The following is a 115,343-nucleotide window of genomic DNA, read 5'->3' on the forward strand; positions in this document are numbered from 1 at the left end:
GATGGACACCCTTGCCGTCCAGCTAGCGCTTCCCCCTGTCGGGTGCGCAGAGGACTTTCACCTCCAAGTGGGTGCGCCCTGCCGGGCGCACCAAACAAAAACAAGCCCACGAAAATGGGCTTGTTTTTGTAACTTCACCTTTCTTTAAAACCTGGAAGAAAGACCATAAAGTCCGATTGGCGTTCGAGAGCAGGCCTAGGCGACCTTGAAGAAGGCGACGTTCTTCTGCAGTTGCTCGGCCTGGGACGAGAGTTCCACGGCCGTAGCCGCCAGTTCTTCCGAAGCGGCCGCGTTCTGCTGGACCACGGAATCCAGCTGGTGAATGGCCTTGTTGACCTCAAAGGCACCGGTGGTCTGCTCCATGGAGGCCGTGGACACGTCCTGCACCAGCCGCGATGTCTTTTCTATGTCCGGAACGATCTCGGCAAGCATCTGACCGGCCATTTCCGCGATCGTCTCGCTCCGGGAGGCCAATTCGACGATCTCGCTGGCTGCGGCCCGGGAGCGCTCGGCGAGCTTGCGCACCTCGGATGCCACGACGGCAAAGCCTTTGCCCGCTTCGTCCGCACGCGCGGCCTCGATGGCGGCGGGGTGTTGACGGGATTGATAGGGTTGAGACTCGTGATGTGGGCCTGAAGGCCTGCTTCCTCGCTCATGATCTGGTAGACCATGCGCGTCATGTAGGCAGGATTGATCAAGGTCATTCTCGTGCCGTCCGTGGTCGTCAAATCCCGGTTTTTCACCTTCAGGTAGGGATTGGGCTGCACAAGCTCGCCGATCGGCACGTAGAGGCCCCCGAGCTGCGACACCCACCGCCGGTACGTACGGTCTTTATCGTGACGAACGACGCTGCGGGAATCCTCCGACTACAAAAAATGCCCAGCCTCGCAACCCTGTATTGTCATACATTCATTTCGTTGACAGCGTCGTCGTGTTGAGGCTTATGGAAGGTTGCAAAGCGGGTCCGACACGCACGTCGGCAACTTCTGGCGGTCCAGAACAAGACGTGCGCAGATTCTGCGGAAAGAGCATCGTTCCGTGGATTCCGTGTCTCGAAGACGTGTCGCAAACAGACACCCGGAGGAGTACGCCTCCTCAAGCAGGAGTCCCCATGAGCGAACGGAGCACGGCCCCCCGAGACGCCCATCACAGCGAATCGAAACGCAAGAACAAGCGGCTGCCTTTTCCGGTCGTCGCCATCGGGGCTTCGGCCGGCGGCATCGAAGCTCTGCGCACCCTTCTCGCTCATATCCCGACAACGCTCCGAGCGGCACTCGTGGTTATCACGCACCTGCCAGCCGAAACGAAGAGCCACATGCAGGAAGTGCTGGCCAGTTTCACCCCCCTGCCCGTGCGGGAAATTGGGGAAACCACGCCTCTTCAGCCCGGCACCATCTACACCGTGCCGTCCGGATGGGAATTGGGCATCGAGAACGGCGTGCTGAGGCTGCTGCCGTCCGGACACGATCTGCGCTACAGAATCATAGACCGTTTTCTCGACAGCATGGCGCGCGACCAGGGATGCAACGCGGCCTGCGTCATATTGTCGGGCTCGGGGTCCGACGGTGCAATCGGAGCTGTCCACGTCTCCAAGGCCGAGGGTCTGGTGCTCGTCCAGGACCCATTGACCGCCATCCAGCCGGGAATGCCCTCAAGCGTCCTTGAAACCGGAGTGGTGGACGCGGTCCTGCCGCTTGAGGAACTGGGCACAAGGATCGCCGGGCTCACCGGCATGCCCATGGCTCAGACAGAAAATCCGTGCCACATCAAAAAGATTCTCGACCTCATGCAGCGACAGACCGGCCAGGATCTTTCCGGATACAGGCACAGCACCATTGTCCGCCGCATCAACAAGAGACGACTTCTGACCGGCCGGACGAGCCTGGAAGAGTACCTGCAGGAACTGGAACACAATCCTGAAGAATCGCTTGAACTTTTCAAGTCCATGTTCATCGGGGTCACTTCCTTCTTCCGCGACCAGGGTGCATTCGAGGTGATTCGCGAGAAGGTCCTGCCGAAGATTTTCGAGGACAGATCCGCCGACGAGACCATACGTGTCTGGGTTGCGGGCTGTTCCACGGGCGAAGAAGCATATTCCATCGCCATGCTCCTCGACGAATACATGCAGGAGGAGGACATTCGCTGCGGGGTGAAAATTTTCGCCACCGACATCGACCAGCGCTCCATCGAAACGGCCCGAAAAGGCGCCTACCCCGCCAAGGCGCTGCGGCATGTCTCCAAGGAGCGCTTGGAGCGGCATTTCCTGGGCGGCAACCGCGACTGGACGGTCCAGCCCCGGCTGCGGGAACGGATCGTCTTCGTGCACCACAACCTGCTGCAGGACCCACCTTTTCTGCATCTCGACCTGGTCGTATGCCGCAACCTGCTGATCTACCTCACGCCCCCGCTGCAGTCCAAGGCCCTGTCCCTGATGGCGCACGCCCTCGACGCAGGGGGCTTTCTCTTCCTCGGTTCCGCCGAAAACGTGGACAACGCCAACCTGCACCTGGAAGTCATCGACAAGAAATGGAGGATATTCCGCAGCCGTGCCGGCGCCGAACGACCGGACGTGAACAGTTCGGTCATGCTGCGCCGCTCCCTGTCGCTGCCAGTCCTGCCCGAATTCTCCCTGCCGAGGATCAAAAGTCCGGCGGCAACGGCCAGCGAAGTCCTGCTCCGCCACTACTCCCCCGCCGCGGCCCTGATCAGCCCCGAGTATCATATCCTGCACCTGACCGGCGACACCACGCCCTACCTTTCACTGGCTTCGGGAGAACCCAGCCTGAACATCCTCAAGCTCACGCGCAAGGACCTGAGGCTGCATCTGCGCTCCATCCTGAACCAGGCTTTTTCTTCGCTGGAGCCAAGCACGGCCAGTGGAATACGCCTGCAGGGCGATCCTTCCCGTTGGCTGGACCTCTGTGCCGAGCCTGTCACGGACGATAAGGGACGCCTGCTCTCCGTGCTGGTCATTTTCAAGGAAATCGAGGCCCGGGAAATCAGGCCCGACATTGCCCTCCCCCAAAGCCTGAGCGAGAGCAGCCTTGTGCTGCGGTATGAAGACGAACTGCAGGCCACACAGGAGCAGTTGCAAAAAGTCGTCGAGGAGTATGAAAAGCTCAACGAGGAATTACGCGCCTCCAACGAAGAACTGATCAGCATGAACGAGGAGCTGCAGTCCTCCAACGAGGAGATGGACGCCTCGCGCGAAGAACTGCAATCCTTGAACGAAGAACTATCGGTCAAGGTGGAGGAACTCGCCCACGCACACGGCTTCGTGGAGAACCTGTTGCGCAGCACGAAGTTGTCCGCCGTCTTTTTGGACAGTGAACTGCGCGTCATGCGCGCGACGCTGGAGGCCACTGAAGTCTTCCACCTTGCCGTGGCGGACCAGGGACGCCTCATTTCCGAAGTGAAGTCCCGCGTGGCCGATGACCACCTGCTCCATGACGCCCAGGAGGTCCGGAGCACATGCACGGAACTGGACCGGGAACTGCGAGACGCAAGCGGACGATACTTCCTCAAACGCGTCTTCCCGTACTACGGCATCCGTGGTGATGTGGAAGGCGTGGTCATGACCTACACGGACATCAGCAAGCTGAAAGCCGCGGAACAGGTGCTGCGGCTGAACAATGAGGAACTCGAAGCCCTCGTGTCCAAGCGTACGCAGGAGCTGGATCTGGCCCGCATGGAATCGGAGCGGCGGGCCATGGAACTTGAAGCCATCATGGAACAGGCCCCGGCTGCGGTATGGATCACCCGTGACACAGAGGCCAGGACTATCATCGGCAATCAGGCCAGTTACCGGATTTTGCGCATGGAACCCGGAACCAATGTCAGCAGAACCTTCGAGGGCGTCCCCTACAAGACCATGTCCAGAGGAAGGAAATTAGAGCTACACGAACTGCCGATGCAGCGTGCCGCAAGAGGCGAAGTCGTAGTTGCCCAGGAGGTGGACCTGGTCTTCGCAGACGGTGAAATCCGCACCATTCTCGGCAACGCGACCCCGTTGCGTAATTTCACGGGGGCCGTGTCCGGAGCCGTAGGGGCATTCCTGGACATCACGGACCTGAAACGCGCCCAGAGCCAGGCCCGGCGCTGGCAGCACGTCTTCGAGAACGCCGAATTCGGGATAGCCATCTCCAAAGTTGATGACAACTCGCTTGTAACCGTGAACCCTTCCTTCGCCCGCCAACGCGGTTTTCTGCCCGACGAACTGGTCGGCCTGCCCATAGTCGACCTATTCACGCCCGAAGCCCGCGTTCTTCTGCCGGAACAGATCCGGACCGTCGAGGCAGACGGCCACGGCGTATTCGAGTCCGAACACCGGAGAAAGGACGGCAGCACTTTCCCGGTCCTGCTGGATTTGACCGTCCTCAAGGACGAATCCGGCCGCCCCGTGTCCCGCGTGGCCTATGCCCTGGACATCAGCGAGTCCAAACGGATGGAGGTGCAACTTCGGGAAAACGAGGTCATGCTTCGCACCGTGGCCGACTACACCTTCGACTGGGAATACTGGCGCTCCGCTGAAGGACGCCTGCTGTGGGTCTCTCCCTCCTGCCTGCGGATAACCGGTTACAACGCCGAAGAGTTTCTGGCGGATGCGGATCTTATCCTGAAGATTGTACACCCCGAAGACAGGGAGCTGTACCAGGCCCACTTGAAGAGAAAGAGGAATAAAAACAAGTCGTCCGAAAATCTCGATTTCCGGATTGTCCACCGCGACGACCGGGTGATCTGGATCAGTCACCACTGCGTGGACATTTTTGCGCCGGACGGCACACCCCTGGGCAGGCGCATCAGCAACCGCGACATCACGGACCGCAAACTGGCGGAATTGGAAGCCCAGAGCTGGGCCAGATTCCCGGCCGAAAACCCCTCTCTGGTCATGCGCATCGATCCGGACCTGCGCATCACCCACGCCAACAGATCGAGCGAGGCTTTTCTGCGCCAATTCGGACTTCAAACTGGTGACCGCGTCCCGGAATCATTGCACGCGCACATTGATATGCCGCTCCGGCGCGACGCGCATACCCAGTTCGAAATCAACGTGGGTGACCGGATCCTGTTCATGGACATCACGCCCATCAACGGGGAAGACTATTTCAATATCTATGGAATGGACATAACGGACCGCAAAAAGGCCCAGATGCGCTTACAGCGCACGAATGCAATGCAGGAGGCCGTGAATCAGGTCTTCCGCATCGCTTTGACCAACACCAACGAGGAAGACTTCGGCAAAGCCTGCCTCAAAATCATGGAGAAGCTCACGGACAGTTTCTTCGGCTTCATGGGAGAGCTGGAAAGTTCCGGGATGCTGGAAATATTCGCCATGACCGATCCGGGCTGGGAGAAGTGCAGCATCTATCTGACAACGAAGCGCAAGGAGGACCTGCCCACCATGAAATTCCCCATCCGGGGAATCTACCGCTCCGTCATGACCGAAGGCGCCTCGGTGCTGACCAACGATCCCTCGCAACACCCCGATTGGCGCGGCATACCAGGCGGGCACCCCCCGCTGGCCTCTTTTCTGGGCGTGCCGATCAAACACGGGAGCAAGATCATCGGCATGGTCGGTTTGGGCAACAAACCCGGAGGCTACGACCCGCTTGACCAGGAGGTCGCCGAGTCCCTGGCGGTAGCCGTTTCGGAAGCGCTGCAGAAAATCCGGATGCGCAGGGTATTGTCCGAAAGGGAGGAACAACTGCGCTTGTTCGTGGAGTACGCACCCGCATCCATCGCCATGTTCGATACCCGGATGCGCTACATCGCCGTCAGTCGCCGCTGGGCAGAGGACTACAATCTCGGCGACCGAAACCTCATCGGCATAAGCCATTACGAAATATTTCCTGACATTCCCGAACACTGGAAGGAAATCCATCGTCGCTGCCTGGCCGGCGCGGTAGAATCCGCCGCCGAGGACCTCTTTGAACGCGCCGACGGCTCCACACAGTGGATCTGCTGGGAGATCCGGCCCTGGCGCAGGGATTCCGGCGAGGTGGGCGGCATCGTCTGCTTCAGCGAGGACATCACGGTCCGCAAACAAGCCGAACTCGCGACACTGGCCGCCAAGGAGGCGGCCGAATCCGCCAACCGATCCAAATCCGAATTTCTGGCCAACATGAGCCACGAAATCCGCACGCCGCTCAACGGAGTGCTGGGCATGCTCCAGCTCCTGCGCCTTGGGGGCGGTCCCGAGGAACAGGACAAATACATCCAGATGGCCTTCGACTCCAGCCGCAGGCTCCTTTCCCTTCTGAACGACATCCTGGACTTCTCGCGCATGGAAGCTGGCTGGATCACGCTGGCCAGCGAGGCCTTCGAGCTCGAAGGTCTCCTCGATTCCGTGTCCCATATCTTCAGCATGGCATGTGCGGAAAAGAGGGTCGACCTCATCACCTCGGTCGAAGCCGGTTCATCCGGACGACTGGTCGGGGATGAAGCCCGAATCAGGCAGATCCTGTTCAACCTTGTCGGCAACGCCGTCAAATTCACCGCCGAAGGCTCGGTCCGTGTCGAGGCATGGATCCGGCCGTTCCGCGATGACCCGGACAAGGCCCATTTGTACATCAGCGTCAGCGATACCGGCATCGGCATCCCCGACGAGAAGATCGACTTGGTCTTCGAGCGCTTCACCCAGAACGAAACTTCCTATACTCGCCAGTTCCAGGGCGCCGGGCTCGGACTGGCCATCGTCAAGCGACTCATGCGCGTCATGGGCGGCGACATCTTCGTGGACAGCACCGTCGGCCAGGGCACGACTGTCATGCTCCATCTGCCGATGCCCATCGATGGACAGTTCCGTGCTGTGGAAGGCGGCAAAAGACATGAGACGACGGACGGCGACAGGGTCTTGTCCATCCTGGTCGTCGAGGATGAAGTCGTGAGCCAATTGGCCGTTGCAGCCATGCTGAAGCGCATGGGTCATGAGGTGACATGTGTCGGAGACGGTCGGGAAGCGGTCGAGGCCGTGCGCCGCCACAACTTCGACTGCGTTTTCATGGATATCCAGATGCCCGTTATGAGCGGCTTGGAAGCAACGGAAAACATCCGCAGGATCAAGGAGCCCAAGGGCCGTTCCGACGTGTGGATCATCGCGCTGACGGCCTACGCGCTTTCAGGAGACAAGGAAAAATTCCTGGCCGCCGGTATGAACGACTACATCAGCAAACCGACGCAGACCAACCAGCTTGCGGAAGCGATACGGCGCGTCATGACAAAAAAAGCATAGAGAAGCCCCGCAAGAAAGAGACTGCCATTGTTCGTTCCTCTGCGACGGAATATCCGACCGTTGTCGCAATCGAGGGAGGATAGGAAGCCAGCGTGGAAATGCGTTACGAGGCCATGTGGGAGGGCAAACCCGTCATCGGCGGCGACACCGGCGTCATCAGGCCGCAGGGCATCAGCTTCTCCATCGGCGAAAAGGCTCCGACGAAAATCCCCGGGCTTGATAACGGCCATCTCCAGCCTTACGGTTGGTGAATACTTCGATTTGAAAGGAGCTTGAATGCATGACGAAAAGCACAAAATCAAACAGCCGCCATGGCTGAAAAACGCCGAGGGACAGATGCGCCGGGTCGGGGTCGAGCTGGAGATCAGCGGGCTCGAACTTGATGCGCTGGCCGGATGCGTGGCTGAATTCCTTGGGCTGCGGATGGAAACTACAGGACGTTACGAGCGCCTTCTGACGGGTGATGCGGCCGGTGACTGGGTGGTCGAACTCGATTTCGACCTGCTCAAAAAACTCGGCCGCGAGCCCCACATGGCAGGCGCTCCGGTTGTGGATTTCGGCCGCACCGCCGAGGAAGTCCTGGCGTGGGCGGCCGAATTGCTCGTGCCGCTTGAAATCATCAGCCCGCCGTTGCCCCTGACCCGGCTGGGCGAGGTCGAAGCGCTCATCGTGCGGCTCCGTGAAGCGGGCGCCAAGGGCACATCCGACAGCATCATCAACGCCTTCGGCATGCAGTTCAATCCCGAACTACCCAGCTTTGAACCCGAGCTGATCACGGCAAGCCTCAAGGCCTTTCTGTGCCTTTACGACTGGCTGTTCGAGCGCGCCGACATCGACCTCTCGCGCCGGGTGACCAGCTACGTCAACCCGTTCCCCGCAGGATATGTCGAAAAGGTCATCGCGGCGGACTACCGGCCCGGCCTTGCGACCCTGATCGACGACTATCTCGCCTACAACCCGACCCGCAACCGCGCCCTCGACATGCTGCCGCTGTTCATGTTTCTCGACGAAAAGCGCGTCCGCGCCAAGGCCGACGACGTGCTGATCAAGGCGCGCCCGACATTCCATTATCGCCTGCCCGACTGCGACATCCACAAGCCCGAATGGGGGCTTTATGTCGCCTGGAACGACTGGGTGGAGGTCGAGCGTCTGGCCGCCGACGGCCAGCGCCTTGAAGCCTGCTGCGCCGCCTATCTCGAATATCTCGATGACCCGCTCCAGCGTCTCTTCGGCGACTGGGCCGCGACCGTGGAAAGAGAATGGCTGGACCGGTGATCGCCATCACGGGCCCAAGGCGCGGCGCCGTTGGTCCCCGAACCCTGGCGGCGCTGGCGATTCGTCTGTACGGCGGGCGCCCGCTTCAACTGCGTCCGGGGGACGAACAGCGCCGCCACGAGTACCAGGGCGTGGTGGTCACCGGCGGTCACGACATCGAACCGGTGCTCTACGCGGCCGAACCGGAGGTCGAGCCCAACTACGACACCGCGCGTGACGCGCTGGAAACCGCCGTGATCCGTGATGCGCTCGAGCGCGGCCTCCCCCTGCTCGGCATTTGTCGAGGAGCGCAACTGCTCAACGTCTGCCGGGGCGGCTCGCTGTTTCAAGACCTGCGCTCCCTGCGCCGAAAAACCTCCAACCGCCGGACCCTGTTGCCGCTCAAGACCCTGTGCGTCCCCCATGATCCGAACATCGCGCAAAGCGTGGTGGGCACTCTGCTCGGACGCGGATGCTCGCGCATCAACAGCCTGCACAATCAGGGCATCGACCGCGTGGGCACGGGCCTTCTGGTGACCGGTCGCGACCTCGACGGAATCGTGCAGGCCGTGGAAGATCCGTCCCGATGCTTTCTGGTCGGCGTGCAATGGCATCCCGAATTCCTGCTTTATCTGGGCAGCCAGCGCGGCCTGTTCCGCGAACTGGTCAAGAACGCGCGCACTCTCTGCCCAGACACGACAAACAATGGGGATCATCCCCGCGCGGGACGTGCGCCGTAACATAAGGCCGCGACGAAAAAGCCTCATTCGGCGGATTTCCAGAGAAGGGCGCATCTCACCGCCACTACCTTGGGACGATGATTTCGGACTATCTGAGTCCGAAAAATTCTTGACAAAAGGACCGCAACAACACTAACTATTAAATTTGAAGGGGAGTAGCTCCACGAGGCAAGGTCAACAATACTGGCGCTCACGCGCTTGGCCCTGCCGTCGGATTACACCGATGAGCAAGACCTTCAGCATGTCAAACATGCTGGAGGTCTTTTTTTGGACCTCCAGCCAAACCCCGGAGGTTCCATGAAGAACGTTTCCAGCAGCGCCGCTGCCCTGCCTTTCCCCCTGACCTATCTCTTTTTCCCCATCATCGCCCTGGCCTTCTGCCTTGCATGGCCCGATATCGCGGACGCCAAGCGCATGGGCGGAGGCGGCTCCTTCGGCAGCAAATCCTCGTACAGCAAAAGCTACGCAAAACCAGCGGATAAAAGCCCCGGCATGACGCAGCAGGCCGCGCCCGCCTCGCCTTCGCGTTTCGGCGGCCTCGGAGGCATGTTCGGCGGACTGCTGATGGGCGGACTGCTCGGCTCCATGCTTTTCGGCGGCGGTTTTGCCGGACCGGGCATGCTCGACATGCTGCTCCTGGCCGCGGGCGGCTTCCTGCTTTTCAAATTCATAAGATCAAGACGCACCGCCACGGCAAACTCCGCCCCATACGCCTTCCAGGGTGCCGGAACCGAGCACACGACGGCTTCCGGCGGCGGCTGGGGCCAGCGCCTGCAACCCCAGGTCCAGCATGCTCCCGTGCTGCCGAAGGATATTGACGAGCAGGAATTCCTGTCAGGCGCCAAGGCGCTCTACGTCCGCCTGCAGGGTTCCTGGGACCGCCGCGACATCGACGACATCCGTCAGTTCACAAGCCCCGAGGTGCACGCGGAAATCGCCCGCCAGGCCACGGACGATCCCACCCCGGGCCGCACGGAGATCCTGATGGTCGACGCGCGCATCCTGGAGTCCCGCACCGAAGGCCGCGAAACCGTGATAAGCGTCCTCTTCGACGCCCTGCTCCGCGAAGACGGCCCGGACGCGCCTTCGGAACAGGTCCGCGAAATGTGGCACATCCGCCGCGACGAAAGCTCGGCCTCCGCGCAGTGGACGCTGGAAGGGATACAGCAGCTGGAAGTGTAAGGCGAAAAAGAGCCGGGGCGGATGGCCGCCCCGGCTCTTTTTTTCTTGAGAAAATCAGGGTTGGATCTTGGGGATGATGCGAACGAGGGGACTGCCCTCTGCTCTCAAGCCTTGAAACGTCCCATCAAAGCCTGCAACTGTCCGGCCAGCGTGGAAAGATCCCCGACGTTGTTCTGCAACTCCAGGCAACCGGAACGTATGACGACGGCCACGGCATCCACCCCGGCGATGTCGGCCGCGATTCTTTCGGATACCAGGGACATTTCCGACGCCAGAGCGTTGGTATCCTGCACACCACCTGTGGCCTCGGCGATGTTGGAGGCCAGTTCGCGGGTCACGGCGGACTGCTGTTCGATGGCGGCCGCAATGGTGGACACAAAGGTACTGAGTTCGCGAATGGCCTGAACGATTTCGTCCATGTCCTGAACGGCGTTTCCCGCCACATTCTGAATACCACCAATCTTGATCCTGATGTCGTCGGTGGCATCGGCGGTCTGCTTGGCCAACTCCTTGATTTCGTTGGCCACCACGGCGAATCCACGCCCGGCTTCACCGGCCCGGGCGGCTTCGATGGTCGCGTTCAGGGCCAGAAGGTTGGTTTGGGAAGATATGCCGGAGATGGCTTCAGTGACCTTTCCTATGTCCTGGGCCGAAGCGCCCAGATCGTGCAACAGGGTGGCGAAGCTTTCTACCTGACGTGAAAACTGATCCGTGGTAGTGCGGGCGTGCTCGGTGTTTTCCGCGATCTCGGCTATGGTGGAGGTCATCTCTTCCGTGGCTGCCGCCACGCTGTCCAGGTTCGTGGAGGCCTGCTGCATGCTGCCCGCCACGGCAACGGTATCCTTGCTCAATTCATCGGCCGCCGTCGTTGCCGTGGAACTCTTTTCCGCCAACGTATGAACGCTTTGGCTCGATTTTTCGCTGAAGGCCGTGAGACTTTCGACTGAGGCCGAGACCGTCTGTATTCCGACGTTCAGACTCTGGATAAGGTTACGGTTGTTACCGATCATGGTCTGGTACGAACGCGCCAGATCGCCCAGTTCGTCGCCTCGCCGCCGCAATTCTTCAGGCACTTCGTGGGAAAAATCACCTTCGGCCAAATGATTGGTGAAGGCCACGCAGGTCTTGATCGGCCGGACCATGCCTCGTGAGAAAAGGAGGATGGCAGGTATCATGACGGCGGTGATAACCGTAAAAGACAGACCCATGCGCCACAGCAAGGCGTGGGACATGACATTGACGTCCTCCAAGGAGATATCCACGCCCAGAACACCGTCCATTTGCCCGTCAGCCGTGATTATGGGAGCGTATGCGCTCAGAAACGTACCCCATTGGTCCTCGTAGAATTCGTTCTCGACGGTTGGACCGGACAGTCCTCCCATCACAGCCTCTTTCATCAGTGGCGAAACGTCTTCGTAGACCTCTCCGATATGTGATTTATCCTCCTCGCTCTCCTCCGCATCACCGACAAAAATCACTTCACCCTTTTCCCCCTTGCGTACCGTATACACAAAGTGGAGACCAGAACTATTGTCGCGAACTTGGCGCAATGCATCAACTACTCTGGAGTATGAATCCGAACTTTCATCTTCTTGATTTTTCAACAATACATGATCTTCAACAGGAATACTCATGACACCAAGTGCAGCATAGTCGCGCACTCTGGCGCGAACGCTTTCCATCTGCTGATTGCTCGCCGTCTGATAAGAGAGAAAAACAAGCAAAAGAGAACCTAAAACCCACATGGAGAATACGATGATGACGAGCTTGTTTCTGATATTCATTTTCATGATCGCTTGTTGAGTTTTTGGAGGGATTAGAAAAAATCTTCATAAAATTTATTCATGCAATTTAAAATAAAAGCACGCTTTTATTAGCATTCATTATTCTTTTAATAAACTCATCTTTTTAATGCGCCCTAGATGATTCCATTTTTGTCGATCTCATACATATTTGTAATTGCCAAGGCAAATATTTTATAAGAAATGTATGACAAACTCGTCCAGTCACTATATAGACTTTACACTTGTATGACATTGTTTGTATGTCTAAAATGGAATTTATTTTTTAGTGATAATTTTTGCACTTGAAAAATGCCATTTACATCAATGAGGCAGCAAAGATGTTTGGTCGGATCTTATAGGACGACATTGCAAAAAAGTCGCAAAAGAACCCGAGTGTCATCCCCGCGAAGGCGGGAACCCATTCTTTTCAGATAGTTAAAAAGGCATAGATCCCCTTCTTCAAGGGGATGACGACTTTTTGCAGTGACATCTTATAGGGGACACGATGAGCGCAAAAAAAAAAAAATGAGGGCAGATATTGAGTCTTAAATCAACCCATTTTCCGGGTGATTTTCCACATCGATAAATAATGCAAACCTGCGGCGGCGACTTTGCTTGGGTGCAACCGAGCAGGCCCCTCTCCCAAGCGCAACACCCTCACCAGGGGTTTCGAACGGCCACCCACAATAACAAACATGCTTAAAGAGATATTTTCTCTTCAAAATTGACTTTTTGCCACTTCTGATTATTTTTAGCCATGTCGAAACGAATATTTCACTCCAGAGGGTGGTAAGATGATAATCGGTTTCTCACTCGAAAACTGGATGTCCTTCCGCGACCAGGTTACCTTTTCAATGGTCGCCAGCAGGGAACGTCAGCATGGAGACAGGGTTCCAAAACTCGGCAAGTATCAGACAAGGATCCTTCCGATTGCGGCAATCTACGGCGGTAACGCGTCGGGCAAGACAAATTTCTTCAAGGCCTTGAATTTCGCAAAGGGCCTGGTCGTCAAGGGCACCCAGCCCGACAGCCTGATTCCCGTCGAGCCGTTCCGCCTTGGCACCAAAGGAGCCGAGCATCCATCGCGATTCGGCTTCGAACTGCTGATCGATGAGATTATTTACGATTACAGCTTCGCGGTGACCCGCAGGGCGGTGTTGGAAGAGAAACTGGTGGCCATTACCAGCACCAGTGAAAAAGTGCTCTACCATCGGCTTCATGGTGCGCCCAACTTCGACGATTCCCTGGCCAAGGACCAATTTCTGCAATTCGCCTTCAAAGGGACCCGGGACAACCAACTCTTTCTGACCAACGCGGTCTCACAGAAGGTCGAGAACTTCAGGCCGATCTATGACTGGTTCAAGGATACGCTCGAACTGGTCGCCCCTGATTCCCGCTTCGAACCGTTTGAACAGTTCCTCGACGAAGGGCATCCGCTCTACTCGACCATGAACGAAATGCTGCCACAGCTCGACACAGGCATCGCGCATCTGGGCGGCGAAGATATCCCATTCGAGAACATTCCTCTGCCGGAGTCGCTGAAAATCAGGCTCCAGGAAGACGTCAAGGAAGGAAAGACCGTTCGTTTTCTGACCGAACCGATCAATGAACGATTCGTGGTGACCCGCAAGGGTGGAGAGCTGAGGGCCAAGAAACTTGTGACCTATCATGCCAAGGCGGACGGCACCGAGGCCAAGTTCGAGATCCGTCAGGAGTCGGACGGTTCGCAGCGCGTGATCGATCTCTTGCCCGCGATCCTGGAACTGTCGGCTCAGGTCTCCAGGAAGGTCTACGTTATCGACGAAATCGACCGCAGTCTGCACACGATACTCACGCGCAGGTTGCTGGAGACCTATCTGGGCAATTGCTCCACAAAATCGAGAACACAGCTGCTCTTTACCACCCATGACGTGCTGCTCATGGATCAACACCTCCTGCGCCGAGACGAGATGTGGGTGGCAGAGCGAGACGCCTGCGGATCTTCGAGCCTCTCATCGTTCAGCGAATACAAGGACGTCCGGTACGACAAGGATATCCGCAAGAGCTACCTTCAAGGACGACTTGGTGGAATTCCCCGGATTCTTCTGGGAGGGGCGTTGACCGATTCCTGCCACGTGCAGGAAAGCGAGGTGGAAGACTGATGCCCCCGAAGAGACGCGCATTCCAACGGCCTCTTGGCGAACGCCGCTACCGAAAGCTGTTCGTGATCGCGGCCGAGGGAGTGAAGACCGAGCCGCACTATTTCTCCATCTTCAACGGCCAGCAATCGGTGATCATGGTCAAATGTCTCAAAGGCCGCAATGACAGTGCACCACGGCATGTCCTGAAGCGGATGAAAGATTATCTCAGACAGCAAGACCTGAAGGAGTCCGACGAAGCCTGGCTCGTGGTGGACAGAGATAAATGGACGGAAGAACAACTGACCCAGCTTCATGCCTGGACGCAGAGACGCGCAAATTACGGATTGGCTCTCAGCAACCCTAAATTTGAGTACTGGCTACTGCTCCACTTCGAAGACGGATCCGGCATAAAATCAGTACAGAATTGCATCGACCGCCTCAAACGTCATCTCCCCGACTACGACAAGGACATCGACGTCCGCAAGATCACCCGCCAAGGAATCGAAGATGCGATCCGCCGCGCCAGGCTACGGGACAATCCACCCTGCGCCGACTGGCCACGCGCCATCGGCGGCACCACGGTATACAGGCTGATCAAAAACATCCTCCGCGCCTGAGCGGGCCATGACTTAGGCGCCAAAAAAATCGAGCAAGAATCAGGGGCACCCTTCAAAAACCACATCAAAAGGACAGAGAGCCCCCACTCCCCATTGAACCCGCTTCCCCTAGGCAACAGCCCCTCCCCGACGTCACGGCTCCACTCCGAACCACCCCATCAAGACAACACTCAAAAGTGTATCGTTATGACATGACCGCGACTCGGGTGAAGACTTTTTTTTCAGAGTTTGCTAATAGGAACTTGAATCATTGATTTCCCAGTGGTTACGTACCTTCAAGCGTGTCGAGCGCTTCGGACATCATTGTATTGATAAAGCCTATCATAGTATAAACCCGAACCCCCTAGAGGAGTGCGACAATGAGTGATGGCAGCAAGTGCCCCGTGACCGGGAGAACCAACCCCGCAGCGGGCGGAGGCGGCAGGACGAATCGTGACTGGTGGCCGAACCAGTTGAATCTCAATATCCTGCACCAGCAATCAAACCTTTCCAATCCCATGGGCGAAAAGTTCAAGTACGCCGAAGAGTTCAAGTCCCTTGACCTCGACGCCGTCAAAAAGGACCTCATCGCCCTGATGACCGATTCACAGGACTGGTGGCCCGCCGACTACGGCCACTATGGCCCGCTTTTCATCCGCATGGCCTGGCACAGCGCGGGCACCTACCGCACCGGCGACGGCCGGGGCGGGGCCGGGTCCGGGTCGCAGCGTCTGGCACCGCTGAACAGCTGGCCGGACAACGTCAACCTCGACAAGGCCCGCAGGCTGCTCTGGCCCATCAAGCAGAAATACGGGCGCAAGATCTCCTGGGCGGATCTCATGATCCTCGCCGGAACCTGCGCCATCGAATCCATGGGGCTCAAGCCCTTCGGCTTCGGCGGCGGACGCGAGGATGTCTGGGAGCCTGAGCAGGACATCTACTGGGGCGCGGAACAGGAATGGCTGGCCACGAGCGACAAGCCCGACAGCCGCTATTCCGGCGAGCGGGACCTGGAAAATCCGTTGGCCGCCGTGCAGATGGGCCTCATCTACGTCAACCCTGAAGGCCCGGACGGCAACCCGGACCCCATCGCCTCCGGACGTGACGTGCGGGAAACCTTCGCGCGCATGGCCATGAACGACGAGGAGACCGTGGCGCTCGTGGCCGGCGGGCACACCTTCGGCAAATGCCACGGCGCGGGCCCGGCCACGCATGTCGGCCCCGAGCCCGAGGCTGCACCCATCGAGGAGCAGGGCCTGGGCTGGAAGAGCAGTTTCGGCAGCGGCAAGGGCGGCGACACCATCGGCAGCGGCATCGAGGGCGCATGGAAGCCGAACCCGACCAAATGGGACATGGGCTACCTGAAGGTGCTCTTCAAATACGAGTGGGAGCTGGTCAAGAGCCCGGCCGGAGCCAATCAGTGGCTGGCCAAGGACGTGGAACCCGAGGACATGATCGTCGATGCCCACGACCCGTCCAAAAAGGTGCGACCGATGATGACCACGGCGGATCTGTCCCTGCGCTTCGACCCGATCTACGAACCCATCTCGCGGCGTTTCCTGGCCAACCCCGAGGAATTCGAAGATGCCTTTGCCCGGGGCTGGTTCAAGCTGACGCACAGGGACATGGGTCCGCGCTCACGCTATCTGGGTCCGGATGTCCCGGCCGAGGACCTGATCTGGCAGGACCCGGTGCCCGTGGTCGATCACAAGCTGATCGACGCGCAGGACACGTCCGCCCTCAAAGGCAAGATCCTGGCTTCGGGCCTGACCGTGCCCCAGCTGGTCACCACAGCCTGGGCCTCCGCGTCCACCTTCCGGGGCTCCGACAAACGCGGTGGGGCCAACGGCGCGCGCATCCGCCTCGCGCCGCAGAAGGACTGGGCGGTGAATCAGCCGGATCAGCTCCAGGTCGTCCTGCAGACCCTGGAAAAGATCCGGGATGACTTCAACAAGGCGCAGACCGGCGGCAAGAAGGTGTCCCTGGCCGACCTCATCGTGCTGGGCGGCTGCGTGGGCGTTGAGCAGGCCGCCAAGAACGCCGGGCACAACCTGACCGTACCCTTCAGCCCCGGGCGGACGGACGCCACGCAGGAACAGACCGACGCGGAATCCTTCGCGGTTCTGGAACCGGCGGCGGACGGCTTCCGCAACTTCCAGCGGGCCAGGTTCAGCGTCTCCACGGAAGAGCTGCTGCTCGACCGGGCGCAGCTGCTGACGCTGACCGCGCCGGAAATGACGGTGCTCGTCGGCGGCATGCGCGCCCTGAACGCCAACGTCGGCCAGTCCGCGCTCGGCGTCTTCACCAAACGTCCGGAAGCGCTGACCAACGACTTCTTCGTGAACCTGCTCGACATGGGCACGGAATGGAAACCCGCCAAGGGCGCGGAAGGGGTGTTCGAGGGGCGCGACCGCGCGACGGGTGAGCTGAAATGGACGGCCTCGCGCGTCGATCTCGTCTTCGGCTACAATTCCCAGCTTCGGGCCATCGCCGAAGTCTATGCCTGCAGTGATTCCCAGGAAAAATTCCTGCAGGATTTCGTCGCGGCCTGGACCAAGGTCATGAACCTCGACCGCTTCGATCTGGCCTGATTTCGAACGTCGCGGCATGGATTTCCGGCCGTGAACCAAAAAAGAACATCAACAAAAGGCCCGTTTCAGCGAAAAAGGCATCACGCCTTTTTCGCTGAAACGGGCCTTTGCATCGCCGCGCATGCGGGGCGCGACTCCCTAAAATCAGATGCGGATCAAGAAGACGGTGCAGCTCCCCGCTTCATTCCCGGAGCACGGCCCCGCCGGAGTCATACTCGGCCGGATCGAGGGGGGAATGGCGGGCGATGTATTCGCGCAGCGCATCCGCGTCCACGAATCCCGTATCCACAAAGCCTTGCAGCCCTTTGACCGCCGGGTACCCGTCACCGCCCCCGGCCAGATAGCTTTCCATGGCCACGGTGTACATCCGTCCGGCATCCAGGGGCTTTTCGCCCACGAACACATCGCTCACAGCCCCTCCCCGGAGCACGAACCGGACCCCGCCGAACTGCGCGAAAGCGCCGGAGCCGGGGGTGAAGCTCGCCGCCTGCCGCAAGTATTCGTCCAGTTCCGCCCCGGTCATGTCCACGGTGCAAATGGTGTTGCCGAAGGGTTTCACGGTCAGCACGTCCTTGTAGGTGATGGGCCCGGACGGCAACCCGGCGCGGAGCCCGCCGGAGTTCATCACCGCCGCGTCCGCCCCGGTCTTCTCCATGAGCGCGCGGCAGGCCAGGGTGCCAAGCGCGGTCTGGGAGGAGCGGGTCACGGCGCGGTCGGCGGTGAAATTGCCGTTGCCATGGCCGATCACGGTTTGCAGGGCCTCGCCTCCTTCTTCCTGGAAAGGCGTGAGCAGGGCCAGCATGGCCGGGTCGTCGGCCAGCGGCACGGTCGGCGGCACGGTCTGCCCGTCCACCTTCTCGGTCAGGTTCACGGGCAAAAGGGCCCCGCCGGTCAGGCGCACCTGCCTCCCGGTCCAGAGCAGATCGACCCGGCCCAGATATTTGCCGTACTCCCCGGCCTGGACAATGACGGTCCCGCTCTCAAGCACCGGATCGTCAAGCTGGGTGTGCGAATGGCCGTCCACGATGAGGTCGATGCCGGGCACGGCCCGAGCCAGTACCCGGGACCCCGTCTGCGGGACTCCGGGATGCTCGCTCTCATCAAAACCCAGATGGGTCAGGGCGATGACCACGTCGGCCTGATTGCGCAGTCGCGGAACCAGTTCGCGCGCCTCGTCGATGGCCGGGCGGAAGACGAGCCCTTTGACGTGCTCCGGGTTGCCGACAATGGCCGTGCTTTCGGTGGTCAGACCGAACACGGCCACGGTTAGTCCGCGCAGCCGGAACAGGTGCCAGGGCGCAAAAAGGCGCTGCCCCGAGGAGTCGTAAATGTTGGCCGCGAGCAGCGGAAAATCCATCCAGCGCTCCTGCTTGCGCAGGATGGCAAGGGGATTGTCGAACTCGTGGTTACCCACGGCCATGGCGTCGTAGCCCATGGCGTTCATGCCCCGGATGTCCGGCTCGGCGTCCAGCATGTCGGACTCGGGCACGCCGGTGTTGACGTCCCCGGCATCGAGCAGGAGCACATGTCCGCCCCTTGCCAGCACCTCGGCCCGCACGGCGTCGGCCAGGGTTTTGCGGACGGCCAGGCCGTACTCGCCGGCGGAATTCTTCCAGAACCGACCATGATGGTCGTTGGTGTGCAGGATGGTCAGGGCCTGGGGCCCTGTGTGCCCGACATGGGACAAAGAGGCGCATCCACACAGCAGCAGGATGGCCAGGACCGGGATGAAGCGGATCATCTTGTGAAATCGCATTGCCTTCCTCCTTTTTCAGACCAGCACGCCGACCATGGCGCCGGTCATCAACGTGGCCAGGACTCCGGCCAGGATGGACCGGGGGCCAAGCTCGACGATCTCGGCGGCCCGCTCCGGGGCGACACGGCTCAATCCGCCGATGAGAATACCCAGGCTGCCGACATTGGCGAACCCGCACATGGAATAGGTCATGATCAGGATGCTGCGCTCGGACAGGGTCCCGGCCGGGAGCGCCGCCAGATCCAGATAGGCCAGAAGCTCATTGAGCACGATCTTGGTGCCCATGAGGCCCCCGGCCGCGTGCGCTTCGCTCCAGGGAATGCCGGTCAGCCAGACCAGGGGGCTCATGAGGTGGCCGAGAATGCGCTGCAGGGTCAGGGCCTCGCCTCCGACGGCGGGCAGCAGCCCGAGAATCTGGTTGAACATACTGACCAGGGCCAGCAGCACCACCAGCAGAGCCGCAACGCTGATGAAGACCTTCACGCCCAGAGTCGTGCCCTGCACCACGGCGTCCATGGAGCCGCGACTCTCGGAAGGCGGCGAAACCTCGCCCAGGGTGGGCTGCCCGGATTCAGGAATCATGACGCCCGCGATGAGGATGGACGCGGGCACGCTGATCAGCGATGCGGTCAGAATGTGCCCGAGGGCGCCCGGCAGGACCGGGCCGATGATCCCGGCGTAGAGGACGAGCACGGTCCCGGCGATGGTGGCCATGCCGCAGGTCATCAGGGTGAAGAGTTCGCTGCGGGTCATGGAGGCGACATAGGGCCGCACGAACAGTGGAGACTCGACCATGCCCGCGAAGATGTTGGCCGCGCACCCGATGCCCAGCGCCCCGCCGATGCCCATGGTCCGCTGCAGGGCGAAGGACACGCCCCGGACCAGCGCGGGGATGACCTTCCAGTGATAGAGCAGCGCCGACAGCGCCGCCGTGACAACGATGACGGGCAGTCCGCGAAAGGCGAAGACATAGGCCGCGCCGGGATACGGCTCCGCGAAAGGCAGCGGCCCGCCGCCGAGGTATCCGAACACGAAGCCCGTCCCGGCCCGTGTCCCCTCCTCCAGCGCCTGCGCGGCCCGGTTCAGGGCCAGAAACACATCCCGGAACATGGGCAGCTTGAGCAGCATCACTGCCAGCGCGAACTGCAGCGCGAGCCCGATGACGACAAGCCGCAAGCGCACGCCCCGGCGGTTCTCGGACAAAATCCAGGCGATGAGCACAAAGGCCACCAGCCCAAAGGCGCTCTGCAAAACGGCGAAAGACATGAACGTCACTCCTGTGAAAGATGAAGACCCGGGCAAATGCGCATTGCCAACCCCTCGATTTCCTTACGCGAACACGAGCCGGACGGGAAGCATTTTTGGACTCCGTCACTCTGCGGAAACGAATACGGCGAACATGCTCCCTGCATCAATGGCCATTGCGACAGGACTTGAGGTGACTTTTTCCGCCGACAACGCTAGAAGGGCTCTGGCACCCGGCGCGCCGGACAATTTCGACACGCAACCCGAACCCCGCGGAGATCAATTCACTTGCCCATGACCGACTACTACGAGATCAACGCCCGGGCCTACTTCGAACGCACCAACCGCATCGATCCGGCTCCCATCCTCACTCCCCTGCTGCCCCACTTGCGTGCGGGCAGCACGATCCTCGACATCGGCTGCGGATCGGGGCGGGATCTCAAGTGGCTCAAGGGCAAGGGCTTCAAGCCGTCGGGCCTGGAGCGCTCCCCGACCCTGGCCATCATGGCCAGCGAACATTCGGACTGTCCGGTCTCCATCGCGGACCTGTTCGAATATCAGCCCCCCATCCATTACGACTGCATCCTGCTCATCGGCACGCTGGTCCACCTCGCCAAGCCCGAGTTCCCGCAGGCGCTGCGCAGCGTCATGCGCATGCTGAAAGCCGGGGGGATCATGCTTCTGAGCATGAAGGCCTGGGGCGGAAGCGAAAAGAGCGAGGATGGGCGGGTTTTCCAGCTCTGGTCGGATTCGGAGCTGCGGCGGGAGTTCGGACGGCAGGAACTGACAATTCTTGAACATACGCGCAGCCGTTCCCTGCTGGGCAACCGGGACGTCTGGCTCGGGTATATCCTGAAATCCGGCCAATGACGCCCCATCCCGGACATCTCGCGCCCCGGGCGACCTCTTCCGCCAGAGGCGATTGACCGCGTCTGGCGCGAGACCGAAACGGGTCTGCCGAAAAATACCCACCCATCATCATTGATTTCCAGCACTTTTGCCTTCATCCTCGCCCGCGAGCCGCAACCGGCCTAGGCGCATCCATTCGGCAGGCCCATGGTCCCGGCATGGCGGGACCATGCCCAGAAAAACCCGGGTACGGTCTTCCAAATCCTGATATCAGAGCAGCTTGCAAGCCGCGCCGGTTCAGCCTTCAAGCAGCCCGTTGGCGAAGACCGCCGCAGACGGACGGCCTGAAATGGTTTCGCGGTCGTTTTCCTTTATCCGGCAATAAATTCCCGAGGTTCTCATGCACGAAATTCTCCTCTACGGCCCCATCGCGCTCCCCGCTCTGACCATCCTCCTGCTGCTGGCCATCATGCTGCGCACTTCAAAAAACACCCTGCTCCTTGGCGCGCGCCTGGAAGCGGTCGAGAAATCCATGGAAAGGACCGAGCGGATTCTGCACGACGAGATCACCCGGAACCGGGATGAAACCGGACGCCTCCTGCTTGAGCAGCGCCGCGAGGTCATCGCCGCATTCAAGGAACTGGGCGGCGGCCTCATGCACAGGGTAACCGACGCCGGCTGCGCCCAAGCAAGACAGCTGGACACGCTCGCGCAGAATTTCGCCTCTTTCGCCGCCTCCAACCTGACTCAGCTGGACAGCCTCGGGCAGCAGGCTTCGGCCAACTCCAAGGCCCTGAGGGAGGAGATACTGGCCACCCTGAACGGCATTTCAGAGACTTCAACCAGGACCGTCGGCGACCTGGGGCAAACGCAGAAAAAGCAGCTCGACGCCATGGTCGCCGCCATCGCAAGCCTCTCGGAGACCAACGCCGCCAAGCTTGAAACGGTCCGCAGCACCGTGGAGACAAAGCTGCACATGCTCCAGACCGACAACGCCAGACAGCTCGAAACCATGCGCCAGACCGTCGACGAGAAGCTTCAGGGCACACTGGAAAAACGGCTGGGCGAATCCTTCAAGCAGGTCAGCGAGCGCCTCGAACAGGTCCACAAGGGCCTCGGGGAGATGCAGTCCCTGGCCACGGGCGTTGGCGATCTGAAAAAAGTCCTGACCAACGTGAAGACGCGCGGAACCTGGGGCGAAGTGCAGCTCGGCGCCCTTTTGGAGCAGGTCCTGAGCGCCGAGCAGTATGCAAAAAACGTCGCCACGAAAGGAGGCGCGGAGCGGGTGGAATTCGCGATCAGACTGCCGGGCCAGGACAGTGAGGCGCCCGTGCTGCTGCCCATCGACGCGAAATTTCCCATCGAGGACTACCAGCGCCTGCTCGAAGCCCAGGAGCGCGGCGACGTGGAGGCCCTGGAAACGGCAGGAAAACAACTTGAGATCCGGGTCAAGGCCTGCGCCAGGGACATCCGCGACAAATACGTAAGCCCGCCGCACACGACGGATTTCGGAATCCTGTTCCTGCCCATCGAGGGCCTTTTCGCCGAGGTCATCCGAAGGCCGGGCCTGAGCGAGAGCATTCAGCGCGATTTTCGGATCGTCATCGCCGGACCCACGACCCTGTGGTCCATCCTGAACAGCCTGCAGATGGGTTTTCGCACCCTGGCCATCCAGAAACGCTCGAGCGAAGTCTGGAATCTGCTCGGAGCCGTCAAGACCGAGTGGGGCAAGTACGGCGAGATTCTGGATGCGGTGCAGAAAAAGATCCACCAGGCATCCGAGACCATCGAGAAGGCCAAGGTCAGAACGCGGGTCATCGGCCGCAAGCTGCAAAGCGTCCAGGAGATGCCCATTGCCGACTCAGCGGTCCTTCTTTCATTGCCTGTCGAGATTGAAGAGGAAGACGAGGAAGTGTCCGCGACCACGAACTGAAGTGCGCCCCGGTTCCATGACCGGTACCAAAATTCAGCCGATGCCGCATGGTGCCCGAACGCTTCGGCAGGATAAGGCTCACGCGGTCTGCGCGCCGCATGAACAAAGGCGGTCTGCAAGGCCGAATGTGCTGACTTAGGGGTGATGTAGCGGGGCAACTTGAAAAAAAATGGGCGCAGTCCTGATTACGGCAAGAAAAACTGTTGACATTCAGGTAGCTTGCCCATAAACACCGTTTTCTCGACGCGCCCGTAGCTCAGTTGGATAGAGTGCCTGACTACGAATCAGTAGGTCGCATGTTCGAATCATGCCGGGCGCACCACTTGAGAAACAAAGGAGCAAACACTGTTTGCTCCTTTTTTCTTGCCCTCTTCACAGGCTCCCGAAGGACTCGTACATAAGCCGGAGTCCAGTCCGCCAAACCCTTCAAGACCAGTCCCGCCCTACCTCAATTCGTTTATATCCAGATGCTTCCCGCACGACGGGCAGCGCATCGGGGAACCGAAACGCGCATTGACCCGGTACACGTGCAGAATCCCATTTTTCGTGATCACGTACGCCACCAGAACCGGATGTCCACATTCACAAAATCGCTGTTGCATGGAAGGCCTCCCATTTATTGAGAATTAACTTTTGTTAATCAGCCCGGCAAAAAAATTTCTAGGCGTAAGCCCGGCTGCTCCACAAAACACGGCCAATGACTCTCAAGGTGTCGATCTCATCGCCTTGAAGGGTGACCGGCGAATAGCGCTGATTGGTGCTGAACAGAACCACCAGCCCGGGACGGACCTGAATACGCTTGACCTGGATGCTGTCCGCGAGGCCGACGACATAGAGGTTGTTGTCCGCGACCTGGTTCTGACTCTGGTCGATGAGAATGTTGTCGCCCGGTTCCAGTTCCGGCGACATGCTGTCGCCGATGACTTCCATGGCGACCATCTGTCCGGGGTTGCCCTTTTTGCTCAGCCAGGAACGGTCAAAGGGCAACTCGTCAACGATCTTGTCACTCAGTTCGAAAGAGCCGCCACCGGCGCAGGCCCTTGCGGCGACCTTGGGCACGAGCAGGGTGCTTGCCTGCTCATTCTGATAAACGGGCCCCGTCCCGGTCTTGAGCCAGCCCGGATTGACGCCGAAGGCGGCCGCGATGGTCAACCCCCAGGACTTGGGCACTCCCCTGCCCTTGGCCATGGTGATGGCGGCAGGATCGATGCCCAGCAGCGCGGCCAGCTCCTTTTGGGTGGAGATGCCGGTGGTCTTGGCCACCCTCTGGAAGAAGTCATCAAATTTCATGTCCGAACAATTAACAAAAGTTAATCAGATGTCAAACCATTTTTTACCAATTCTTACCAGTCCATACTCAACTACAAATACGCACAAAACCACAAGCTCTTACAACAAAATTACGACACTACTCTTACGCGTACCAACACGCCTTTCCAAATCCCACCACCATTACGCCTTGCCATATCCCGCCAACAACCATCCCCACACACAGCACCAAGCGGTCCTGTTCGTCCCGGTCAAGGCGCGCCGACTGCCTGATTGAGCCAGGCATCGTTTGCTGAATCGTTGCCAAACGTCCGGCCACGGCCTCACGCGCCGCCACGCAACGGTTCAGCATTACGAGGCCCGCGAAAGAGTTTCGGCGGGTCTTGACCGGGGCGGACCGGATCGCGACCGCCCTGCCGCCCATTCTCTTCATCCTCCAAAAAATTCCACGAACACCACGCCTTTCCAATTCCCACCAACAACCGCCTCACACGTCGCACCAAGCGGTCCGGTTCGTCCCGGTCAAGGCGCGCCGACTGTCTGATTGAGCCAGGCATCGTTTGCTGAATCGTTGCCAAACGTCCGGCCCCGGCCTCGCGCGCCACCACGCAGCGGCTCAGCATTACGAGGCCCGCGAAAGAGTTTCGGCGGGTCTTGACCGGGGCGGACCGGATCGCGACCGCCCTGCCGCCCATTCTCTTCCATCTCCACAAAAGCCCAGTCCAAAAAAAACGCGCCCCGGAAGGCGCGTTTCAAAAAACATTGAAGGAATAACTCCTAAAGCTTGAACTTCTTCACCAGTTGTTCCAGGGCTCCCGCCAACAGGGACAGGTTCTCCGAGCTCTGCTTGAGTTCGGTGCTGTTGCCCGAGATATGGCCGGAAGCGTCGCTGACCTGCACGATATCCTTGGCGATTTCACCAGTGACCATGGAGGCCTGGGACACGTTTTCGTTCACTTCCTGGATGCCAAGGGAAGCCTGGCCAACGTTTTCGGCAATCTCCCGGGTGGCGGCAGACTGCTGTTCCACGGCGGCGGCGATGGTGGAGACGAAGTCTCTCACCTCACCGATCACCGCCATGACCTGGGCGATCTCCTCCACGGTGGCGGAGGTCGAGGTCTGAATGCCTTCAATGCGCTGCCGGATCTCGTCCGTGGCCGTGGCGGTCTGGTTGGCCAGTTCCTTGATCTCGTTGGCGACGACGGCAAAACCCTTTCCGGCATCGCCTGCCCGGGCCGCCTCGATGGTGGCGTTCAGGGCCAGCAGGTTGGTCTGGGAGGAGATGGCGTTGATGGCCTCGGTAACCTTACCGATTTCCCTGGCCGCCACTCCCAGCTTGTCCACACGTTCCGAGGCCGAGGTGGCCTTGTCCACGGCCCGCATGGTCACCTCGCGGGTCTTGTCCGTGGTTCCGGCGATCTCATGGATGGTGGAACTCATCTCCTCGGCAGCGGCGGCCACGGTGCCCACGTTCACGGAGGCCTGCTCCATGGCGGCGGCCACGGTGTTCATGTTCGCGTTCATCTCTTCCGAGGCGGTGGCCACCGTGTTGGACTTCAAGGACAAGTCCTCGGCGTTTCTGAGCATTCCGTCGGACATGCGCTCCAGTTCCGCCGAGGAGCCCATAAGCACCTTGGCCCGCTGGGTGATCTCGGTCACGATGCCCCGCAGGCTGGACGCCATGTTGTTCAGATCTTTCTGCATCCGGCCCAGCTCATCGCCGCTGTCGATCTTGAGCTCTCCACTCATGTCGCCCGTGGCCATGCGCTTCAGGAATTCACCCGTGGATCGCAGCGGATTCAGGAGACTGGCCCTGACCAGCAACCAGCCGAGCACGCCCAGGATGATCAGGATGCCGACAGTCCATCCGCCCATGCTGAGGGCGGCCATTGTCACGGCCTCGTTCGCTTCCTTGAGGGAGGAAATGATGACGAACGCTCCGTGGACCTCGCCGGGCTTCCAGCCTTCCTTCACGCCGCCCGTCGGATCCTTTTCGCCCTTGGGATCGCCATGGCAGTACATGCAGTCCTCGGAGAGGCGGATGGGCTTGAAATAGAGCAGCCGGTCCTTCTCAACGATGACTTTCTCGGCCAGGTTCGTGCGCGAAAACTCGGTCAGGACTTCCCTCTCCAGGGCGCTTGGCGCATTTTTCGGATTGCGCGGACTTTCCTTGGGAACCCTGAATTCATAGCCGGCCTCGGCCGCCTTGGCCGCGGCCGTGTTCATGGCCGTGACGATGGGCACGGCCTGCAGGAGCTTCGCAGGATCGCTACGAAGTTCATCGAGGGGCCGAAGCACTCCAAGTTTGTGCTTGTGCGCCATGTCCTCGCGCACCGATTCGGCCATCATGACCACGGATCGGCTTTCCTTCAGTCGTGCGCTGATCGCCGCCTCCTGGATGTCGCTGATGTGCAGATAGGCCATAACGACGGCCAGCAGGATGGGACCACAGAAGATGATCAAAAGCACCTTCCAGGTCAGGCTGAGGCGATACCACATTATTATTACTCCGAAATTCATTTAAAGGTGAAGTCACGGCAGATCGAAAATACATAAGCGGCCAACAACGGTGAAAAATTATTCAGACAACGAGGTGAAAGCAAAAGCCTCCACGTCCACCAGTCCCCTGTCCGTCAGGCGCAGACGGGGAATGACCGGCAGGGAAAGGAAGGAGAGCTGCATGAAGGGGTTGATGTTCTCCGGGCAGCCGAGTTCCCGGGCGCTGGCGTTCAGGTGATCCAGCCCGGCCGCGACCGTTTCGGGATCCTCATCGCTCATGAGCCCGGCCAGGGGCAGGGGCACCAGATTGAGCACCCAGCCGTCGCGCACGCAGACAAATCCGCCGCCGCAGTCGGCCAGGGCGCGCATGGCCAGGATCATGTCGCTGTCCGAGACGCCCGCCACGATCAGATTGTGGGAATCGTGGGCCACGGTGCCGGCGATGGCGCCGCTCTTGAGCCCGAGGCCCCGCACCAGCCCGAGCCCGACCCCGCCGCTGCTGCGATGCCGCTCGAAGACGGCCAGCTTGACCACGTCGGCATCCGGGTCCGCCATGATCATGCCATCGCGGACCAGAGGCTCGACCAGGTCCATCCCGGTCACGATCTGTCCAGGAATCGTGCGGATGACGCGAACTTTCTTCCCGGCGGCCGGGGCGGGCATGTCGAGGCAGGAGGATTTCATCTCCCCCAGGTGCACGCTTTTTGTCACGACGCGTTCCGTGGAGGCGGGCCGCCAGGATTGGGGACTGATGGCCCGGCCGCCGAGGTAGGCCTGAAAAATGGAGAAGGATTCAAGGTCGTCGAGCAGCACGAAATCGGCCCGGTAGCCCGGCGCCACGGCCCCCCTGCGGCGCAGGCCGAAATAGCGCGCGGTGTTGATGGAGGCCATCTGGATGGCCCGCATGGGCGCAAGGCCCCGGCTCACGGCCAGCCGAATGGTGTGGTCCAGGTGTCCGTCCCGCAGCAGATCGTCGCAGTGGCGGTCGTCGGTGACCAGGGAGCAGTTCTGACTGTTGAAGTCGTTGATGAGCGGCAGGAGGTCGAACAGGTTCTTTTCGGAGCTGCCCTCGCGGATCATGACGTGCATGCCTGCGCGCAATTTTTCCAGGGCCTCCTCCAGATGGCAGGCCTCGTGATCGCTGCCGGGTCCGGCCAGGACGTAGGCGTTGAGGTCGAATCCGGACAGACCCGGAGCGTGCCCGTCAATGGGACGGTCTCCGGCCGCGAAGAGCTTGCCCATGACCTGAGGGTCCTGGTAGAGTACTCCGGGATAGTTCATCATCTCCGCCAGCCCCAGAATGCGGTCCGGATATTCCTTGAACATGGCCGCGATGTCCTGGGCGGTGATGAGCGCCCCGGCGGTCTCCAGATGCGTGGCCGGAACGCAGGAAGGCATCATGCAGCGGATATCGAGGGGCAGGTCGCGGGTGATCTCAAGAAGCCACCTGATCCCGTCCAGTCCCAGAACATTGGCCAGCTCGTGCGGATCGCAGACGACCACGGCCGTGCCGTGGGAAGCCGCCACCTGCGCGAACCGGACAGGATCGAGCAGGGTGGACTCGATGTGGATGTGCCCTTCGACCAGGCCCGGGCACAGATGGCGCCCGCAGGCATCGACGACATCAAGGGCGTCGTATTCGCCAAATCCGACCACCACTCCGTTCTTCACGCCAACGCTGCCGGGATGGATTTCCCCGGAGAGGACGTTGACCACCTGACAGTTTCGGATCAGCAGATCCACCGGGGTCTCGCCTCGGGCGGCATGTAAAAGGCTGTTCATGGGCATGTATTCACCTCGACTGGTTTTGAATCCGACTTTGGCTCACGGCTGGGTTTTCCAGCGACGATGCATCCAGAACCACTGCTCCGGGTAGCGAAGCACCATCTGTTCGACGGCCCCGGTATAAAAACGGCAGATCTGCTCGATCCGCTCCGCCCTGCTGCCTTCAAGAACGGCCGTGTCCAGGCTGGGCAGGGTCACGGCCCTAAACCGCCCCTGCGGCAGGCGGATAAGGAAAAAAGGCCAGACTTCGGCCTTGGCACGCAGGGCCAGAATGGCCGGGCCCTTGTTCACCGCCGCGGTCTTGCCCAGAAAGGGCAGAAACTGCGCCTCGGCGCGCTTGCAATTGTGATCGACCAGAAACGCGCAGAGCCCACCTCGACGCAGTTTGCCCAGGGCTTCGGTCGCGGCCTCGCGATGGGGAAGGACCCGTATCTTGCTCTGGGTGCGCATGTGCATCAAAAGATCGGCCAGGGCGGCATCCTTGGGCAGCCGGGCCACGACCTGGCAATCGGTCTTGGTGTTGAAGCGCTTGAGCACTCCGCCAAGCAGCTCCCAGCATCCAAGATGCGCGGTCACGCCCACGACGGGACGCTGCGTTGCGCCCATGCGCTCGAAGAGATCCGGATTCTCGTATTCGATGCGCTCCTCCAGGAAGCGGTGATCCATGTAGCGGGCGTGAAAAAGCTCCAGAAAAGAGCAGGCGCTGTGCCGGAAACTGGCTTTGGCGAGTTCCCTTGCCTCACTTTCCCCAAGGCCGAGGCGGTCGCGCATGCAGGCCGTGGTTTCCTTGCGCCTAGAAGGCAGGACGGCCCACATGAGTTTGCCGATACCGTTTCCCAAGGCATGCAGCCGCTCCAGCGATAATGACGTGCCCAGGGGCAAAAAAGCGTTGTAGGCTATGTGTCTCACAAGTTTTTTCCAAGAGAGTTCATGATCTGTTCAAGATGTTCGCACTGCCTTTGCATTTCCGCAGGATCGTCGCCAAGCTCGGGCAGGAAAACGGGATCGCCGTAGATGATGGTGCATCTGGAAAACGGCCAAGGCAGTTGAAATTTGTCCCAGGCGCGATGAAAGACCTTTGCCCGGCTCATGACAGCCCGCACCGGCACGATGGGCGAACCGGCGTGCCGGGCCAGGAACACGGCCCCCGGCTTGACCTTGTGGCGCGGTCCGCGCGGCCCGTCCACGGTGAAAATGATGCCCACGCCCTGCTCGTCCATGACCCGCTTGGCGGCGATCAGGGCGCGCATGCCGCCGCGCGAACTGGAACCGCGCACGGACATGAAGCCGAAACTCTCCAGCACCCGGGCCAGGATTTCCCCGTCCTTGCTCTGACTGACCACACAGGCCATGCGCTCACCGGCATGGGCGGGAATAAGGGGAAAAATCTCGTCGTGCCAGAGCATGATCACGGGACGCTTGGCGCGCAGCTCCGGATCAGTGAAGACATCGGTATTGAGCCGCTCCACACGCAAGGTCAAGTGCCACAGACGCACAAAAAAGGCCAAAACGGCACCAATCAACCTGGGGGAAACGGGAATCCGCACCATGCATCTCCTCATGTAATCGGAATGGAATCGAATTTTTCGATGGAAAGATAAAAAACGTATAGGTTTAAACGATTTGACCGGAACCCGGGGTCACGACAATCATCTGAAAAAAACAAAAAGGGAGTCTCACCATGCCCATAGTTCTCAATTGCGAAAACGAACCATGCCCCAACCCCGTATTGCGTTGCAAGCGGCTTCTGGACGAGCAAACGCCCAAAATGATGGAAGTCATAGTCGACAACGAGGCAGCCATGGACAACGTCAGCCGCTATCTGGCCAGCAAGGGCATGCGCATAGACGAGACGCGCAAGGACGGCACGCTGTGGACCATCAAGGCCTCTTCACAGGACCCGCAGGCATCAGCCTCGCAGGCCCCGCAAGCCTCGCAGGCCTCGCAGGACGGTCCGGAGAATGCGAAATCGTCCGACGCGGCCAAAATCCTGGTCTTTCTCACGTCAGACACCATGGGCGCGGGAGATGACACTCTGGGTTCCAGGCTGATGGGCAATTTCCTGAACACCCTGCCGGAGCTTGGCGATACGCTGTGGCGCATCATCATGGTCAACGGGGCCGTTAAACTCGCCACGGCGACAAATCCGGCCGTGGAGGCGCTCAAGAAACTGGAGGCCGCGGGAGTGTCCATTCTGGTCTGCGGCACCTGTCTGGAATTCTTCAAGCTCATGGATCAAAAAGCGGTCGGACAGGTCACCAACATGCTCGACGTGGTCACCAGCCAGCAGGTCGCGGACAAGATTATCAGCTTGTAGGCGGTAGCCAAAAGTCCAGTATTCCTTCCAGACAATAAAAAAGGCAGGGATCCCCTTCTTCAAGGGGATGACGACTTTTTGCAGTGACATCTTCAAGGGGATGACGTTTTTTTTGCAGCGACATCTTCGTTCATGAAGCGGGACTGTCTGGCGCTGACGGTGTCTTCATCCCACCTTCGGCCAGCGGCAGTCCCGCCTCTTTCCAGGCCAGAATCCCGCCGCGCAGATCGTAAACGCGCCTGAACCCCAGCTCATCCGCCATCCGCAGCACATGCGAACTGCGATTGCCGCTGCGACAGTACATGAAGATGGTCGCGTCGCGGTCCAGCTGTGCGAAACGTTCCCGGAAATCCGAGGCGTAGTAGTCAAGCAGTGCAGCGCCTTCGATAAAGCCCTGACCGAATTCTCCCGGTGTGCGCACGTCGAGGATGAGGAAATCGGGGTTGTTCCGGTTTCGGCTCATCAGATCGACGGCGGCAGCGGGTTCGAGCAGTCGCTCATCCTGGGTCAGGCATCCGGCCGAGAAGACGAGCAGAATCCAGAAAACGGCCGCAAACACGCACTGCATGCCCACGAACCGGGTTTCGCGGGTGTTCACAGAATTCGCTCCGGAGCCGAGAAAATGGAAAAGCGGTTCTGGCGGGCGAAGCCGATCAGGGTCAGGTTCATTTCCCGAGCCAGGAGCACGGCCTGGTGAGTCGGGGCGCCCAGGGAAACCAGGATGGAAATGCCGGCCCTTCTGCCCTTGTGCACGATCTCCGAGGAAATGCGCCCCGAGGTGATCATGACCGTACGCCCGAGGTCCACGCCCAGCGCCAGGGCCCGGCCCACGACCTTGTCGGCGGCGTTGTGCCGCCCGACGTCGTCCCGGATGAGCTCCGGATCCTGTCCGTCCACGCTCAGCGCCACGGTATGCACGCCGCCCGTGGCGTGGTGCAGGTCCGAATAGCGGCGGAACCAGTTCGCAAGCTCCTGGACGCGCCCGGCGGGGAGGGTGAAGCCGAAAGGCATGGGCCCGCTTCCGGCCAGTTCCAGGGCGCTGGCGAACATGACCCCCTTGCCGCAACCCGAGGTGAAGGTACGACGGGAGAGTTGCTCCGGGTCCACTGCACAGGCAAGGCTGACACGCACCGCCCAGACGGCCGGATCGACCTCGCAGTCCAGAAAATCCTCGGGCCGGGCCAGCAATCCGGAAGTGTGCAGAAAGCCGCGCGCCAGATCGCCAAGATGTTCGGGGGTGCACATCAGGGTGGCGATTTCCGTATCCCGGGTCATGATGGTCACGGGCACTTCCGTGGCCACGACATCGGTCTCGTGCGCGAAACCGGCGGCCGTGACCTTGACGATATCCATCTGCACCAGAGGCTCTAAAGGCTGGGGGTCTGCCATGGGGACTCCTGAGAAAAAATTGAAGAACTCCGCCGTCATCATCCGGAGGAGGCAACCCGGAACGGCGAAAGAAGATGGGCACGGGGAATGTCCTACTTGCAGCCCGTCTCCTGTCAAGGCGAAGAATCGCGTTTCCGCCGGGGCACATGCAGTCAATGCACCACGTCGACACCCTCTTGAAGAAGGCCTTCCATGTCTTTTCAACTACCCGAAAAGAATGGATTCCAACTTTCGCGAAAATGACTTTTCACAGCATCGCCTCACTGTTGGCAATAACCAATCGTAACAGATCCGAGCGCGACCTTCCGCTTCGTGACAAAGTTCACATTTGAGTCCTTGCCCTCCAGAAGCTAAGAATATAAAGAAAAAACTTTACCCGAGGGACACCCTGACCCGCTTTTAATTCCCCCACGACGAGGAGGAAAAGCGGCATGGGAATCAGATCTGGAACATTCAAGGAGGAAATGATGAACCGTCTTCGTACGCTGGCCCTGGTAGGACTGATGATCTTAGGCAGCGCCACGATCGCCCTGAGCGAAACTTTCGAAATTCCCGAGAGCGTGACCATGAGCCCCAAGCAGTTTGAAGGCTACACGCCCAAGAAAGGGGATGTGACCTTCAACCATGCTTCGCACATGGATATCGCCTGTCAGCAGTGCCACCATACCGTGCCTGACACCTATACCATTGAAAGCTGCATGACCGAAGGCTGTCATGACAACATCAAGGAACGGACGGAAATTTCCTCGGTCTACCGGACTTTCCACACCACCAAGGACTCGGAAAAGAGCTGCGTCGGCTGCCACCGCGAACTCAAACGCCAGGGCCCAAGCGACGCGCCCTTGGCCTGCAATAGCTGCCACGTGCAGTAATCCTTCCACGCCCCCGGCTGTCCGGGGGCGTTTCGTTCATGCCCTCATCTTATCGCCTCGATGGAACATTCGTGAATCGAAGGCAACTTCGAACTCACACCTCACGTCATTCCCGCGCAGGCGGGAATCCTGCCTTGACCAGACGAATCTTGAAAATCGGGGGATGGATCCCCGCCTGCGCGAGGATGACGCACCCACCACGACGCATAGTCTCCCTGATGCCGCCGGATGGATCCCCGCCTGCGCGGGGATGACACCGAGGTGAACGCAGACTTGTACCCTGCCGTCCCCTGCACAAGCCCGAGCGGTGCGGTTCGTTGCGGCAAGGGCCGCCGACTGTCTGACTGAGCCAGGCATCGTTGGCTTCCCCGTCGTCCCGGGCACCGCCTCTTCCACCCTCCATCAATCTCAACTCAACCACCACGTTCTCACCCCCGACTCTTCAACGGCTTCGCCCCTGCACAAGCCCGAGCGGTTCGGTTTGCGCCTTACAAGGTCCGTCGACTGTCTGACTGAGCCAGGCATCGTCGGTTTCCACGTCGTCCCGTCCATCCCTTGCTCAAGCCCGAGCGGTCCGTTTTGCGCCGGGAAGGGCCGCCGACTGTCTGACTGAGCCAGGCATCGTCGGTTTTCCCTGTCGTCCCACGTCCATCCCTTGCTCAAGCCCGAGCGGTCCGTTTTGCGCCGGGAAGGGCCGTCGACTGTCTGACTGAGCCAGGCATCGTTGGCTTCCCCGTCGTCCCCCGCCTGACCCTGATCGTTCGCCCTGCACGCGACGGGGAAGCCTTACGAGGCCCGCGAAGGAGTTTCGGCGGGCCTTGTAAGGCGCAAACCGGATCGCGACGCCCTGAGCAGCCCATGCCTTAAGCTGTCTTTTCATCTGCCTCCGCCCTGCCTTTTCCTCCACCCTCCACTCAAAATTGACCTCAACCCCCTATTCATGCTTCAGTACTACCGCATCAAAAAAATACGGAGTTCCGCATGACCACGCCGCCCCCCTCCCCCCTCATCAGCGCCCGGGACCTGACCAAGGTCTATTACCCCGGCGCGGCCGTGGAAGTGCGGGCCCTGGGCGGGGTCAGCCTGGACCTCTTTCCCGGCGAACTGGTCGTGCTCCTCGGCGCATCCGGCAGCGGCAAATCGACCCTGCTGAACATCCTGGGCGGCCTCGACACCCCCACCAGCGGCGCCCTCTCCTACCGCGGGCAGGACCTGACCGGCGCCGACGAAACAACCCTCACCGCCTACCGCCGCGAAAACGTCGGCTTCATCTTCCAGTTCTACAACCTCATCCCCAGTCTCACGGCCCGCGAGAACGTGGCCCTCATCACCGACATCGCCGACGACCCCATGGACCCGGCCGAAGCCCTGAACCGGGTCGGCCTGTCCGGACGCATGGACCATTTCCCGTCCCAGCTCTCGGGCGGCGAGCAGCAGCGCGTGGCCATCGCCCGCGCCATCGCCAAGAACCCCGACGTGCTCCTGTGCGACGAGCCCACGGGCGCCCTGGACGTGCGCACGGGCATCACCGTGCTCTCGGCCATCGAGCGCATCAACGCGGAGCTCGGCACCCTGGCCGTGGTCATCACCCACAACGTGGCCATCGCGGACATGGCCGACCGCGTCATCCTGCTCTCGGACGGGCGCATCACGGACATCCGCGCCAACGCGACCCGCCGCCGGGCGGAAGAGCTGGAGTGGTGAGATGCGCGCCCTGAACGTCAAACTCCTGCGCGACCTGTGGTCCATGAAGGGGCAGATGGCCGCCGTGGCCCTGGTCATGTCCTGCGGCCTGATGGTCATGATCATGGCCCGCGGGCTGGTCATGTCCCTGGAGACGGCCCGGGACGAGTACTACGCCTCCCACCGCCTGGCCCACGTCTTCTGCGACCTCAAGCGCGCCCCCAACGCCATCGGGACGCGCCTGCGGGAGATCGACGGCGTGGCGTCCCTTGAGACGCGCATCAAGGGCGCCCTGACCCTGGACCTGCCCGGCCTGGCCGAACCGGCGGACGGCCTGGTCCTGTCCCTGCCCGACGGCCGGGAGACGGAGGTCAACCGCCTGCACCTGCGCCAGGGGCGCCTGCCCGAGCCCTACAGCCCGGACGAGGTCGTGGTCAGCGAACCCTTCGCCAAGGCCCACGGCTTCGTCCCCGGCCACACCTTGGAGGCCACCATCTACGGGGCGCGGACTACGCTGCGCATCGTCGGCGTCGGCATGTCGCCGGAGTACGTGTACGAGACGCGGCCCGGCGAGACCGTGCCCGACAACCGCCGCTACGGCACCTTCTGGATGAGCGAAGGGTCCCTGGCCGACGCCTTCATCCTCAAGGGCGCCTTCAACAGCGTCATCCTGACCCTGGCCCCCGGAGCCGAAACCGGTCCCGTGAAGAAGGACCTGGACCGTATCCTGGCCCCTTACGGCGCGCTGGTGGCCTTCGACCGCTCGGAGCACGTCTCGACCAAGCTCATCGACGACCGCATCGCCATGCTCAAGGGGTTCGCCATCGCCTTCCCGGTCATTTTCCTGTCCATCGCCGCCTTCATGACCAGCGCGGCCCTGACGCGGCTGGTCCGCCTGCAGCGCGAGCAGATCGCCCAGCTCAAGGCTTTTGGCTACTCCTCGGCGGACGTGGGCCTGCACTATTTCCAGTTCGCCCTGGCCGCCGTCGTGGCCGCCACCCTGCTGGGCTCCGTGGTCGGCCTGTGGCTGGGGCAGAATCTGGTGGAGATCTACCGCCGCTTCTTCCAGTTCCCGAACCTCGTCTTCCGGCCCGACTGGTGGGCCCTGGGCCTGGCGTTGGCCGCCAGCGCCGGAGCGTCCTTCATCGGTGTGCTCGGGGCCGTGCGCCAGGCCGTGAAGCTGCCCCCGGCCGAAGCCATGCGGCCCGAGCCGCCGACGCGCTTCGAGCCGTCCGTGCTGGAGCGCATGGGCCTTTTGCGCCTGCTCTCGCCCATCCAGCGCATGGCCCTGCGCAACCTGGAGCGCAGGCCCTGGCAGGCCTTTTTCACGGCGCTGGGCCTGGCCATGGCCACGGCCATCCCCATCGTGCCCGGGGCCATGGGCGACGGCATCGACTACCTCATGGACTTCCAGTGGCGGCTGGCCCAGCGCCAGGACGCCACCGTATCCCTCATCGAACCCGCCTCCCCGGCGGCCCTGCACGCCCTGGCGGCCATGCCGGGGGTGCTGCACGTCGAGCCCTTCCGCGTGGTGCAGGGCCGCATCGTGAACGGCCTGCATGAGCGCCGCGTCGGTCTGACCGGGCGCCTGCCCGACGCGCGCCTGAACCTGCTCCTCGACGACAAAGGGCGGGCCGTGGAGCTGCCGCTGGCGGGCCTGCTCCTGTCCGAGAAGCTGGCCGAAGTGCTGGAACTTGCGCCCGGGGACCCGGTGCGCATCGAGGTCCAGGAAGGACGCCGCCCGGTGCTTGAAACCTTCGTGGCCGGGACCATCACGGATTTCGCCGGGGTCGGGGCCTACATGGACTTCCACGCCCTGGGCCGGCTCATGGGCGAGGAGCGGGTCGTCAGCGGCGCGCACCTGACCCTGGACAATACATATCGAAGCGAGTTTCTGGACGCGGCGGCGGACACCCCGGCCATCGCCTCGGCCGTCTTCACCTCCTCGGCCCGCGAGAGCTTCCAGCTGGCCATGGGCGACATGATGGGCGTGGTGCAGGCCGTCTATTTCGGCTTCGCCATCATCGTGTCCTGCGGGGTGGTCTACAACGGGGCGCGCATCGCCCTGTCCGAACGCACCCGCGACCTGGCCACCCTGCGCGTGCTGGGCTTTTCCGAAGCCGAAACGACCATGATCCTGCTCTCGGAGCTCATCTTCCTGACCCTTGCGGCCCTGCTGCCTGGACTGCTGATCGGCAGCGAGATGGCCCGGGTCCTGGTCCTCACGGCCAACACCGAGTCCGTACGCATGCCGCTGGTGCTGACCGGCAGGGCTTATGCCACGGCCGTGCTCATTGTCCTCTCGTCGTCCATGGCGTCCTTCCTGGTGGTCGGACGCCGCATCAGGAACCTGCAACTCCTCGCCGTACTGAAGGCTCCCGAATGAACACTACGCGCAGGCGCCGTCCGTGGCGCATCCTCCTCTTCGTCCTTCTGTGCCTCGCCCTGGCCGCGCTCCTGATCGCGGGCTTCTGGCCCTCGCCCCTGCCCGTGCAGACGGGGCGGGTGGCCAGCGCGCCCATGACCGTCAGCGTGACCGAGGAAGGCAAGACGCGCATCCGCAGCCGCTATGTGGTCTTCCCGCCCACTGCGGGGTTCCTGCGGCGCGTGGAGCTGCGCGCCGGGACGCGGATCATGGCGGGCCGGACCGTGCTGGCCGTGCTCACGCCCGAGGCCTCGACCTTCCTGACCCCGCGCGCACGGGCCGAAGCCGGGGCCAGGCTGGACGCGGCCGAGGCCGCCGAGCGCGTGCGCCGGGCCGAGCGCGAGCGCGTGGCCACGAGCCTGGAGCTGGCGCGCACGGACCTTGCGCGCCTGGACGCCCTGCTGAAAAGTGGCGCCGTGGCCCAGCAGGAATGGGACAGGGCGGAGAACCAGGTGCGCGTGCTGGAGCGGGAGCTGCAGGCGGCGACCTTCGCCCTGCAGGTGGCCGGGCACGAGACCCGCGTGGCCCGGGCGGCCCTGAGCCGGGGCGCCGCGCCAGGCCAGGACGAGGCCGTGCCCATCCTGGCCCCGGTGGACGGGTACGTCCTGGCCGTCATGGAGGAGAACGCCCGCGCCGTGGCCGCGTCCACGCCCATCATGGAGGTCGGCGACCCGCGCGACCTGGAGATCGAGATCGAGCTGCTCTCGACCGACGCCGTGGCCGTGAAGCCCGGGGCCGAGGCGGCCATCGCGCACTGGGGCGGCCAGGGGGAGCTGCGGGCCCGGGTGACGGTGGTGGAACCCGGAGGGTTCACCAAGGTCTCGGCCATCGGCGTGGAGGAGCAGCGGGTCAAGGTGCGGGCCGAACTCATGGACGACCTGCCTGAAGGGGTCATGCTCGGCGACCGCTACGGCGTGCAGGCGCGCATCGTCACCTGGCGCGGCGAGGACGTGCCGCAGGTGCCGACGAGCGCCCTGTTCCGACGCGGCGGAAAGTGGATGGCCTTTGTGCTGGACGCCGGCAAGGCATGGGTGCGGACGGTGGAGATCGGCCGAGAGAATGGCCTGCATGCCGAAGTGCGGGACGGGCTGAAGGAAGGCGAACGGGTCATCCTGCATCCGCCGGATACGCTCGCGGACGGGATGCGGGTCAGGGAGGAGGGGCAATGATACCGGGCTGCGGACGATGACCTGTCGCAACTGTCTGTAGCGTCAAGAAAGCATGGTTCCCCGCCTGCGCGGGGATGACACGTTATTTCGCGGGCATTCGGAGCAGGAATCGGCAGATGGCGGATACCTGCCGTCCCGAACCAGATCTTATTTCCGTCCCACCCAACGCCCGATCTTTCCTTCATCCCACCCAACGCCCGATCTTTCCTTCGTCCCGCCCAACGCCAGGTCCGAGCGGGTCGGGCGGTCTCCGGCGAGGGTCGTCGACTGTCCGACCGAGCCAGGCATCGTTTGCTTCCCGGCCGTGTCCGTTCGAAGCGCCGCCCAATGCCTAAGACTCAAGGCCGGGAAGCATTACGAGGCCGGCAAGGGAGTTTCGACGGCCCTCGCCGGAGACCGCCCGGCACGCGACCGCACTGATACAGCCCCATCACGCCCGGGAAAGGATCTCCACAGAAACATTGCTACAGGGACCACCAATCCCCCCGACGCCCCCGCACGTGCTCAGAACTACAGCCCGTGCACGAACACCCGGTCTTCCATCCCCATCTTCCGGGCCATGTCCGCCATCCCGCCCAACGCCAGGTCCGAGCGGGTCGGGCGGTCTCCGGCGAGGGCTGTCGACTGTCTGACCGAGCCAGGCATCGTTTGCTTCCCGGCCGTGTCACGTTCGAAGCGCCGCCCAATGCCCAAAACTCAAGGCCGGGAAGCATTACGAGGCCGGCGAGGAAGTTTCGACGGCCCTCGCCGGAGACCGCCCGGCACGCGACCGCACTGATACAGCCCCATCATGCCCGGAATCTGTCAGAAACACCGGCCCCCCCCACGTACCCCGAACTACAGCCCATGCACGAACACCCGGTCTTCCATCCCCATCTTCCGGGCCATGTCCGCGATCTGGGCCTGGTGGGTGAACATGATGATCTGGTTGCTCCCAGCCATGCCGGCGAACACGTCGAGGGTGGCCCTGGCGCGCTCTTCGTCGAAATTGATGAGGATGTCGTCGACGATGAAGGGCATGGCCTCCGCGCTTTGCAGGCGCAGCTGCAGGCTGGCCAGGCGCAGGGCCAGGTAGAGCTGGTCCCTGGTGCCGGAGCTCATGCCCTCGACCCGCACCAGAAATCCATTTGAACGCACGCCCATGAGCACGGGCCTGTCGCCGTCGTCGATATCCGCCCGCAGCGCGGCAAACGAGCCCAGGGTCAGGTCCTTGAACAGGCCGGAGGCGATGGCCAGCAGCGGGTCCTGGTGGGCGGCCCGGTAGCGTTCGATCTCGGCGCGCAGCACCCGGGAGGCGAGCTTGAGCCGGATGTAGCTGTCCGTCAGGCGCGCGATGCGGGCCAGAACCTCCTGCATCTCCTCGGCGATGCGCGCGGCGGCGTCATCACCGTTCATGCGCGCCAGCTCGCTCTTTTCCTGGCCCACGCGCTCCGCCAAAGGCCCGGTCCGCGGCCTGACCTCCTCATCGAGCTCCGCGCGCAGGGCCGCGATCCTGCCCGGCAGGGCATCGGCGTCCTGCCCGGCGGCCAGCGCCTCCAGATCCTGCAAGGTGCCGCCCTCGGCCATGCCGGCCAGGGTCGATTCGACCTCGTGCAGATCACGGCGCACCTCGGCATACTCGGCAAAACGGCGCTCGGCCGCGTCCATGCACTCGTCGTCCGCGCAGTGCGACTGCAGGCGCAGGGCGGCCATGCCTTCGTCCAGAAGCCGCAGCTCCTCGCGCAGGACGCGGACAGTCTCGTGCAGGGCTGCCTTTTCCTGGGAGTGCCGCATGGAGACGGCCTGGTCACGGACGGCCTGGGCCAGAAGGCCCTTGAGCCGCCCCACCGTCAGCGCCGCATCGAGTTCCTTTTCGTCCGGGGCGATCAGGGCGGCGAGCTCGCGCACGCTGTTCTCGAAGGCCCGCGCGTCGCGCTCGATGCCCTTGAGGCGCTTGCGCAGCACATCCTCTTCGTGGAGCTTGGCCAGGCACTCCTGCACCGTCTCCACATAATCGGAGGCCTCGTCCGGGGACGCGCCGCCAGGCAGGCCAAGGGAGCCCAGGGCCTCCTCCCAGGCCTGCCGCCATTCGTCCAGATTCAGGCGGGCGGTCTGCACGTTCGCTTCGGCCTTGTCCCGGGCCGCCTCCAGCTCACGGACCGACCTGGCCAGGGCTTCGCGCCTGGCGTTTCCTTCGCGCAGGCTGTCGACCACGGCCTGGGCCCGGCGCACCACCACCTCAAGCCCGGTCCCCGGCAGGGGCGGCTGCTCCTGCGCCGCCGCCAGCTCCCGCATCAGCACAGCCCGCAATTCCTGTTGCCGCGCCTGCCCGGCCCGCACCTCGGACTCGATTCTGCCCAGTTCCTCGACCTGCAGGCGCAGGGCCTCGAAATTGCCAAGCCAAGCCCGCATCTCGCGCGGGCCAAGGGGGATGATCGAGCTTGCGGCCCACTGCTTACGCCAACGCGCCAGAAGATCCTCGCGCGCCTGGCGCGACATTTCCGACCTGCGGCGCAGCTCGTCCAGATTCCGGCTCGCGGCCTCGATCCCGGCCAGAAGCTGGCCGTGCTTCTGCACCCGGTCCGCTTCGCGGTACATGCGGTCGGCGGTCTGGTCGGCCAGCTCCACGCTCTCTTCGTACGCCTCGGGCAGGGGCTGCTCCGGCGCATAGAGAAGGCTTTCACGCGTCACGTCCTCCCCGTCGAGCCAGCGCCGACGCAGCAGCGACCAGCCCTCTTCGCGGCGGGCGCGGCAGCCGGCCAGCTCGGTCTCCGACGGGACCACGGAAGCGTGCTCGATGGCGCGCAGATCCCGGTTCAGGTTGGCCAGCTCCTGACTCAAGCGCACCTCTTCGACGGAGTGCCGCCGCAGCTCCTCGTCCACCACTTGCAGCGCCTGTTCAAATTCATTCACGGTCTCGGGCAGCGGCAGGCGGACTCCCGCCACCTCGTCCAGGGTTCCGTCCCACAGCCCGAGGCGCTGCAGGGCGGCCTGGCAGGCGCCCCGGGCCCGCAGCAGGTCCGCGCGGCGGCGTTCCAGCTCGCCGTCCAGGTCACCGGCCTTGAGAACCAGATTCAGGGCCTGGATCAGGGCCCCGGCCTCGGCGGCCGGACCCGCGGCGGCCAGCTCGGCCTTCCTGCCCTCAAGCTCGCGCTGCAGCTCGCGCAGGCGCTGTTCGGCCTGGCGGACCTCCTGCAGCACGGCCTCGCGCCGCTGCCCGAGGGTCTGGACCGACTTGCGCCTGGCCAGCCCCGGGCGCAGGCTTTCGGCCTGCCCGACGTCGAGGTCCGGCCGGATGCGGCGCAGGAGCTGGGCCGCTTCGGTCTTGTAGGCCACGCGCATGCCTTCGAGGCCGGGGAAATCCTTCTGGCCCTTGCGGTACTCGCCCAGACGCTGATGCAGATCCTCGATGTCGTCGGCATGGTCGAGGACCGCCTGGTTCAGACCGGCGGCAACCTGCATGCCCTCAAGCTCGGCCAGCCGCTGCAGCGCGCCTTCCAGACGGACCTTGGCCAGTCGCCGCTCTTCATCCAGCTGCCGCCGTCTGGCGCCGAAATCATCGGGCAGGATTACAACCTCACCCATAACTTGAAGTTTTTCGAGCAGCAGATTCCGCCGGCCCAGAAACGGCAAGGCCCGTCCCAGGCGCTCCAGCCGGTGGATCTCGCGCTCCAGCTCAAGGCCCCGGCTGGTCAGGACGCGCAGCTCCTCCTCGGCCTGGGCCAGGGCCTGGCGGTGCCTGGTCCACTCCTGGCTGCCCAGGCTGGCCTGGCGCAGGCGCGACTGCAACTCCTTGTAATGCGCGACGGCCAGGTTGATCTCCCGGCTGGTGGCCTTTGGCCGGAACAGCCCGTCGGCCTCGCGCTCAAGACCGTCGATGACGGCCCGAAGGGACGCGAAGCCCGCTCCGGCCGAAAACAGGGCCTGCCCGATCTCGCCCTCCTGATCGAGGATGCTCTGCCCTCCCTGGACAAGGGTCTCGTGATTGATGCCGTACATGCTGGAAAAAAGGTCCTGCCCCAGCCCCTGCAAATACGGGGCGAGGGCCTCGGCGGGGAGGGGCTGGTCCTGCGCGTCGAAGAGGTCGTTCCTGTTCTTCTTGCGCCGGTAAAAACATAGCTCGTCGCCGTCGGCGCGCTGCAAGCAGCCGCCGACCAGCAGCTGGTCGTAGGCGTGCAGGAAATTGTCGCCGGTGCGGGGCGGGAACCCGTAAAAAAGGGCCTGCAGCGCGCGCATGGCGCTCGATTTGCCCGCCTCGTTGGGACCGTGGACAACGTGCAGCCCGGGCAGGGCCGAATCAAAATCCAGCACACGGTCGCTGAACGGGCCGTAGGCCTTGAATTCCAGACGCCTGATTTTCATGCGCCCTCCTGCAGCCGGGACAAGAGCAGATCCCTGACCTCGTCGCGCAGCATGGCCAGCCCCTCCCCGTCCGGGCCGAAGGGATCGGCGTCCCCCAGCAGCTCGGCGGGAAGCTTGGAGCGCAGGGCCTCGAACTCGGGCACCATTTCCGTCAGCGGGGATGCGTCGAGGCGCAGCTGCGCGATGGCCTGCACCAAGCCGCCGAGCGGGGAATCGGCATCCGGGGCGGCGTCGGAGGCCAGGGGTTTCGTGGCGATGCGCAGCTTTTCGAGCCACACATCGCCCAGGTCCGCGGCCATGATGCGGAAGTCATCGCGCAGGCGCTCCTCCAGACGATGCAGCTCTTCATGCAGGGCGCTGCGCCCCTCGAGCACGACCCGCAGCGCCACGGGGCGGCCTTCGGCGTCGCGCCGCTCACGCTCCATGGCCTCGCGCACGCGGTCGGCCACGGCTTCGATACGCTCGCACGGCGCGAGGTCCACCCGGCAGAGCGCGAAACGCAAGACGTCGAGGCACCGGAATTCCGCGTCCGTGATCCGCCCGTCCTCGACGGTGACGAGGCGGCAGCCCTTGGCCCCGGCTTCGCGGATGTGCCGGGCCTGGATGTTGCCGGAAAAGACCACCCACGGATGGGTCTGCACGACCTCGCCCTGGTGCACATGCCCCAGGGCCCAATAGTCGTAGCCCTTGGAGGCCAGGCCTTCCAGGGTGCACGGGGCGTAGGGCTCGTGCCCGGCGCGGCCGGTCAGGCTGGTGTGCAGCAGGCCGATGTTGCACAGGCCGGGCAGGGCCTGCGGATAGGCGCGGCTCAGATCCTCGGTCACGCTGCGCCCTGCGAAACTCTGGCCGTGGATGGCCACGCCCAGCTCATCAAGCGTCCTTGTCACCGGCTTCCTGTGGGAAAAGATGGTCACGTTGTCCGGCAGGCCGAGGGCGCGGGTCAGGGAACTGGCCGCGTCATGGTTGCCGGCAATCAGGAAAACCCGGATGCCCGCCTCGCGCAGGCGGCCCATGCGGTGGGTGAAGTACAGCCCGGTGTTGTAATCCTTCCAGTCGCCGTCAAAGAGGTCCCCGGCCAGCAGGACGAAGGCCGCGCCCTCGTCGATGGCGAGGCTGACCAGGTTGTCGAAGGCCCGCCGCGCGGCCCCGCGGATCTGCTCCACGGGGGCGTCGGGGTAGGATTCGAGGCCCCTCAGGGGGCTGTCGAGATGGATGTCGGCGGCATGAATGAAGCGGAACATGGGTCACCCTTGAAGAAGCTTGGAGGCAGGCCGCCTGTCAGAAGATGGGCATGTCCTGTCCGTTCACGGCCAGCTTGCCGCTGGCGAACATGGCCTGGGTCTTGATGATGCCGTCCTCGCGCACGATCAGGTTGCGCGCCAGCAGCGGCTCGATCTGTTCGGCATAGCGCTGCTGCACCAAGGTATCGAGATCGCCTTCGATCTGTTCGTTTTCGAGAGCGATACGCAGCAGGCCCTTGAGCAGTTCCTCGTGCACGGCCATCTGCGCGGCGGCTTCAAGATGCTGCAGGAGCATGAGCGGATTCAGCGCGGCCTCGGCCCCCGGAGCCAGCAACTTGAGGGAAAAGGCGCCCGTGAAATCACCCATGGGCGTGGCCACCCGCAAATGCGGCATGTTCAGCTCCGGCGTTCCGGTCAGCACCTTGGCAAAGAAAGCGGCATAAAGTTCTCCGACCCGGTCAAAGAACATCTCGGACTCCGTGTCGGGCATGGTATGGTAGAGTTGCCTGAGTGCGGCCTGAAATTCGCTCAGGGCCGCCGCGTCGATGTTCCTGCCCGTCAGCTCGCAGGAGGCCGGGCCATAGGCCGTGCCGCCCACGTCAACGCTCTGAAGGTCGACAATCTGCGAGTAATGGTACAGTGCGCCGTCGCAGCTGCTGTTGGAGGATACACGCAGATCACGCACCGTGATCGCGTCCCCTTCCGCCGGAGTGATGTTCATGGCCGAAACGCCCACCGTGGCCTGACCTGCATAGACGAAAGGCAGGACCTCGATCATGTCGAAATCCGACGACAGGGCCTCAAGTTCCATGTTCCCGTCCGCAGTCTTCAGCGCCAGACCCGGCATGGCCAGCTCGCCGCGCAGGGCACGGGTCGTTGGGAGATATTCGCCCTTCAGGGCAAGGCCCCCCCAGGTGACATGCTCGCCGTCCATGTCCCTGTCGATGGCGGGGATGAGCACATCGCCCGAGACCTCGCCGCCGAAACCGACACGCACCTCGGAAGTGGTTTGCGCCAGCTCGGGAAGCCGGGTGAAAAGGGTCTGTCCCACCCCTTCGGCAGTCAGGGGTTCGACAGTGCTCGTGATCCTCATGATCCCCGGCTTGCTGAAAAAGTTTCCGCCCTCGCCCGTCAGGGGTCCATGATGCAGGACATGACCGACGACAAAACGCAGGATTTCATCGTCGTTCGAATCGGTCAGGGTTCCGGGAACCCGAAGTTCAACCAGGGTCTGAGCCGTGGAAGTGAAGAAGCCGCGCTCGTAACGCTGATTTGAGAGCGAGAGAAATCCATACCGCTCGTATTCTTTAACTGCTGAAAAATACTGCTCCCGGGCCTGTCCCCCAAGCATGTATGCGGCTCCCGCATAGGCGCCAACGGCCAGAAATATCAAAAACGACAAGAACTTCTTCACACAACCTCCAGGCGTGCTCCGCCGGATAATGTCACCATTCAACGCCACAGCCAATCTGCTGGCATATCATGCTCAAGAAAACAACACATATCAAACACTTCACACCGCACTAAAATCATCCTGCCGTTGTGCGGACGCAAAAAAAAGACCCCCCTGGAAACGGCTTCCAGGGGGGTACAAGGAGGGGGAGGGACTTTTTTGTCTACTTCAGGACGCTCAAAGTGGCCTTGGCTATGGCCAGTTCCTCGTTAGTGGGGATAACGAGGATGGCGACCTTGCTTCCGTCAGCCTGCACTGCCGTCGCGACTTTCTTGCGACCGGCGTTGCGGGTGGAATCTATACTGATGCCGAGATGTTCGAGATTCGCGCAGACGCGGGCACGGACGATTTCGTCATTCTCGCCGATGCCGGCGGTGAAGACCAGGGCGTCCAGGGGACCGGTCACGGCGTAATAGGCGCCGATGTATTTCTTGATGCGGTAGACGAACATGTCCACGGCCAGGGCGGCTTTCTTGTCGCCCTTTTCGGCTGCGGAATGGATGTCGCGCATGTCGTTCATGCCGCAGATGCCCTTGAGGCCGCTCTGCTTGTTCAAAATGGAGTCAACCTCATCCATGGAGAGGCCCTTTTCCTTCATGAGAAAAGGCAGGATGGCGGGATCGATGTCGCCGCTGCGGGTGCCCATCATCACGCCCGCCAGAGGGGTGAGGCCCATGGAGGTGTCGATGCACTTGCCGCCGCGCACGGCCGCCATGCTGCAGCCGTTGCCCAGATGCAGGGTGACCAGGTTCACTTCGTCCTCGGCCTTGCCGAGCATGGCCGCCGCCTGCTGCGCGACATAGCGGTGCGAGGTGCCGTGGAATCCGTAACGGCGGATCTTGAGCTCTTCGTACAGTTCGTAGGGGATCGGGTACATGAACGCTTCGGCGGGCATGGTCTGATGGAATTCCGTGTCGAACACGGCCACCTGCGGCACACCGGCGAAAAGCTCGCGGGCAACCTCGATGCCGACCAGGTTGGCCGGGTTGTGCAGGGGCGAAAGATGGCAGTTCTCACGGATCTTCTCGACCACGTCGTCATCGATGAGCGTGCTCTTGAACAGGGTCTCGCCGCCCTGAACGACACGGTGCCCGATGGCGTTGATTTCGGCGGAGGAGGCGATGACGCCGGTGTCCGCGCCCGTGACCAGATCGACCACGGTGTGCATGGCCGCGCGATGGTCGGGGAAGGCCACTTCGCGCTCGACCTCGGCCTCGCGCTCGGTGCCCGGCCAGGACTTCTGGCTGACCTTGCCCATGGCGTCGCCGATGCGCTCGACCAGGCCGGTGGTCATGACCGCGCCGTTATCCATGTCCAGGAGCTGGTATTTGAGGGAGGAACTCCCTGAATTGACTACAAATATCTTCATAATATCCTCTCTATATTAAACCTTTTTCAGCCTGGGCCTGAATGGCCGTGATGGCTACGGTGTTGACGATATCGGCGACGGTGCAACCGCGGCTCAGGTCATTGACGGGTTTGTTGAGGCCCTGCAGGACCGGCCCGATGGCCACGGCGTTGGCGGCGCGCTGCACTGCCTTGTAGGTGTTGTTGCCGGTGTTCAGATCCGGGAAGATGAAAACCGTGGCCCGGCCGGCGACCTGGCTGCCCGGCAGCTTCTTGGCGCCGACTTCCGGATCGATGGCCGCGTCATACTGGAGCGGACCTTCAAGGAGCAGGCCCGGAGCCTTTTCGCGGGCGATGCGGGTGGCCTCGATGACCACGTCCACGTCTCCGCCCGCACCGGAATCACCGGTGGAATAGGACAGCATGGCGACGCGCGGCTCAACTCCGAAAATGCGGGCCGTCTCGGCGGAGTTCATGGCGATCTCGGCCAGCTGCGGCGCAGTGGGATTGGGGTTCACGGCGCAGTCGCCGAAAACCAGCACGCGGTCTTTGAGGCACATCAGGAACACGCTCGACACGATGGACGCGCCGGGCTTGGTCTTGATGATCTGAAATGCGGGACGGATGGTATGGGCCGTGGTGTTGATGGCGCCGGAAACCATACCGTCGGCCTGGCCCTTGAAGACCATCATGGTGCCGTAATAGGTCGGGTCCACCATGCAGTCGCAGGCCACTTCCTTGGAAACGCCCTTCTTCTTGCGCAGTTCCATGAAGGTGGAGACGTAATCGGCATATTCGGGGGACGCGGCCGGATCGATGATGTTCACGCCGGTCAGGCTGAGTCCGAGCTGGGAAGTCATGGATGCGATGGCCTTGGGGTCGCCGAGGATGGTCAGATCGACCACGCCGCGTCGCAGCAGGATGTCGGCGGCACGCAGGATGCGGTCATCGCCGCCTTCGGGCAGGACGATATGCTGCTTGTTGCGCTTGGCCTTTTCGATGAGGCCGTACTCGAACATCTGCGGAGTGACCTTGGTCGATTTCCGGGTATCGAGGCGCTGGCGAAGTTCGTCAGTGGCCACGTTCTCCTCGAACACGCCAAGGGCGGAGGCGATCTTCTTCTGATCGCCCGGCTCGATCTTGCCGTACATGTTGTACAGGCGGCGCGCGGTCTGGAAGGTGGCTTCCTTGCCGAGCAATACGGGTACGGGCACGCCGGTCCAGCCGTCGATGAGCCGGGCCACGCTCTTGCCGGGGGCGATGCCGCCGGTGAGCAGGATTCCGGAGATGTCGGGATAGGATGACGACTGCCGGGATGCCAGGCTGCTGACGATGATGTCCGAGCGGTCGCCAGGGGTGACCACCAGGCTGCCGCGCTCAATGTAATTGAGAAAATTTTCGATCTGCATGGCGGCCACGACGATGTCGTCGACCTGTGTGCCAAGATTTTCCTTGCCGTAAAGCACTTCCGCTCCGACCCACTTCATGACGTCGCCCACCGTGGGCTTGCCCAGAATGGCCACCTCGGGGATGATGTAGAGCAGCATGTCGGGCTTGTTCATGGACTTCTTGAGCGCGATGCGCAGGGCTTCGCGATCCGGGACGTCGGTGCGGTTTATGACCACGCCGAGAATGTCCACGGCCTTGTCGGCAAAGGATTCCACCGCAAGCTTGGTGGTGCTTATGATCTCGTGCTCGGTCTTCTGGCAGGCGTTGGAGATGACCAGAAGCGGGCTGCCCAGGTTGGCGGCGATGTCGGCGTTGATGTCGAACTCGAACGCGGGGCTGGTGCCTTCGAAATCAGTGCCTTCAAGCAGCACGAAATCGCACTTGCTCTCCAGCTCTTTGTATTTGTTGATGATCTTTTCAATCAAGAGAGAATGCTGACCCGCGTTGACCAGTTCCTTGGCCTGCTGCATGGTCAGGGCGTAGGTCTCGCTGTACTGCAGGCCCAGGTAGAACTGGGACAGTACGAGGTCGATGTCGTGGTCCTTGCGGTCAGGCACATCGTTGATGATGGGTCTGAAAAAACCGACACGCCGAATGTCGCGCAGGAGCATTTGCATGACGCCCAGAACGATGGCTGATTTTCCGCTTCGAGATTCCGTTGCCGTAATGTATAGATTTCTGGCCATAGTGCTTCCCTTGAAAGCCGGTTTCTTCTCGGGCGCGCACCGTGAGTGATTAGCGGCGACCCGTCAAATTGGTTGGTTACACAATCCGGTTGTTTGTGAAAAAAAGAGAACGATTAGTCAATGCCTTTTTTTCGACGGAATTTCAACCAACTGCATTATTAATCGAAAAGGCGCCGACACCGGGGTCAAAACCCCATGCGCCGACGCCGTGTCTCATTAAAGCGTTTCCGCGTAGATTTCCATGACGTGTTTGACTGCGATCTGATCCTTGTGCTGGGAAAGCATGTCGGAAATCTGCAGCATGCACGCCGGGCAACCGGTTGCGACTACCTGGGCTCCGGAAGCGACAATGTTGTCGCGCTTCTGGGCACCAATGTCCTTGGAGACCTTGTAGTGCTGAAGGTTGAAGCTGCCGCCGCAACCGCAGCAACGATCGGCATCGGACATCTCGACAAATTCCATGTTCGGATTGGACTTCAGAAGAGCTCGGGGCTGTTCAGAAACCTTCATGGATTTTTTAAGATGACACGGATCATGGTATGTGACCTTGGTCCCATGGCCTTCGACGGGCATGGACACCTTCAGCACGTCAACCATGAACTGGTTGACGTCCATGACCTTGGCGGACATGGCCGCGATGCGGTCCTGCATGCTCTGGGTCTTGTCCCCGGACATGAGCGGCCACAGTTCGTGCATGGTCGCCGTGCAGGTGGCGCAGGCAGTGAGTAGATAATCGAAGTTCTCTTTTTCGAAAATCTCCAGATTACGTTTCACAAGCTTGTCGAAAGACCCCTTGTCGCCCGAAGCCAGCGCCGGGATGCCGCAACACGCCTGGCCTGACGGCATGAAGATGCCCACTTCGTGATGGGTCAAGGCCTTGAGTACAGCCTGGCCGACCTGCGGGAATATCTTGTCGATGACGCAGCCGGGGAAAAAGGCCACCCGATATCCGCTCTTGCCGGGCCGGGTGTTGCGGGACGGTTCCAGCTTGCGCAGCGACTTCTTGGCCAGAGGCATGAAATGCCGGCCTTCGATGACCGCCAGATCAATGCGGGAACAGGACGAACCGATGACTTCGTTCGCGGACTTGGTGAACACGCCCTGGAACTTGGAAGCCACGTCCATGACGGAATTGAATACGCCAGGCTTGGTCAGAAGGCCCTGGAAGATGGCCTTCTTGACGGCGGGCAAACCCATGTATGTGTTCACGATGACGCGGGCTTTCAGGAAAATGTCCAGCACCTTCACGCCGCTGGGACAGTTGGCCGCGCACGAGCCGCACAGCAGGCACATGTTGAGCTTGTCCTGAACGCCTACGGGATCCTTGATCATTTCATGGGACAGGTTTTCCAGGAGCGCGATCTTGCCCCGGGCCACGTCGCCCTCATTCATGGTTTCGGCAAAAACCGGGCAAACAGCCTGGCACATGCCGCACTTCATGCACGCGACCATCTGGTCGTCGAGTTCATGCAGCATTTTGGCCAGTTGATGAACGTCTGCAGTCATGACTAGCCTCCGATTATTTTGCCGGGATTGAGCAGGTAATTGGGATCAACTGCTTTCTTGAGCCTGCGCGAGTAAATGATGGTCGCCTTGGAAGTTTCCTTCTCCAGCCACTTGGACTTGGCCGTACCGATGCCGTGCTCGCCGGACAGGGTACCGCCCAGGGACAGGGCCACATCGAAGATCTCGTCCACGGCCTGCTCCACGCGATGGAATTCTTCCTTGTCGCGTCTGTCGGTCAGGATGGTCGGATGCAAATTGCCGTCACCGGCATGGCCGAAGGTGCCGATCTGCAGCTTGTACTTGGCGCCGATGTTGTTGATGGCCGTGATCATGGCCGGAATCTGGCTGCGCGGCACGGTGGCGTCTTCGAGGACGGTGGTCGGACGGGCGCGGGCCAGGGCAGGCAACGCGTTGCGGCGGGCTTCCCAAAGCTTGTTCTTCTCGGCGGCGTCCTTGGCCATCTGTACGCGTTTGGCGCCGTGCTTCTTGCAGATATCCAGAACCTTTTCGGCGTCGTCCTCGACCAGGGCAATGTGGCCGCCGTCGACTTCGATCAGCAGAATGGCTGCGGCGTCCCGCGGCAGACCGGCCTTGGTGAAATCCTCGACGTAGTTGATGGTCGCGTTGTCGAGCAGTTCCAGGGTGCAGGGAACGATCTTGTTGGCGATGATGGCCGCGACCGTCTCGGAAGCCTTGGCGATGTCGTCGAATTCGGCGAGCATGGCCTTGGAGGCGACTGGCGGCGGAACGAGCTTCAGGATGATCTCGTCGAAGACGCCAAGGGTCCCTTCGGAACCGACCATGAGCTGGGCGATATTGAGGCCCGTGACGCATTTGACGGTCTTGCCGCCGGACTTGATGTATTCGCCTTCGGCGTTCCAGAAATTGACGCCCATGACGTAGTCTTTGGTCACGCCGTATTTCAGGCCGCGCAGGCCGCCCGCGTTCTCGGCGACGTTGCCGCCCAGGGTGGACACGGCCTGGGAGCCCGGATCGGGCGGATAGAACAGGCCGCGCTTGGCCACTTCGGCCGCGAACTTGGCGGTGACTGCGCCGGGCTGGACCACGGCGTAGAGATCCTGTTCGTTGATTTCCAAAATTTTGTTGAGACCGTTGGTCAGGATGACGACGCCATGTTCCTTGGTGGGAATGGTGCCGCCGCTCAGATTGGTACCGGCGCCGCGAACGGTCATGGGCAGCTTGTTTTCGTTGCACAAGGCCACGGTTCTGCCCAGCTGCTCGCTGTTTGTCGGACGCAGGACCAGCTCGGGGATGACCGCGTCGAGAACTGCGGCATCATATGAATAGGAGTGCCGGTCGGACTCGCTATCGAGGACATTATCTTTGCCCAGCAGGGTCTTGAACTCAGTGAGCAGACTCGTCGAAATCATTATTCTCTCCTTGCGTGAGATTCTTATGGATTCTCATGAAATGCGGTCCCGAAAGCCTTGCGCGAACCTTCGGGACCGCCTGGTAACTTAGAACAGATGCGGCAGGAAGACGAAGCTCATGAGACTGGCCACGATGCCTACGACAATGCCGTAGATCAGGAAGGGCCAGAATGTGCGCTTCAGGATCATGCCTTCGCGGCCGATGAGGCCGGTCACGGCGCAGACAGCCACGATGTTGTGGATGCAGACCATGTTGCCCATGGCGCCACCGACGACCTGAGCGGCGACGATGATCTGACGGGGCAGTTCAAGCTGCTGGGCCACGCCCCACTGGAATTCGGCGAACAGAAGGTCGGAGACCGTGTTCGATCCAGTGATGAACGCACCCAGGCCGCCGACATAGGAGGCCAGCATCGGCCATGCGTTGCCCGCGAAAGCGGCAACGGTCTTGGCCATGGCCAGGGGCATGGAGGGGTAGCTGTTGGGGTTCAGGGCGATATCGGCAACGCCGGAACCGCGGAAGATGGAAACCAGGGCCACTGCGGCGAAGAGCGCGATGGTCGGGGCCTTCATCTTGACGAAGGACTCGGTCCAGGCCTGCTTGACGGCAGAACCCTTCATGCCGTGGATCAGAATGGTCAACAGTGCGACCAGCATGAAAGGAATGGTGCCGGGCAAGTACAGGTACTGGATGGAGGCGGAAACGCCCTCATAGCCAAGGATGTTCTTGAAGGGAATGGACTGGGCGGCCAGGATGCCCTTGAGGCCCAGTTCGGGGATACGGGTAACGACCAGGATGGCGCCGATCAGGATGTAGGGCAGCCATGCCTTGAACTGGCTCATGTGAGCCTTGAACTCGGTGTTGGTGGCCGTGGCGATGGTACCGGTCCATTCAGCGTCCCAAGTGGACTGCGGGCCGAAATCCCAGCTTTCCTTGGGCACGCAGAATCCGGCCTTGGCGCCGGCCACGATGATGCCGAGGCCGACAAGACCACCGATCAGGGACGGGAATTCAGGACCGACCAGCCATGCGAAGGTCAGGTAGGGAACAATGAAAGCCACGGCGGCGAAAACACAGAACTGCCATGCGGCGAAGCCTTCGCTCCAGGACTTGTTCTTGCCGAAGAAGCGGGTCAGGAAGCCGAGCATGAAGATGGGCAGGATGAAGATCATCGGGCCATGCATGACGGTCGCCCACTGGCCGATGACCTTGGCGAAGGAACCGAAATCTACGAAGTTCAGCCCGGGTACGCCGGAAGCGACTGCTGCCTTGGCCAGCGGGTCCAGGAACTTGAGGCCGACGAGAATGGGTGTTCCGACCGCGCCGAAAGATACGGGGAAGGAGTTGAAGACCAGACAGATGACCGCTGCGGCCAGGGGCGGGAAGCCCAGGGACAGGAGCAGCGGTGCGGCCAGTGCGGCGGGCGTGCCGAATCCGGCCGCGCCTTCGATGAATGCCGCGAACATGAAGCCGATGATGATGGCCTGGATACGCTTGTCACGGCTGATGCCCTGCATTCCGTACTGAATGGTTTCCATTCCTCCTGAATATTTCAGGGTGTACAGGATGATGATCGCGCCGAAGACGATGATCAAGACGCCGATGGCGACCACGATACCCTGAAGCGACAGGGCCGCGACATAACCGACGGGCAGATTCCATGCGAGAATTGCGCCGAGGGCACACACAAGCCATGCAAGAGGCATGGCTTTGGTAGAAGGCCAGCGCATGCCGACCATCAGTACAAGAGCCACCAAAATAGGCAACAGAGCCACCATTGCCAAGACAGGAATTGACATATCTCCCTCCAATAAAACTGATGAATGGACCGCCGGTCCGAAAGGGACCCCACCCTCTCGGACCGGCAGCTTGCCTTTACCTATTTGCCGGCGCGGCCGTCATCGCAGGGCTCGCCAGGCTTGTTGGCCCCCGCATGCTCCGCCGTCGCCGTCAATGTACAACCCTCGCCCGCTGCAGGAGCGGCGACGGGAGCGGAAGCCGCCTTAACCGTCGTAGGCACCTGCTTGGCAAGATACTCGTACATTTCAAAACGCTGCAGATAATCCTGCTCGATCTGGGTCCGCAGTCTCTTGGAGTCTTCGGGCGCGATCTTTTCGAGCAGGGCGTATCTGTTTTCGCTGGCCAGGAATTCCTGGATGCTTCCGTCCGGAGCCTTGGAGTCCAGGATGAACGGATTCTTGCCTTCATCCGCGAGCAGGGGATTGTAGCGGTACAGCGGCCAGTAGCCGGACTGTACTGCCAGCTTCGATTCGAGCTGGGTCTTGCCCATGCCCTTGCGAAGTCCCTGGTTGATGCACGGAGCGTAGGCGATGATCAGGGACGGTCCGGGATAGGCTTCCGCCTCGCGCAGGGCCTTCAGAAGCTGCTGCTTGTCGTAGCCCATGGAAACCGTGGCTACATAGACATAGCCGTAGCTCATGACCATGCGTCCAAGATCCTTCTTCCCTGTCCGCTTTCCTGCGGCAGCGAATTTGGCGATGGAACCAAGCGGAGTCGCCTTGGAGGACTGTCCGCCAGTGTTGGAGTACACTTCCGTGTCCATCACCAGAACGTTGATGTCTTCGCCAGAGGCCAGAACGTGGTCCAGCCCGCCATAGCCGATATCGTAGGCCCATCCGTCACCGCCGAAGATCCAGAAGGAGTTCTTGGCGAACAGCTCTTCGCGCTCATAGATGGCGTCGAGCAGTTCGTCGCGGTTCATGAAGGCCAGGATGTCACGAATGTTGTCGCCGTATTCCTTGCATTTTTCGGCGTTGGCGCGATTTTCGAGCCAACCCTTGAAGGCCTCGGCCAGATCTTCAGGCAGTTCGCCTTCCAGGGCCTTGGCGACCAGGTCGGCCAGCTTGGCCTGACGCTGGGCATAAGCCATCTGGATGCCGTAGCCGAATTCGGCCGCATCCTCGAACAGGGAGTTGCCCCAGGCAGGACCATGACCGTCGGCGTTGACCGTGTACGGAGTGGTCGGAGCCGAAGCGCCCCAGATGGAGGAGCAGCCCGTGGCGTTGGCGATGATCATGCGCTCGCCGAAGAGCTGGGTCATGACTTTTACATACGGAGTCTCGCCGCAACCGGCGCAGGCGCCGGAGAATTCCATCAGCGGCTTCTGGAACTGACTGCCCTTGACGGTGTCGCGGCGGGTCAGGTTGTCCTTGAAAGGAACGGTGACCGAGAAGTCGTAGTTGGGCACTTCGCGTCCGGTCTGGGTCTCCAGGGGCTTCATGACCAGGGCGGTGTTCTTGGCCGGACAGATGTCGGCGCAGTTACCGCAACCCATGCAGTCCAGAGTGTTGACCTGCATGCGGAACTTCATGCCCTTGAATTCCTTGCCCATGGCGTCGAGGGTCTCAAAGGTCTCGGGAGCGTCGGCCATCTCTTCTTCGGTCAGCAGCACGGGGATGATGGCCGCGTGCGGGCAGACAAAGGAGCACTGGTTGCACTGGATGCAGTTGGCCGCGATCCATTCGGGCACGTTGATGGCCACGCCGCGCTTTTCGAACTGGGAAGTGGCCACGGGGAACAGTCCGTCGGGCTCGAAGGCGGAGACAGGCAGGCTGTCGCCCTTCTGGGCCAGGATGGGACGCATGACGTTCTTGACGAAATCAGGAACATCCTGCTCGGAGGCGCAGTCGCAAGCCGCGTCGGCCCAGGCGGCCGGGACCTTGATCTCGATCAGGTTGGCGGAAGCCTGATCAACGGCCGCGATGTTCATATTGACGATCTTGTCGCCCTTCTTGCCATAGGCCTTCTTGATGGCCTTCTTCAGGAGCGCGACGGCCTCTTCGAAGGGCATGACGTTGGCCAGCTTGAAGAAGGCGGTCTGCATGACCATGTTGATGCGGTTGCCAAGGCCGGCTTCGGCTGCGATCTTGACCGCGTCGATATTGTAGAACTTGAGGTTCTTCTTGGCGATGGTGCGGCGCATGGAAGCGGGCAGTTCCTTCTCCATGTCCTCGGCGGTCCAATTGGAATTCAGGACGAAGGTGCCGCCGTCCTTGATGCCGTCGAGCACGTCGTAGGTGTGCACGTAGCTGGCCTTGTGGCAGGCGATGTAATCGGCCGCGTTGACCAGATAAGTGGACTGGATGGGCTCCTTGCCGAAGCGCAGGTGGGAAACGGTGATGCCGCCGGACTTCTTGGAGTCGTAGGCAAAGTAACCCTGTGCGTACATGTCGGTGTTGTCGCCGATGATCTTGATGGCTTCCTTGTTGGCGCCGACGGTTCCGTCGGAGCCCAGGCCCCAGAACTTGCACTGCACGGTGCCGGCCGGGGTGGTGTCGGCGAAGGCCGGCACGTCGAGGGAGGTGTGGGTCACATCGTCTTCGATGCCGACGTTGAAGTGATGCTTGGGCTGAGCGACCATCATGTTGTCATACACGGCCTTGACCATGGCCGGGGTGAACTCCTTGGAGCCCAGGCCATAACGGCCGGCGACGATCTCGGGCATCTCCCCGCGTTCCATGTAGGCAGTGCAGATATCCTTGTACAGCGGATCGCCCTTGGCGCCGGGCTCCTTGGTGCGGTCGAGCACGGTGATGACGGAAGCCGTGGCGGGCAGAACCTGCAGGAAGTACTCAGGCAGGAACGGACGATACAGGCGGACCTTGACCAGGCCGACCTTCTCGCCCTTGGCCAGGAGGTGGCGCACCACTTCCTCGATGGTTTCACAGGAAGAACCCATGGCCACGATGACGCGCTCGGCCTGAGGATGACCGACGTAGTCGAAAGGCTTGTAGGAACGACCGGTGATGGACGTGACCTTCTTCATCTGCTCCACCACGATGGAAGAGAGCTGATCGTAGTAGACATTGGAAGCTTCGCGGCCCTGATAATAAATGTCGGGATTCTGGGCGGTGCCGCGAATGGACGGATTGGCCGGGCTCATGGCGCGTTCACGGAATTCGGCGATGGCCTCGTGATTGACGACCTTCTTGATGTCTTCGTAGTCGATGACTTCGATCTTCTGAATTTCGTGGGAAGAGCGGAAGCCGTCGAAGAAGTGCAGGAAGGGGATGCTCGATTCAATGGAGGACAGATGCGCGACTAGGGCCAGATCCATGCATTCCTGCACGGAACTGGAAGCCAGCATGGCGAAGCCGGTCTGGCGACAGGCCATGACGTCCTGATGATCGCCGAAGATGGACAGGGCATGCGCGGCAACGGCGCGTGCGCTGACATGGAAGACGCCGGGAAGCAATTCACCGGAAATCTTGTACATGTTCGGGATCATGAGCAAAAGGCCCTGGGAACAGGTAAAGGTGGAGGTCAGCGCGCCACCGGCCAGGGAACCGTGCACAGCACCGGCAGCGCCAGCTTCGGACTGCATCTGGCGAACCATGACCTTCTGATCAAATATATTGAGGCGCCCTTGCGCGGCCCACTCATCAGCGATCTCGCCCATGGTGGAGGAAGGGGTGATCGGATAAATTGCCGCCGTATCGCTCATCGCATAGGCGATATGAGTGACTGCGGTATTTCCATCCATGGTTTTCATATTTTTTGCCATGTATCTTCTCCTAAAAGCCAAGTTGTTGTTTTCAAGCGATATCGCAACTTTTCTCGTGCTTCCGTTCGCTTTAAACAAGTTTTGTGCCACATAACCAAAACCACCTAACCAACTGAAATAAAAAAAACTTATGAGACAGTGATCGTATTTGTCATAGCCCCCCTTCCGGTTTGTCTGAAAAAAAAGACAATAAATATTTTTCCCTGGAAATAGCACGTTAGTTCGGGAATGCAAACATACAACTTCAATCCGGTTAACGCGCTTAATTGGCTGGTTAATGGTCAAAAAAGGGATTTTGGGCAGGTGTCCGTTTTTTCGGACAAACCTTTCGACAAAATCCCCTAATCAGTTCCGACAAAGGAAAATTGACGCTCAATCCCAAAAATTCCCACACCTGCCGGGCCCCCTCGGACGAACCGTTACCAGGATCGGGGCCATGCCGCTGTCCGATTTTCCGGACTCGAATTGATCCCGCCAGTGTAATACAATTTGGTTGACTAAACAACCATTTTTCTTCAGTCTCGCTTCAGACTCGTCCTGCGGGACCATGAACAGGCACATCCCATGGACCTGCGGAAGTTTCAAATTTGGAAGAATCGTATCATCCTGACGCGACCGGTGTTTCAAATTTGCACAAAAATTCTCATGAAATATTGAGCCCAAGAAGCGAAAGCAAAAAATAACATCTGCGGCAACATCCTGAAAAAGCGGATTTATTTGGATGCCGTGAAAGAATGAAACACGATACGGCAAAGTCGTTGGCAGCAATTTTGCACAAAAAATGAAACAGGCAGCTTGCCAGGAAGGCAAAAACTGCTTTATATATGGTTATCTGGAGGTTTAACATGAAAGGAAAAAGCATAACGAAAAATGGCGTGATTCGAGGATTGTCGCAAAACGAAACGATGCAGCTGTCACAACTGCTGACCCCGATGCAAAAGCAGCGCATCAACGACGGCGACAGTGTCCTGGTCAAGACGGAATATATCGTTGATTCCTGGAAAGAATACTGGCTCGGAAAAGAGCAGGACGAAGAACAGGATTACTAGGCTTCGATATCGTGCTTTTTGAGCATGGCATAAAGGTGCGACCGTGAAAGCCCCGAGACTGCCAGCATCTTCTGAATATCCTTGCCGTGGCTGCCCACGAGCCTGAGCAGATATTCCCTTTCTTTGGACGTTTTGAAGTCCTTCAATGTGGGCAGGGCCTCCTCCACTTCCTCTAGCGCTTCCTCCGGCCCCGCTTCCCCATCCGCTCTTCCCTTGCCCAATTTGGTCTTGGCGACCCGAATACGCACCGCCTGAGGCAGGTGCTGGGCATAGACCGTTTTTTCGGCTCCCGAAAGCACAAAAGCCTGTTCAATGGTATTGAAAAGCTCGCGCACGTTGCCGGGCCAATCGTAACGTTTGAGCATCTCGACCAGTTCCGGATCCATCTCCTTGATCGGAATGTTGCGTTGCCGGCACAATTTGTCGATATGGTGACGGGCCAGGATGATCACGTCTTCCTCGCGATCACGCAGGGCGGGCAGATGCAGCTGGATGGTGTTGATGCTATAGAAAAGGTCCTGCCTGAACTCACCGGCCTTGACCATGGCCGCAAGGTCCCGGTTGGTGGCCGAGATGAGCCTGAAATCACTCTCCAATTCCTGATTCGACCCCACCGGCCTGAAGCGGCGCTCCTGCAGGACGCGCAGGAAGGTCTTCTGCGCCGAAAGCGGCAACTCCCCGATTTCATCCAGAAAAAGCGTGCCCTGATCGGCAAGCTTGACCAGCCCTATCCTGTCCCGCGCGGCGCCGGTGAAGGAGCCCTTGGTATGACCGAAGAGAATGCTCTCAAGCAGGGATTCGGTCAGGGAAGCGCAGTCCACGACCACAAAAGCGCGCGCCGAGCGCAGGCTGTTGCGGTGGATGGTGCGGGCCAGAAGCTCCTTGCCGGTTCCCGTCTCGCCGGTGACCAGCACGGTGGAGTCCGATCCGCTGGCCTGGGCGATGCGCTCGTAGCACTGGCGCATGACGCTGCTCTCCCCCACCACGTCTTTGAGATCCAGGGCCACGGACTGGCCCATGGCTTTCTTCTCCTCGCGGTAGGCAAGGGCGCGGTTCAGGGTCTCCTTGATCTGCTTGATGGGCGAAGGCTTGACCAGATAGTCCCAGACCCCGCCCTGGATGGCCAATTCGGCCCCGTCGGGATCACCCTGACCGGTCAAGACGATCACGTCAGGCGGAGTCTCGTGGTTGCGAATCTGTCCCAGGGCCTCAAGCCCGTTGCCGTCGGGAAGGCGCACGTCAAGGAAGACCAGATCGAACTCCATGCCGCTCAGCCGCGCCAGCCCGTCTTTGAGCGTATGGGCGGCGTGACACTCGTGGCCAAGGCGAAAAATGAGGCTCTCAAGCGTTTCGCAAACCTGCGGGTCATCGTCGATAATGAGTATCCTGGCCATCATGCATCCTTGTCGAGGACATCGCGGATGGCTCGTCCGACCATGTCCTTGTTGTACGGTTTACCGAGAAAAAACTTGATGTTGCCGGCCTGACCCAGGAATTCCTCGGCCTGCTTTCTCCCCGACACCATGATCACCGGCAGGTCGGGGCGCCGCTCCTGCAGAATCCCTGCAACATCGAAGCCGTTCATGCCGGGCATGTCGTAGTCGGTAATGACCAGATCAAAAGGCAACCCCTCGTCGCAGATGGCGAAAATGGCTTCGGCGGGATTCTGGAAGGGATGCACTTCATAGCCGAGCTGCTCAAGAACACGGGGGATGAGCATCAGCTGATCCTCGTCGTCCTCGATGAAGGCCAGGCGCTCGCTGCCCATGACCAAGGCTCCCGCGCACACGCCGGGCAGGAGGCACAGCTCGTTCATGGTCGGCAGGAGGATGTCGAAGCGAGTGAATCCGGGGGTGCTTGAGAGCCTGATTTCCCCGCCGTGATTGCGCACTATGCCGTGCACCACGGCCAGTCCGAGGCCCGTGCCCTCGCCCTTGCCCTTGGTGGTGAAAAAGGGGTCGTAGATCTTGTCCTGGATGTTCTCGTCGATGCCCGGGCCATCGTCTTCGATGCACAGCCTGCTGTAGATGCCCGGGGCTAGATTGCCGAGCTGCGCGTCGTCGCGGTCCAGCGTCATCCGGCTCAGGCGGATGGAAATATTGCCGCCGCCCTCGCCCAACGCCTGAAACGCGTTGGTGGCAAGATTCATGACGATCTGATGAACCTGGGTCGGATCGGCAAGGCAAAGGGGCAGGTCGTCGTCAATTTCGGACAGGACCATGATGTTGCGCGGCATGGAGACGCGAATGAGGGCCACGGCCTCGCTGACAACCTCGCGCAGGTCCGTGGGCAGAAATCCTTCCTGGGTCGGACGGCTGAAGGTCAGGATCTGCTTGATCAGACCGCTGCCGCGAACGGCGGCCTTGAGGGAGCGCTCAAGATCCTTCCAGTTCAGGCTGTCTTCGGGGATGTCCTCCATGGCAAGCTCGGTGGAATTCATAATGGATGTCAATATATTATTGAAATCATGGGCGATTCCACCAGCCAGCGTGCCAATTGCCTCCATCTTCTGGGATTGCAGCAGCTGCTTTTCCAGATTCATGGTCTGGGTGATGTCCTCGGCCGTACTGAGGATGCCCACGACCTCCCCGTGCGGCCCGTGCAGAGGCACCTTGTTGACCAGCAGCCACATGTTCTCGCCGGCCAGGTTACGGGTCTCAAGACGCAGCCGGAAACGCGGCTCGTCGGTCTCGACCACTTCCTCGTCGAGCCGGGTGATCTGCTCCACCTCATGGGCATAGCTCACAACATCGGCGTATTTCCTGCCAAAAATGGCCGAGAGCTCGGTCTGGCCAACATGGGCCAGAAAATTTCGATTCGCGCCGATGATCCTGAGTTCGCGATCCTTCCAGTGCACAAGCTGGGGGATGGTATCAAGGACCAGCTGCAACATGGCCTCGGAAGCGGCCAGGGCCAGCTCCGCTGCCTTGCGGTCCGTGATGTCCTCGACGAATCCCTCGAAATGGCAGAAATCGTCGTTGCATCCGCGCACGGCACGGGCGTTCAGATTGGCGGTGATGATATCACCCGCGCGGGTGCGGAAAAGAACCTCGAACTCCACGCTGCCCCGGTTCTGCTGATACAGGTCGACAACCCTCTCCCGGTCGCTCTGCTGAAAATACAGGGAGGATATGTTCGGATTGTCCGCGATCAGATCTTCCGGACTCGCGTACCCGAGCATCCTGGCCAGGGCGGGGTTCGCGACCATCCAGGAGCCGTCGGGCGTGGTCTGAAAAATGCCCAGGGCCGAGTTTTCGAAGATGGTGCGGTATTTTTCCTCGGCCGCTCGCAGGTCGTCCTCGGCCTTCTTGCGATCCGAAATGTCGTAGATGACGCCCACTATCCCCGCGTTCTCTCCCTGGGCGTCGGCGTAGGTGGCCTTGTGCAGCACCGCCGAGCGCAAGGAGCCGTCACCGTGCCGGACCTGGGCCTCGTAGGAATCCATGCGCATGTCGAGCAGGGGCGCGAAACGCGTCTCGACCAGCGCCAGCTCCTGGGACTCGAAACCCTTGTCATGCTCCCAACTCACCCCGAACCAGTGCTCGAACGCCCGATTGATGCCGGCGATGGCTCCGCCGCGGTCGGTGAAATAGATGGGGATGGGCAGGGTATCCATGAGGGTGCGCAAGAACGAGAGCTGGTTCTTGATCCGCACCTCGATCTGCTTGCGCTCCCAGATGTTGATCACCAGCAGGATCAACACCAGCGACAGGATGACAAGGCTGATGATAATGGTCCAGAACTGGTGCCTGTTGATGGAATAGAACGGCGAAGGCTCGTTGATGAGGATGCTGCCCTCGGGCAGGAGCCTGCGGTCGATTCCGAGGCGCATGAGCACGCGGTAGTCAAACTTGGGCGGATCGTCGGGACTGACGGATATCTCGATGTCGGCCGGGGATTCCCCGTCCAGAATGCGCAGCCCCATCTCGGCCACGGCCTGGCCATGACTGTAGCCGCTGATCATCTTCCCGCCCACCATGCCGTGCCCGAGCAGGAATTCCCATGCGCTGTACAGCGGCACGCCCGTCTCCTGCCAGACTATCTCAAGCAGATCCTGGGCCGAATACACGGCCTCGCCCACATCCTTGTAAAAGGGGATGAAGAAGAAGATGCTGTCCGGCGAGGCGAAGCGCACCTTTGATATCAGTTCGTCGAGAGAAAACTCGTCCAGAAACTCAACTTCGATTTCAGTGGGCAGGCCGGGGATCTGCGCCCGGACCTGGTTGGCGATGGCCACCCCGGTCATGCTCTGATCGCCGATGACCACCAGGCGTTTCTTGCCCGGATGAAATTTGAGAGCCAGCTCGATGTTCCACGGGACCTCGAATTCTTCCAGCACTCCGGTCATGCGTGAGCGCATGGGCACATTTCCGGCCTCCACATCATTGATCCCGCAAAAAACTATGGGCACTTCGGGAAACAGGTCCTCGCCGTGCTCTGAAATAAACTCATAGGCATTGTTGTCAGACGTGACTATGAGATCAAAATGTGTCGTCTTGAATTTGAATTTATAATAATTAAAAAGTATTTCATTTATCTTCTCTCCTGAATATCTTTTGGAGTCCATATATTCTATCTGAAGATAAATATTCTTTCCACTATTTCTGAATGTTTCGCGCACGCCATCAAATATGCTGTCAGACCATTCATATCCATTATGATATGAATTTATATAGAGCACATTGATTTTTTTTTCATCCTGCCCAAAAGCATGAGGAATGAACAAAAACATAAGCAGGCAAAAAAATATGTTCCGCACACGATCTCCAAAAATTTCAATTCAAAATTGCAACGGTTCAACAAAGACACAGAAATCTTTGATGAACCGTTGCAATAACTTCTATTTTACTGCGTTCAAATTCTTCAAAGCGATATACAGAGCCTGGGTGCCCATGTTTTCCAATCCCTGCGCCATGGCCGCGACATACAACTGCTCGACCAGGGCGAGGCCGGGCAAGGCGATGTGCATTTTCCTGGCTTCGGCCAGGGCGATGCCCATGTCCTTCACGAAATGCTTGATGAAAAAGCCCGGATCGTAGTCATCCTTGGCGATCCGGCGCCCCAGATTGTTGATGGACCAGGAACCGGCCGCCCCGCTGCCGATGACGTCGATGACGTCGTCCACGTCCAGGCCGGACTTCACGGCATACAGGAGGGATTCCACGACTCCGATCATGGTCCCGGCGATGAGAATCTGGTTGCTCATCTTGGTGTGCTGACCTGCACCTGAATCACCCATGAGCCGGATGTTCTTTCCCATCTTCTCAAAAAGGGGCAGGGTCCGGTCAAAGGCTTCCTGCTCGCCACCGACCATGATGGCCAGGCTGCCGCCGCGCGCACCGAGATCGCCTCCGGAGACCGGAGCATCCAGCGCGGACAGGCCACGGGCCCGGGCCGCCTCGTGAATCTCCTTGGCCAGCGCGGGCTCGGAAGTAGTCATGTCCACAAGCACGCATCCCGGCGCGGCCCGCTCCACCAGACCGCCGTCGCCAAGATAAACGGCCCGCACATCGGCCGGATAACCTACAATGGTGAACACGAATTCCGAGTCAACGGCGACTTCGCCCGGGGTTTCGCACCACTGCGCACCAGCGGCGATGGTGCTTTCCGCCGATGCCTTGGTGCGCGTATGGACCTTGACTTCATGTCCTGCCGCAAGCAGGTGCCCGCACATGGAACGCCCCATGACTCCGATTCCGACCCAGCCTATTTTACTCATGATTCCTCCAGAGTTGATTCAAGATAAATGCCAATTGCCAAAGCAGAACCGCCGTCCAGCTCAGGGCGGACGCGGTCCGGCAAAACAAAAAAAACAATAAAGAACTGTAATTTCAAAGTATTAGAGTATTATTTGCCAAACAGGAAAAACATACATATAATGAACGATTATTTCGGATTCAAATTAGACCATACGAGGTTGCCATGATCTGCCAGAAATGCGGAAGCGACAGTGTCGCCGAGGAAACCATCTCATATCAGATGGAATGCCGTAACCACTTGTTTTGCTTTGAGGATGTACCAGCACCCAAATGTTCGGAATGCGGACATTTCATCATAACCCAGGAAGCGATGGGCATCATGCTGACCAAGATCGAACAGCTGTCGCAAAAAGCCACCATATCCTATCACAGGTGCAGATGGCCCAAGTCCCAGCTTCTCGACGAACAGGCCCAGCAGGATGTCGAAATTCAGGTCGCCGCGGAACTCGTGGAAACAATCAACAAAAGTTCGCGCAAATAGCACTTCGCGATGCCATCGAAAAAAGCCGCACTTCGCGGCTTTTTTTTGGACTTGCCTCCGACTAAAGTCAAACCCCCCACGCCGCCGATTCTGGCGGTATTTTTTTGCCATCCATACATTAATCAGTGCATTTTCCTCGCCAGAAGTGAGGTATGTATCCGTAAAGGTACTCTGAACGATATCTGCTTCATCCGCATATTCCTTTATTCAACATACGTACTCATCCCGATAGACAAAATCGATTTATTACGGCCGTATTCTGCCCGCCCCAAATTCCGAAAATCCGAAATTAAGCACGAAAAACCCTTAGCACGAGTAAGTAAAAAATACTGCACAATGTCTATTAAAAGAGTGGGTAAAACTATTTATTAACTCTTACAAATGACAAGGGCAATGGTCGGATTTCATTAATTTGGTGGTTGAAGCGAGAAGGAAAAGCACGGAACTCCCCGGACAGTTCAAGCCTTGGGGGGACAAAACGGCAAAGCTCCTGTCCGATTCGTGCAACAAAGACAGAGAAATCTGGATCAAATGCCACCGGTTCTGCCCTGGCAAAAAACAAAGAGAAACGCCCATGACAAAAAAAAGGATTCTGCTGGTCGAGGATGACAGCCTGCTGCGGATGGGTCTCAAATCCATGATCGACATGCACGGCGAATACATGATCGACGATGATGTCGCCACCGGGAAAGAGGCGCTGCGGTCATTTCAAATGAAAAAGCAGGACGTTATTCTGCTTGATTTGCGGCTCCCGGACATTCCGGGTACGGAGGTTCTGCAAAGAATCAGGCAGATCGAGCCGAACGTGAAGATCATCGTGCTCACGGCCAGCGATGACAACGACTTCATCTTCGACGCCCTGGAGCATGGGGCCAACGCCTATGTCCTGAAGGGATCGAATCCGGACGAACTGTTCCTGGCCGTGCAATATGCCTTGGATGACGACTTGTTTATCAGCCCTCACCTGGCCAAGGCCATCGTCAGGGACTATCTCCTTGTGAACAGGCAGCGCAAGGCGCTGCCTCCCATGCAAAACCTCACCGCCCGTGAAAAGGAAATCGTGAGACTCATCATAGACGGCTGGAAAAGCAAGGAGATCGCCGAATCACTCTTCATCAGCATCAAGACGGTGGACAAACACCGCTCCAACATCCTCGGCAAGCTCGGCATCAACAGTTGCAACGAGTTGCGACACGGCAGCCTGTTCCTGCCGGAAGACGAAATTGATACGGGCAGACATTTGAATCGGACCGGATCCTCCAACAAGCTTTAAGAAGCCGAGTCCCAAAAAAACGATGGCACAGCGAAAAGTCGAGGGACTTACGAACACAAAGGAGTGCAGGATGATAGAAAGCAAATTGTGCTCTCCCCAAAAATCGGTTCTCGTGGTCGACGATGACGAAATTTGCCGCTGCGTCACCTCCGAAGTCCTGGAGAATCTCGGCCTCAAGGTCGACCTGGCCGAAAACGCCGATCAGGCGACAAGCCTTGCCAAGGCGAACAGCTACGACCTGATCCTGCTCGACTTTCACATGCCGGTCATGAATGGAATAGACCTCGCCCGGCATCTGCAGGACAACGGCGCAGCGACGGAAGACAGAATCTATCTGCTGACCGGCGAGGAACCGGAAGCCATTTTGAAAAAAATGCATGCAGGAAGCTCGTTGCGCATTTTCCACAAGCCTCTGGAGCTCGCCCAGGTCATGTCTTACTTCTCCCCCCGTGAAAACGAAGACCCGATCGGAGCGGCCACCTACCATCCCCTGAAGATCACAGGGTTCGACATGTCCCACGCCCTGGCGAATTTCCTGGGGAACGAATCCGCGTTTTTCAACGTATTGCGCGAGTTCCCCGCCTACGGAGCAAAATTCATCTTCGAATATTCAACGCACCTGAAGAACAGGAACATCAAGGAATGCATGCGCCTTGCCCACAGTCTCAAAGGGTCCTCGCTCATGATCGGCGCCACGGAGATAAACATACTGGCAAAGGCTCTCGAATCGGCATGTCATGGCGCATCGGACATGCAACGTGTCGGGGAGATCTTCGAAAAAATGGAAGCAAAAATCCTTGAAGCCTCGGAAAGCATCAAAAAACATCTTCAAAACCACAGCGCGTAGCCATTCATAAAAAAGAGGGCCGGCCAAACACACGGTTGGTCAGCCCCACTCCATCAACATCTCGCGGACCCTCGGGTCCGCCTGCTTTTTCATGCCCCGCCCAAGGCAAGATCCAAGCCACCTAAACCGGGCGCTCCATTCGGAAAAGGCGCACTCCCGCAGGATGATCCTCAAGCCTGAGGCCCATGGCGGCCAATTTTTCGCGCAGCGCATCAGCCTGGACAAAATCCTTTGTCTTGCGGGCTTCCTCGCGACGGCCGACCAAATCCGCGGCCTCAAGCGGCCAGGATTTTTCAGCCAGCGGCAGGCGCGAATGATCCAGAAAGCCAAGCACCCGGTCGCAGGCCAAAAGCTGCTCGGCCACCAGTGCGGCTTCATCCGCGCTCATCTTTCCGGCGCGGGCGTTGACGGACTTGGCGAAGGCGAAGAGCGTCGGCCAGAAGTGGGCCAGATCGAGATTGTCGTCGAGCGCCGTGGCAAAAGCGGTTTTCAGGTCGTAAATGGCCTGCTCAAGCTGCGGGGAAACGCCCGTTCCAGCACCGCCAAGGGAAGCCGATACGTAGGCGTCCTGCAGCCGGTTCTGGTTCTTGACCCACATGACAAGGCTTTCCGGCGAATAGGCCAGGGATTTGAGGTAGGAGGCGGACAAGAGCCACAGCCGCAGGGCAGGTCCGGTGCCCGCGACGGCGAGGACCTCGGTGAGCGACGGCACCGTATCGCCCTGTTCGCGCGGGGTCACGGGCTGGGACACCATCCAGGCCATGGGCCGCACTCCGGCCCCGGCGCTCCAGATGGCGCAAAAGTTGTCCATATGCGGAAAACGGTGCGACTCGGCGGCAAACATGACCGTGACCGTGCCCAGAGCGTCCAGGGCAGTGGCGGCCAACTGCAGAAACCAGCTCGGGCGGACCTTGCCCCATTCGGTCTCGATCACGTCCCCCAGTTTGAGGTCCTGCAAGGTGGCCCGCTTGAGGAGCGTGAAGTCGGCGGGATTATCCTTCACATAGTCGGCCAGATCCACGGTGTAGCCCAGATTCATGCCCGCCGTGTCCACGCACGAGATCTGCCCGTAGGTCTTGTCCCGGGTCACGTCGAAATAGACGGACCTGAGTTTCTCGTAGGCCTGACCCTTGGCCAGCAGCTTGCGCGCAAGGCCCAGGGCGCGTTCCTGACTGGCTCCGGCCAGGGGAAAGAGTACGGTATCGGAAACGCCCAGCGCCTTGGCCTGGGCGAGCATGAACTCCCGCGCCCTCTGCCCGAAGTCCTGCAAACCGGCCTTGGCTTCTCGGGCCGCCGCCAGGGCGCGATCGTCCATGTCCGCGAGACCCACGGCCAGACGCACGTTCTGCCCGCGCTCAATCAGGGCCTTGGCCAGCACGTCCAGCCAGACAATACGCCGCCAGACATCCAGCTCACCCAGGTCGTCAAGGCTCGGTCCCGGCGTGAACAGCGCGTGTCCGCCTGCCGGACTGCCCAGGCATTCGAGGCATCCGGTGGCCACGCTGCGCACACCCAGGCCATGCCGCGCCAGCGGTGAAAAAAGCGTGGTCGAGAGATAGCGCTCTCCCGTATCCGGACAGATGAAGACAATGAGCCCCTCTTTTCCGGCCTCGTCCAGTTCCCTGGCGATGCGCAGGGCTCCAGCCAGGGCCGCGCCCGCGCTCATTCCGGACAATATCCCCTCTTCCCGCGCCAGTTGCCGCGAGCAGGCGAAGGCCTCCTCGTCCTCGACGTGGATGATCCGGTCCAGGGCACGCTTGTCGTAAATTCCGGGAGGATAGGATTCCTGCATGTTCTTGAGGCCCTGAATCTTGTGCCCGGCGTAGGGTTCGACCGCGACAACCTCAACGCCTGGAGCGCTCTCTTTCATGCGCTTGGCGATACCCATGGCCGTCCCCGAGGTGCCAAGGCTTATGACCACATGGGTGGCCCGGCCTTCGGTCTGCTCGATGATTTCCCGGCCCGTGCCCATGTAATGAGCCGCTATGCTGGCCGGGTTGTTGAACTGGTCCATGAGCACATAGGTCTGCGGCTCTTCGCGCGCCAGCCGGTATGCTTCCTCGATGGCGCCGTCGGTGCCGAGACGGCCGGGAGTCAGACGCAGTTCCGCCCCGAAGGCGCGCATGATGCGCTTTCGTTCCTCGGAAGCGGAATCTGGCATGAGCAGGGTCAACCTGTAGCCCTTGACCGCGCAGACCATGGCCAGTCCGACTCCGGTGTTCCCGCTGGTGGCCTCGATGACGATCTTGTCCGGGGTCAGTTCCCCCGACGCCTCGGCCGCCTCGATCATGGCCAGAGCCACGCGGTCCTTGATGGACCCGCCGACGTTCTGGGCTTCGAGCTTGGTCGCCAGGCGAATGCGCGGATGAGGAAAGACGCGGTTCAGAAAAACTATGGGAGTGGCCCCGATAAGAGAGAGAATGGTCGGATGAATCATGGAAAAACCCTGCTGATGGATTGAACGCAAGGGCGCAAACCTAGGGTAAAACCCGTTTCCGGGCAAGGGGCGGAACATGCCCGGGCCGCTCTCACCGTCTCACCGGTCCCTGACTCGCGCGGCTGCGGCGGTACTCCCCTTTTTAAAAACAATCCCAATGATTTAACACTATTGTCAATCGGCCCTCGACAATATTGCATTTTTGCGGCCTTCGCATGGTGGCGGAGCGGACTGAAATCCTTAAAAAATCATATATTTCCGATATTTATAAAAATAACCACTCTGGCCTCTTCCTTGCTTAACAGGCTTGGCCACGTTCCGCTCCCGTTGCGCAACCTCCCCGGCCAAACGAGGTGTAACTGCAAAAAGCCGTCATCTCCTTGAAGGATTGAGACATTTTTTTGACTTTAACTCACTGAAAAAATTTGACTTTCCGCCTTCGCGAAAATGACATCGAGGCTCATTCGCGACAGATTGCAGTGGAGTCAAACAAGACAAGGCAGCTCGATAATGGAAAAGATAGACCTCTTATGGATACTCATCTCGGCCTCGCTGGTATTCCTGATGCAGCCCGGATTCATGTGCCTGGAATCAGGGCTTACCCGCTCGAAAAATTCCATCAACGTCGCGATCAAGAATTTTGCCGATTTTGTACTATCGGCGGCCGTGTTCTGGGTGCTGGGTTTCGGACTGATGTTCGGGCATCTCTCCTGGGACCTTTTCCACGTTCCGGACTTCAGCCCCGCCACCAAGGACTCTTCAGGGTTCTCGGCGGCCTTCTTCTTTTTCCAGATCATGTTCTGCGGCACCGCCACGACGATCTTTTCCGGAGCCGTGGCGGAACGCATGCGCTTCGTGTCGTATCTCATTGTCGCGCTCATCTTTTCCGTCCTCGTCTACCCTCTTTACGGACATCTTGCCTGGAACGGACTTGACGCCGGACAACTGACCGGATGGCTGGGCGAGCGCGGCTTCGTGGATTTCGCCGGATCCATGGTCGTTCACGGCGTGGGCGGATGGCTGGCCCTGGCGGCGCTGATCGTAATCGGACCACGCAAGGGGCGCTTCCCCAAGGACGCCCCCCCGCGAGAGATCAACGCAGGCAACCTGCCCCTGACCGTGCTTGGCGCTTTTTTGATCTGGCTGGGCTGGTTCGGCTTCAACGGCGGATCCACCCTTGCACTCGATACGACCGTGCCCGGTATCATCGTGAACACCGTACTGGCCGGTGTCGCCGGAGGAACGAGCAATCTGCTTCTTGGCTGGCTGACAAGCCGAACTCCGAAAATCACCTATCTCGTCAACGGCGTCCTCGGCGGGCTGGTGGCCGTGACCGCAAGCTGCCACGCCGTGGACAATTTCGCAGCCACATGCATAGGCCTCGTGGCCGGTGCGGTTTGTCTGGGCTGCGAAACCCTGCTCACGCGCCTGCACATCGACGACGCCGTGGGCGCAGTGCCGGTGCACCTGGGTTGTGGGATCTGGGGCATACTTGCCGTGGCCGTCTTCGGCGATCCGACCGCGCTGGGCACGGGGCTGAGCATGCCCGATCAGCTCTGGATCCAGTGCGTGGGCATTTTCATCGCTTTTGTCGTCGCTTTCGCGCTGCCGCTGGCCCTGCTCAGATTCATCGATCCCATATTCCCCTTGCGCGTGGCTCCCGAGGACGAAGAGACCGGTCTGAACGTCAGCGAACACGGCGCGCGCACGGATATCCACGATCTTTTCGAGATGCTCGACAGACAGGCCGCCACCCGGGATTTCAGCCTGCGCGCCCCCGAGGAACCCTTCACGGAAGTCGGGCATATCGCCCACCGTTACAATCACGTGCTGGACGCCCTGAACGACGCCGTCTCCAAGACCGAAGCCATCGTCAAAAGCGCCGCCGACGCGATCATCGTCTTCACCACGGACACGCTGCGCATCATTTCCGCCAACCCCGGAGCCAGCCTCATTTTCGGATATTCCGGCGTAAATCTGGAACAAATGTCCATCCCCGACCTCGTGCCTGTCCAGAACCGCTCCGGTTCGGCCGACGACTCAAGCGAATCCGCCCTGTCGCACGCCCTGCGCTCCCGAAACCAGGTCGAGATCACGGGACGCAGGGCCGACGGCTCCCCGGTTACGCTTGAGGCGGTGGTCACGCAGTCGAGCGGACGCCAGGGAGACTTTTTCATCGGCACGTTCCGCGACATCTCCGAACGCAAGCGCTACGAGAACGAGCTGCGCAAGGCCGAGGAAAACTTCCGGGGCATCTTTGAAAACGCCGTGGAGGGAATTTTCCGGACCACCACGCAGGGACGCTATCTGCAGGTCAACCCGGCACTGGCAAAAATATACGGGTTCGAAAGCCCGGCCGAGCTCATGCGCCACTACGACGACATCAGTCGCCAGCTCTATGTCGAAGCCGGACGCAGGGAAGAGTTCATCCGGACGCTGGAGGAAACCGAAGCGATTTTCGATTTCGAATCGGCCATCCGCCGCAAGGACGGCTCCATCATCTGGATTTCGGAGAATGCGCGAGCCGTGAAGGACGCGACGGGACATGTCATCTGCTATGAGGGTACGGTCATGGACATCACCCAGCGCCGCGCCATGCAGCAGGCTCTGGACCGGCAGATGGCCCTTTTCGGACAATTGTTCGAGGATTCCCCGCTGGCCATCGCCCTGGTGGATACGGTCGGCCGCATCGTCGAGGTCAACGGCGGCTTCGAGAACCTTTTCGGCTACCGGCGCAGCGAAATCATGGGCAAGGACAACAGGATCTTCATCGTGCCCGAGGAGCAGCTGTCCGAGGTCAACAGCGTCCGCCAGCGCATCCTGGAAGGTGAGACGGTGCAACGGGAATCGCTCCGGCGAACCCGCCGGGGCGAGGTCATCCCGGTCAACATCCTGGGGCATCCGGTGCGCATCGGCGGCGAGATCACCAACATATTCTGGATCTATCAGGACATCTCCGAGCGCAAGGAATTCGAACGGCAGATCACCCATCAGGCCTTCCACGACTCCCTGACCGGCCTGCCGAACCGCTCCCTCTTCCGGGAACGCCTCGGACGCGCCGTGGAGAGAACAAAGAGACGCCCCGACTATCATTTCGCCGCTATGCTCATCGATCTGAACAAGTTCAAATGGGTCAACGACTCCCTCGGACATCAGGCCGGCGACGCCCTGCTGGTGGAAATCGCGTCCCGCCTGAATTCCTGCGTGCGCCGCGTGGACACGGTGGCCAGGCTTGGCGGAGACGAATTCGCCGTGCTGCTTGAGGAATTCCTGACCAACAAGGAGGTCATCGCAGTGGCCAACCGCATCCAGAGCGAGGTGCGACGCCCCTTTCTCTGGAACGGAAAGGAGATCGTCTCCGGGGCCAGCGTGGGCATCGTGCTGCAGACACGCGACTACGGACGGGCCGAAGACATCCTGCGGGATGCGGACATAGCCATGTACAAGGCCAAGGAGCGCGGACGGGGACATCTGGTTTTTCACAACCGCATGCGTCAGGAGGTGCTGGAGGTCATCAACATGGAGAACGAGCTGCGGCGAGCCATCGAAGAAAATGACCTGGAGCTCCACTATCAGCCAATTATCGATGTCGAGGAAGGAAAACTCGAAGGGTTCGAGGCGCTCGTGCGCTGGCGCCATCTGGAACGCGGCATGATCATGCCCGACCGCTTCATCCCCCTGGCCGAGGAATCCGGGCTGATCGTGCCCCTGGGGCAGTGGGTGATCAACGCGGCCTGCAGGCAGCTGAAAGCCTGGGATGACGGGAGCGGATCCGCCGACTACGGCCTGACCATGAGCGTCAACCTCTCATGCAAGCAGTTCGCCCAGCACACCCTGGTCGAGATGATTTCAAGAGCGCTGCGCGAGAACGACATCGCCGCGCCACGTCTGAAACTCGAAATCACCGAAAGCGCCATCATCCTCGACCCCTCCGCCGCGGCGGAAAAAATGCGCCGCTTGAAGGAGCTTGGAGTGCTCCTGGCCGTGGACGATTTCGGCACCGGCTACTCTTCCCTGAGTTACCTGCGCCAGTTCCCCATGGACATCCTCAAGATCGACCGCTCCTTCATCAGCGGCACGGATACGCCCAAGGAAAACGCCGAGATCGTCCGCTCCATCGTGGACATGGCCCACAGCCTGGGCCTCAGAGTGACCGCCGAAGGCGTGGAGACGCAGGAACAGCTTGACCGCCTGCAGTCCATCAACTGCGATCGCGCCCAAGGCTACATGTTCTCGAAACCCATGATTCCAGGAGACGCCGGGGAGATGATTCGCGCGGCAATTTTAGAGGAAGGCTCGAACTAAAGTCGGGCAAGAAAGAGGGATTGAATCCTTTAATCGCTTCCACCAACTCTCAGCAAATGCGCTCCTGCGGGGCGTCATACCCATGGTCATGGCCGCTGGCTTACCGGCTCATCCTCCTACAGGGCAGGACTACTACCTACGTAGCTGCAACCCCTTGAAATTATATCTTGTGTCATCTTCGCTCTGTGCGCTACAGGCTTGAAAATTTTATCGCCAAGAGATCAGCGCATTGTGCCGCCCCATGACGTTTTGCTCCATATCGTTAAAAATTATTAACCAAGTAGGTTAATCATAATTGACGGAGGATGATTTTGGATATATTTTTCAAAAACAAAAAGCTTGCAAAGGAATTTAGCGAAGGGGCGCGCCTTGAAAGACTGCACGGAGTTCAACGAGCTCGAAAAATTCGTCTGCGAATGGGCGAGTTTCGAGCCGCGGCTTGTCTCATGGATTTCTGGCCGCCCAAAAGTGGACCCGGTCGATGCCACGAACTGGCGCATGGCAAGCGTAACGGTCAGCTTTCCGTAGATTTGGATCATCCCTATCGTCTGATTTTTTCTCCCGCCCATGATCCGATACCCACGCACGAGGATGGCGGTCTAGACTGGTCAAAGGTGGCCGCCATCGTGATTTTGGGAGTGGAGGATACCCATGAATAACGTACAAAATAACAAATTTATACCGGACTATCTCGTTACGCCTGGAGAAGTGCTGGCAGATTACCTTGATGATTTGGGCATGACCCAGGCCGAGCTTGCGGATCGAACAGGCTTGACCAAAAAAACCATCAACGAAATCATCAAGGCCAAGGCGCCCATAACTCCTGAAACGGCCTTGAAATTCGAACGCACACTGGGGCGCCCGGCCCACTTTTGGAGCAACCTGGAACGCCACTATCAAGACGACCTGACGCGACTTGCCGAGCAGCGGCGCATGGCGTCGTATCTGGAATGGCTCAAGCGGGTGCCGGTTTCCGCCATGGCAAAGCTGGGCTGGATTCCCAAGCTCAAGGATACATTCGAGCAGCTCGACGCGGTGCTGTGCTATTACGGCGTGGCATCTCCAACGCAATGGCAAACAGTCTGGAGCGAATATCAGGTTGCCTATCGGCAGACTGCCAGATTCGAAGGGTGCGCGGAGGCCGTATCCGCATGGCTCCGGCAAGGGGAAATCCAGGCTCAACGCATCGAGTGCGCCCCTTTTGATCGCAAGCGTTTTCTGGAGGTTCTTGACCTCATTCGCACCCTGACCACTGCCCCTCCCATTGTTTTCACGCCCCAACTGGTTTCCCTGTGCGCTTCTGCGGGAGTGGCCGTGGTTTTCGTCCCGGAACTGCCGAAGACAGGCACTTGGGGGGCTACCAGGTGGCTCGGAGATCGCGCGGTAATCCAACTCAGCCTACGCTATAAAAGCGATGACCATCTCTGGTTCACCTTTTTCCACGAAGCCGGACACATCCTCAAGCATGGCCGCAAGACGGTGATCATAGAAGGCAACGGGCTCGATGACGAGAAAGAAAGGGAAGCTAACGCCTTTGCCAGGGACAGACTCATCCCACCGGCCGAGATGCGACGGCTTGTCAAGGCTGACAGTCTGTCGGCATCGGATATCAAAACCTTTGCCACAGAAATCGGGATCGCTCCCGGCATTGTCCTTGGACGCCTGCAACACGACGGGATAATCCCCTATAAGACGGGTCTTAACAGCCTGAAGATGTTTTATCGGTGGAAAAGCGCGGATGATGAGTGATGGATCAGGCGGTGGGATTCAGGAAGAAATTGAAATCCAAGGCCAGACATTGAATTGCTTAGCCCTGACCATTCCGGAAAAAATGGAGTTTATCATTTAACTGACTCCAAAAAATCAAGATTCAAAGTTAGATCCCAGTTTCACAGTTTCAATGCTGCTTTCAGGGTTGGCGAGCAGGCTGGAGCCCGAGGCGGACCCGTTGATGTGTTTTCCGACGCCCTGCTGCACGTGGTGCGCAAAGCTCTGGCCACGGAAGCCGTGCTCGAAAAGAAAATGGCGACTCTGGCGAACTGGGTTGGAAAGACAGCGACATCCTCGATGCGTGCGTCCAAGGCACCGCCATCATTGATATGTCGTACCTGATCAAGGCATTCGAGAAGTAGGGCAATGCCCGGCCGAGCCGGGCTACTCGTCCTCCTGCTCCACTCCCAGCCGCTCCCACTGCTCCCGGGCTTCGGCCTGCGCCGATGCGATCCGTTCTGCCTCCCAGGGTTCGATGACCAGCGCTTCGGCCACCAGCTGCCAGATGTATTTCACCTCGTAGGTGCAATCGGGGTAGAATTTGGGGATGCGGCGCATGATCTGGTCGCGGCAGTTGGAGCAGCCCACGACCACCACGTCCGCGCCCGAATCCTTGATCTGCTGATATTTGTAGCGCGCGTGCCAGGCCGACTCCTGCTCGAAGGGCATGGGCCACATGCCGCCGCCCGCTCCGCAACAGAAATTCTTCTCGCGGGTCGGGGTCAGTTCCACGAAATCATCGACGCAGGCCGCCACGATCTCGCGCGGTTCGTCGAAATAGCCCTTGCCGTAATGCGCCGCCAGTTCGCGGCCGTGCTTGCACGAATCGTGAAAGGTGAAACGCCGGCCCTTGTGCACGCTCTTGTCCAGGCGAACGCGGCCCTCGCGGATCAGTTTCAGAAGATAATCGTAGAGATAGACGAAATCCACGGCACTGTCCGGATTTTCCGCCGCCAGCGCGCTCATGCCCTTGCGGCAGCCATACGAACCGCCACCGCAGTCGGGCATGATCATGGTTTTTATGGCGCAGGACTGCATGTATTCGATCTTGCGGCGGGCAAGCTCGCGATTGCCGTCATAGTTGCCGGTGAAGAGCGCCCAGTCCACGGCCTCCCAGCCGGTGGACGGCACGGTCCAGTTTTCGCGGGCGGCGTAGAAAATCTTCCACCACCAGAACTGGTCCTCGAAATCGCCGTAGACTTCCTTGGAATTGGGAAAAAAGAGGATGTCCGCGCCCTTCTTGTCCACAGGCACATGAAATCCCGGACATTCCTGAGCCAGGTCCCGGCCCAGGTCGTACATGCCGCCGAGGTAGTCTTCGCGGCTGATGGCCAGATTGTTGCCCGTGGCCAGATTGTTGGCCATGCCCTTGTGCAGCGATCCGGGAACCGCCTCGCGCGGCCGCAGGCTTTTCATGTGGGCCATGACTGACGGAATGTCGATGCCCGCCGGACAGACTCCCGCGCAGCGGCCGCAACCCGTGCACAGCCAGGGAAAATTGGAAGCCACGACTTCATCCGCCATCCCATTGGCCAGAAGACGCATGACCTTGCGCGTATCCCACCCCGCCATGCCCGGCGTCCCCGTGATCGGACAGCCATTGGCGCAGGAGCCGCAGACCATGCAGGCTGAAAAATCGAACCGCTCCAAAAAGGAGCGCAAATCCGGACTCATGAAACAAGATGGAGTGCTCATGGCTACCCTTGCCCAAAAAAAATTATCACACACACAATTTTGTGATTAAAATTATCTTTCAGATATTTTCACAAGTCAACATGATATGTTCGTTTTCGAAAATGGCAACGGGTCACTCAAACTTCGAAATCCGCCAATTTTGGACGTTCATCAGATCAGAATAAAACTTGTTATCATAACTGAAAGATAAAAAATGAGAATACGTATAAATGAGTATTCTTCTCTTCGCGCTCTTGAATTTTTAAGTATTTCAAGCTAGACGCGCAAACAAGAACGTCCACCCTCCAAATCCAAGGACCGTCTATGCGCATCGGACTCGCCACTGCCCCCGTTCCCATGTCGATGGAGCATTCGCTCCGGAACATCCTCGATTTCATGGACCAGGCCGCTTCTTTTGACGTGGACCTGCTCTGTTTTCCCGAAGCATATCTGCCCGGAATGCGCGGCCAGCATTTTTCCATTCCCCTGTGTGAACAAGCAGAGCTGCGCGAAGCCTTGGAGATGGTGTGCAAGGCCGCGGCCGACCATGAAATGGGAGTCATACTGCCCATGGAATGGCCTTCGGAGCAAGGGCGCTACAACCTTGTACAGGTTATTTCACCCGAAGGCAGGATCATGGGACGCCAGTGCAAGACCCAACTCGATCCAGGCGAAGAAGGAATTTATATCCCCGGCCGGGGGCGGCAGATTTTCGAAATGAACGGAGTCAAGTTTGGAGTGGTCATATGCCATGAGGGATGGCGCTACCCGGAAACCGTCCGCTGGTCGGCCTGCCGGGGAGCCCAGATCGTCTTCCATCCCCAATGCACCGGCAGCAACACGACCGGACGCACGTCCCAGGCCTGGGGAGACCCGGACGGCCCCTATTACGAGATGGCCATGGTCTGCCGCAGCGTTGAAAACGGCATCTTTTTCGCCAGCGTGAACTATGCCCTCGATTACCAGGACTCGGCCACCAGCCTGGTCGCACCCGACGGCTCCTGCCTGGCACATCAGCCCTACGGGCAGCCGGGGCTTCTGGTCCAGCAACTGGAGTTGGAACTGGCCACGGGCCTGCCCGCCAAGCGCTACGCGCCGGACCGCTACTAGAACACGTCCTTCACGAATCGAGCCCGAACTTCTTCATCTTGCTGCGCAGGGTGACCCTGGTCACCCCCAGCACGCGCGCGGCCTCGCTCTTGTTGTTGCCCACCTGCTCCAGGGTGCGTGCGATGGCCTCGCGCTCCGCATCCTCCAATGATTGCCCGCCGGACGGACCCGTGTCCGACTTCGCGGACCCGCGCAGAGTCGCGGGCAGGTCATTCTCCGTGACGAATTCGCCCGGCGAAAGGATGACCGCGCGCTCCACCACATTCTCCAGCTCACGCACGTTGCCGGGCCAGTCGTAATGAAGCATCAGGTCCATGACTCGGGGTGAAAAACCGCGATAGCTCTTGCGGTTGCGTTCAGCGAAGCGGTGCAGGAAATGCCGGGCCAACAGGGGAATGTCCTCGGGCCTCTCCCTGAGCGCGGGAACACGCAGGGCGATGACGTTCAGGCGGTAATACAAATCCTCTCGAAAGCCACCGTCCCGGACTTCCGCCTCAAGGTCACGGTTGGTCGCAGCGAGAACCCGCACGTCCACGCGAATGGATCTGTCGCTGCCGAGGCGCTGCACCTCCCCCTGCTGCAAGGCGCGCAGGAGTTTGGCCTGCAGCGCGGGAGCCATCTCTCCGATCTCGTCCAGAAAGAGGGTGCCGCCGTCGGCCTGCACGAACCGTCCGTCCCGCTGACGCTGCGCCCCGGTGTACGCCCCCTTTTCATGCCCGAAGAGCTCGCTTTCGAGCAGATTTTCCGCCAGGGCCGCGCAGTTGACCGTGACCATCGGTCTGGCCTTGCGCGGACTCCCCTCGTGCAGCGCCTTGGCCACCAGCTCCTTGCCCGTGCCGGATTCGCCCAGGATCAGCACGGATGCTTCGGATGGAGCCACGGCCCGGATCATGGCCGTAAGCTCGCGCATGGGGGGCGAGCCGCCGATCATCTCCGAAACCGGATCCGCCGCACCGCCGGCCCCCACCACGCGCTGAGCCCCGCCCTGCTCCAACGCCCGTTCAAGGCCGGTGCGCAGCTCGTTAAAATCAAGAGGCTTGTGCAGATAGTCCAGAGCTCCGGCTTTCAGGGCCTGGACCGCGACGTCCACGGAAGAATAGGCGGTCATGATCAGCACGGGCAGATAGGGGTTGTAGCTCTTTATCCGGCGCAAGGCCTCGATCCCGTCCACCTCGGCCATGCGCACGTCGGTCAGGACCACGTCGTAGGCGCGCTCGCGCACCCTGGTCACGGCCATGGCCCCGTCATCCGCCGTATCGACCTCGTATCCCCAGCTGCCGAGCATGGCCACGAGCATGGTCATGTGGGCCCGGTCATCATCAACCACCAGAATTCGCGCCTTCATCGATTTTCTCCCTTTACAGGCAGATCAAGGGTCACTTGCGTGCCCTGCCCCGGCTCGGACGCAATCCGCACCTGTCCGCCGTGGGCCTCCACCATGGTTCTGACCGTGGCCAGCCCAAGGCCGGTCCCTTGATTCTTGGTGGTGAAATACGGGTCGAATATCCTGTCCAGATCCTGCGCCGGGATTCCGTGGCCGGTGTCGCTCACCCGCAATTCAAGCCGGTCCTTCACGCGCTGCGCGGAAACGGTCAGGACGCCTCCTTGCGGCATGGCCTGGATGGCGTTCAGGAACAGATTCAGCAGGACTTGCAGCATGCGGTCCGGGTCGAGAGACTGTTTCTCAAGTTCCGCGATCCGGGTTTGCACGGCGATGCCCTTGCCCTGGCAATCACCTTCCACGAGCTTCAGGGCATGCCGGACAAGGTCGGACACATCGGTGGGCGCAAGGCGCGGCTGCGCAGGGTGGGTCAGCTCAAGCAGCTCGGTCACGACACGGTTCAGGCGGTCGACCTCGCCGATCATGACCTCGGCCAGTTCCCGATCCTGGGTCCCGGCTTCGAACTTGGCACCGAAATAGGTGGCAAAGCCCTTGATGGAGCTCAAGGGATTGCGGATCTCGTGGGCCACTCCGGCGGCAAGGGTGCCAAGCGCGGCCAACCGCTCCTGCCGGGCCACCTCTCTTTCAAGTCCTGCCACCTTGCGTCGCCAGAAAAGCGTGACCGCCCCGGCAAAAGCCAGGGCCAGGCCAAGACCACCGGCCATGGCCAGGGTCAGGACATCCTTGCGCACGGCACGCAGATAGAGCGAGGCGTCAAGGCCCACTACGATGAGCGTGTGCTCATCGGCAGAATTCGGGAAGGCTTCGTGCATCATGCCGCCATGCATGGCGCGCCGGGGCGGACGGGAATAGCGATAGACCACGAAGAGCGGATCATCGCCGGGTTGGATGATGGCCCACGCGGGCTCCGTGGATGCGGGCAGGGCGGATAACGCCTCCGCCGTGACGCCGCTGCCGGGCTCGGCCTCGCTCAGGGCCTCGAAGCGCCCTGCCGCGTCGATCAGCCCCAAAAAGCGCAGGTCCCCCTGCCGGATCATCTCGTCCATGAGGAAACGCAGGCGGAACTGCCTTCCCTCCTGCCCGCGCATGCCCATACGCCGGGCGGCCTCCACGGACCGGATCAGGGTCTCGCCCTGGGTGGTCAGGATGCGGGCGATGGTGCGCTGCTCCCGCGCGCGTCCCTCCACGGCGAGCCAGATCAGCATCGCGGCCGCCAGCACCGCCGGCACAAAGAGGACCAGGCCGCGCCGCCGCCAGAAAATGGATGTCGAAAGAGGTGCCTGATTGGTCATTGCCCGTGCCGTCCTTGAAGCGAGGCGTGCCCGGCACGCCTCGCGGTCTGATTGTCATTCTTGAACATGGAAACTACCAACGAAGCCCACGTCTAGCAAATACCCTGCCTGCCCGGTCATGACAGGCACCCCTCGCTGTTTCCCTTGACGTTGACGGACTCCAGGAATCCTCGCCCACGCGCGCATTGCCACGCAGGAAAGGATTTCGTAGGCAGGCCGAAAAGGAGCGCATCATGAGCCTTAACGAACTGCAGGAAGATGTCGATGCCTGGGTAAAGACAATTGGGGTCCGCTATTTTTCCGAATTGACCAATCTTGGCATTCTCATGGAAGAAGTCGGCGAGGTGGCCCGCATCATGACCCGCCGTTACGGAGACCAGAGCTTCAAGGACAACGAGAAAAACGATTTGGGCGACGAGCTGGCCGATGTCCTTTTTGTGCTGACCTGCATCGCCAACCAGACCGGGGTCGATCTGACGGACGCCATGCGCCGCAACCTCGAAAAGAAAACCCTGCGCGACAAAAATCGCCACAAAAACAATCCAAAACTGCATTCGGAGTGAACCTGGTCAGATTCTGACCGCAAGCTTCAGGCAGGTGGTCAGATTCTATCCGCTCTCACGAGGCCCGAAATAGCACAATCAACAGTCGCAGTTTTAAAAATCAAATAAAACAGCAAGTTGAAGAACAAAACCCACTCTGGCACGCCCCTTGATATCCTCTTTGGTACATTCGCTAATCAAAACCATTTGGAGGATCTCATGAAAAGAACGACAAGCATCGCAATCCTGGCCATTTTCGGCATCATCGTGCTCAGCACCCTGACTTTCGCCGGCCCCATGCGCGGCAACGGCGGCATGGGTGGCATGGGCGGCGCCGGGGACTGCACGGGCCGGAACATGAACCCCGCCATCCAGCAATTGCCCCAGGAAAAGCAGGACCAGCTCAAGAGCATCCTGGACGAACACCGCAAGGACATGGCCCCCATGCACAACGCCATGTGGGAGAAGCACACCCTGCTCAAGGCCCTGTCCGGCAACCCCAACACCAAGCCTGAAACCATCACCGCACTGGTCGGCGAATTGAGCGACCTGCGCGCCCAGATGCAGACCAAGCGCGAAGCCCTGCAGGCCCGGGTGAGCAAGGAAATCGGCATCGACCTGCCCATGGGTTTTGGCATGCATGACCGCCGGGGCAAGGGCGGACATGGCCGCGGCCACGGTGAATTCGGCCAGCGCGGCATGGGCCGGGGCATGAATCCCGGCATGAATCCTGGCATGGGTCCGGACATGGTGCCAGCCCCGAACGACGCTCCCGCCACTCCGGGCGCATAAGGCACATCAAGGAAATCCCTTCGCACTCAGGGCGACATCGCCTGCCGGGCGGCCTTCGGGCCGCCTTTTTTGTTCTTGCCCACTCGGGCGAGGGGGCCTATAGGCCCGAACCATGAGCCTTTTTTCCAGCAAATCCCTGCCCCAGCCCAAATTTCTGCCCATGACCCGCCATGAGATGGACCAGCTCGGCTGGGACGAACTCGATGTGCTCCTGGTCAGCGGCGACGCCTACGTGGATCACCCGTCCTTCGCCATGGCCCTTCTGGGCCGGACGCTGGTGGCGCACGGACTGCGCACCGGCATCATCACCCAGCCGCGCTGGAGCGATCCCGAGGACATGCTTGTCATGGGCCGCCCGCGTCTTTTCGCCGGGGTCTCGGCCGGAGCCATCGACTCCATGCTGGCCCACTACACCGCCTTTCGCAAAAAACGCTCCGAAGACGCCTACACGCCCGGCGGCAGGGCCGGAGCCAGACCTAACCGGGCATGCATCGTCTACACCAACCTGCTGCGGCGCGCCTTTCCGGGATTGACCGTGGTTCTGGGCGGCATCGAGGCTTCGCTGCGGCGCATCACGCATTACGATTTCTGGACCGATGCCCTGCGCAAACCCATCCTCCTTGATGCCAAGGCTGACGCCGTGGTTTACGGCATGGGCGAACGGGCCATCCTGGACATCGCGACCCGATTGCAGGCAGACCGAGATTTGAGGGGCATCCCCGGCACCGTCATCGCCGACGGCGATCTCCCCGCAGATATCGAACTTCCCAGCCACGAAGACATGCTCGCCGACCCCAAGGAGTTGATGCGGGCCACCCTCCTGCTCGAAAAACAGGTCCACGACGGCACGCAGTGGGCCGTGCAGCGCGTCGCCAACCGCTCCATCCTGATCGCGCCGCCGGCCACGCCGCTGACCACGGCTGAAATGGACAGGGTCTACGCCCTGCCCTACGCCCGCAAGGCCCACCCCGCCTACAACCAGCCCATCCCGGCCGAAGAGATGATCCGCGACTCCGTGACCAGCCATCGCGGCTGCGGCGGGGGGTGCTCGTTTTGCACCCTGGCCCTGCACCAGGGTCGACGCATCGCCTCGCGCAGCCGGAACTCCATTCTGGACGAGGTCCGCCGCATGGCGGCAAGCCCTGACTTCAAGGGCCATGTCTCCGACGTCGGCGGCCCCAGCGCCAACATGTGGGGCGCGTATTGCGACAAGGAAGGACAGCCCTGCAAACGGGCAAGCTGCATGACGCCCACCGTTTGTCCGCATTTCAGCATGGACCAGAAGGCCCACCTCGATCTGCTGCGCACCCTGCGCCGCACTCCTGGCGTGCGCGGCGTGCGCGTGGCCAGCGGAATTCGCTTCGACCTGGCCCTTAAAGACATGGTCGCCCTCGGCGGCTATCTGCGTGAATTCGTGGGCGGCCAGCTCAAAATCGCGCCCGAGCATGTCTGCGACCACGTCCTGCGGCTGATGCGCAAACCCGGCAACCGCGTTTTCGAGGAATTTCTGACCATCTTCGCCCGCGAATCGAAACAGGCGGGCAAGGAACAATACGTCATCCCCTACCTGATGAGCGCCTTCCCGGGCACCACCGACGACGACATGCGCGCCCTGGCAGGGTGGCTCGGCGCCCGCGGCTGGAAGCCAAGACAGGTGCAATGCTTCATCCCCATCCCCGGAGCCGTGGCCACGGCCATGTATCATGCGGGCATCACGCCGGAAGGCAAACCCGTCCATGTGCCCCGCACCGACGAAGAACGGCTGCGCCAGCATCGCATCCTGCTCCCGCCTGAAGACAGGGCTCCCGGACGTCCCATGGACGCAAGGCGCGAACCTCGCCCGAAAAGCTGCGCGAACCGTTGTGCGGCGCCTTCGCGAAGTGCCGGCCCCGCAAAGAAAAAATCGGGCCGCAAAAAGAAATAAAGAAGTTCCCTTCCTTCGGACAGTTACCCGGCTTACGCCCTTCTTTCCCTGACACGCAGGGCGTGGAGGACATTTTTTGTCCTTTGATTTTTATGCACATTTTTCAAGAAGAGAATTGTCTTTTTCTGGATTTGACTGTAATATCAAATAGAAGAAAATTCTCGCAGGAAGCCCGGACCTGGCCGACAATCGGGCGAGGACCAAACGTGGCCGAAAGACCGGCGAAAGATAATTTTTTTTTAAGAACATGAAGAGAATAACTTCCCATAGTTCTTGATTTTTATTATGAAGTTCTGAATTTTCATGATGGACCGCGTCTTTTGCCCCAAGTCATAAGTCTTGGACATTGCCCGGTCTGACTTGAACAAATGCCCCGGCGTCCATGAACCATCCCTTGAGGATCATGAGTTTTCCCGAATCGCAATCTGGAGCGAACAATGAACAAAAGCGAACTTATTCAGTCCCTTGCCGAAAAAATCAAGATTTCCAACGATGAAGCTTCCACCATCGTGGACAGCTTTTTCGACTCCATGCGCGACGCCCTGCTGCGCGGAGACCGGATTGAAATCAGGGGGTTCGGCAGTTTCAAAATCAAGCAGTATGAAGGATACGTCGGCCGCAATCCCAAGACCGGGGAGTCGGTGCAGGTCAAGCCCAAGAAAATGCCTTTCTTCAAGGCCGGCAAGGGTCTGCTCGACTATCTCAACGGTTAGCCCGTTGACATGAGGGGCCGTTTTGACGCAATTGCTCGCGGCACACCTTAATAAAAGACTGCAACCTGATCGTCCCGAATAGGTTGAACGTCTTTTCATGGAGCTTCGGCATTGCATTCCGTGATCCAACGCGTCGCTGCTATTCATGATCTTTCCGGGTTCGGAGGGGGGTCACTCTCGGCTGTGATCCCCATTCTTTCAGCCCTTGGAATTCAGGTCTGCAGCCTGCCCACAGCCATCCTCTCCACCCACACGGGCGGCTTCGCCAACTTCCATTTCCGCGACCTGACCTCGGACATGCGCTACATCATCGACCATTGGCGCCAATTGTCGCTGTCCTTTGCCGGCATATACTCCGGATTTCTGGGGTCGCCGGAACAGATCGACATCGTCAGTGATTTCATAAAGACATTCCGCACCGATTCCACCCTGGTCGTGGTCGATCCGGTGCTTGGCGATGACGGAAAGCTTTACGACACCATGGACAGATGCATGGTCGACGGCATGCGCAGCCTTGTCGCCTCCGCCGACGTGATCACACCGAACATCACGGAGGCGGCCCTGCTGCTGGACAAGGCAGGCCCTCCGGTCATCTCGGGAACCAAGGAAATAAAGATTTGGGCCCGCGCCCTGGCTGATCTCGGCCCACGCTGCGTCATCATCACCAGTGTTCCCGAAGAGCACGGCCGGGGCACGTCGGTCGTGGCCTTCGACAAGGACGCCAGCCGCTTCTGGAAGGTTGCATGCCCATACATTCCTGCATGTTACCCCGGCACTGGAGATATTTTCGCCAGCGTGATAACAGGTTCTCTGTTGCAGGGCGATTCTCTGCCCTTGTCCCTGGACCGGGCCGTGCAGTTCGTCTCCATGGCCATCCGGGCCACCTTCGGCCACAATTTTCCGGAACGCGAGGGAGTCTTTCTGGAACGGGTGCTCCCGAGCCTTAACGCCCCCGTGTCCATGAGCAGCTTTGAACTGATATGACCGATCGATACCGCGGAATATTCGTCAGCGACCTCGACGGGACATTGCTGCGGAACGGCCGGATCTCCGATGGCGATCTGCGGGCCTTCAGAGGGCTGCGCGATCAGGGGATAATGCGCGTCATCGCCACGGGGCGTTCGCTGTATTCGGCCAGGGCCTGTCTTGCGGATGATTTTCCGGCCGATTACCTGATCCTCTCGACCGGAAACCAGATCGTGAACTGGCCGACGCAGGAGGTCATGCGCTCGTCCTTCATGACGGGGCGTGAAGTGCAGGATATCTGCCGTTTCCTGTCCGGGCTCGGACTGAGCTTCATGGTGCACGATGAATTTCCGCACAGCCATCGTTTCGAGTACCACCGGGGGCACGGAAACGTCGCGGATTTCGATCGACGGCTGGCCATGTACGCAGACCACGGACGGGAAAACACAGGCTCGCGCGAAATGCGCGCCGCATCCCAGATCGTGGCTATCGTTGACGGAAACGACGCGGCAATGCATGACCGCGTCAGCCGGGAACTGGGGAATCACAGCGTGATCAGGGCCACTTCCCCGCTGGATGGACAGTCCGTGTGGATCGAAATCTTCGCGGCGGATGTCTCCAAGGCCTCCGGCATAATGCATCTGGTCGATCATCACGATCTGCACGGAGCCCCAAGCGCGGCCATCGGCAACGATCACAATGACAGGGACATGCTCGAACTGGTACAGATGTCCTTCAAAGTCGCTGACGCATTTCTGGATAATGAAGGCAAATACATTACAACCCCGGAAAACAGTGACGCAGTGGCATTTGCCATCGCGCACTACATGGAAAGATTCCATGCCGGCATGACGGAAGCATGAAAAAAATATTGGCCGTCCCCGCACTGCTCGGGGCAACATCGCTTGATATCGTCAAGAACGTGGGACAGTGGGGAGTCTTCTCCCTGACTGCTGTTCTGGGCATGATCCACATGCGCCGCCTTCTGCCCAAGATTCTCCACGACATACATTTCATTGGCTTCAAGTCCCTGAACATCATCATTCTCGTGGCCTTCTTCACGGGCATGGTCCTTGGACTGCAAGGCTACTACACCCTGATCAAGTTCAGCGCCGAAGGCATGCTCGGCGTGGCCGTGGCCCTGTCCCTGGTGCGCGAACTCGGGCCGGTGCTGACGGCGATCATGCTCATCGGCCGGGCCGGTTCGAGCATCAGCGCCGAGATCGGGATCATGCGCATCTCCGAGCAGATTGACGCCCTTTCGACCATGGACGTGGACCCTGTCCGCTATCTGGTCACGCCCAAGATCATCGCCTCGCTGATCTGTTTTCCGCTCCTGACCGCGATTTTCGATTGCGTGGGCATCCTGGGCGGTTATTTTTCCTCCGTGCTCCTAAGCTCCCGTTCGGGGATCTTCTTCAGCAAGATCCAGTCGAGCCTGCTCCTGTCCGACGTAACCGGAGGGTTCGTCAAATCCTTTGTCTTTGCCTTCATCGTCATCACCATATCCTGCTACTGTGGATATTACACGCACCAGAACCAATCCAGCGCCGGTGCGGAAGGCGTCAGCAACTCAACGACATCCGCCGTTGTCCAGTCATGCGTTTACGTATTGGTCTCCGACTACGTCATAACGTCTTTTTTGATGTGAGCACATGAGCAGCACAACACCTCTCATTCAACTGCGCAATATTTCGAAGGCGTTCGGCGGCAGGGAAATCCTGCGGGGAGCGACCCTCGACATCCAGCGAAACGAGATCACCGCCATCATCGGAAAGAGCGGCGGCGGCAAGAGCGTCCTGGTCAAGCACATCATCGGGCTGATCACCGCCGACAGCGGGGAGATCATCTTCGACGGACTTCCCTATTCAACCATGAAGCGAAAGGATTTCTCGGCGATCAAGAACCGCTGCAGCTACATGTTTCAGAACAACGCGCTCTTCGATTCCATGACCGTGTTCGAGAACATCGCCCTGCCCCTGCGGGAAAAATTCAAGCTCGGCAAAAAGGACCTGGAAGACAAGGTCCGCGCACGCATCGAACAGCTCGAACTGACCGAAGTCGCGCAGATGTATCCGAAACAGATTTCCGGCGGCATGCAGAAACGCGTGGCCCTGGCGCGGGCGCTGGTCACGGAACCCGAGATCATCTTTTTCGACGAACCGACCACGGGTCTCGACCCCATCCGCAAGAAGACGGTCTTCTCCATGATCCACCGCTACCATGAAAAGCTCAATTTCACGGCGGTGATCATCACCCACGACATCCCCGACATTTTCTACATCGCGCACACCGTGAACATTCTCGACGAGGGCCGGATCATCTTTTCCGGATCGCCCGTGGCCCTGGAACAGTCCTCGGACCCGGGGCTTTACACCTACACTCACGGCCACGAGATGCTCATCGACGAATTGACGGGCCTGCACAACAGGCTCTCGCTCATGCGCAAGATCGAGGCCTTCGGGGCCGAAGCCCAAGGCTCCGAGCAGCTTGTTCTGGCCACGGTCAGGCTTCTGGGCATGAGGACCATGATGGACTACAAGGGAGACCTTCTGGCCCACGCCTTCATCAGAAAGCTGGCCAAGTTCGTGAGTTCCTTTCTGCCCGAGGGTGCCTGTGCGGGCATGTTTTCCAAGGAAATTCTGGTCATTGCGGCCAAGACCACAGACGAGTCGACACTTGAGCTGTTTCTAAGCCAGCTTGAGGCATTCTTCACCAACCTGACCATTGAAACATATTGTCACAAGCACAGACTTCAGGTCGAGATCGGCGGCGCGCTGGTAACCAAAGGACTGAGCGCCTATTCGGCCATTCAGGAAGCACTTGCAACATCCAAGAAGTACGTATGAAGACCAACAACTCCTCCCTGCATCTTTCCATCGGCCTTTTTGTCATCGTGGGCCTCGCCTGCACGGCCTATCTGGCCATGACCCTCGCGAACACGACTTTTTTCGCCGGTGACTCCTATGAGATCACGGCCAAATTCACGGCCGTGAACGGGCTAAGAGCCGGCAGCAACGTGGAGATTTCCGGCGTGGCGGTGGGCAAGGTGTCGAGCATCTCCCTGGACCAGACCCTTTACCAGGCCGTAATTACCATGAACATCGACAATTCCGTGGGGATTCCCGTTGACTCCACGGCGGCGATCAAGACAAGCGGACTCATCGGCGACAAGTACGTGAGCATCATCCCCGGTGCCGATGACGTCCTCTTGAAAGACAAGGAAATCCTTATGGATACACAGGCAGCCCTCGATATTGAGGAAATGATTTCAAAATATGTATTTGGAAGTGTCGACAAATGAGAATTCTATTTCTTTTCATTATCCTGCTCCTTCCCGCGCCCGCCGTGTCGCAGGACAACCCGACAAGCTACATCCGCGCCAACGTCGACAAGGTAGTGAGCATCCTGACGTCTCCGGAATACGAGGCGGAAACGAACAAAACCGAACAATTGCGTCAGATCGAAGCTGTGGTCGACAATTTTTTTGACGCCGAAGAACTCTCCAAGCGTTCCCTGGGTCAATACTGGAGAATCTTCACTCCCGAGCAGAAGCAGGAATTTCAGCCCCTGTTCCTGAAACTCATCAAGCAGGTCTACCTCAAGAAATCCATCACCTACAATGACGAGGTGGTGAATTACAACCAGGAGATCATCAAGTCGGATACCCTGGCCGAGGTCCATACCACAATAACGTCCCCCAACCTGAACATTCCGATCATCTACTACATGATCAGAAAAGACGTTTCGTGGAAGGTCTACGACGTCTCGGTGGAAAACGTGAGCCTCATCAAGAACTACCGCTCCCAGTTCCGGAGCATCCTGCAAAACAATTCGCCCGACAAACTCATTGCCACCTTGAGGGAAAAAACCAATGAATAAGCGTCTTCTCCTGCTCTGCCTGACCTTGTGCGTGATCCTGCTTCAGGGATGCGCCGGCAAGAAATCCAGCTCTGCCCTGAATCAAGACGTGGCGGCGGGTCAGGAATACGAGGAAACTTACGGCGAAGGCGAAGGAAATGGGCCCTACCCCGACCATCTGGAAGGCTTCAACCGCGGAGTCTTTTCGTTCAACGACGGTTTCATCACCTACGTGTTCACCCCCATCGACACAGTCTACACCGGATTTTTCCCGCCGGACATACGCACCGGATTCGGCAACTTCTACCGCAATCTCGGATACCCCGTACGTCTCATCAACGCCCTCCTGCAGTTCAAGTTCGACAAGATGGCCAAGGAGACCGCGTCCTTCGCCCTGAACACTTTTTTCGGCGTGGGCGGTCTTTTCAACATCACCCACAACATGCCGAGCCTGCAATCCTCCCCCGAGGACTTCAGCCAGACCCTGGCCTTTTACGGCCTGGACTCAGGCACGTATCTGGTGCTGCCCATCCTCGGGCCGACCACCCTGCGTGATGCCGTGGGCTCCGTCGCGGACTCCTTTGCGCACCCTCTCTCCTTCGTGACCCCGGACAGCGCAAAGTACGCACTGATCGGACATGACAGGGCCAACTCGGCCTCGGCCAAACTCCCAGCCTACAAGAGCATCAAGGAGGAATCCTTCGATCACTACACGAGCATGAAGGACGTCTATTTCCAGTACAGACTCGGCCTGGAGAAGGAATGAAGACGGCTTTCATGTGACAATGAGGTCACACGTCACGCGTGACCTTGACTTTCCCGGGTCCGGAATATCTTGATTGAAATGATCAATTGACCATAAATCCCGACACGAACCTGGAGGAAACATGTCCGACAAGAAGAAGCTCGTTAGCGTAGAAGAAACCCGCCTGGCCTACATGACCGGGATGCTGCTCAAGGAAATCGCGGACGGCCTGTCCAAACGCAAGTTCGAATTCAAGACCGCTGACGGCCCCATTACGGTGACCGTGCCCAAGGATGTGGATATCGAGTACAGTGTGGTGCAAAAGGACAAGGAAGGCGAAACCAAGACCAAGCTTGAAATCGAGATTTCCTGGAAATCCTGAACGAAACAAGCGTCCGGATAAATGACCTGATTCAAGACCCATGCCCCCCGCCGAAGATTTCGGTGGGGGGCTTTACTTTTGCGGCCTGCGCGATCAGGGGCCTTGCGCCCGTTCGACCAAGTCCGCGTTGATCTCCTCCCTTGACGAGGTCAACGCGGCATGGGCGAGCGGTGCTTCCCGAGCGTCACATGAGCGATGGCAGGAATGTCACTATCTGGGGGATGAAAAACAGGATGGCGATGCCGATGACCGTGGCCACCAGGAAGGGATAGATGCCGCGAAAGATGGATTCCAGGCTGATGTTCTGCTTCATGGCCGTGGTCACGCCGTAGACAACGTAGACGTTGATGCCCACGGGCGGCGTGATGACCCCCATCTCCGTGACCAGCACGATGATGACACCGAACCAGATGGGATCGTAGCCAAGGTTCATGACCACCGGATAGAAGACCGGGACGGTCAGCATGATCATGGCCAGGGAGTCCATGAAGCATCCGCCGAGAAAATAGATGAACACGATGATGGCCATGACCGCCAGCGCGGGAATTTCAAGGCCGCCGATGTAGCTCGCCGTGGTGAAGGGGATGCGGGTCACGGCCAGGAATTTGCCGAAAACCACGGCTCCGGCCACCAAAAAAAGGATCATGCACGAGGTGCGCAATGTCTCTTCCAGGGACTTGAAAATCAGCCGCAGGTTCAGCTGACGCCGCACCAGTCCCAGCACCAGTACGCTGAATGCTCCTACGGACGCGGCTTCGGTGGGGGTGAACCAGCCCTTGAAAAGCCCGGCCAGGACAACGGCGAAGATGATGAGCGTATCGATGAGGCCGGTCAGCGACTTGAAACGCCTGCCCCAGGAAAAATGCTCGGCCTCGGGCCCATAGTCCGGATGCCGTCGGCACGTGACCCAGATCGCGCCCAGAAACAGCCCTGTCAGCAGAAAGGCAGGCAGGATTCCGGCGACGAAAAGCCGCCCGATGGACTGCTCCGTGAGCACGCCGTAGATGATCAGCACCACGCTCGGCGGCATGATCATTCCAAGCCCGCCGCCCGCGGCCACCGCTCCCGCCGCCAGACGATCGCGATATCCGAAACGCTTCATTTCCGGGATGGCCACCGTGGCCATGGTCGCGGCCGTGGCCGGACTGGATCCGCAGACAGCGCCAAAGGCGGTGCAGGCCGAAACCGTGGCCATGGCCAGTCCGCCTCGGATGTGCCCGAAAAAATGGTAGGTAGTCGAGAAAAGACGCCTGCTGATGCCGGCGTTGAAGGCCAGTTGCCCCATGAGAATGAAAAGGGGAATGGTCGTCAGGTCGTAGGAGACAAAGACCTCGTACATGCTGCGGCTGAGCATGTTCAACCCGCCCTGAACGGAAGTCAGCACGGAAAATCCCACAAATCCGACCACGCCCATGACAAAGGCCACGGGCATGCGCGTGGCGAAAAGCAGGAGCATGATCGCTATGCCCAAAAATCCGATTCCGGCCGGGCTCATGATTTTCTCCATTGCAGCACAAATTGAAGAAGGTCGACGAACATGGTCAGAGTGGCCACGGCGAAGCATGCGCCAAGCGCGTACAGGAAGAGGTATTCGGGCAAACCCAGATTCATGGAAACCTCACCGGAAAGATGTTTGTCCCGGGCATACGCCCACATCATGACCGTAACCGTGGCGAAAAAGACGACGGACAGGGTTTCGCGGAATAGCTTGAGCCGACGGCGCACCTTGGTGGACATGAGCTGCACGAAGACCTCCACCCCGATGTGCGAACGGTGTGAATGCGCGTAAGGCAGAGAGAGCCCCAACGCCAGAACGGCCAGAAAGGTGACGATCTCCTCGGAGCCGAAAATGGGGCTGCGATTCAACCTGCCTGTAATGTCGGCCACGGTCAGTAGCGCCATGCCCAAGAGACACAGGCATCCGCCGATGCGCATCACGCTTCCGATGCGTGCCAGAATTTTTTCAACGATCTCCACAAGCTTTCTCCAGACTACATGACACAGGGGCAGGAACCTTGCGGCTCGTGCCCCTGCAACACTCAGGTATTTTGAAGACTATTTCAAATTGGCGCGCATGAAATCAAGCACGGCCTTGCCGTCCGCTCCGACCTTGGCGCACTCGGCCTCGTATTCACCGAAGATGGGCTCCATGGCCTTGGTCCAGCGCTCGGCCTCGGCCGGATCCAGGGTGACCACGGCGTTGCCCTGCTGGGCCAGGAAAAACTCCAGGCCTTCCTTGTCGCTGTCATCCCAGGCTTTTCCGTGCCGTGGAATCCAGTCCCGGCTGACCTCGGTCATCGCTTTCTGCACCTCGGGGGAGAGTGAAGCCCAGACATCCTTGTTGATGACCACGAAAAAAGTGGTCGTGTAGGCCACGGCGGTGGTGTCCGTCAAATAGTCGACTACCTCGCCCATCTTCCAGCCCTTGTTGGTCTCGACGGGATAGATTCCACCGTTGACGACGCCCTTCTGGATGGACTGGTAGGAATCGGGCATGGACATGGCCACCGGGTTGCCGCCCAGGGCGGAGATGACGCTTGCGCTGTTGCCGGTGGCGCGGATCTTCATGCCCTTCAGTTCTTCCATGGAGGTCACGGGCTTGCCTGCGGTGTGCAGTTTGCCAGGTCCATGCGCATGGAAATAAAGGACATGCACGTCATCGAATTCCTTGGGCTTGAACTGCTCGTACACGGCGTTGGCCAGTGTCGTGGCCTGCACGCCGGTCGTGTAGCCCATGGGCAGATCGACTCCGGACAGCACCGGGAAACGTCCCTTGGTGTACCCGAGCGCGGAGAGACCGATGTCCGAGATGCGCTGCACCACGCCGTCATAGCAATCCTTGGGCTTGGTCAGGGTTCCCGCCGGATAGTAGTCGATGACGACCTGACCGTTTGAGCGGGTCTCGACCTCGCGGCACCACTCCTCTGCCAGAATCGACTGGATGTGGGTCGGCGGAAAGAAATTGCTGTAGGACAGCTTGACCGGTCCCGCAGCCATGGCCTGCGCCGAAAATCCCAGAACGACGAAAGCCAGGGTCGCGACTCGTAAGAACAGCCTCATGACAATAATCCTCCGTGTGAAAAGTAAGACCGCGCACCATGCGCGAGCCTGATTATTCCTGGGTATCCAGGGCGTTGGCCAGAGCGAGTTTCATGGCTGCCCGGCGAAAATCCTTGCGGTCGATGGTCCCCGTCCCGAGCAAGGAATGGATCAGAAAACCCTCGAACAGGGCCGTGTTCAGGGCGCCGATCTTGCGCGCCGGATAACCGCTGCGCACATACGGCGCGACGATGTCGTCGAAAATCTCGTTGGAGAGACGATACAGGGACTGGTTGAGCTGGGCGCGCAGGTCCTCGTTGCGGGAGGCATGGATGGTGAATTCGAGAAAGACCGAACTCCAGTTGCGGTCGTCGATCATGGTCTCCAGAAAATCGAGGATGCGGTCCATGACCTCTTTAAGACTGTGAGCATCCTGCAACGCGGCGTCGCGCATGGCGCGGTAGGACTGCATCTTGATGGCGATGATGGCCAGCATGATCTCGTCCTTGCTTTGCCAGTGCCGATAGAAATTGCCCTTGGCATAGCCTGCGTCCGAGGTGATCTCGGCCACAGTGGTAGCGACAAAGCCCTTGGCGGCGAAAAGTTTTTCCGCCGAATCGAGTAGTTCGCGCTGGGTCTGGAGTGATTTTTCCTGCTGCTTTCTGGCCACGAGAATTCCTTGTTGGACAACGGTCATAAAGTGACCAGAAGTCATTTTGTGACCAAGTATTCCTCAAGCCTGATTCTGTCAAGCGTGCGCCACGGAGGATTTCTTGACAGCCCACGGGGCCACGACTAGCGTCTTTTCCACTTCGGATACCTTAGGGTGTAAAAGGGAATCCCGTGCAAATCGGGAGCGGACCCGCCGCCGTAAGTTTCAAAAGCCATCCTCCACGCTGTCCACTGGGGTCATTCCTGGGAAGGACGAGGATTGGTGAAACGAGCCGGAAGACCTGTCCGAGGTCCAACCACAGTTCGTGCTGCCTGCAACGGGGGTTTTTTGCGGGCCGCGCCCTTGGACGTCAGTCCTTCTCTCTTCTCACTGCCCCCGCCAAACCTGGAGGTCTCATGTTCAAAGCCTCGCATGTTTGCGGACTTCTTCTGTTCTTTTTTCTGCTCGCCCTGCACGGCCCGGTTCTGGCCGGACACAAGGATAGGCCGCCCAAAAAGGGAATCCTGCTGGTAGCCTTCGGCACCACCGTGCCCGAAGCGCGCGGCGCTCTGGATCACATCGGGGAGAAAGCAAGGCTGCGTTTTCCCGGCATTGAAATCCGCTGGGCCTATTCCTCGCGCATCGTGCGCGAAAAACTTGCCGCCCAGGGACAGGACTTCGATTCTCCGGCCATGGCCCTGGCGCGGATGATGGACGACGGCTTCACGCATGTGGCCGTGCAGTCCCTGCACACCATCCCGGGCGAGGAATTCCACGGCCTGCAACGCACGGTGCAGGCCTTTTCCGGCCTGCCCAAGGGCATGGAGAGCGTGGTCCTGGGCCTGCCTCTGCTGGCCGAACCCGCCGACGTCGAAGCCTGCGCCTCGGCCATCATGGCCAGTCTCCCGGCAGAACGCAAAACAGGTGAAGCCGTCGTACTGCTGGGCCACGGCACCCACCACCCCGCGAACATCTATTACTCCGGACTGCAGTATTCCCTGAACCGGCACGACCCGCTGGTCCTGGTCGGCACCGTCGAAGGCACGCCGTCCCTGGACGACGTGCGGCAGGTTCTGAAAGACCGCAAGATCTCAAGGGTGTATCTTGCGCCCTTCATGGCCGTGGCCGGGGACCATGCGCTGAACGACATGGCCGGAGACGAGGAGGATTCCTGGAAATCCGTGCTCGGCGCCGACGGCCTGACCTGCATTCCGGTCCTGCGCGGAACGGCACAGGTCCCGGCTTTCGTCGACATCTGGCTGAATCATCTGCAGGCGGCTCTGGAGCGCCTGCCCTGACCCCATGAACGACAGGCGACACACAAGGGCATGGCTGGCCATGGCGGCAGCCGTGCCCCTTTCCATCTATGCGGCCCTTTTTTTCGGGTCCTACCCCCTGCCCGCCGAGGCCATCCATAACGCCCTCGCGACCATGCTCCATGGCCAAATCGAGAGTCAGGACCTGGTCATCGTACGCGACATCCGGCTGGGTCGCATCCTGCTTTCGTTCCTGACCGGCGCGGCCCTGGCCGTATCCGGCGGCGTTTTTCAAGGCCTGCTGCGCAACCCGCTGGCCGACCCGTTCACCCTGGGGATATCCAGCGGCGCGGCCTGCGGCGCGGCCCTGGCTCTCGGCATGGGCTGGACCGTGGCTGGACTTTCGACCCTCCCGCTGGCCGCGCTCGGCGGAGCGTTCGCGGCCATGAGCCTGGTCCTGGCCATGAGCAGGCTAGCCGGAGACTTCTCCCGCGAGAGCCTTGTCCTGGGCGGAATCGTCGTCTCCACCTTCCTCGGCGCGGCCATCGCCCTCATCAAGTCCTTGAACGAGGAATCGGTGGCGGCCATCGTGTTCTGGATCATGGGCAGCTTTCAGGGGCGGGGATTCGAGCACGTGGGGCTCATGCTGCCGTACATGATCGCAGGCTCCGCCCTGGTCCTTTTTCTGGCCCGGGAACTCGACATCCTGGGCCTCGGGTCCGAGCAGGCGGCGCAGGTCGGCGTACCCGTGGGCCGGGCGCGCATCGGCCTGCTCATCGGCGCCGGAATGCTGACCGCCGCGGCAGTCAGCGTCTCCGGCATCATCGGCTTCGTCGGCCTGGTGGTGCCCCATCTGGTGCGCATGCTCATCGGACCGGACTCCAGACCCCTGCTTCTTTTTTCGGCCCTGGGCGGGGGTATCCTGCTGCTCTGGTCCGACGTCCTGGCCCGCACCATCCTTTCCCACGGAGCGGAATTACCCGTGGGCGTGGTCACCGCCCTGTTTGGCGGCCCCTTCTTCTGCCTGATCATGGCCAGGGGACGCAGGCCGTGAGCGCACCGATGATCGAAATCCGGAACCTGAGCGCAGGCTACAAGGGTCAACCCGTGCTTCGCGGCATCTCCCTTAACGTCGGGGAAGGCGAGTTCACGGGCATTCTCGGTCCCAACGGCAGCGGCAAGACGACCCTCATCCGCGCCCTGTCCGGAGTCCTGCCGTACGCCAACGGCAGCATCCGCATCGCGGGTCATGACATAAGAGATCTGTCGGCCAAGGCCCGGGCCCGGCATTGCGCCACCGTGGCCCAGAAAAACCCGGGACTTTCCGGGGTGCGCGCCCTGTCGCTGGTGCTCATGGGACGCTACCCGCATATTTCATTTTTGGGCGGCTACTCCAGGCATGATTACCTGCGCGTGCAGGCGGCCATGGAGGAGACCAGCAGCCTCGATCTCGCCGAACGCGCCACCGAAGCGCTCTCCGGCGGAGAGCTGCAACGGGTCATCACGGCCAAGGCCCTGGCCCAGGACACCAGGCTCCTGCTGCTGGACGAGGCCGCGTCCAACCTCGACGTGGCCCGGACCATGGACCTCTACGAGCTGCTGCGAGTCAAAAATGCCGCAGGGCTGACAATCCTGACCGTGGCCCACGACCTGAACCTGGCCGCCCTCTATTGCCAGCGCCTCGTCTTTCTGAAAAACGGTTCCGTCGCGGCCGATGGACCGACCCGCGAAATTTTCACGGCCCAAACCTTGAGTGACATATATGAAACACCCCTCGCCGTTGCGGAGCATCCTCTCACCGGGACTCCCCAAGCTTATCTGGTGCCTCGTGCTTAACCTTTTCCTTTTTCAGGCGGCAGCGGGCGCAACCTCTCTGGACGGGATCTCAGTCACCGACGATGAGGGCCGCCGGATACGCCTCGATGCCCCCGCGACCCGGATCATCGCCCTCTACGGCGCGTTCACCGAGATCCTGGCCGACATGGGCCGCGAGGATCTGCTCATCGCCCGCACCGCAGGCGACGACCAGCCCCCGTCCATCGCCGGCAAGCCGTCCATCGGCACTCATTTGCGGCCCAACGCGGAGCTGATCCTCGGCCTTGAGCCGGACCTGGTCCTACAGCTCGGCGGCCGGGGCGAGGCCATGGAACCGGTGCGCTTTCTGGAAAAACGGGGCCTCAAGGTCGCGGTTTTTGATCTTGAGAATTTCGACCAGCTTTTTTCCGTCATGGAGCGCCTCGGCACTCTGACCGCCAGCACGGATCAGGCCGTGGAACGCATCCGTTTCATGCGCTCGGAACTTGCGCGCATCGAAGCCCAAAACCTGCCCCCCCGGCCGAAAGTCTTCTTCGAGGCCCGCTACCCCACGCTCCTGGCGGCAGGACAGGGTTCCATGGTGTCGGAGATAATCTTCAAGGCCGGTGGAAAAAATTGCGTCGCCGCCCCGGACAAGCTCGTGCGCCTGGGCGAAGAGGAGCTCCTGCGCCTCGCCCCCGACATCTATCTCATGCAGGCAGGCCCCATGAACCCGAGCCCAGTGCCCATGGCCGATCGCAGCCTCTTTCGCACCCTGGCCTGCGTGAACTCCGGCCAAGTCCACGTCGTGGACCAGAAGGTATTTTCACGGCCCGGCCCGCGCAGTCTTGAGGCCGTTCGACAACTTTCAACCATCATTTCAAACTGGAAAAAGGAGGTCCGACCATGAGCGGCCATCTCTACGGCATCGGCGTTGGACCAGGAGACCCGGAACTCTTGACCATCAAGGCAGCGGGAATCCTTGGCCGTGTGGACGTCATCCTCGCGGCGTCCTCGACCAAGAACGACGACTCCCTGGCCCTGGACATCGCGCGGCCCCATTTGAAGCCGAACGCGCGCGTCATCCGCCTGGGCTTTCCCATGAGCCGCGACGAGGGCACCCTGCAATCCGCGTGGGAGGAAAACGCCCGCCTGGTCCTCCATGAACTTGCCAAGGGCCACGACGCGGCCTTTCTGACCCTGGGCGACCCACTGCTCTATTCGACCTTCGCCTACCTGCTGCGCACCCTGCGCGGCCTGGCCCCGGAGCAGGCGGTGACGGTGATCCCCGGCATCACCTCCTTTCAGGCCGTGGCGGCGGCCACCGAGACCGTGCTGGCCGAGAGCGCCCAGAACCTGCTCATCCTGCCCGGCATCCGCGACGCCGCCGATCTGCGCAGAAGCCTGGAGGGTGCGGACAATGCCGTCATCCTCAAGGCCTACACCAATTTTTCGGCCATCCGCGAGGAACTGCGCACTTTTCCGACCCCGACCCATTGCGTTTTTGCGTCAAGAATGGGCATGAAGGAACAGTTCATTACGCGCAGCCTGGACGAGGCACCGGACAATCCGACCTATCTCTCGCTCATGCTGCTGACAAAAAACGAATCACTTTGAACCAAGGATAAGTTTATGCCCAAAGCCATCGTCATTGCCGGAACTTCCAGCGGGTGCGGAAAAACTTCCGTCACTCTCGGCCTGATGAAAGCTTTCGCCCGCAAGGGCCTGGTGGTGCAGGGCTTCAAGTCCGGCCCGGATTTCATCGATCCCGGCCTGCACCGCATGGCCTCGGGGCTGCCCAGCCACAACCTGGACGGCTGGATGCTCTCGGCCGATGAGATCCATCGCATTTTCCGGCGCAACCACGAAGGTTGCGACATCTCCATCATCGAAGGAGCCATGGGACTCTTCGACGGCATCGGCGCCGTCAGCGAGGAAGGCTCGGCCGCGCAACTGGCCAAGATCCTGGGCGTGCCCGTGATGCTGGTGGTCAACGCCCGGGGCATGGCCCGTTCGGCGGCAGCCCTGGTCAAGGGCTATGCCCAGTTCGACCCGGACCTGCGCCTGGACTCCGTGCTCTTCAACATGACCGGCAGTCCCACCCACGGACAGATTCTGGCCCAGGCCATGGACAACCAGGGCGTGCGGGTGCTTGGCAGCCTGCAACGCCAGGCCGATCTGCCCCTGCCCTCGCGGCACCTCGGACTGGTCACCGCCGAAGACCTGGACCGCCGCGAGGAGCGCCTGAACGCCCTGGCCGACTGGGTCGAAAAATCCATTGATCTGGATGCGTTGCTGGAGGCCCTGCCCGAGTACACGCTGCCGTCCCTCAGCGACGGCGGGGTCAGGATGCCGGAAATCCGCATCGGATACGCCCGCGACCGCGCCTTCTGCTTCTACTATGAGGAAAACCTGCGCATGCTGCGTCAGGCCGGGGCCGAGCTGGTGCCCTTCTCGCCGCTGCACGACACGAACCTGCCCCCGGCCCTCAAAGGGTTGTATCTGGGCGGAGGATATCCGGAACTGCACGCGGCAGAGCTTGCCGCCAACACGACCATGCTCGGCAAGATCCGCGACTTCTGCGCCGGCGGCAAGCCGGTCTACGCGGAGTGCGGCGGCTTCATGTACCTGATGCGCTCCCTGCGCACGCGCTCGGGCCAGGAACATGCCATGGCCGGGGTCTTTGATTTCTCCTGCGCCATGGAAAACCGCCATCAGGCCCTGGGATACCGCGAAATCAGGCTCACCGCCCCCACTGCGCTGGGCGCTCCCGGAGCACAGGCCAGGGGGCATGAGTTCCACTATTCGCAAATGAGCGGCAGCGACCCGGCCGCCGCCCAGGTCTACGAGGTTCATGACCGCTGCGGAAAGACCAATGCCGGCGGCGGATACAAAAAGGGCAACTGCCTGGGATCCTACGTGCATCTGCATTTTGGCTCCAATCCGGACATGGCCGCCCATTTCGCCGGAGCCTGCGGGGCATGACCCTGCGCCATGGCTTCACCACGGGCACGGCGGCTTCGGCGGCCGCCAAGGCGGCGACCATGCACCTGCTCACGGGCCGCGCCCAGGACCATGTCGACGTGCAGTTGCCCGTTGGCGAACGCATGAGCATCGCCATCCTTGAGAGCCGGATCGACGGGGACGCCGTCATGGCCGCCGTGGTCAAGGACGGAGGAGACGACCCGGACGTGACGCACCGAGCCGTGATCCGCGCGCGGGTGCAACGCTGCGCAGAATCAGGCGTGACCTTGCGCGGCGGGTCCGGCGTGGGCGTCGTGACCCGGCCCGGCCTGCCTGTCGCCGTGGGCATGCCAGCCATCAACCCCGTGCCCCGCGAGCAGATCACCCTGGCCGTGACCGAGGCCCTGGCCGACGCCCTTGCCCCGGGCGCAAGCGAAAGCATCGGCCTTGAGGTGGAAATCCGCGTCGACCGAGGGGAAGAATTGGCCCGCAAGACCTTCAACCCGCGCCTCGGCATTGTCGGGGGCATCTCCATCCTCGGCACCCGTGGCACGGTCAAACCCTTCAGCAACGCGGCCTATCAGGCCACCATCCGCCAGTGCCTGGATGTCATGCAGGCCTGCGGCGTGACCACCCCCTGCCTGACCACGGGCGGACGCAGCGAACGTTTCCTGCGTCAGGCCCGTCCGCGGACGCCGGAAACGGCCTGTGTCCAGGTGGCCGACTTTTTTTCCTACAGCATGCGCGAAGTCGGTCGGCGCGGATTTGGCTCCGTGCTCTGGGGCGTCTTTTTCGGAAAGCTGGTCAAGCAGGCCCAGGGACACCGCTACACCCACGCCCGCAGCGCGGAGCTTGACCTTGGCATTCTGGCGGGATGGTGCGCGGATTGCGGCTTCGACCAACATGTCTGCCGGGAGGTCGCAGGCGCCAACACGGCCATGCAGGCCCTGGAACTGCTGTCCCCCATGCCCCGAAGCAAGGCGCTCTTCACCCTGCTCACGGACAGGGCCGCCGAAGCCGCCCGCGCCTTCTGCGGCCACGATCTGCAAGTGGGCTACATGCTCTTCGATTTCACCGGACAAATCCTGCACCAGACCCCGGAGGCCGCATGATCCACGTCATCGGTCTGGGTCTGTCCAGCGAGCAGCGCTGCCCCCGAATCATGGAGCTGATCCAAGGTGCGGACCTTGTGGCCTCGGGAAAACGTCTTCTGGATGAATTGGAGATCGCCGAGGATCGCCGCCTGGCCCTGACCGGCATGGACGCATTCGCGGCGACCATCCGCGCACGGGCTGAAAGCGCAAATGTCTGCGTGCTGGCTGACGGCGACCCCCTGCTCTACGGCCTTGGCGCGAGCCTGCTGCGCTACTTCGCCCCCGGCGAGCTGACATTTCATCCCAATGTCTCGGCCATGCAGACAGCATGCGCCCGTTTCGGCCTGCCCTGGCACGACTGCCGGACCCTTTCCCTGCACGGCCGCGACGACCTGACCCCGCTCTTTGCGGCCCTCACGCACGACAATCTGGTGGCCCTGTATACGGATCAAAAGCACAGTCCGGACGCCATCGCCGGGCTTCTGCTGGAACGCGGCGTCACGGGCTGGCGCATGAACGTGGCCGAGGCCCTGGGCGGCCCCGAAGAAAGGCTGAGCACCCTCGCCCTGACCGAAGCCGCGCACAGCGCCTGGCACGCCCTGAACATTGTTGTCCTGGAACGCACGGCGATTCCCGCCCTGCCCCTCAGGCTGGGTCTCGATGACGACGCGCTGGCCCACACCGACGGTCTCATGACCAAGCAGCCAGTGCGCGCCTTCGCCCTGTCCCTGCTGCGCCTGCCCCCGAACGCCGTCATGTGGGACCTGGGAGCAGGCAGCGGAGCCGTCAGCCTTGAGGCCGCGCGGCTCCTTGGCAGAGGGCGCGTGATTGCGGTGGAGCGTCAGGCGGAACGCGTGCGGCACATCAGGGAAAATGTGGAACGCACGGGGGCATGGCTGGTGCAAGTGGTGCACGGCAGTTTGGAGGAGTTTTTGGGGAATGGGAATTTTGGGGATTATGGGAAGAATAGGACCTATGGGTCGTATGGGACCTATGAAAAGGCAGCCCAGGCGCAGATTGGCCATGCCGCTTGTTCTGAACATACGTCCTATAGGTCCCATATGTCCCATAAGACCCATAATCCCCATTCTTCCGCTCCCACCCACATCTTTCTCGGTGGCGGGGCATCGGCCCCTGTTCTTGCCCAGTGCGCCGCCCTTATTTCTTCCGGCGGACGCATGGTGATCGCCGCCGTGCTGCTCTCCACACTGGAGTCCGTCCGCACCGTCTTTCATGAACTGGGCTGGCCCTTGAAGGTGCATCAGCTCATGCACCACGCCGGGTCCCCTCTGGCCGGTGACCTGCGGCTCACCCCGTCCAACCCCGTATTCCTTCTGGAAACCCAAAAACCTTCAAGCGACACATGAACACTTCCCCTCAGGTTTATTTTATCGGCGCAGGTCCCGGAGATCCGGACCTGATCACGGTGCGCGGCCGAGACCTTGTCGCACAGGCTGATCTGGTGCTCTATGCCGGCTCCCTGGTGCCCGCCAAAGTGGTGGGCTGCGCCCGGTCCGGAGCCGTGGTCGCCGATTCGGCGGGCATGAGCCTTGAACAGACCCACGCCCTGATGCTCGAGACGGCGCGCAAGGGCGGGATCGTGGCGCGGGTGCATACCGGGGATCCATCCCTGTTCGGCTCCGTACGCGAACAGATCGCGCTGCTGGACCGTGACGGCGTGACCTGGGCCATCATCCCCGGCGTGACCGCCGCCTTTGCGGCCGCGGCCAGGGCCGGAGTGTCGTTCACCGTGCCCGAGTCCACCCAGAGCCTCATCATCACCCGTCTGCACGGCCGCACTCCGGTGCCGGAATCAGAAAGGCTGAGCGAACTCGCGCGGCACGGCTCATCCGTGGCCGTGTACCTCTCCGCGGACAAGGCCGGAGAACTGGCCAGCCAGTTGCGCCAGGCCGGATCGCCGGAAAACACGGTCATCGTCATCGGCCACAAGGTTGGGCATCCCGGGGAAAAAATCATCCGCACCACCCTTTCGGAACTCGAAGAGAGCGTGCAGGCGGACAACATCACCCGGCAGGCCGTATTTCTGGTCCTGCCCAAAGAGACCGCGCCGCAAATCCAGTCCAGGCTCTATGACGCCTCGTTCGGACACGGCTTCCGCGAGGCCTTACGCCCCCAGACCTGGTCGCGCATGGCCGTTTACGCCATGACCAGCCAGGGCCTGGGCCTTGCCAGGCGCATCGCGGCCATGGCCCCGGCCGATCTCTTCGCCACCAGCCGTCTGGCCGAAGACCGGGCCGCCCATGACCGGGTGCAGGGCTTTGAGCGCATCGCCGATCAGGTGCGCGTCAATTTCCCCCTCTACCACGCCCACGTTTTCGTGGCCGCCACGGGCATCGTGGTGCGGAGCATCGCGCCCCTGCTTCAATCCAAGACAACAGACCCGGCCGTGGTCGTCTGCGATCAGAACGGCGAACACGTGGTCAGCCTCCTGTCCGGCCATCTCGGCGGAGCCAACGACCTGGCCCGGCGCATCGCCGCCCATGTCGGGGGCCGTTCCGTCATCACCACGGCCACGGACACGGCCGGCAAGCCCGCCATCGACACCCTGGCCCAAAATCGTGACTGCGCCATCGCGGATCCTTCCCGCCTGGCGGGGCTGAACAGCGTATTGGCCGAGGGCGGACGCGTCACGGTGCATGACCCGGAAAATCGTCTGGGCCTGTCCGGAAACGACGACCTGAAAGATTCTTTCGAACTGGTGAAGGAGACTCAGGCGCAGGTGCTGGTCAGTTGGAAGAACGCCAAGGCCGAGGGCCTGATCCTGCATCCACGTTGCCTCTGCGCCGGTATCGGCTGCCGCAGGGGCGTGTCACGGGATGAAATTCTGACGGCCATCAGTCAGGTCATGACTGCGCACGAACTGGCGTCAGGCAGTCTGATCGCGCTGGCCAGCGTTGAACTTAAAGCGGACGAAGAAGGGCTGCTGGAAGCGGCGCGGCAACTCGGGCTGCCTCTTGAATTCTTTGAAGCGTCGATGCTTGATGAAACAGAAGTCCCCAACCCCTCGGAGCGGGTGCGGGAAAAAATAGGAGTTGGGAGCGTATGCGAAGCAGCAGCCATCCAGGCAGCCCTGAAATCAGCCCCGGCGGCGCGTCTCATAGTGCCCAAGACGATAAGCGGAAACGTGACGGTGGCCATATGTCTGGCCGGTTGACCGTGATCGGCCTTGGGCCCGGCAGCTCGGCGCTGCTCGCCCCCATGGCCCTGTCCTGTCTGGTCCAGGCCGGAGCCGTTGTCGGCTACGACCGCTATATGGAGCTGGTCGATCCTGATCTGCTCAAGGGCAAGACCCTTTTTTCAAGCCCCATGAAAAAGGAAATGGAACGCACGGCCAAGGCCGTTGAATTCGCCCTGGCCGGACTCGACACGGTAGTCGTCTCTTCCGGGGACAGCGGCATCTACGGCATGGCCGGACTGGTCCTGGAATATCTGGAACGCGAGGAACTCCTGGACACCGTGGAGCTTGAAGTCGTGCCGGGCATCCCAGCCCTGTGCGCGGCGGCAGCCCTGCTCGGCGCTCCCCTCATGCACGACTTCGCCTCCATCTCCCTGTCCGACCTTTTGACCCCGCTGCCGACGATCATGAAGCGCATCCGCTGCGCGGTGGAAGGCGATTTCGTCATCGCTCTCTACAACCCCAAGTCCCGCAAGCGCGATTCCTATCTCGGACAGGCCCTGGCCATCGCGACCGAGCATCGCGGCGCGAGCACTCCCGTGGGCTTCGTGCGCAACGCCTACCGTCCGGATCAGGACGTCCGCGTCGCGACCCTTGGCACCTGCGATCCCGAGTGGGCCGACATGCTGACCACCGTCATCATCGGCAACAGCGCGAGCCGACTGGCCGGAAAAAAGATCCTCACCCCGCGCGGCTATTTCGAAAAATACGGATAGCTGACTGTTGAAAAATTCAAAATGCGCAGGCCGTTCAAAAATGGTGAGATGCAAGGAAGCGAAAAAATTCAGGGCGCGCGGTGTATTGCGCAGATGCGCGGTCTGGATTTTTTCGCTGACGCAGCAGGTCGCCGTTTTGGGGCGGCCTGATAGTTCGTCATTCGCTCTGCGTTTTCAAGCTTTCGGACACAGCCGAGACGCGCAGCAGATCCCCCTTGAGCATCCACATCACGGTCGAGGGCAGACGCTCCGCCGCATCGGCCTTCTCTTGCAGGGCCGTCCACGGTAACGGACGCCGGGTCCAGACCAGCACCTTGCGCATGAGCTCAAGGTCGATCCGGTCTTCGATGCCCGCATAGACCACGGGAAAATCCTTTCCCCGGTACACTGCACGGCCGAGATCCGTGATTTCCAGCACATCCCCTTCCGCCAGACGCCGCGTCGGGTATCCGGCAAAAATCCGTCCATGGCGCATGAGCAGCGGATGGCCGTCCCCGTCCGGCCTGGACGCGGACGCTGCCGCCAGCCGCTCCCACAATTCCAGATAGCGCCCGATGATCCGGGACCAGTCAAAACCCAGGGCATGCTCCCGGGCCGCCCGGCCCATGCCCTCACGCACGCCCTTGCGCAGCATGGCGTGCAGATGCCCGGCAAGTTCGCCCACATCCACGGCCACGTCCTGGGCCAGCCACAGGTGATAGGTGCTGTCGTAGAGAAGCGGTGCCAGGAGCGAAATGTCGTCCACCTCGCCGCTGTCCAGAGTGGACACCAGAAATCCCGTGAGTCCGTGACGGACCAGATCCCGGTAGCCGTCATAGTCCGAAGCGATGACGGGCTTTGCGGCGGCGGCCGCTTCCAGGATCGTCAGGCCAAAAGTCTCCTGCGGATTGTCGGCCAGGGACACGACCACGTCGGCGCGATGCAAGAGGGCCGTCCTGGTCGCATCGTCGGGACAGCGCACGACAACAAGCTCAAGTCCGATATTGGCCGCCAGATTGGTCAGGGTGTGCGGCAGGGATGCGCCCTCGTCCGGGCTTCCGGCCAGGACCAGACAGACGTCGTCAAGCTTGGTCCCGCCTTGGCGCACACGCTGGAAAGCACGCAGCAGGGGCAAGAGATCCATCTTTGAATACGGACTGATCCGTCCCGGTACCAGAAAAACGGTCTTCGACTCCGGCACGGCGGGCACGCCACCCGGTCCGGGGGCGTCAAATTCAGAGCACCACACGCCAAGGGGCACCACCGCCACCTGCGGCACCGGAGCGCCATACGCTTCGCCAAGCGCCGCCAGTTCCTCCCGCACGACATCGGCCCCGGCGCTTGAGGTGGCCACAATGCAGTCCCTCGGCGTGTTTCCGCTCCAGACATGCTGGGCGAAGGACTGGCCGTAGCGCGCGTAGGACAGAGAGTGGGTCACGCCGGTGATGGGGAAGATGTCATGGGCCAGCCTGTTCCTGATCGCAGCCAGAAAACCCTGCGAGGTCAGACAGTCGGAAAGATGAAATGCATGATAGGAAGTCCGGGCCAGATGCTCGGGCAATGCGGTGCGCGGCAGGATGCGAATCTTGCCGAGCGCCTGCGGACAGACGGACTGCACGTAGGTTTGCAGCGCCTCGCCGCTTTGCCGGTCCGCCAGAAAAAAATGATAGGCCGCGAAAGGATCGGCTTCCAGCAGGGCCCGCAGGAAACCAGCATTGGCAACCTTGCGTCCGATGATGGGACCGCCTTCGACAAACGGGTCAAGAGTGCCCCAGACAGGGCCTAAGTGTTGCGCCATGCCCAGCCAGAGCAATATCCGGGCCTATGAGCGTCCTTTGAAAAGGCGGCGCGAGCAGGCGGGAAAATGACTCGGAACGCACGGCGGAGCCTTGGCTGTCGCCCTTCGTCATGCTTGGCAGCAAACTTGCTAAGTTCCAGGAAATCGTCAATTTTTCGTTGCCCTGGAGGATTTCATGGACACCCCGACCCGCCCTTGCCTGGGCCTGGCCTTAAGCCCCGAGCTGGCCTCCCAGCTGAAAGGGCACCTGCCCCGGACAAGCATTCTTGAGAACCGCCTGCCCGGTTCGGCGCTGGAATTCATGAGCGAGAGAACCCAGGGGGGGCTTGTCTTCGTGGCCGTTTCCACCTGGAAAGAACTGGCGGCGCAGGACAGGGAGCGGCTGACCGCGCACAAGTCCTGGCAGTTCCTGCTCATTGCCGACAGACATGACCCGGAAGCTCTGGAATTCATGTCTTCCGGCATATTTCTCACGCTCATGACCTGTCCCCTCAATGGGGAAAAAATTGCCCGCGCCCTGGAACAGGCGGAAGAAGTATCCAGCATGTATCAGGATATTTTCCTCATGGCGCGCGAGATCAGTCTCGAACGGGAACTCCTGGCCCGGAAGAACGAACAGCTGGCATTTCTCAACCAGCTGCTGACCAAGGCCAGTCAGACCCTTGATCCGTCGGTCATCCTCTCCAACAGCGCCGAGGATCTGGCGCTGCTCCTTGATGTCCGGGCCGTGCTTGGCATCTTCTGGAGCGAGAACGAAGGCCAGACCGAGGCGGAACTCTTTCTGCCCGAAAACCTCTCGACCACGAGCCAGGCGGAATGGATCAATCATCTGCTGAGCCTGGCCACCCGCCTCGGAAATCACGAGGTACGCGGCTATCAGGTCTCGGTCCTGCAACACAGGGACGGCGATGAGGAAAGTCAGCCGGAGCTCGACCAGCTCATCACCCTGCCCCTGTCCCTGGGACCGGAGCCCTTTGGAGCCCTGGTCATCTGTTCGCGCGAGGCGTCGGCCCTCGGGCAGGATCGCCTGCGCGTCCTCGGCTCGGCCGCCAATCATCTGGCCCTGGCCATGCGCAACAGCCTCGAATTCCGCAAGACCAAGGCCCGGGCGGACCATGACGGATTGACGCGCATCTCCAATCGTCATCATTTTGACACTCGCCTGCGCGAGGAAATGAAACGCCACCAGCGCCATCAGGACGAACTCAGCCTGATGATGATCGACCTCGATTATTTCAAGTCCGTCAACGACACCTACGGACATCAGGCCGGAGACATGGTGCTGCGGGAAGTGGGCAAGATACTGCACAAGACCCTGCGTGAATCCGACTTTCCCGCCCGCTACGGCGGCGAGGAGTTTGTCGTGATTCTGCCGCAGACCCGGGAAGAGCAGGCCTGGATTCTGGCGGAACGTCTGCGCGCCCAGATCGGCCAGACCGTGTTCCGCTTCCAGAAGAAGCGCTTCCGGGTCACGGTGTCCATCGGCATCGCAGGGCTCAAGCCCGGCGCCCTGACCCCGCCGGAAAGCCTGGTCCACAACGCCGACCTGGCCTTGTATCTGGCCAAAACCAGCGGACGCAACATGGTCTGCTGCTCGGCCATCGAAGAATGTCAGGCTGATCAGTTGGCCTGATACGGCCGGAGCCGACGTCGGCGCTTAAAACAAAAAAACCGCATGGGGGCTGCCTCATGCGGTTTTTCATTTTGCGAGAGCCCTCGCTATTTCAGAACTGAGGGCAGCCAGGTGGAGATGACCGGAATATAGGTGACCATGAGCAGGCAGACGAAGAGCAACAGCAGAAAAGGCATGACCGACCGGGCGATATAGGTCAGGGGCTTTTTGGTGATGCCCATGGCCACGAACAGGTTCAGGCCGAAGGGAAAGGTCAGGAATCCGATCTCCACGTTGACGATCATCATGATTCCCCAGGCCACTGGATCGATGTCGAAGTGGGCCAGCATGGGCAGAAAGATGGGGGTCAGGACCAGGATCGAGGTCACGATGTCCATGACGCACCCCACCGCAAGCAGCAGGATGTTGACCAGAAACAGAAAAACGTACTTGTTGCTGATGTGTGCGCCGATGAACTCGGCGGCCTGCACCGGAAGCTGCTCCCGGGTCAGCAGCCAGATGAAGGGCATGGCGCAGGCGATGATGAAGAGCAGGGCCGATGAGAGCACGGCGCTCTTGACCAGGATGACCCGCAACTTTTCCCAGGTCAGGGACCTGTAGATGAAGGTCTCGACCAGCAGGGCGTAGACCACGGACACACCCGCCGCCTCGGTGGGCGTGAAGATGCCGGAATAGATGCCCCCGAGCACGATAAGCGGCATGGCCAGTCCCCAGGACGCCCGCCCGAGGATGCGCAGGGTTTCGCCCAGGGAATGCGATGATGTCGCGCCCCAGTTGAAACGCCTGGCCATGTACACGGCAAAGGCCCCAAAGATGATCACCCGTATCACGCCCGGAACGACGCCGGCCATGAACATGTCGCTGACCGAGGTGTTGCCCACCAGGGAATAGAGGACCATGGGGATGGACGGAGGAATGAGAATGCCGAGGGTTCCGGCGCTGGTGATGAGGCCGATGCTGAATTTTTCGCTGTAGCCCGAACGGATCAGGGCCGGAATCATGATGCTGCCCACGGCGATAACGGTGGCCGGGCTTGACCCGGAGATGGCCGCGAAAAACATGCAGGTCAGAATTCCGGCCAGGGCCAGCCCGCCGCGAAAGCGCCCGACGCAGGCGTCCATGGACTGGACCAGATAATGGGCGATGCGCCCCTCGGCCATGATATTGCCGGCCAGAATGAAAAAAGGAATGGACAGCAGCAGAAAATTGTCCAGCCCGCGAAAAAGCTGCTGCACCAGCGCGGTCAGGGGTACGTTCAGAAAAAGGCTGACGGCCCCGGCCGTAGTCGCAAGGACGACAATGGCGATGGGCGTCGAAAGCAGCAACAGGCCCAAAAAAGTGCAGACGATGAACCAGACCATCAGTCACGCTCCTCTGCGGTCTGCCCGAACATGATGCGCGCCTGTCCAAGGGCCCTGCCCAGAAAACGCAGGGCGATGCTTACCCCGAAGACGGGTATGGGCAGATAGGCCACCCACATGGGCATGCCCAGCGACGCCGTGGTCATCCCGTAGCGGGCCAGCAGCGTCGTCTGCTCCCACCCGTACCAGGCGATGACCAGCATCACCGCCGCGCTCAGCAGGCCGGCCAGGGTCCGCAGGGCCGCGGCGATGCGCGGCGGGGCATACTGGGTCACGGCCTCCATGGAGAAATGCGCTCCGTATTTGACGGCCATGCCTGCTCCGGCAAAGGTCACGAAGACGAGCAGATACCGGCTGCCCTCGTCAAACCAGTCAAAGGTCATGCCCAGAAAATACCGGGTCATGACCTGGATGGTGGTGCCCACGGCCAGCAGCAGAAGCAGCCCGCCCACGGTCAATTCCTCGATATGCCCGAGGATGCGCAGAAAATTCTTCATCATTCTCTCAAAAACGGCAGGACCAAAAGGCCCTGCCGTTCTGTTTCAAGGCTTGCCTTGGCTCGCGGCGCCGTATCCAGGTCGAGGTCGCCGCGAACAGGATCTAGTTGCTGTACTGGTTCACCTTTTCCACGATCATGTCGTAATAGCGCTTGCCTGCGTACTTTCCGAACTTCGGGTCATCGGGGATATTGCCGACCTGGTTCGCGAACTTCTCGTGCACGGGCAGCACGGCGTCATGAAAGGCCTTGCGCTCTTCGGGAGTCAGGTCCGCGATGGTCGCGCCAAACTTTTCCTGCGCCAGTTTTTCGAGTTCGTTGCGCATGTTCGTGTTTTCGGTGCGGTTGATGTCCTCGGCGATCTTGGCGGCATCCAGAAAGATCCGCTGCTGCTCCGGAGTCAGGCTCTCCCAGACCGGACGGCTGACCATCTTGTAGAGACAGGTCAGGGAGTGGGAGGAACGGGTCAGATACTTGGCCACTTCCGTGAACTTCATCATGACCGAGGTCGGAATGGGGTTTTCCTGCATGTCCACGGCACCCTGCTGCAAGGCGGTGTACAGTTCCGGAAAAGGAATGCCCACGGGGTTGGCGCCGAGCGCCCGAAAACTTTCCAGGAACACGGGCGAATCCATGACCCGCACGCGCACACCCTTCATCTGTTCGGGCGAGGTGATGGTCTTGTCGCGCACACCGAAATCGCGCATCTCGTTTTCGGCATAGCCGATGGGGATCAGCCCCATGCCGGGCATCAGCGCGTCCATGACGGTCTTGAATTCCTCGTCGGCCAGCACCTTGTAGGCGACTTCCTTGCTCGGAAAGAGAAAGAAGAGGTCCAGGAGGCCCACCTGGGGAATGAGATTCGACATGACGGCCGTGGTGCAGTCCATCATGTCCAGGGTGCCGAACTGGACCTGCTCCAGCATGGAACGTTCGTTGCCGAGCTGACCAAGCGGAAAGACCTCGATCCTGATCTCGCCTTTCGTCTCCTTTTCCACGTGCTCGGCAAAGGCCAGGGCCGCCTTGTGCATGGGAAAATCCTTGTTCTCGATCTTGGTGGGCGCGATGTGCCCGAACTTGAGAACCCGCTCCGCCTGGGCCGACGCGGCGCAGAACATGGTCATGGCCAGAAAGATCGCCACCGAAACCTTCATCTTCATCGATGCCTCCGGGCTGTCCAGACGCCACGCGGGACGAATGATACAAGCCTTTGTTTTTATTAAAATTTCAAAAAAGAGGACACAAAGCATAAACAATTATCGATCAGCAAGAAGGTTTGCAACCCTTTTCTGGGCATCACCCGCCCATCCGTTCAAATCCGCACGACCCGACCCGTCACATTGACTTCGACACTGCACCCCCCTAGTGATTTTGTCCTTCACGAGCACGCCCCGTTCCGTCCGCCACGGTTCAGGGGCACCGACCCCCTGGAGCGCCCAATGCCATTGCCGTCTTCCCTTGCCGCCGCCCTGGCCCGTATCGTCCCGGCGGAACGCCTGTATCCGGATGCCGTGCGGGCGCGCGTCTTCGCCCTCGACGCCAGCATCTACCAGCCCCGCGCCAAGGCCGTCATCGATCTGGAAAATGAAACCGAAATCCGGAACCTGCTGGCGACACTGCGCGAACACGGCGGCGGCGTGACCTTTCGCGGAGCGGGGACGAGCCTCAACGGCCAGGCCACCGGCGAAGAAATCGTGGCGCGCATCCGGGGTCCGTTCTGGCGCAGGCATGAGATCCTGGACGAGGGACGGGCCATCCGGCTGCATTGCGGCCTGACAGGCGGCGAGGCCGATGCCGCGCTGGCCCCCCTCGGCCGCCGCATCGGACCTGATCCGGCCTCTGCATCGGCCGCTTCCATCGGCGGCATGGTCGCCAACAACGCCGCCGGCATGTGCTGCACCGTGGACCAGAACACCTTCGCGACCATGCGCCACATGCGCCTCATCCTGGCCGACGGCACGATCCTGGACACCGAAGATCCGGACAGCGTGGCCGCGCTGCGCATCAGTCATGCGCATGTGCTTGAGCGCCTCCTTGCGCTGCGCGGCAGGATCATGGCCGACCCGGCCATGGTGGAACGCATCCGGCGCAAGTATTCCATCAAGAACACCACGGGCTATGCCATCAACGCCCTGACCGAATATGGCGATCCCCTGGACATGCTGACCCACCTCATGATCGGATCCGAAGGGACCCTCGGCTTTGTCAGCTCCGTGACCCTGGCCACGGTGCCGGTCCATCCCCTGCGGGCCACGGCGCTCATGATCTTTCCGGACCTGAACGCGGCGGCGCGAGCGGTCATGGCCCTGCGCGGAGGCTGCCCGGTGCAGGCGGCGGAACTTCTTGACCGCACCTCCATCCGCGCCGTGGAAGGCCTGCCCTCGGCGCCGCCCATCCTGCGGAAACTGGGCGACGAGGCTTGCGCCGTGCTCATGGAGACCCGCGCCGAGGACAGCGATACCCTCGCGCGCAATACCGAGGCGATCCTCGCGGCCCTGGTCGATATCGAACAGGTAATACCGCCCCGCTTCACCACCGACCCGGCCGAATGCGAACGCCTGTGGGCCGTCCGGCGCGGCCTCTTCTCGGCGGTGACCAGCTTTCGCGCCGCCGACGAATTCGTCATCACCGAAGACATCAACATTCCGGTGGAACGCCTGGCCGAAGGCTGCGCCGCCTTCCAGCGCCTCTTCAAGCGCCACGGCTATGATGCCGGAATCATGGGGCACGCCTTTCACGGCAATTTCCACTTCACCCTGCCCACGCGCATAAGCGACCCTGCGGAGCTGAGGCGCCTGCACGAATTTCTGGATGACCTGGCAACCCTCATCACTCAGGACTTCGACGGGTCCCTCAAAGCCGAACACGGCACGGGCCGGGCCATCGCCCCCTACGTGCGTCAGGAGTGGGGAGATCCGATCCATGCGATCATGAGGGAAATCAAGAAGCTGCTCGACCCGCACGGCATCCTGAACCCGGGCGTGATGTTCAACGAGGACCCGAGCGCGCATCTTGAAGGCCTCAAGCTCCCCCTGACCAGCCATCAAAAAATCGACATGTGCGTGGACTGCGGATTCTGCGAGCCGGTCTGCCCCTCGCGGCACATCGCCTTCACGCCGCGCCAGCGCATCGCGGCCTGGCGGGAAATCACCCGCCTGGAACAGGATGGACGTGACGACGAGGCACGGCAATGGCGCGCGGCCTTCACGGAACTGGGCGAATCCACCTGCGCCACGGACGGGCTGTGCACCACCCGCTGCCCCTTGAGCATCGACGTGGCCTCCTTCATCCGGGATCTGCGCCATGACGCAGCCACTCCCTTGACGCGCACGGCGGCCGCAAGGGTGGCGACGCATTTCAACACCGCTACATCACTTGTGCGCGGCGTGCTGGGCGCGGCCGACCTTGCGCACCTGGCCCTCGGTGATCTGAAAATGGAGGCCGTGAGCCGCATCCTGACGAGGCTGAGCGGCAACAGGCTGCCCCTGTGGCAAAAACACCTGCCCCGCGCGGCAGCATCGATGCCCGGCAAGCCCGGCTGCGCCACCGATCGGGACGTGGTCGTCTATCTGCCGTCCTGCGCCACGCGGACCATGGGCGACACCCGCGGGGACCGTCTGCCCCCCCTGCCCGAAGTCACGCGGCTCCTGCTCGAACGGGCCGGGTTCACGGTGCGCATCCCGGGCAACGTGAACGAACTCTGCTGCGGCAAGGCATTTGAGACCAAGGGACTCTTCGATCAGGCCCAATCGAAGATCCTGGAGCTTGAACGCGCGCTGCGCGAGGCGTCCGAGAACGGCCGCCATCCCATTCTCTGCGACACCAGCCCGTGTCTTGCGCGCATGAAAAAAGAGATTCGCGGCCTTGCCCTCTTCGAGCCCATCGAATTCGCCCAGACTTTCCTGCTTCCGCGCCTGCAACTGAAACCGGCGCGGCGCACCATCGCCCTGCACCCGACCTGCTCCACCCGTCTCATGGGCCTGACAGATGCCTTCACGGACCTGGCGCACCGCCTGGCCGCGAGCGTCGTCCTCCCCGAGGGCATCCTCTGTTGCGGGTTCTCCGGCGACAAGGGCTTTCATCGACCGGACCTGAACGCCTCGGCCCTGGCCGGGCTTGCCGCGCAGGTCGCGCAGTGCGGCGAAGGTTATTCCACATCCCGCACATGCGAGATCGGCCTGAGCCTGCACGGGGGCATCCCGTACCGCAACATCCTGTATCTGCTGGAGGAATGCTCCAGGCCGGATGAATGAGCCGATTTTTCATGCCGCGCAAAAACGGATGCAATGAAATTTCAAACAGCAAAAGCTCCGAATGATCCTTTCACCATTTCATAACCAGGCGGTACCATGAAGAAAACCTCGCTCCTCCTTGCGGCCATGTCCTTTTTGCTCATCCTTCAGACCGGCTGCG

At 60.7% G+C, this 115,343-nt stretch carries 82 protein-coding genes, 1 tRNA gene, 1 pseudogene and 1 riboswitch (1 of these 85 running past the window's edge); of the genes and pseudogenes, 49 read left to right on the forward strand and 35 right to left on the reverse strand.

The annotated features are described in order from the left end of the window. Positions 1-201: 201 nt before the first annotated feature. Positions 202-588: pseudogene (locus tag BMZ24_RS20235) on the reverse strand (methyl-accepting chemotaxis protein); the annotation flags it as partial. A gap of 523 nt (positions 589-1,111) precedes the next feature. On the opposite strand from BMZ24_RS20235, the gene BMZ24_RS16315 reads away from it, so the two are divergent. From BMZ24_RS16315 to BMZ24_RS16330, 5 genes are all read left to right on the forward strand, one after another. Beyond that, positions 1,112-7,231, forward strand: coding sequence for a PAS domain S-box protein (locus tag BMZ24_RS16315; RefSeq protein WP_161949201.1), 6,120 nt, complete (start codon positions 1,112-1,114; stop codon positions 7,229-7,231). Between the two features lie 92 nt (positions 7,232-7,323). Beyond that, the gene (locus tag BMZ24_RS19720) at positions 7,324-7,482 is read left to right on the forward strand and encodes a hypothetical protein (protein ID WP_153304616.1); all 159 of its coding nucleotides are present in this window, start codon (positions 7,324-7,326) and stop codon (positions 7,480-7,482) included. A 25-nt stretch (positions 7,483-7,507) separates the two neighbouring features. After that, on the forward strand, positions 7,508-8,506 hold the full coding sequence (locus BMZ24_RS16320) for an amidoligase family protein (protein WP_092193829.1): 999 nt from the start codon (positions 7,508-7,510) through the stop codon (positions 8,504-8,506). Further along, positions 8,491-9,225, forward strand: coding sequence for a gamma-glutamyl-gamma-aminobutyrate hydrolase family protein (locus tag BMZ24_RS16325; RefSeq protein WP_092193830.1), 735 nt, complete (start codon positions 8,491-8,493; stop codon positions 9,223-9,225). Before BMZ24_RS16320 ends, BMZ24_RS16325 begins: the two co-directional genes overlap by 16 nt. A 297-nt stretch (positions 9,226-9,522) precedes the next feature. Continuing rightward, positions 9,523-10,407, forward strand: a complete 885-nt coding sequence (locus BMZ24_RS16330) for a Tim44 domain-containing protein (RefSeq protein ID WP_092193831.1) — start codon at positions 9,523-9,525, stop codon at positions 10,405-10,407. 104 nt (positions 10,408-10,511) lie between these two features. Here the strand turns inward: BMZ24_RS16330 and BMZ24_RS16335 are convergent, their stop codons facing one another. Further along, positions 10,512-12,197: a methyl-accepting chemotaxis protein gene (locus tag BMZ24_RS16335; RefSeq protein WP_092193832.1), complete on the reverse strand. Its 1,686-nt coding sequence runs from the start codon at positions 12,195-12,197 to the stop codon at positions 10,512-10,514. A gap of 788 nt (positions 12,198-12,985) precedes the next feature. Between BMZ24_RS16335 and BMZ24_RS16340 the strand changes: the two genes are divergently transcribed. The 3 genes from BMZ24_RS16340 (at position 12,986) to katG (ending at position 17,498) form a co-directional block, all read left to right on the forward strand. After that, positions 12,986-14,332, forward strand: a complete 1,347-nt coding sequence (locus tag BMZ24_RS16340) for an AAA family ATPase (RefSeq protein ID WP_092193833.1) — start codon at positions 12,986-12,988, stop codon at positions 14,330-14,332. Beyond that, complete coding sequence (locus tag BMZ24_RS16345) at positions 14,332-14,928, forward strand: RloB family protein (protein WP_092193834.1); 597 nt, start codon at positions 14,332-14,334, stop codon at positions 14,926-14,928. Before BMZ24_RS16340 ends, BMZ24_RS16345 begins: the two co-directional genes overlap by 1 nt. 359 nt (positions 14,929-15,287) lie before the next feature. After that, entirely contained in the window at positions 15,288-17,498 is a 2,211-nt protein-coding gene (katG, locus tag BMZ24_RS16350) for a catalase/peroxidase HPI (RefSeq protein WP_092193835.1), read from the forward strand. 181 nt (positions 17,499-17,679) lie between these two features. Here the strand turns inward: katG and BMZ24_RS16355 are convergent, their stop codons facing one another. Beyond that, positions 17,680-19,254: a bifunctional UDP-sugar hydrolase/5'-nucleotidase gene (locus tag BMZ24_RS16355; protein WP_208599874.1), complete on the reverse strand. Its 1,575-nt coding sequence runs from the start codon at positions 19,252-19,254 to the stop codon at positions 17,680-17,682. Positions 19,255-19,269: 15 nt separating this feature from the next. Beyond that, on the reverse strand, positions 19,270-20,520 hold the full coding sequence (locus BMZ24_RS16360) for a NupC/NupG family nucleoside CNT transporter (protein ID WP_092193836.1): 1,251 nt from the start codon (positions 20,518-20,520) through the stop codon (positions 19,270-19,272). Positions 20,521-20,793: 273 nt separating this feature from the next. Between BMZ24_RS16360 and BMZ24_RS16365 the strand changes: the two genes are divergently transcribed. The 3 genes from BMZ24_RS16365 (at position 20,794) to BMZ24_RS16375 (ending at position 23,603) form a co-directional block, all read left to right on the forward strand. Continuing rightward, positions 20,794-21,369 (forward strand): class I SAM-dependent methyltransferase, encoded by a 576-nt coding sequence (locus BMZ24_RS16365; RefSeq protein ID WP_092193837.1) that lies wholly within the window; start codon positions 20,794-20,796, stop codon positions 21,367-21,369. Between the two features lie 379 nt (positions 21,370-21,748). Further along, the gene (locus BMZ24_RS16370; RefSeq protein WP_208599875.1) at positions 21,749-23,281 is read left to right on the forward strand and encodes a DNA recombination protein RmuC; all 1,533 of its coding nucleotides are present in this window, start codon (positions 21,749-21,751) and stop codon (positions 23,279-23,281) included. Positions 23,282-23,526: 245 nt separating this feature from the next. Next, positions 23,527-23,603 (forward strand) — tRNA-Arg (locus BMZ24_RS16375). A gap of 338 nt (positions 23,604-23,941) precedes the next feature. Here the strand turns inward: BMZ24_RS16375 and BMZ24_RS16380 are convergent. From BMZ24_RS16380 to BMZ24_RS16405, 5 genes are all read right to left on the reverse strand, one after another. Then, positions 23,942-24,571 (reverse strand): LexA family transcriptional regulator, encoded by a 630-nt coding sequence (locus tag BMZ24_RS16380; protein ID WP_092193838.1) that lies wholly within the window; start codon positions 24,569-24,571, stop codon positions 23,942-23,944. A 756-nt stretch (positions 24,572-25,327) separates the two neighbouring features. Then, positions 25,328-27,049 carry a methyl-accepting chemotaxis protein gene (locus tag BMZ24_RS16390; RefSeq protein ID WP_092193840.1) on the reverse strand — a complete coding sequence of 574 codons (1,722 nt, stop codon included), beginning with the start codon at positions 27,047-27,049 and terminating at the stop codon, positions 25,328-25,330. Positions 27,050-27,127: 78 nt separating this feature from the next. Next, on the reverse strand, positions 27,128-28,837 hold the full coding sequence (ade, locus tag BMZ24_RS16395) for an adenine deaminase (protein ID WP_092193841.1): 1,710 nt from the start codon (positions 28,835-28,837) through the stop codon (positions 27,128-27,130). 36 nt (positions 28,838-28,873) lie between these two features. Next, positions 28,874-29,743: a lysophospholipid acyltransferase family protein gene (locus tag BMZ24_RS16400; protein WP_092193842.1), complete on the reverse strand. Its 870-nt coding sequence runs from the start codon at positions 29,741-29,743 to the stop codon at positions 28,874-28,876. Continuing rightward, positions 29,740-30,384, reverse strand: coding sequence for a lysophospholipid acyltransferase family protein (locus BMZ24_RS16405; protein WP_161949202.1), 645 nt, complete (start codon positions 30,382-30,384; stop codon positions 29,740-29,742). Before BMZ24_RS16405 ends, BMZ24_RS16400 begins: the two co-directional genes overlap by 4 nt. 131 nt (positions 30,385-30,515) lie before the next feature. On the opposite strand from BMZ24_RS16405, the gene yedF reads away from it, so the two are divergent. After that, entirely contained in the window at positions 30,516-31,151 is a 636-nt protein-coding gene (gene yedF / locus BMZ24_RS16410; protein ID WP_092193844.1) for a sulfurtransferase-like selenium metabolism protein YedF, read from the forward strand. A gap of 130 nt (positions 31,152-31,281) precedes the next feature. Here the strand turns inward: yedF and BMZ24_RS16415 are convergent, their stop codons facing one another. Beyond that, the gene (locus tag BMZ24_RS16415; protein ID WP_092193845.1) at positions 31,282-31,749 is read right to left on the reverse strand and encodes a rhodanese-like domain-containing protein; all 468 of its coding nucleotides are present in this window, start codon (positions 31,747-31,749) and stop codon (positions 31,282-31,284) included. Next, entirely contained in the window at positions 31,746-32,540 is a 795-nt protein-coding gene (fdhD, locus tag BMZ24_RS16420) for a formate dehydrogenase accessory sulfurtransferase FdhD (RefSeq protein ID WP_161949203.1), read from the reverse strand. Before fdhD ends, BMZ24_RS16415 begins: the two co-directional genes overlap by 4 nt. Before the next feature lie 467 nt (positions 32,541-33,007). On the opposite strand from fdhD, the gene BMZ24_RS16430 reads away from it, so the two are divergent. The 4 genes from BMZ24_RS16430 to BMZ24_RS16445 all read left to right on the forward strand — a co-directional run bounded on the left by BMZ24_RS16430 (position 33,008) and on the right by BMZ24_RS16445 (position 38,689). After that, positions 33,008-33,412, forward strand: a complete 405-nt coding sequence (locus BMZ24_RS16430; protein WP_161949204.1) for a cytochrome c3 family protein — start codon at positions 33,008-33,010, stop codon at positions 33,410-33,412. A 981-nt stretch (positions 33,413-34,393) separates the two neighbouring features. Continuing rightward, the gene (locus tag BMZ24_RS16435) at positions 34,394-35,116 is read left to right on the forward strand and encodes an ABC transporter ATP-binding protein (RefSeq protein WP_092193849.1); all 723 of its coding nucleotides are present in this window, start codon (positions 34,394-34,396) and stop codon (positions 35,114-35,116) included. Between the two features lies 1 nt (position 35,117). After that, a complete protein-coding gene (locus tag BMZ24_RS16440) occupies positions 35,118-37,481 on the forward strand; it encodes an ABC transporter permease (protein ID WP_092193850.1) in 2,364 nt (787 codons plus the stop codon). Continuing rightward, positions 37,478-38,689, forward strand: coding sequence for an efflux RND transporter periplasmic adaptor subunit (locus tag BMZ24_RS16445; RefSeq protein ID WP_092193851.1), 1,212 nt, complete (start codon positions 37,478-37,480; stop codon positions 38,687-38,689). Before BMZ24_RS16440 ends, BMZ24_RS16445 begins: the two co-directional genes overlap by 4 nt. A gap of 837 nt (positions 38,690-39,526) precedes the next feature. Here BMZ24_RS16445 and BMZ24_RS20385 read toward each other — a convergent pair. The 9 genes from BMZ24_RS20385 to nifJ all read right to left on the reverse strand — a co-directional run bounded on the left by BMZ24_RS20385 (position 39,527) and on the right by nifJ (position 57,628). Further along, positions 39,527-43,030, reverse strand: a complete 3,504-nt coding sequence (locus BMZ24_RS20385; protein WP_092193852.1) for an ATP-binding protein — start codon at positions 43,028-43,030, stop codon at positions 39,527-39,529. Then, the gene (locus tag BMZ24_RS16455; protein WP_092193853.1) at positions 43,027-44,271 is read right to left on the reverse strand and encodes a metallophosphoesterase family protein; all 1,245 of its coding nucleotides are present in this window, start codon (positions 44,269-44,271) and stop codon (positions 43,027-43,029) included. Before BMZ24_RS16455 ends, BMZ24_RS20385 begins: the two co-directional genes overlap by 4 nt. 37 nt (positions 44,272-44,308) lie before the next feature. Next, positions 44,309-45,685, reverse strand: a complete 1,377-nt coding sequence (locus BMZ24_RS16460; RefSeq protein ID WP_161949205.1) for a YdgA family protein — start codon at positions 45,683-45,685, stop codon at positions 44,309-44,311. A gap of 202 nt (positions 45,686-45,887) precedes the next feature. Further along, positions 45,888-47,093 (reverse strand): acetate kinase, encoded by a 1,206-nt coding sequence (locus BMZ24_RS16465; protein ID WP_092193855.1) that lies wholly within the window; start codon positions 47,091-47,093, stop codon positions 45,888-45,890. Between the two features lie 10 nt (positions 47,094-47,103). Next, positions 47,104-49,206 (reverse strand): phosphate acetyltransferase, encoded by a 2,103-nt coding sequence (gene pta, locus BMZ24_RS16470; protein WP_092193856.1) that lies wholly within the window; start codon positions 49,204-49,206, stop codon positions 47,104-47,106. Positions 49,207-49,422: 216 nt separating this feature from the next. Further along, positions 49,423-50,712 (reverse strand): (Fe-S)-binding protein, encoded by a 1,290-nt coding sequence (locus BMZ24_RS16475; RefSeq protein WP_092193857.1) that lies wholly within the window; start codon positions 50,710-50,712, stop codon positions 49,423-49,425. A gap of 2 nt (positions 50,713-50,714) precedes the next feature. Then, a complete protein-coding gene (locus tag BMZ24_RS16480; RefSeq protein ID WP_092193858.1) occupies positions 50,715-52,103 on the reverse strand; it encodes an FAD-binding oxidoreductase in 1,389 nt (462 codons plus the stop codon). An 87-nt stretch (positions 52,104-52,190) separates the two neighbouring features. After that, positions 52,191-53,903 (reverse strand): L-lactate permease, encoded by a 1,713-nt coding sequence (locus BMZ24_RS16485; RefSeq protein ID WP_092193859.1) that lies wholly within the window; start codon positions 53,901-53,903, stop codon positions 52,191-52,193. An 80-nt stretch (positions 53,904-53,983) separates the two neighbouring features. After that, on the reverse strand, positions 53,984-57,628 hold the full coding sequence (nifJ, locus tag BMZ24_RS16490) for a pyruvate:ferredoxin (flavodoxin) oxidoreductase (protein WP_092193860.1): 3,645 nt from the start codon (positions 57,626-57,628) through the stop codon (positions 53,984-53,986). An 845-nt stretch (positions 57,629-58,473) separates the two neighbouring features. On the opposite strand from nifJ, the gene BMZ24_RS16495 reads away from it, so the two are divergent. After that, entirely contained in the window at positions 58,474-58,677 is a 204-nt protein-coding gene (locus BMZ24_RS16495; protein WP_092193861.1) for a hypothetical protein, read from the forward strand. Here BMZ24_RS16495 and BMZ24_RS16500 read toward each other — a convergent pair. From BMZ24_RS16500 to BMZ24_RS16510, 3 genes are all read right to left on the reverse strand, one after another. After that, positions 58,674-60,071: a sigma-54-dependent transcriptional regulator gene (locus BMZ24_RS16500; protein WP_092193862.1), complete on the reverse strand. Its 1,398-nt coding sequence runs from the start codon at positions 60,069-60,071 to the stop codon at positions 58,674-58,676. The genes BMZ24_RS16495 and BMZ24_RS16500 overlap by 4 nt on opposite strands. Then, positions 60,071-63,409 carry a hybrid sensor histidine kinase/response regulator gene (locus BMZ24_RS16505; RefSeq protein ID WP_225940305.1) on the reverse strand — a complete coding sequence of 1,113 codons (3,339 nt, stop codon included), beginning with the start codon at positions 63,407-63,409 and terminating at the stop codon, positions 60,071-60,073. The genes BMZ24_RS16500 and BMZ24_RS16505 overlap by 1 nt, the downstream gene beginning before the upstream one ends. A 108-nt stretch (positions 63,410-63,517) precedes the next feature. Beyond that, positions 63,518-64,396: an NAD(P)-dependent oxidoreductase gene (locus BMZ24_RS16510; RefSeq protein WP_092193864.1), complete on the reverse strand. Its 879-nt coding sequence runs from the start codon at positions 64,394-64,396 to the stop codon at positions 63,518-63,520. Between the two features lie 203 nt (positions 64,397-64,599). Here BMZ24_RS16510 and BMZ24_RS16515 point away from each other — a divergent pair, with 203 nt between their 5' ends. The 3 genes from BMZ24_RS16515 to BMZ24_RS16525 all read left to right on the forward strand — a co-directional run bounded on the left by BMZ24_RS16515 (position 64,600) and on the right by BMZ24_RS16525 (position 67,037). Beyond that, entirely contained in the window at positions 64,600-64,917 is a 318-nt protein-coding gene (locus tag BMZ24_RS16515; RefSeq protein WP_092193865.1) for a YgiT-type zinc finger protein, read from the forward strand. Positions 64,918-65,491: 574 nt separating this feature from the next. Further along, the gene (locus tag BMZ24_RS16520; RefSeq protein ID WP_092193866.1) at positions 65,492-66,190 is read left to right on the forward strand and encodes a response regulator; all 699 of its coding nucleotides are present in this window, start codon (positions 65,492-65,494) and stop codon (positions 66,188-66,190) included. A gap of 70 nt (positions 66,191-66,260) precedes the next feature. Beyond that, positions 66,261-67,037, forward strand: a complete 777-nt coding sequence (locus BMZ24_RS16525) for a response regulator (RefSeq protein ID WP_161949207.1) — start codon at positions 66,261-66,263, stop codon at positions 67,035-67,037. Between the two features lie 121 nt (positions 67,038-67,158). Here the strand turns inward: BMZ24_RS16525 and BMZ24_RS16530 are convergent, their stop codons facing one another. Beyond that, a complete protein-coding gene (locus BMZ24_RS16530; RefSeq protein WP_092193868.1) occupies positions 67,159-69,474 on the reverse strand; it encodes a cysteine synthase in 2,316 nt (771 codons plus the stop codon). A 510-nt stretch (positions 69,475-69,984) separates the two neighbouring features. Here BMZ24_RS16530 and amt point away from each other — a divergent pair. The 3 genes from amt to BMZ24_RS16545 all read left to right on the forward strand — a co-directional run bounded on the left by amt (position 69,985) and on the right by BMZ24_RS16545 (position 75,528). Beyond that, positions 69,985-73,779 carry an ammonium transporter gene (gene amt, locus BMZ24_RS16535; RefSeq protein ID WP_092193869.1) on the forward strand — a complete coding sequence of 1,265 codons (3,795 nt, stop codon included), beginning with the start codon at positions 69,985-69,987 and terminating at the stop codon, positions 73,777-73,779. 311 nt (positions 73,780-74,090) lie between these two features. Continuing rightward, positions 74,091-74,438 (forward strand): type II toxin-antitoxin system RelE/ParE family toxin, encoded by a 348-nt coding sequence (locus BMZ24_RS16540; RefSeq protein ID WP_092193914.1) that lies wholly within the window; start codon positions 74,091-74,093, stop codon positions 74,436-74,438. Beyond that, positions 74,431-75,528: a HigA family addiction module antitoxin gene (locus BMZ24_RS16545; protein ID WP_092193870.1), complete on the forward strand. Its 1,098-nt coding sequence runs from the start codon at positions 74,431-74,433 to the stop codon at positions 75,526-75,528. Before BMZ24_RS16540 ends, BMZ24_RS16545 begins: the two co-directional genes overlap by 8 nt. A 405-nt stretch (positions 75,529-75,933) precedes the next feature. Here BMZ24_RS16545 and BMZ24_RS16550 read toward each other — a convergent pair whose 3' ends face one another. Continuing rightward, positions 75,934-77,244 (reverse strand): (Fe-S)-binding protein, encoded by a 1,311-nt coding sequence (locus BMZ24_RS16550; protein ID WP_092193871.1) that lies wholly within the window; start codon positions 77,242-77,244, stop codon positions 75,934-75,936. 303 nt (positions 77,245-77,547) lie between these two features. On the opposite strand from BMZ24_RS16550, the gene BMZ24_RS16555 reads away from it, so the two are divergent. Beyond that, complete coding sequence (locus BMZ24_RS16555; RefSeq protein WP_092193872.1) at positions 77,548-78,333, forward strand: carbon-nitrogen hydrolase family protein; 786 nt, start codon at positions 77,548-77,550, stop codon at positions 78,331-78,333. Positions 78,334-78,343: 10 nt separating this feature from the next. Here BMZ24_RS16555 and BMZ24_RS16560 read toward each other — a convergent pair whose 3' ends face one another. Continuing rightward, complete coding sequence (locus BMZ24_RS16560; RefSeq protein ID WP_092193873.1) at positions 78,344-79,678, reverse strand: sigma-54-dependent transcriptional regulator; 1,335 nt, start codon at positions 79,676-79,678, stop codon at positions 78,344-78,346. Beyond that, positions 79,675-81,027: a two-component system sensor histidine kinase ZraS gene (zraS, locus tag BMZ24_RS16565; protein WP_092193874.1), complete on the reverse strand. Its 1,353-nt coding sequence runs from the start codon at positions 81,025-81,027 to the stop codon at positions 79,675-79,677. Before zraS ends, BMZ24_RS16560 begins: the two co-directional genes overlap by 4 nt. A gap of 233 nt (positions 81,028-81,260) precedes the next feature. Between zraS and BMZ24_RS16570 the strand changes: the two genes are divergently transcribed. The 12 genes from BMZ24_RS16570 (at position 81,261) to BMZ24_RS16625 (ending at position 90,952) form a co-directional block, all read left to right on the forward strand. After that, complete coding sequence (locus BMZ24_RS16570) at positions 81,261-81,590, forward strand: nucleotide pyrophosphohydrolase (protein WP_092193875.1); 330 nt, start codon at positions 81,261-81,263, stop codon at positions 81,588-81,590. 198 nt (positions 81,591-81,788) lie between these two features. Further along, positions 81,789-82,361, forward strand: coding sequence for a periplasmic heavy metal sensor (locus BMZ24_RS16575; protein ID WP_092193876.1), 573 nt, complete (start codon positions 81,789-81,791; stop codon positions 82,359-82,361). Between the two features lie 112 nt (positions 82,362-82,473). Beyond that, complete coding sequence (locus tag BMZ24_RS16580) at positions 82,474-84,285, forward strand: YgiQ family radical SAM protein (protein ID WP_092193877.1); 1,812 nt, start codon at positions 82,474-82,476, stop codon at positions 84,283-84,285. 437 nt (positions 84,286-84,722) lie between these two features. Next, positions 84,723-84,998 carry an HU family DNA-binding protein gene (locus BMZ24_RS16585; protein ID WP_092193878.1) on the forward strand — a complete coding sequence of 92 codons (276 nt, stop codon included), beginning with the start codon at positions 84,723-84,725 and terminating at the stop codon, positions 84,996-84,998. A 111-nt stretch (positions 84,999-85,109) separates the two neighbouring features. Beyond that, positions 85,110-85,982, forward strand: coding sequence for a pyridoxamine kinase (locus tag BMZ24_RS16590; protein ID WP_092193879.1), 873 nt, complete (start codon positions 85,110-85,112; stop codon positions 85,980-85,982). Continuing rightward, positions 85,979-86,827: an HAD hydrolase family protein gene (locus BMZ24_RS16595; protein ID WP_092193880.1), complete on the forward strand. Its 849-nt coding sequence runs from the start codon at positions 85,979-85,981 to the stop codon at positions 86,825-86,827. Before BMZ24_RS16590 ends, BMZ24_RS16595 begins: the two co-directional genes overlap by 4 nt. Then, positions 86,824-87,615, forward strand: a complete 792-nt coding sequence (locus BMZ24_RS16600; RefSeq protein WP_092193881.1) for an MlaE family ABC transporter permease — start codon at positions 86,824-86,826, stop codon at positions 87,613-87,615. Before BMZ24_RS16595 ends, BMZ24_RS16600 begins: the two co-directional genes overlap by 4 nt. A gap of 4 nt (positions 87,616-87,619) precedes the next feature. Then, on the forward strand, positions 87,620-88,813 hold the full coding sequence (locus BMZ24_RS16605) for an ATP-binding cassette domain-containing protein (RefSeq protein ID WP_092193882.1): 1,194 nt from the start codon (positions 87,620-87,622) through the stop codon (positions 88,811-88,813). Further along, a complete protein-coding gene (mlaD, locus tag BMZ24_RS16610; protein ID WP_092193883.1) occupies positions 88,810-89,268 on the forward strand; it encodes an outer membrane lipid asymmetry maintenance protein MlaD in 459 nt (152 codons plus the stop codon). The genes BMZ24_RS16605 and mlaD overlap by 4 nt, the downstream gene beginning before the upstream one ends. Continuing rightward, a complete protein-coding gene (locus BMZ24_RS16615) occupies positions 89,265-89,846 on the forward strand; it encodes an MlaC/ttg2D family ABC transporter substrate-binding protein (RefSeq protein ID WP_092193884.1) in 582 nt (193 codons plus the stop codon). The genes mlaD and BMZ24_RS16615 overlap by 4 nt, the downstream gene beginning before the upstream one ends. Next, entirely contained in the window at positions 89,839-90,591 is a 753-nt protein-coding gene (locus tag BMZ24_RS16620) for an MlaA family lipoprotein (RefSeq protein WP_092193885.1), read from the forward strand. The genes BMZ24_RS16615 and BMZ24_RS16620 overlap by 8 nt, the downstream gene beginning before the upstream one ends. Positions 90,592-90,712: 121 nt before the next feature. Further along, a complete protein-coding gene (locus BMZ24_RS16625) occupies positions 90,713-90,952 on the forward strand; it encodes an amphi-Trp domain-containing protein (RefSeq protein ID WP_092193886.1) in 240 nt (79 codons plus the stop codon). Between the two features lie 184 nt (positions 90,953-91,136). Here the strand turns inward: BMZ24_RS16625 and BMZ24_RS16630 are convergent, their stop codons facing one another. The 4 genes from BMZ24_RS16630 to BMZ24_RS16645 all read right to left on the reverse strand — a co-directional run bounded on the left by BMZ24_RS16630 (position 91,137) and on the right by BMZ24_RS16645 (position 94,661). Beyond that, positions 91,137-92,447 (reverse strand): TRAP transporter large permease, encoded by a 1,311-nt coding sequence (locus tag BMZ24_RS16630; protein WP_092193887.1) that lies wholly within the window; start codon positions 92,445-92,447, stop codon positions 91,137-91,139. Then, a complete protein-coding gene (locus tag BMZ24_RS16635; RefSeq protein ID WP_092193888.1) occupies positions 92,444-92,929 on the reverse strand; it encodes a TRAP transporter small permease in 486 nt (161 codons plus the stop codon). The genes BMZ24_RS16630 and BMZ24_RS16635 overlap by 4 nt, the downstream gene beginning before the upstream one ends. 78 nt (positions 92,930-93,007) lie before the next feature. Continuing rightward, on the reverse strand, positions 93,008-94,012 hold the full coding sequence (locus tag BMZ24_RS16640) for a TRAP transporter substrate-binding protein (protein WP_092193889.1): 1,005 nt from the start codon (positions 94,010-94,012) through the stop codon (positions 93,008-93,010). 52 nt (positions 94,013-94,064) lie between these two features. Beyond that, complete coding sequence (locus BMZ24_RS16645; protein ID WP_092193890.1) at positions 94,065-94,661, reverse strand: TetR/AcrR family transcriptional regulator; 597 nt, start codon at positions 94,659-94,661, stop codon at positions 94,065-94,067. Between the two features lie 127 nt (positions 94,662-94,788). Further along, a riboswitch (cobalamin riboswitch) is annotated at positions 94,789-94,966 on the forward strand. A gap of 93 nt (positions 94,967-95,059) precedes the next feature. On the opposite strand from BMZ24_RS16645, the gene BMZ24_RS16650 reads away from it, so the two are divergent. From BMZ24_RS16650 to cobJ, 10 genes are read left to right on the forward strand one after another with little or no spacing between them, the layout of a single operon-like run. After that, entirely contained in the window at positions 95,060-95,941 is an 882-nt protein-coding gene (locus BMZ24_RS16650; protein WP_092193891.1) for a sirohydrochlorin cobaltochelatase, read from the forward strand. 4 nt (positions 95,942-95,945) lie between these two features. Continuing rightward, entirely contained in the window at positions 95,946-96,953 is a 1,008-nt protein-coding gene (locus BMZ24_RS16655) for a FecCD family ABC transporter permease (RefSeq protein WP_092193892.1), read from the forward strand. Further along, positions 96,950-97,735 carry an ABC transporter ATP-binding protein gene (locus BMZ24_RS16660; protein ID WP_244150399.1) on the forward strand — a complete coding sequence of 262 codons (786 nt, stop codon included), beginning with the start codon at positions 96,950-96,952 and terminating at the stop codon, positions 97,733-97,735. The genes BMZ24_RS16655 and BMZ24_RS16660 overlap by 4 nt, the downstream gene beginning before the upstream one ends. Next, positions 97,728-98,603, forward strand: coding sequence for an ABC transporter substrate-binding protein (locus BMZ24_RS16665; RefSeq protein WP_092193894.1), 876 nt, complete (start codon positions 97,728-97,730; stop codon positions 98,601-98,603). The genes BMZ24_RS16660 and BMZ24_RS16665 overlap by 8 nt, the downstream gene beginning before the upstream one ends. Then, positions 98,600-99,310 carry a precorrin-2 C(20)-methyltransferase gene (gene cobI, locus BMZ24_RS16670; protein ID WP_092193895.1) on the forward strand — a complete coding sequence of 237 codons (711 nt, stop codon included), beginning with the start codon at positions 98,600-98,602 and terminating at the stop codon, positions 99,308-99,310. Before BMZ24_RS16665 ends, cobI begins: the two co-directional genes overlap by 4 nt. A 15-nt stretch (positions 99,311-99,325) precedes the next feature. Then, a complete protein-coding gene (locus BMZ24_RS16675) occupies positions 99,326-100,678 on the forward strand; it encodes a cobyrinic acid a,c-diamide synthase CobB (RefSeq protein ID WP_092193896.1) in 1,353 nt (450 codons plus the stop codon). Beyond that, positions 100,675-101,769 carry a cobalt-precorrin-5B (C(1))-methyltransferase gene (locus BMZ24_RS16680; protein WP_092193897.1) on the forward strand — a complete coding sequence of 365 codons (1,095 nt, stop codon included), beginning with the start codon at positions 100,675-100,677 and terminating at the stop codon, positions 101,767-101,769. Before BMZ24_RS16675 ends, BMZ24_RS16680 begins: the two co-directional genes overlap by 4 nt. Next, positions 101,766-103,118, forward strand: coding sequence for a precorrin-6y C5,15-methyltransferase (decarboxylating) subunit CbiE (gene cbiE / locus BMZ24_RS16685; RefSeq protein WP_092193898.1), 1,353 nt, complete (start codon positions 101,766-101,768; stop codon positions 103,116-103,118). The genes BMZ24_RS16680 and cbiE overlap by 4 nt, the downstream gene beginning before the upstream one ends. Beyond that, positions 103,115-104,926, forward strand: coding sequence for a precorrin-4 C(11)-methyltransferase (gene cobM / locus BMZ24_RS20445; protein WP_092193899.1), 1,812 nt, complete (start codon positions 103,115-103,117; stop codon positions 104,924-104,926). The genes cbiE and cobM overlap by 4 nt, the downstream gene beginning before the upstream one ends. Beyond that, positions 104,911-105,663 (forward strand): precorrin-3B C(17)-methyltransferase, encoded by a 753-nt coding sequence (gene cobJ / locus BMZ24_RS16695; RefSeq protein WP_092193900.1) that lies wholly within the window; start codon positions 104,911-104,913, stop codon positions 105,661-105,663. Before cobM ends, cobJ begins: the two co-directional genes overlap by 16 nt. A gap of 157 nt (positions 105,664-105,820) precedes the next feature. On the opposite strand, the gene BMZ24_RS16700 is transcribed toward cobJ, so the two are convergent. Beyond that, positions 105,821-107,440, reverse strand: coding sequence for a glycosyltransferase family 4 protein (locus tag BMZ24_RS16700; RefSeq protein WP_143077942.1), 1,620 nt, complete (start codon positions 107,438-107,440; stop codon positions 105,821-105,823). 175 nt (positions 107,441-107,615) lie between these two features. Here BMZ24_RS16700 and BMZ24_RS16705 point away from each other — a divergent pair, with 175 nt between their 5' ends. After that, the gene (locus tag BMZ24_RS16705; RefSeq protein ID WP_092193902.1) at positions 107,616-109,073 is read left to right on the forward strand and encodes a GGDEF domain-containing protein; all 1,458 of its coding nucleotides are present in this window, start codon (positions 107,616-107,618) and stop codon (positions 109,071-109,073) included. 86 nt (positions 109,074-109,159) lie between these two features. Here the strand turns inward: BMZ24_RS16705 and BMZ24_RS16710 are convergent, their stop codons facing one another. From BMZ24_RS16710 to BMZ24_RS16720, 3 genes are all read right to left on the reverse strand, one after another. Beyond that, entirely contained in the window at positions 109,160-110,434 is a 1,275-nt protein-coding gene (locus BMZ24_RS16710) for a TRAP transporter large permease (protein ID WP_092193903.1), read from the reverse strand. Then, positions 110,434-110,931: a TRAP transporter small permease gene (locus BMZ24_RS16715; protein WP_161949208.1), complete on the reverse strand. Its 498-nt coding sequence runs from the start codon at positions 110,929-110,931 to the stop codon at positions 110,434-110,436. The genes BMZ24_RS16710 and BMZ24_RS16715 overlap by 1 nt, the downstream gene beginning before the upstream one ends. Before the next feature lie 103 nt (positions 110,932-111,034). Next, positions 111,035-112,090 (reverse strand): DctP family TRAP transporter solute-binding subunit, encoded by a 1,056-nt coding sequence (locus BMZ24_RS16720; RefSeq protein ID WP_161949209.1) that lies wholly within the window; start codon positions 112,088-112,090, stop codon positions 111,035-111,037. 279 nt (positions 112,091-112,369) lie between these two features. Between BMZ24_RS16720 and BMZ24_RS16725 the strand changes: the two genes are divergently transcribed. Both BMZ24_RS16725 and BMZ24_RS16730 read left to right on the forward strand, forming a co-directional pair. Then, entirely contained in the window at positions 112,370-115,183 is a 2,814-nt protein-coding gene (locus BMZ24_RS16725) for an FAD-binding and (Fe-S)-binding domain-containing protein (RefSeq protein ID WP_092193906.1), read from the forward strand. Between the two features lie 96 nt (positions 115,184-115,279). Next, positions 115,280-115,343 carry the start of a cupin domain-containing protein gene (locus tag BMZ24_RS16730; RefSeq protein ID WP_092193907.1) on the forward strand. 386 nt of this gene lie beyond the right edge of the window, so 64 of the gene's 450 nt are visible here — the first part of the coding sequence; the start codon lies at positions 115,280-115,282; its stop codon lies beyond the right edge, outside the window.

This window comes from Desulfomicrobium norvegicum (assembly GCF_900114595.1).
GTDB lineage: Bacteria > Desulfobacterota > Desulfovibrionia > Desulfovibrionales > Desulfomicrobiaceae > Desulfomicrobium > Desulfomicrobium macestii.

Excerpts from the sequence above, each read along its gene's own strand:
- BMZ24_RS16315 (WP_161949201.1), top strand. The coding sequence starts at position 1,112 with ATGAGCGAACGGAGCACGGCCCCCCGAGACGCCCATCACAGCGAATCG.
- BMZ24_RS16320 (WP_092193829.1), top strand. The coding sequence starts at position 7,508 with ATGCATGACGAAAAGCACAAAATCAAACAGCCGCCATGGCTGAAAAAC.
- BMZ24_RS16325 (WP_092193830.1), top strand. The coding sequence starts at position 8,491 with ATGGCTGGACCGGTGATCGCCATCACGGGCCCAAGGCGCGGCGCCGTT.
- BMZ24_RS16330 (WP_092193831.1), top strand. The coding sequence starts at position 9,523 with ATGAAGAACGTTTCCAGCAGCGCCGCTGCCCTGCCTTTCCCCCTGACC.
- BMZ24_RS16335 (WP_092193832.1), bottom strand. The coding sequence starts at position 12,197 with ATGAAAATGAATATCAGAAACAAGCTCGTCATCATCGTATTCTCCATG.
- BMZ24_RS16340 (WP_092193833.1), top strand. The coding sequence starts at position 12,986 with ATGATAATCGGTTTCTCACTCGAAAACTGGATGTCCTTCCGCGACCAG.
- BMZ24_RS16345 (WP_092193834.1), top strand. The coding sequence starts at position 14,332 with ATGCCCCCGAAGAGACGCGCATTCCAACGGCCTCTTGGCGAACGCCGC.
- katG (WP_092193835.1), top strand. The coding sequence starts at position 15,288 with ATGAGTGATGGCAGCAAGTGCCCCGTGACCGGGAGAACCAACCCCGCA.
- BMZ24_RS16355 (WP_208599874.1), bottom strand. The coding sequence starts at position 19,254 with ATGCGATTTCACAAGATGATCCGCTTCATCCCGGTCCTGGCCATCCTG.
- BMZ24_RS16360 (WP_092193836.1), bottom strand. The coding sequence starts at position 20,520 with ATGTCTTTCGCCGTTTTGCAGAGCGCCTTTGGGCTGGTGGCCTTTGTG.
- BMZ24_RS16365 (WP_092193837.1), top strand. The coding sequence starts at position 20,794 with ATGACCGACTACTACGAGATCAACGCCCGGGCCTACTTCGAACGCACC.
- BMZ24_RS16370 (WP_208599875.1), top strand. The coding sequence starts at position 21,749 with ATGCACGAAATTCTCCTCTACGGCCCCATCGCGCTCCCCGCTCTGACC.
- BMZ24_RS16380 (WP_092193838.1), bottom strand. The coding sequence starts at position 24,571 with ATGAAATTTGATGACTTCTTCCAGAGGGTGGCCAAGACCACCGGCATC.
- BMZ24_RS16390 (WP_092193840.1), bottom strand. The coding sequence starts at position 27,049 with ATGTGGTATCGCCTCAGCCTGACCTGGAAGGTGCTTTTGATCATCTTC.
- ade (WP_092193841.1), bottom strand. The coding sequence starts at position 28,837 with ATGCCCATGAACAGCCTTTTACATGCCGCCCGAGGCGAGACCCCGGTG.
- BMZ24_RS16405 (WP_161949202.1), bottom strand. The coding sequence starts at position 30,384 with ATGGTGCGGATTCCCGTTTCCCCCAGGTTGATTGGTGCCGTTTTGGCC.
- yedF (WP_092193844.1), top strand. The coding sequence starts at position 30,516 with ATGCCCATAGTTCTCAATTGCGAAAACGAACCATGCCCCAACCCCGTA.
- fdhD (WP_161949203.1), bottom strand. The coding sequence starts at position 32,540 with ATGGCAGACCCCCAGCCTTTAGAGCCTCTGGTGCAGATGGATATCGTC.
- BMZ24_RS16430 (WP_161949204.1), top strand. The coding sequence starts at position 33,008 with ATGAACCGTCTTCGTACGCTGGCCCTGGTAGGACTGATGATCTTAGGC.
- BMZ24_RS16435 (WP_092193849.1), top strand. The coding sequence starts at position 34,394 with ATGACCACGCCGCCCCCCTCCCCCCTCATCAGCGCCCGGGACCTGACC.
- BMZ24_RS16440 (WP_092193850.1), top strand. The coding sequence starts at position 35,118 with ATGCGCGCCCTGAACGTCAAACTCCTGCGCGACCTGTGGTCCATGAAG.
- BMZ24_RS16445 (WP_092193851.1), top strand. The coding sequence starts at position 37,478 with ATGAACACTACGCGCAGGCGCCGTCCGTGGCGCATCCTCCTCTTCGTC.
- BMZ24_RS20385 (WP_092193852.1), bottom strand. The coding sequence starts at position 43,030 with ATGAAAATCAGGCGTCTGGAATTCAAGGCCTACGGCCCGTTCAGCGAC.
- BMZ24_RS16455 (WP_092193853.1), bottom strand. The coding sequence starts at position 44,271 with ATGTTCCGCTTCATTCATGCCGCCGACATCCATCTCGACAGCCCCCTG.
- BMZ24_RS16465 (WP_092193855.1), bottom strand. The coding sequence starts at position 47,093 with ATGAAGATATTTGTAGTCAATTCAGGGAGTTCCTCCCTCAAATACCAG.
- pta (WP_092193856.1), bottom strand. The coding sequence starts at position 49,206 with ATGGCCAGAAATCTATACATTACGGCAACGGAATCTCGAAGCGGAAAA.
- BMZ24_RS16475 (WP_092193857.1), bottom strand. The coding sequence starts at position 50,712 with ATGACTGCAGACGTTCATCAACTGGCCAAAATGCTGCATGAACTCGAC.
- BMZ24_RS16480 (WP_092193858.1), bottom strand. The coding sequence starts at position 52,103 with ATGATTTCGACGAGTCTGCTCACTGAGTTCAAGACCCTGCTGGGCAAA.
- BMZ24_RS16485 (WP_092193859.1), bottom strand. The coding sequence starts at position 53,903 with ATGTCAATTCCTGTCTTGGCAATGGTGGCTCTGTTGCCTATTTTGGTG.
- nifJ (WP_092193860.1), bottom strand. The coding sequence starts at position 57,628 with ATGGCAAAAAATATGAAAACCATGGATGGAAATACCGCAGTCACTCAT.
- BMZ24_RS16495 (WP_092193861.1), top strand. The coding sequence starts at position 58,474 with ATGAAAGGAAAAAGCATAACGAAAAATGGCGTGATTCGAGGATTGTCG.
- BMZ24_RS16500 (WP_092193862.1), bottom strand. The coding sequence starts at position 60,071 with ATGGCCAGGATACTCATTATCGACGATGACCCGCAGGTTTGCGAAACG.
- BMZ24_RS16505 (WP_225940305.1), bottom strand. The coding sequence starts at position 63,409 with ATGTTTTTGTTCATTCCTCATGCTTTTGGGCAGGATGAAAAAAAAATC.
- BMZ24_RS16510 (WP_092193864.1), bottom strand. The coding sequence starts at position 64,396 with ATGAGTAAAATAGGCTGGGTCGGAATCGGAGTCATGGGGCGTTCCATG.
- BMZ24_RS16515 (WP_092193865.1), top strand. The coding sequence starts at position 64,600 with ATGATCTGCCAGAAATGCGGAAGCGACAGTGTCGCCGAGGAAACCATC.
- BMZ24_RS16520 (WP_092193866.1), top strand. The coding sequence starts at position 65,492 with ATGACAAAAAAAAGGATTCTGCTGGTCGAGGATGACAGCCTGCTGCGG.
- BMZ24_RS16525 (WP_161949207.1), top strand. The coding sequence starts at position 66,261 with ATGATAGAAAGCAAATTGTGCTCTCCCCAAAAATCGGTTCTCGTGGTC.
- BMZ24_RS16530 (WP_092193868.1), bottom strand. The coding sequence starts at position 69,474 with ATGATTCATCCGACCATTCTCTCTCTTATCGGGGCCACTCCCATAGTT.
- amt (WP_092193869.1), top strand. The coding sequence starts at position 69,985 with ATGGAAAAGATAGACCTCTTATGGATACTCATCTCGGCCTCGCTGGTA.
- BMZ24_RS16545 (WP_092193870.1), top strand. The coding sequence starts at position 74,431 with ATGAATAACGTACAAAATAACAAATTTATACCGGACTATCTCGTTACG.
- BMZ24_RS16550 (WP_092193871.1), bottom strand. The coding sequence starts at position 77,244 with ATGAGCACTCCATCTTGTTTCATGAGTCCGGATTTGCGCTCCTTTTTG.
- BMZ24_RS16555 (WP_092193872.1), top strand. The coding sequence starts at position 77,548 with ATGCGCATCGGACTCGCCACTGCCCCCGTTCCCATGTCGATGGAGCAT.
- BMZ24_RS16560 (WP_092193873.1), bottom strand. The coding sequence starts at position 79,678 with ATGAAGGCGCGAATTCTGGTGGTTGATGATGACCGGGCCCACATGACC.
- zraS (WP_092193874.1), bottom strand. The coding sequence starts at position 81,027 with ATGACCAATCAGGCACCTCTTTCGACATCCATTTTCTGGCGGCGGCGC.
- BMZ24_RS16570 (WP_092193875.1), top strand. The coding sequence starts at position 81,261 with ATGAGCCTTAACGAACTGCAGGAAGATGTCGATGCCTGGGTAAAGACA.
- BMZ24_RS16575 (WP_092193876.1), top strand. The coding sequence starts at position 81,789 with ATGAAAAGAACGACAAGCATCGCAATCCTGGCCATTTTCGGCATCATC.
- BMZ24_RS16580 (WP_092193877.1), top strand. The coding sequence starts at position 82,474 with ATGAGCCTTTTTTCCAGCAAATCCCTGCCCCAGCCCAAATTTCTGCCC.
- BMZ24_RS16585 (WP_092193878.1), top strand. The coding sequence starts at position 84,723 with ATGAACAAAAGCGAACTTATTCAGTCCCTTGCCGAAAAAATCAAGATT.
- BMZ24_RS16595 (WP_092193880.1), top strand. The coding sequence starts at position 85,979 with ATGACCGATCGATACCGCGGAATATTCGTCAGCGACCTCGACGGGACA.
- BMZ24_RS16600 (WP_092193881.1), top strand. The coding sequence starts at position 86,824 with ATGAAAAAAATATTGGCCGTCCCCGCACTGCTCGGGGCAACATCGCTT.
- BMZ24_RS16605 (WP_092193882.1), top strand. The coding sequence starts at position 87,620 with ATGAGCAGCACAACACCTCTCATTCAACTGCGCAATATTTCGAAGGCG.
- mlaD (WP_092193883.1), top strand. The coding sequence starts at position 88,810 with ATGAAGACCAACAACTCCTCCCTGCATCTTTCCATCGGCCTTTTTGTC.
- BMZ24_RS16615 (WP_092193884.1), top strand. The coding sequence starts at position 89,265 with ATGAGAATTCTATTTCTTTTCATTATCCTGCTCCTTCCCGCGCCCGCC.
- BMZ24_RS16620 (WP_092193885.1), top strand. The coding sequence starts at position 89,839 with ATGAATAAGCGTCTTCTCCTGCTCTGCCTGACCTTGTGCGTGATCCTG.
- BMZ24_RS16625 (WP_092193886.1), top strand. The coding sequence starts at position 90,713 with ATGTCCGACAAGAAGAAGCTCGTTAGCGTAGAAGAAACCCGCCTGGCC.
- BMZ24_RS16630 (WP_092193887.1), bottom strand. The coding sequence starts at position 92,447 with ATGAGCCCGGCCGGAATCGGATTTTTGGGCATAGCGATCATGCTCCTG.
- BMZ24_RS16640 (WP_092193889.1), bottom strand. The coding sequence starts at position 94,012 with ATGAGGCTGTTCTTACGAGTCGCGACCCTGGCTTTCGTCGTTCTGGGA.
- BMZ24_RS16650 (WP_092193891.1), top strand. The coding sequence starts at position 95,060 with ATGTTCAAAGCCTCGCATGTTTGCGGACTTCTTCTGTTCTTTTTTCTG.
- BMZ24_RS16655 (WP_092193892.1), top strand. The coding sequence starts at position 95,946 with ATGAACGACAGGCGACACACAAGGGCATGGCTGGCCATGGCGGCAGCC.
- cobI (WP_092193895.1), top strand. The coding sequence starts at position 98,600 with ATGAGCGGCCATCTCTACGGCATCGGCGTTGGACCAGGAGACCCGGAA.
- BMZ24_RS16675 (WP_092193896.1), top strand. The coding sequence starts at position 99,326 with ATGCCCAAAGCCATCGTCATTGCCGGAACTTCCAGCGGGTGCGGAAAA.
- BMZ24_RS16680 (WP_092193897.1), top strand. The coding sequence starts at position 100,675 with ATGACCCTGCGCCATGGCTTCACCACGGGCACGGCGGCTTCGGCGGCC.
- cbiE (WP_092193898.1), top strand. The coding sequence starts at position 101,766 with ATGATCCACGTCATCGGTCTGGGTCTGTCCAGCGAGCAGCGCTGCCCC.
- cobM (WP_092193899.1), top strand. The coding sequence starts at position 103,115 with ATGAACACTTCCCCTCAGGTTTATTTTATCGGCGCAGGTCCCGGAGAT.
- cobJ (WP_092193900.1), top strand. The coding sequence starts at position 104,911 with ATGTCTGGCCGGTTGACCGTGATCGGCCTTGGGCCCGGCAGCTCGGCG.
- BMZ24_RS16700 (WP_143077942.1), bottom strand. The coding sequence starts at position 107,440 with ATGGCGCAACACTTAGGCCCTGTCTGGGGCACTCTTGACCCGTTTGTC.
- BMZ24_RS16705 (WP_092193902.1), top strand. The coding sequence starts at position 107,616 with ATGGACACCCCGACCCGCCCTTGCCTGGGCCTGGCCTTAAGCCCCGAG.
- BMZ24_RS16710 (WP_092193903.1), bottom strand. The coding sequence starts at position 110,434 with ATGGTCTGGTTCATCGTCTGCACTTTTTTGGGCCTGTTGCTGCTTTCG.
- BMZ24_RS16715 (WP_161949208.1), bottom strand. The coding sequence starts at position 110,931 with ATGAAGAATTTTCTGCGCATCCTCGGGCATATCGAGGAATTGACCGTG.
- BMZ24_RS16720 (WP_161949209.1), bottom strand. The coding sequence starts at position 112,090 with ATGAAGATGAAGGTTTCGGTGGCGATCTTTCTGGCCATGACCATGTTC.
- BMZ24_RS16725 (WP_092193906.1), top strand. The coding sequence starts at position 112,370 with ATGCCATTGCCGTCTTCCCTTGCCGCCGCCCTGGCCCGTATCGTCCCG.